The organism is Acinetobacter sp. CFCC 11171, assembly GCF_003268405.1.
GTDB classification, from domain to species: domain Bacteria; phylum Pseudomonadota; class Gammaproteobacteria; order Pseudomonadales; family Moraxellaceae; genus Acinetobacter; species Acinetobacter amyesii.
This window is the reverse complement of sequence record NZ_LQXP01000011.1, coordinates 1-97,546: the sequence shown is the minus strand read 5'-3', so window position 1 is coordinate 97,546 and position 97,546 is coordinate 1. Positions and strand designations below refer to the sequence as shown.

At 40.6% G+C, this 97,546-nt stretch carries 90 protein-coding genes and 3 pseudogenes; 59 read left to right on the top strand and 34 right to left on the bottom strand.

The features are described from left to right. The 3 genes and pseudogenes from AVJ20_RS18665 to AVJ20_RS07500 form a co-directional block, all read left to right on the top strand. Positions 1-2,286 (top strand): RHS repeat-associated core domain-containing protein (locus AVJ20_RS18665; protein ID WP_228157181.1); only part of this gene is annotated, 2,286 nt, incomplete at its 5' end. Between the two features lie 24 nt (positions 2,287-2,310). Then, entirely contained in the window at positions 2,311-3,456 is a 1,146-nt protein-coding gene (locus tag AVJ20_RS07505) for a tetratricopeptide repeat protein (RefSeq protein ID WP_111884761.1), read from the top strand. 37 nt (positions 3,457-3,493) lie between these two features. Next, positions 3,494-4,200: pseudogene (locus AVJ20_RS07500) on the top strand (IS1595 family transposase). 105 nt (positions 4,201-4,305) lie between these two features. Here AVJ20_RS07500 and AVJ20_RS07495 read toward each other — a convergent pair. Then, a complete protein-coding gene (locus AVJ20_RS07495; RefSeq protein WP_111884760.1) occupies positions 4,306-5,253 on the bottom strand; it encodes an IS5 family transposase in 948 nt (315 codons plus the stop codon). Between the two features lie 465 nt (positions 5,254-5,718). On the opposite strand from AVJ20_RS07495, the gene AVJ20_RS07480 reads away from it, so the two are divergent. The 3 genes from AVJ20_RS07480 to AVJ20_RS18655 all read left to right on the top strand — a co-directional run bounded on the left by AVJ20_RS07480 (position 5,719) and on the right by AVJ20_RS18655 (position 7,190). Then, a complete protein-coding gene (locus AVJ20_RS07480) occupies positions 5,719-6,111 on the top strand; it encodes a hypothetical protein (RefSeq protein WP_111884757.1) in 393 nt (130 codons plus the stop codon). Positions 6,112-6,178: 67 nt separating this feature from the next. Continuing rightward, on the top strand, positions 6,179-6,631 hold the full coding sequence (locus AVJ20_RS18660; RefSeq protein ID WP_228157180.1) for a hypothetical protein: 453 nt from the start codon (positions 6,179-6,181) through the stop codon (positions 6,629-6,631). Position 6,632: 1 nt separating this feature from the next. After that, the gene (locus AVJ20_RS18655) at positions 6,633-7,190 is read left to right on the top strand and encodes a DUF6708 domain-containing protein (RefSeq protein ID WP_228157179.1); all 558 of its coding nucleotides are present in this window, start codon (positions 6,633-6,635) and stop codon (positions 7,188-7,190) included. Positions 7,191-7,482: 292 nt separating this feature from the next. On the opposite strand, the gene AVJ20_RS07470 is transcribed toward AVJ20_RS18655, so the two are convergent. The 7 genes from AVJ20_RS07470 to AVJ20_RS07440 all read right to left on the bottom strand — a co-directional run bounded on the left by AVJ20_RS07470 (position 7,483) and on the right by AVJ20_RS07440 (position 17,186). After that, positions 7,483-8,886: an efflux transporter outer membrane subunit gene (locus AVJ20_RS07470; protein ID WP_111884756.1), complete on the bottom strand. Its 1,404-nt coding sequence runs from the start codon at positions 8,884-8,886 to the stop codon at positions 7,483-7,485. A gap of 10 nt (positions 8,887-8,896) precedes the next feature. After that, positions 8,897-10,876: a MacB family efflux pump subunit gene (locus AVJ20_RS07465; RefSeq protein ID WP_111884755.1), complete on the bottom strand. Its 1,980-nt coding sequence runs from the start codon at positions 10,874-10,876 to the stop codon at positions 8,897-8,899. Positions 10,877-10,878: 2 nt separating this feature from the next. Further along, positions 10,879-12,231: a MacA family efflux pump subunit gene (locus AVJ20_RS07460; RefSeq protein ID WP_111884754.1), complete on the bottom strand. Its 1,353-nt coding sequence runs from the start codon at positions 12,229-12,231 to the stop codon at positions 10,879-10,881. A gap of 136 nt (positions 12,232-12,367) precedes the next feature. Beyond that, entirely contained in the window at positions 12,368-13,351 is a 984-nt protein-coding gene (gene holA, locus AVJ20_RS07455; RefSeq protein WP_111884753.1) for a DNA polymerase III subunit delta, read from the bottom strand. A 9-nt stretch (positions 13,352-13,360) separates the two neighbouring features. Then, positions 13,361-13,894 carry an LPS assembly lipoprotein LptE gene (gene lptE / locus AVJ20_RS07450; RefSeq protein WP_078192675.1) on the bottom strand — a complete coding sequence of 178 codons (534 nt, stop codon included), beginning with the start codon at positions 13,892-13,894 and terminating at the stop codon, positions 13,361-13,363. A gap of 201 nt (positions 13,895-14,095) precedes the next feature. Beyond that, positions 14,096-16,717 (bottom strand): leucine--tRNA ligase, encoded by a 2,622-nt coding sequence (gene leuS / locus AVJ20_RS07445; RefSeq protein ID WP_111884752.1) that lies wholly within the window; start codon positions 16,715-16,717, stop codon positions 14,096-14,098. 127 nt (positions 16,718-16,844) lie between these two features. Beyond that, positions 16,845-17,186, bottom strand: a complete 342-nt coding sequence (locus tag AVJ20_RS07440) for a DUF4124 domain-containing protein (protein WP_228157178.1) — start codon at positions 17,184-17,186, stop codon at positions 16,845-16,847. A 699-nt stretch (positions 17,187-17,885) separates the two neighbouring features. On the opposite strand from AVJ20_RS07440, the gene AVJ20_RS07430 reads away from it, so the two are divergent. From AVJ20_RS07430 to der, 21 genes and pseudogenes are all read left to right on the top strand, one after another. Beyond that, on the top strand, positions 17,886-19,613 hold the full coding sequence (locus AVJ20_RS07430) for an acetolactate synthase 3 large subunit (RefSeq protein WP_078192673.1): 1,728 nt from the start codon (positions 17,886-17,888) through the stop codon (positions 19,611-19,613). After that, the gene (gene ilvN / locus AVJ20_RS07425; protein ID WP_078189625.1) at positions 19,610-20,101 is read left to right on the top strand and encodes an acetolactate synthase small subunit; all 492 of its coding nucleotides are present in this window, start codon (positions 19,610-19,612) and stop codon (positions 20,099-20,101) included. Before AVJ20_RS07430 ends, ilvN begins: the two co-directional genes overlap by 4 nt. A gap of 109 nt (positions 20,102-20,210) precedes the next feature. Further along, positions 20,211-21,227, top strand: a complete 1,017-nt coding sequence (gene ilvC, locus AVJ20_RS07420; RefSeq protein ID WP_078192867.1) for a ketol-acid reductoisomerase — start codon at positions 20,211-20,213, stop codon at positions 21,225-21,227. A 281-nt stretch (positions 21,228-21,508) separates the two neighbouring features. Beyond that, on the top strand, positions 21,509-22,288 hold the full coding sequence (locus tag AVJ20_RS07415) for a DUF2971 domain-containing protein (protein ID WP_111884750.1): 780 nt from the start codon (positions 21,509-21,511) through the stop codon (positions 22,286-22,288). 101 nt (positions 22,289-22,389) lie between these two features. Beyond that, positions 22,390-23,214, top strand: coding sequence for an XAC2610-related protein (locus AVJ20_RS07410; RefSeq protein WP_228157177.1), 825 nt, complete (start codon positions 22,390-22,392; stop codon positions 23,212-23,214). Positions 23,215-24,048: 834 nt separating this feature from the next. Continuing rightward, a complete protein-coding gene (locus AVJ20_RS07405) occupies positions 24,049-24,570 on the top strand; it encodes a hypothetical protein (RefSeq protein WP_111884748.1) in 522 nt (173 codons plus the stop codon). Between the two features lie 86 nt (positions 24,571-24,656). Then, a complete protein-coding gene (locus AVJ20_RS07400) occupies positions 24,657-25,355 on the top strand; it encodes a molecular chaperone (RefSeq protein WP_004278365.1) in 699 nt (232 codons plus the stop codon). Positions 25,356-25,359: 4 nt separating this feature from the next. Further along, on the top strand, positions 25,360-27,681 hold the full coding sequence (locus tag AVJ20_RS07395) for a fimbria/pilus outer membrane usher protein (RefSeq protein ID WP_111884747.1): 2,322 nt from the start codon (positions 25,360-25,362) through the stop codon (positions 27,679-27,681). Positions 27,682-27,688: 7 nt separating this feature from the next. Next, entirely contained in the window at positions 27,689-28,102 is a 414-nt protein-coding gene (locus tag AVJ20_RS07390; protein ID WP_004278363.1) for a hypothetical protein, read from the top strand. A 172-nt stretch (positions 28,103-28,274) separates the two neighbouring features. Next, positions 28,275-29,558, top strand: a complete 1,284-nt coding sequence (locus tag AVJ20_RS07385; protein ID WP_111884746.1) for a glycosyltransferase family 4 protein — start codon at positions 28,275-28,277, stop codon at positions 29,556-29,558. 192 nt (positions 29,559-29,750) lie between these two features. Then, the gene (locus tag AVJ20_RS07380) at positions 29,751-30,302 is read left to right on the top strand and encodes a phosphatase PAP2 family protein (RefSeq protein ID WP_111884745.1); all 552 of its coding nucleotides are present in this window, start codon (positions 29,751-29,753) and stop codon (positions 30,300-30,302) included. Positions 30,303-30,423: 121 nt separating this feature from the next. After that, entirely contained in the window at positions 30,424-30,624 is a 201-nt protein-coding gene (iscX, locus tag AVJ20_RS07375) for a Fe-S cluster assembly protein IscX (protein ID WP_078189615.1), read from the top strand. A gap of 109 nt (positions 30,625-30,733) precedes the next feature. Further along, positions 30,734-31,165, top strand: a complete 432-nt coding sequence (ndk, locus tag AVJ20_RS07370; protein WP_078189614.1) for a nucleoside-diphosphate kinase — start codon at positions 30,734-30,736, stop codon at positions 31,163-31,165. 122 nt (positions 31,166-31,287) lie between these two features. After that, positions 31,288-32,522 (top strand): annotated as a pseudogene (gene rlmN / locus AVJ20_RS07365) (23S rRNA (adenine(2503)-C(2))-methyltransferase RlmN). A 15-nt stretch (positions 32,523-32,537) separates the two neighbouring features. Beyond that, positions 32,538-33,341 (top strand): type IV pilus biogenesis/stability protein PilW, encoded by an 804-nt coding sequence (pilW, locus tag AVJ20_RS07360; RefSeq protein WP_078189612.1) that lies wholly within the window; start codon positions 32,538-32,540, stop codon positions 33,339-33,341. Next, positions 33,332-34,126, top strand: a complete 795-nt coding sequence (locus tag AVJ20_RS07355; RefSeq protein ID WP_111884744.1) for a helix-turn-helix domain-containing protein — start codon at positions 33,332-33,334, stop codon at positions 34,124-34,126. Before pilW ends, AVJ20_RS07355 begins: the two co-directional genes overlap by 10 nt. A gap of 23 nt (positions 34,127-34,149) precedes the next feature. After that, positions 34,150-35,271: a flavodoxin-dependent (E)-4-hydroxy-3-methylbut-2-enyl-diphosphate synthase gene (gene ispG / locus AVJ20_RS07350; RefSeq protein ID WP_078192661.1), complete on the top strand. Its 1,122-nt coding sequence runs from the start codon at positions 34,150-34,152 to the stop codon at positions 35,269-35,271. Positions 35,272-35,274: 3 nt separating this feature from the next. Then, a complete protein-coding gene (hisS, locus tag AVJ20_RS07345) occupies positions 35,275-36,570 on the top strand; it encodes a histidine--tRNA ligase (protein ID WP_078189609.1) in 1,296 nt (431 codons plus the stop codon). A gap of 30 nt (positions 36,571-36,600) precedes the next feature. Continuing rightward, positions 36,601-37,299 carry a YfgM family protein gene (locus AVJ20_RS07340; RefSeq protein WP_111884743.1) on the top strand — a complete coding sequence of 233 codons (699 nt, stop codon included), beginning with the start codon at positions 36,601-36,603 and terminating at the stop codon, positions 37,297-37,299. Further along, positions 37,296-38,441: an outer membrane protein assembly factor BamB gene (gene bamB, locus AVJ20_RS07335; protein WP_078189607.1), complete on the top strand. Its 1,146-nt coding sequence runs from the start codon at positions 37,296-37,298 to the stop codon at positions 38,439-38,441. Before AVJ20_RS07340 ends, bamB begins: the two co-directional genes overlap by 4 nt. 173 nt (positions 38,442-38,614) lie before the next feature. After that, positions 38,615-40,024 carry a ribosome biogenesis GTPase Der gene (gene der, locus AVJ20_RS07330; RefSeq protein ID WP_111884742.1) on the top strand — a complete coding sequence of 470 codons (1,410 nt, stop codon included), beginning with the start codon at positions 38,615-38,617 and terminating at the stop codon, positions 40,022-40,024. 76 nt (positions 40,025-40,100) lie between these two features. Here the strand turns inward: der and AVJ20_RS07325 are convergent, their stop codons facing one another. Further along, positions 40,101-40,670: a hypothetical protein gene (locus AVJ20_RS07325; protein WP_111884741.1), complete on the bottom strand. Its 570-nt coding sequence runs from the start codon at positions 40,668-40,670 to the stop codon at positions 40,101-40,103. 277 nt (positions 40,671-40,947) lie between these two features. On the opposite strand from AVJ20_RS07325, the gene AVJ20_RS07320 reads away from it, so the two are divergent. Continuing rightward, positions 40,948-41,589, top strand: coding sequence for a 4'-phosphopantetheinyl transferase family protein (locus AVJ20_RS07320; protein ID WP_111884740.1), 642 nt, complete (start codon positions 40,948-40,950; stop codon positions 41,587-41,589). A gap of 85 nt (positions 41,590-41,674) precedes the next feature. Here AVJ20_RS07320 and AVJ20_RS07315 read toward each other — a convergent pair whose 3' ends face one another. Both AVJ20_RS07315 and AVJ20_RS07310 read right to left on the bottom strand, forming a co-directional pair. Beyond that, complete coding sequence (locus tag AVJ20_RS07315; protein WP_078192655.1) at positions 41,675-42,094, bottom strand: hypothetical protein; 420 nt, start codon at positions 42,092-42,094, stop codon at positions 41,675-41,677. A 165-nt stretch (positions 42,095-42,259) separates the two neighbouring features. Then, complete coding sequence (locus AVJ20_RS07310; protein WP_111884739.1) at positions 42,260-43,036, bottom strand: SDR family oxidoreductase; 777 nt, start codon at positions 43,034-43,036, stop codon at positions 42,260-42,262. Between the two features lie 104 nt (positions 43,037-43,140). Here AVJ20_RS07310 and mazG point away from each other — a divergent pair, with 104 nt between their 5' ends. The 9 genes from mazG (at position 43,141) to yjgA (ending at position 49,814) form a co-directional block, all read left to right on the top strand. Further along, complete coding sequence (gene mazG / locus AVJ20_RS07305) at positions 43,141-43,935, top strand: nucleoside triphosphate pyrophosphohydrolase (protein ID WP_111884738.1); 795 nt, start codon at positions 43,141-43,143, stop codon at positions 43,933-43,935. Then, the gene (locus AVJ20_RS07300) at positions 43,913-44,344 is read left to right on the top strand and encodes a ComEA family DNA-binding protein (protein ID WP_111884737.1); all 432 of its coding nucleotides are present in this window, start codon (positions 43,913-43,915) and stop codon (positions 44,342-44,344) included. The genes mazG and AVJ20_RS07300 overlap by 23 nt, the downstream gene beginning before the upstream one ends. 134 nt (positions 44,345-44,478) lie before the next feature. Further along, on the top strand, positions 44,479-45,948 hold the full coding sequence (pcnB, locus tag AVJ20_RS07295; RefSeq protein ID WP_111884736.1) for a polynucleotide adenylyltransferase PcnB: 1,470 nt from the start codon (positions 44,479-44,481) through the stop codon (positions 45,946-45,948). Beyond that, positions 45,945-46,430 carry a 2-amino-4-hydroxy-6-hydroxymethyldihydropteridine diphosphokinase gene (gene folK / locus AVJ20_RS07290; protein WP_111884735.1) on the top strand — a complete coding sequence of 162 codons (486 nt, stop codon included), beginning with the start codon at positions 45,945-45,947 and terminating at the stop codon, positions 46,428-46,430. The genes pcnB and folK overlap by 4 nt, the downstream gene beginning before the upstream one ends. Positions 46,431-46,476: 46 nt before the next feature. Continuing rightward, positions 46,477-47,286, top strand: coding sequence for a 3-methyl-2-oxobutanoate hydroxymethyltransferase (gene panB / locus AVJ20_RS07285; RefSeq protein WP_111884734.1), 810 nt, complete (start codon positions 46,477-46,479; stop codon positions 47,284-47,286). Between the two features lie 3 nt (positions 47,287-47,289). Further along, a complete protein-coding gene (panC, locus tag AVJ20_RS07280; RefSeq protein WP_078192648.1) occupies positions 47,290-48,138 on the top strand; it encodes a pantoate--beta-alanine ligase in 849 nt (282 codons plus the stop codon). Positions 48,139-48,160: 22 nt separating this feature from the next. Beyond that, positions 48,161-49,012 carry an RNase adapter RapZ gene (gene rapZ, locus AVJ20_RS07275; protein WP_078189595.1) on the top strand — a complete coding sequence of 284 codons (852 nt, stop codon included), beginning with the start codon at positions 48,161-48,163 and terminating at the stop codon, positions 49,010-49,012. Continuing rightward, positions 49,009-49,278, top strand: a complete 270-nt coding sequence (locus AVJ20_RS07270; protein ID WP_067763492.1) for an HPr family phosphocarrier protein — start codon at positions 49,009-49,011, stop codon at positions 49,276-49,278. Before rapZ ends, AVJ20_RS07270 begins: the two co-directional genes overlap by 4 nt. 2 nt (positions 49,279-49,280) lie before the next feature. Continuing rightward, positions 49,281-49,814, top strand: a complete 534-nt coding sequence (gene yjgA / locus AVJ20_RS07265; protein WP_078189593.1) for a ribosome biogenesis factor YjgA — start codon at positions 49,281-49,283, stop codon at positions 49,812-49,814. A 175-nt stretch (positions 49,815-49,989) separates the two neighbouring features. Here yjgA and AVJ20_RS07260 read toward each other — a convergent pair whose 3' ends face one another. Continuing rightward, positions 49,990-51,630, bottom strand: coding sequence for an acyl-CoA synthetase (locus AVJ20_RS07260; RefSeq protein ID WP_111884733.1), 1,641 nt, complete (start codon positions 51,628-51,630; stop codon positions 49,990-49,992). 535 nt (positions 51,631-52,165) lie between these two features. On the opposite strand from AVJ20_RS07260, the gene AVJ20_RS07255 reads away from it, so the two are divergent. Together AVJ20_RS07255 and AVJ20_RS07250 are read left to right on the top strand one after the other, a co-directional pair. Then, positions 52,166-53,446, top strand: a complete 1,281-nt coding sequence (locus AVJ20_RS07255; protein ID WP_111884765.1) for a D-arabinono-1,4-lactone oxidase — start codon at positions 52,166-52,168, stop codon at positions 53,444-53,446. Between the two features lie 57 nt (positions 53,447-53,503). Next, positions 53,504-54,655: an alanine racemase gene (locus AVJ20_RS07250; protein ID WP_111884732.1), complete on the top strand. Its 1,152-nt coding sequence runs from the start codon at positions 53,504-53,506 to the stop codon at positions 54,653-54,655. A 63-nt stretch (positions 54,656-54,718) separates the two neighbouring features. Here the strand turns inward: AVJ20_RS07250 and AVJ20_RS07245 are convergent, their stop codons facing one another. Further along, the gene (locus AVJ20_RS07245; RefSeq protein ID WP_111884731.1) at positions 54,719-56,338 is read right to left on the bottom strand and encodes a glutamate synthase-related protein; all 1,620 of its coding nucleotides are present in this window, start codon (positions 56,336-56,338) and stop codon (positions 54,719-54,721) included. A gap of 318 nt (positions 56,339-56,656) precedes the next feature. Here AVJ20_RS07245 and thrS point away from each other — a divergent pair, with 318 nt between their 5' ends. Next, entirely contained in the window at positions 56,657-58,579 is a 1,923-nt protein-coding gene (thrS, locus tag AVJ20_RS07240) for a threonine--tRNA ligase (RefSeq protein WP_078189589.1), read from the top strand. Between the two features lie 5 nt (positions 58,580-58,584). After that, positions 58,585-59,133: a translation initiation factor IF-3 gene (infC, locus tag AVJ20_RS07235; protein ID WP_078192643.1), complete on the top strand. Its 549-nt coding sequence runs from the start codon at positions 58,585-58,587 to the stop codon at positions 59,131-59,133. 711 nt (positions 59,134-59,844) lie between these two features. On the opposite strand, the gene AVJ20_RS07230 is transcribed toward infC, so the two are convergent. Further along, complete coding sequence (locus AVJ20_RS07230; RefSeq protein WP_078192642.1) at positions 59,845-60,306, bottom strand: Hsp20 family protein; 462 nt, start codon at positions 60,304-60,306, stop codon at positions 59,845-59,847. 314 nt (positions 60,307-60,620) lie between these two features. Between AVJ20_RS07230 and AVJ20_RS07225 the strand changes: the two genes are divergently transcribed. Then, positions 60,621-61,238, top strand: a complete 618-nt coding sequence (locus tag AVJ20_RS07225; RefSeq protein WP_111884730.1) for a glutathione S-transferase N-terminal domain-containing protein — start codon at positions 60,621-60,623, stop codon at positions 61,236-61,238. A 29-nt stretch (positions 61,239-61,267) separates the two neighbouring features. Here AVJ20_RS07225 and AVJ20_RS07220 read toward each other — a convergent pair whose 3' ends face one another. Next, positions 61,268-61,651 (bottom strand): energy transducer TonB, encoded by a 384-nt coding sequence (locus AVJ20_RS07220; protein WP_162689746.1) that lies wholly within the window; start codon positions 61,649-61,651, stop codon positions 61,268-61,270. A 211-nt stretch (positions 61,652-61,862) separates the two neighbouring features. Between AVJ20_RS07220 and AVJ20_RS07215 the strand changes: the two genes are divergently transcribed. Beyond that, the gene (locus tag AVJ20_RS07215) at positions 61,863-62,147 is read left to right on the top strand and encodes a hypothetical protein (RefSeq protein ID WP_078192639.1); all 285 of its coding nucleotides are present in this window, start codon (positions 61,863-61,865) and stop codon (positions 62,145-62,147) included. Between the two features lie 12 nt (positions 62,148-62,159). Further along, positions 62,160-62,588: a YqaA family protein gene (locus AVJ20_RS07210; RefSeq protein ID WP_111884728.1), complete on the top strand. Its 429-nt coding sequence runs from the start codon at positions 62,160-62,162 to the stop codon at positions 62,586-62,588. Here the strand turns inward: AVJ20_RS07210 and AVJ20_RS07205 are convergent. The 4 genes from AVJ20_RS07205 to AVJ20_RS07190 all read right to left on the bottom strand — a co-directional run bounded on the left by AVJ20_RS07205 (position 62,576) and on the right by AVJ20_RS07190 (position 66,088). Further along, on the bottom strand, positions 62,576-63,322 hold the full coding sequence (locus AVJ20_RS07205) for an energy transducer TonB (protein ID WP_162689745.1): 747 nt from the start codon (positions 63,320-63,322) through the stop codon (positions 62,576-62,578). The genes AVJ20_RS07210 and AVJ20_RS07205 overlap by 13 nt on opposite strands. 60 nt (positions 63,323-63,382) lie before the next feature. After that, entirely contained in the window at positions 63,383-64,117 is a 735-nt protein-coding gene (locus AVJ20_RS07200) for an energy transducer TonB (protein WP_111884726.1), read from the bottom strand. A 246-nt stretch (positions 64,118-64,363) separates the two neighbouring features. Then, positions 64,364-64,723 (bottom strand): TonB family protein, encoded by a 360-nt coding sequence (locus AVJ20_RS07195; RefSeq protein ID WP_111884725.1) that lies wholly within the window; start codon positions 64,721-64,723, stop codon positions 64,364-64,366. A 102-nt stretch (positions 64,724-64,825) separates the two neighbouring features. After that, a complete protein-coding gene (locus tag AVJ20_RS07190) occupies positions 64,826-66,088 on the bottom strand; it encodes an MFS transporter (protein ID WP_111884764.1) in 1,263 nt (420 codons plus the stop codon). Positions 66,089-66,311: 223 nt separating this feature from the next. On the opposite strand from AVJ20_RS07190, the gene rpmI reads away from it, so the two are divergent. Beyond that, positions 66,312-66,506: a 50S ribosomal protein L35 gene (gene rpmI, locus AVJ20_RS07185; protein ID WP_065994397.1), complete on the top strand. Its 195-nt coding sequence runs from the start codon at positions 66,312-66,314 to the stop codon at positions 66,504-66,506. 11 nt (positions 66,507-66,517) lie between these two features. Next, on the top strand, positions 66,518-66,877 hold the full coding sequence (gene rplT, locus AVJ20_RS07180; protein WP_004647525.1) for a 50S ribosomal protein L20: 360 nt from the start codon (positions 66,518-66,520) through the stop codon (positions 66,875-66,877). Between the two features lie 67 nt (positions 66,878-66,944). Here rplT and AVJ20_RS07175 read toward each other — a convergent pair whose 3' ends face one another. Continuing rightward, a complete protein-coding gene (locus tag AVJ20_RS07175; RefSeq protein WP_162689744.1) occupies positions 66,945-67,910 on the bottom strand; it encodes a hypothetical protein in 966 nt (321 codons plus the stop codon). Between the two features lie 258 nt (positions 67,911-68,168). On the opposite strand from AVJ20_RS07175, the gene AVJ20_RS07170 reads away from it, so the two are divergent. The 3 genes from AVJ20_RS07170 to AVJ20_RS07160 all read left to right on the top strand — a co-directional run bounded on the left by AVJ20_RS07170 (position 68,169) and on the right by AVJ20_RS07160 (position 69,495). Further along, positions 68,169-68,549 (top strand): hypothetical protein, encoded by a 381-nt coding sequence (locus tag AVJ20_RS07170; protein ID WP_111884723.1) that lies wholly within the window; start codon positions 68,169-68,171, stop codon positions 68,547-68,549. Between the two features lie 71 nt (positions 68,550-68,620). Next, positions 68,621-69,172: an adenylate kinase gene (locus AVJ20_RS07165; RefSeq protein WP_111884722.1), complete on the top strand. Its 552-nt coding sequence runs from the start codon at positions 68,621-68,623 to the stop codon at positions 69,170-69,172. A gap of 110 nt (positions 69,173-69,282) precedes the next feature. Next, positions 69,283-69,495, top strand: a complete 213-nt coding sequence (locus tag AVJ20_RS07160) for a hypothetical protein (RefSeq protein WP_111884721.1) — start codon at positions 69,283-69,285, stop codon at positions 69,493-69,495. A gap of 84 nt (positions 69,496-69,579) precedes the next feature. On the opposite strand, the gene AVJ20_RS07155 is transcribed toward AVJ20_RS07160, so the two are convergent. Then, positions 69,580-70,608: a hypothetical protein gene (locus AVJ20_RS07155; protein ID WP_111884720.1), complete on the bottom strand. Its 1,029-nt coding sequence runs from the start codon at positions 70,606-70,608 to the stop codon at positions 69,580-69,582. Positions 70,609-70,767: 159 nt separating this feature from the next. Here AVJ20_RS07155 and pheS point away from each other — a divergent pair, with 159 nt between their 5' ends. The 3 genes from pheS to AVJ20_RS07140 all read left to right on the top strand — a co-directional run bounded on the left by pheS (position 70,768) and on the right by AVJ20_RS07140 (position 74,553). Continuing rightward, the gene (pheS, locus tag AVJ20_RS07150) at positions 70,768-71,748 is read left to right on the top strand and encodes a phenylalanine--tRNA ligase subunit alpha (protein ID WP_078189575.1); all 981 of its coding nucleotides are present in this window, start codon (positions 70,768-70,770) and stop codon (positions 71,746-71,748) included. Between the two features lie 130 nt (positions 71,749-71,878). Beyond that, positions 71,879-74,260 carry a phenylalanine--tRNA ligase subunit beta gene (pheT, locus tag AVJ20_RS07145; protein WP_111884719.1) on the top strand — a complete coding sequence of 794 codons (2,382 nt, stop codon included), beginning with the start codon at positions 71,879-71,881 and terminating at the stop codon, positions 74,258-74,260. Then, on the top strand, positions 74,257-74,553 hold the full coding sequence (locus tag AVJ20_RS07140; protein WP_004783565.1) for an integration host factor subunit alpha: 297 nt from the start codon (positions 74,257-74,259) through the stop codon (positions 74,551-74,553). The genes pheT and AVJ20_RS07140 overlap by 4 nt, the downstream gene beginning before the upstream one ends. 307 nt (positions 74,554-74,860) lie before the next feature. Here AVJ20_RS07140 and AVJ20_RS07135 read toward each other — a convergent pair whose 3' ends face one another. The 3 genes from AVJ20_RS07135 to trxA all read right to left on the bottom strand — a co-directional run bounded on the left by AVJ20_RS07135 (position 74,861) and on the right by trxA (position 77,443). After that, positions 74,861-75,112: a hypothetical protein gene (locus tag AVJ20_RS07135; RefSeq protein WP_111884718.1), complete on the bottom strand. Its 252-nt coding sequence runs from the start codon at positions 75,110-75,112 to the stop codon at positions 74,861-74,863. 412 nt (positions 75,113-75,524) lie between these two features. Further along, positions 75,525-76,793 (bottom strand): transcription termination factor Rho, encoded by a 1,269-nt coding sequence (gene rho / locus AVJ20_RS07130; protein WP_067731074.1) that lies wholly within the window; start codon positions 76,791-76,793, stop codon positions 75,525-75,527. A gap of 323 nt (positions 76,794-77,116) precedes the next feature. Further along, a complete protein-coding gene (gene trxA, locus AVJ20_RS07125; protein WP_078192629.1) occupies positions 77,117-77,443 on the bottom strand; it encodes a thioredoxin in 327 nt (108 codons plus the stop codon). A gap of 266 nt (positions 77,444-77,709) precedes the next feature. On the opposite strand from trxA, the gene ppx reads away from it, so the two are divergent. Genes ppx through AVJ20_RS07100 form a run of 5 tightly spaced genes read left to right on the top strand, consistent with a single transcriptional unit; the run spans position 77,710 to position 82,819 of the window. After that, complete coding sequence (gene ppx / locus AVJ20_RS07120; protein ID WP_111884717.1) at positions 77,710-79,230, top strand: exopolyphosphatase; 1,521 nt, start codon at positions 77,710-77,712, stop codon at positions 79,228-79,230. Between the two features lie 33 nt (positions 79,231-79,263). After that, positions 79,264-80,088 carry an acetyl-CoA carboxylase carboxyltransferase subunit alpha gene (locus AVJ20_RS07115; protein WP_111884716.1) on the top strand — a complete coding sequence of 275 codons (825 nt, stop codon included), beginning with the start codon at positions 79,264-79,266 and terminating at the stop codon, positions 80,086-80,088. Continuing rightward, positions 80,025-81,401 (top strand): tRNA lysidine(34) synthetase TilS, encoded by a 1,377-nt coding sequence (tilS, locus tag AVJ20_RS07110; RefSeq protein ID WP_111884715.1) that lies wholly within the window; start codon positions 80,025-80,027, stop codon positions 81,399-81,401. Before AVJ20_RS07115 ends, tilS begins: the two co-directional genes overlap by 64 nt. Next, positions 81,398-82,228, top strand: a complete 831-nt coding sequence (proC, locus tag AVJ20_RS07105; protein ID WP_111884714.1) for a pyrroline-5-carboxylate reductase — start codon at positions 81,398-81,400, stop codon at positions 82,226-82,228. Before tilS ends, proC begins: the two co-directional genes overlap by 4 nt. Positions 82,229-82,255: 27 nt before the next feature. Next, a complete protein-coding gene (locus tag AVJ20_RS07100) occupies positions 82,256-82,819 on the top strand; it encodes a YggT family protein (protein WP_078189567.1) in 564 nt (187 codons plus the stop codon). Between the two features lie 161 nt (positions 82,820-82,980). On the opposite strand, the gene polA is transcribed toward AVJ20_RS07100, so the two are convergent. Continuing rightward, positions 82,981-85,746 (bottom strand): DNA polymerase I, encoded by a 2,766-nt coding sequence (polA, locus tag AVJ20_RS07095; protein WP_111884713.1) that lies wholly within the window; start codon positions 85,744-85,746, stop codon positions 82,981-82,983. Between the two features lie 190 nt (positions 85,747-85,936). On the opposite strand from polA, the gene AVJ20_RS07090 reads away from it, so the two are divergent. Then, entirely contained in the window at positions 85,937-88,696 is a 2,760-nt protein-coding gene (locus tag AVJ20_RS07090) for a DUF2339 domain-containing protein (RefSeq protein WP_416240541.1), read from the top strand. A gap of 121 nt (positions 88,697-88,817) precedes the next feature. Here the strand turns inward: AVJ20_RS07090 and AVJ20_RS07085 are convergent. Together AVJ20_RS07085 and AVJ20_RS07080 are read right to left on the bottom strand one after the other, a co-directional pair. Further along, positions 88,818-89,739 (bottom strand): annotated as a pseudogene (locus tag AVJ20_RS07085) (mechanosensitive ion channel family protein). Between the two features lie 9 nt (positions 89,740-89,748). After that, positions 89,749-90,570, bottom strand: coding sequence for a hypothetical protein (locus AVJ20_RS07080; RefSeq protein WP_111884712.1), 822 nt, complete (start codon positions 90,568-90,570; stop codon positions 89,749-89,751). A 100-nt stretch (positions 90,571-90,670) separates the two neighbouring features. Here AVJ20_RS07080 and gspE point away from each other — a divergent pair, with 100 nt between their 5' ends. After that, the gene (gene gspE, locus AVJ20_RS07075; RefSeq protein ID WP_111884711.1) at positions 90,671-92,158 is read left to right on the top strand and encodes a type II secretion system ATPase GspE; all 1,488 of its coding nucleotides are present in this window, start codon (positions 90,671-90,673) and stop codon (positions 92,156-92,158) included. 56 nt (positions 92,159-92,214) lie between these two features. Here the strand turns inward: gspE and AVJ20_RS07070 are convergent, their stop codons facing one another. From AVJ20_RS07070 to AVJ20_RS07040, 7 genes are all read right to left on the bottom strand, one after another. After that, on the bottom strand, positions 92,215-92,565 hold the full coding sequence (locus tag AVJ20_RS07070) for a hypothetical protein (RefSeq protein WP_111884710.1): 351 nt from the start codon (positions 92,563-92,565) through the stop codon (positions 92,215-92,217). A 171-nt stretch (positions 92,566-92,736) separates the two neighbouring features. Continuing rightward, positions 92,737-93,129 (bottom strand): DUF4951 domain-containing protein, encoded by a 393-nt coding sequence (locus AVJ20_RS07065; protein WP_078189561.1) that lies wholly within the window; start codon positions 93,127-93,129, stop codon positions 92,737-92,739. A gap of 201 nt (positions 93,130-93,330) precedes the next feature. Next, the gene (locus AVJ20_RS07060; RefSeq protein WP_111884709.1) at positions 93,331-93,756 is read right to left on the bottom strand and encodes an organic hydroperoxide resistance protein; all 426 of its coding nucleotides are present in this window, start codon (positions 93,754-93,756) and stop codon (positions 93,331-93,333) included. Positions 93,757-93,851: 95 nt separating this feature from the next. Beyond that, positions 93,852-94,676, bottom strand: a complete 825-nt coding sequence (locus tag AVJ20_RS07055) for a carbon-nitrogen hydrolase family protein (protein WP_111884708.1) — start codon at positions 94,674-94,676, stop codon at positions 93,852-93,854. A gap of 30 nt (positions 94,677-94,706) precedes the next feature. Further along, complete coding sequence (gigB, locus tag AVJ20_RS07050) at positions 94,707-95,225, bottom strand: anti-anti-sigma factor GigB (protein WP_078189558.1); 519 nt, start codon at positions 95,223-95,225, stop codon at positions 94,707-94,709. Positions 95,226-95,337: 112 nt separating this feature from the next. Next, positions 95,338-96,306: an RsbU family protein phosphatase GigA gene (gene gigA, locus AVJ20_RS07045; protein ID WP_078192616.1), complete on the bottom strand. Its 969-nt coding sequence runs from the start codon at positions 96,304-96,306 to the stop codon at positions 95,338-95,340. Positions 96,307-96,404: 98 nt separating this feature from the next. Then, positions 96,405-97,361, bottom strand: a complete 957-nt coding sequence (locus AVJ20_RS07040; protein ID WP_111884762.1) for a VacJ family lipoprotein — start codon at positions 97,359-97,361, stop codon at positions 96,405-96,407. Positions 97,362-97,546: the final 185 nt, after the last annotated feature.

Here is a 97,546-nt window from a genome sequence, read left to right as displayed (position 1 = left end):
CACTATAGCTACAATGAAAATGGTCAATTATTTCAAATTCGCCAGCCGAATGTTTTTACTCAATTTGCCTACTTTGCTGATGGCATGATTGCATCAAAAACTTATACCCATGTGCAAACGCGTCATAGCCAAACCGAAGAGTTTGAATATAATCTGAATAACCAACTGAGCAAAGCAAAAAATAAAGAAAGCCAAAATGATTTCTATCGGAATGCGCTTGGGCAATTGGTACGTGAACATCAGCATTACAACGTGCCAAATTTAAAGCCGATGACAGCGGTATTGCGTTATGAATATGATGAGTTAGGGAATTTAAATAAAACGATTCGTCCCGATGGGCAAGTTCAAAGCAATCTAAGCTATGGGTCAGGGCATATTTTTGGAATCGCTTTTAACAAACAAGATATGGTGGCGTTCCAACGTGATGATTTGCACCGTGAAACAGTACGCATGCTGGCAAATGGTTTAATTCAGAGCAAAAATTATAATGATGTCGGTCTGCTGAGTTCACAAATTATTCAACCAGAACAAGAAACGGTAGGTCGTGTACAGCATCAAGCAGAACGGCATTATCAATATGATCAAAATTATTTGCTCACCCAAGTAAATGACAGCCGATTAGGTAAGCTGACTTATCAGTATGATGCCATTGGCCGTTTAACACTGAGTCAAAGCCTACATCAAACAGAAAACTTTGCTTTTGATCCAGCAGGGAATTTGATTGACCCAGTTGCCACGCAAACATCACAAGTGAAAAGTAATTTGATATCGCAATATAAAGGTAAAAATTATAAATACGATGCGCAAGGTAATGTGATTGAAATTAGCCATGCAGGCAAAACATTAAAACTGACGTGGGATAACCTGAACAGATTGATTCGCAGTGATCATCAGGGGCAGGTGACTGAATATGGTTATGATGTATTTGGACGACGCTTGTTTAAGAAAAACCAAAATGCGCAAACCCTGACTTTATTTGGTTGGGATGGTGACTTGATGATTTGGGAGTCACAGCAATCTAATAAAGCAGAAGAAAACTACACCAAGCATTATGTCTATGAACCACAGAGTTTTGTGCCACTACTACAAACGGGCTATACAGGGTTTATCAAGCTTTTAGAAACCCCTGACTATGCCCAATTTCAACATGAGGATTATTCAGTTTATAAAGATCCGATTTGGAAGCATGAAACGAGAAAAAATAAAGCTGAATTAGAAAAAGTTGCCTTTTACCACTGTGACCAAGTAGGAACACCACAAACATTGACTAATGAGTTAGGTGAGTGTGTTTGGGAAATTAAACAGGATACATGGGGCACAGCTTTAGAAATAAATACAGGTGATAACCTGCTTGAGCAAAGTAATCTAAGATTCCAAGGACAGTATTACGATAGTGAAACAGGGTTACATTATAACCGTTATCGTTATTATGAGCCGTTTAGTGCAAGGTATGTGAGTAAGGACCCAATAGGGTTGTTTGGAGGGTTGAATAATTCTGCTTATGTAAGTGATCCAAATCTGTGGATTGATCCAATGGGGTTGCAAGATAAAAATAATAATGGTTTTACTCAAAAAACTCTTGAGCTTATGGCAGCCTCTGATAAGAGAGCTATAGATTTGATAAAACGTGAAAGTTCTTTTATGTCTGTAGAGAAGAGAGAGGCGAATGCAGAAGCTTACAGGCAACAACAATTAGCAGCAAAAGTTAAAGAAGATGAACAAAAAAGGAAAGAGAAACGAAGAGAATATAGTGGACAGATGGGGATTAATCAAATGAATGTTCCTGGAAAGTCTCAAGTACCACAAAAATCATTGACCCAAATAGCTAAGGAAAATGTAAAGACTACAGGCACAATTGGTGAGTTTTCAACAAAAGCAATTGGTGGATTTAGTGGGGCAGTAGGGTTAGCAGATTCTCAAACTGCGGATGGTAAAAATAAAAAATGTGGAATAGCCTATATTTGTCCTTCTTTTGGAGCGGCAGTAGAGGTCACTGGAAGTATACAAAAGTTAGTAAGCACCTCAGAGTTGAGTTCAGGTATTAGCGCATCAACTTGTGTAAATGGAGCAGCAGGTGCTTTAGTTGGTGCTAAAGGTTCAGTTTGTACTACAAATTTTGATTCGAGTGGGATCGATTTGAAAAATAGAACAACAGGAATAAAAAGCCCAAAAGATTATGCAAGTGTAGATAACTATACTGGGACTGCGGGTCCAGCTATAGGCGTTGCTTTAGGGGCTGATGTATCTTTTTGTCCTCAAATAACAATTTGCAGTGCACCCAAATAATATTTTGTTTTATATGGAATTTTTATGAGAATTTTATTGTTGATTTCACTGACTCTAGTATTGGGAAGTTTGGGAGGATGTATAAAGTCTAATACCGAATCAAAAAAATTGGAAGTTATACAAGTACCTTGTGAGATATATAATGAAAATGGAATTATTGGTTGTGGAAAAATACCAATAAGTCTAAAAGAAGAAGTTAATAAAATATTATCTCCACATTGTAATAGCAACTTTGATAATTTCAATGCAGCAACAAAAAAATGTTTGGAAGAAAATAAAAAAAGAGTAAGTGATGCTTATTTTTTAGGAAATTTTACATATTACGGAAAACATTTTATAAAAAATGAAGATGCTGGATTAGAACTGATCAAGTTTTCAGCAGATAACCAAAATCCAGAAGCAAATTTGTGGCTCAGCGAATACTACGCAAAAAATGGTAATATTCAACAATCCATTAAATATCTTAAAATTGCTTCAGATTTAGGAAGCCCCTTGGCTATGCATAACTTGGGTGCAAGATATAGTAGAGGTTTGGGTGTTGAGAAAAATATTGAAAAATCATTGCTATTATTAAATCAATCAAAAAAATATATTGCAGCTTCCTATTCTGAAATAGCTTTGATTGATTTAATGAATGGGGATGTGGATAGTTTTGTTAAAAATAATAATATTGCAGCTGAAAATAAATATTGGTTTGCTCTTGCTGATCTAGCAGCTCTATATCTCGGTGAAATGCCTAGTTTTGAAGAGTACTTGGATTTAGAAAAAGCAGATGAATTGGCTAATAAACTAATAAGTCATGATGTAATAACAGGAGATTTTATTAAGGCTAGAGTGTTGAAGCATAAAAGTGAAAAAAATCCTGAAGTTTGTAAATTATATAAAAAATCATTTGAAAATGGTTACTTGCCAGCTGGAATTAATTTGGGTGCTGAATATTTAAAAGGAAATTATTGTGAAAAGGATTACCATCAAGCATTAAATGTTAATTTAGTTTTATTTAAAGTTGGGAGCAATGATATAAAAATTGTTTCAGCATCAAACTTAGGATTTATATACTTAAATGGTTTAGGTGTGCCAAAAGATATTGTTCGATCTAAGGTGTATTTGGAATATGCTGCAGAGCATGGTTATCAGCCCGCACAAGATATGCTCAATAATTTGAAATAAACTTTGGGGTTGTACTAGATTAGCAATATGTTAATCAATGAAAATAAAGCTAACTAACTGTAAATTAGGTAAGAAAATCCAATTAAAACTACTAGAATTTTTCGTGCTAGAAGTTACTGCAAGAGCTGCTGCTGATTTATTAAAAATTCATAATAATTCAGCAGCACTTTTGTTTACTAAAATTCGTAAAATTATTGCTTATCATTTAGAGATAGAAGCCTTTGAAATATTCGATGGTGAAATTGAGTTAAATGAAAGCTATTTTGGTGGAACTCGTAAGGGTAAACGAGGGCGTGGTGCCGCTGATAAAGTTATTTTTTGTATTTGGATTATTGAAGCGTAATGTAAGGTTTATACCGTTGTTGTTCCTGATACTAAATTTAGTACTTTAATGCCTGTAATTCTAAGAAAATTACTCTAGATAGCATTGTCTATACTGACCAATGGCGTAGCTACAATGCCTTGGATGTTGCAGGTTTTTGCCATGATAGAGTTAATCATTCAACTCATTTTGAAAATGGGAAAAATCATATAAATGGAATTGGGAATTTTTGGAAACAAGCGAAAAGAATATTGAGAAAATATAATGATATTCCTAAAGAATTTTTTCCCTTGTTTCTAAAGGAATGTAAGTTTAAATTTAATTATGGAAGTCCAAGTCAACAGTTGAAAACTTTGCGAGTTTGGACTGGAATTCAAACCTTATCTATTAAAGCCCCAAAATTTTATATATTAATTATCTAAGCAAACTTTTGTTGGCTAAATGTCTTTTATAATTTTAATTTACAAAACTATAGGGCTTTGTTGCACAAAGATTTTAAATGCAAAGCGCCCCTAATTGAGCCAAATTTAAGGCGTAACTTGGGTAAGTTGCCGATCTAATTCCGTAAATCTGTTAAGGACTGCTACACGTGTATGAATCTCATTCACTTGGCTATCAAAACTCCTTGCACAGAGTTTATCTCCTAATAATTTGATGCAATGCATCTTAGTTTCAACCAAACTTCGCCGATGATAGCCTGACCATTTTTTCCATAGTGTCCTGCCTGAGAAGCACTGCTTCGCAAGATTAACCGTTTGAAGTAATTTATTTCGCTCTAGCGAGCTACTCTTTGTATCTTTCCATAGTTTCGCATTTTTTCTAGGTGGAATCACCGCATGCCCTTGCCGATATGCAATGACCTGACGGCATGGCTTGGTGTCATAAGCTCCATCAGTATAAACAGAGTCAATCCGCTCATCTTGTGGAATCTGATTAAGTAAATCACCAAGCACCTGTGAATCACTGACATTATTGGTTGTAAGCTGAACTGCTCGTATTTGTAGGGTTTTAGCATCTATACCAATATGAGGTTTACGCCATTGGCGACGATATTCAGGTCCATGTTTCTTGCGTTTCCATTCGCCCTCACCTAGAAACTTCATGCCTGTAGAGTCTATGAGTAGATGCAGCCCATCGCTACTTTTTTGGTAGCTGATTACAATATCAATATGCTTTTGTCTTCTACAAAGCGTGGTGTAATCTGGAGCTATCCAATTTAATCCGCAAAGTTTAATCAGACTTTGCACAAAGCCAGTAACCATACGTAAAGACAGACGAAATAAGGATTTAATTATTAAGCAGCATTGGATGGCTGCGTCGGAGTAGGTTTGATTTCGCCCTTGTTTGCCTTTTGATGGCGCATACCATTGCGTAGCAGGATCAAACGAAAGGGCAATATTTCCGCGACTCATGAGTGCTCGGTTATATGCGGGCCAATTGGTTGTGCGGTAGATTTTGTGTGTAGGTTTCTTCATTTGAAAATTATATCGCTGAAAAAGCCTTTACAGATAGGATTGTGCAACAAAGCCATTGTACTCCCTCAAAATTTTGATCTAGTAAATTTTTTAATATTCTTTTCTGCGATTTTTACTTTTTATTTTTTATTTATGTATATTATTAAGAGTTCCGCAGCTTCGTTAATATATCTCAGTGAAAACTCAGAACAAATTTTTGACTTGTATGGCTTTAAAAACTCTCAAGAAATATATCTATTAATTGCACGACATGAAGATACATCAGAGAAATTAATTTTAGAATCTATTTATGATTAGCGAAAAGTTATTAAAGATGATCCTTATCCTGAGGATTATTCTGATAAGAAATGAAAAAGTCTATTTTATCTTTAATTACATATTTTGCCCAAGCAAGATAATGATACCCAAAAATGGATTCGTAAATGTTTACTGTCTACAGATCAGAGTATATCAAGATTACGCAGTATGGAGACTTCATCATTAAATAGTAATATTAAATTTAGACTGGCTACAAAAAATCTTAAAGCATTTACATTATCTAAAAACTTTATTAAGCGTTTTGCTATAGGGATTGGTTTTTTAACAGCAGGCTGGGATGTATGGAATGGCGGGAATGATATCTCAAGTGGTAAAAGATTAGATGGTGCAATTACAATGGTAAGTGGAGGAGTGTTAATTGGTTCTCTTTGGATCATGGGAGTACTTCCAGTTTTAGGGTGGGGATTATTGGCTCTAGGTATAGGTCTTTCGATTGTAGGTCTATCTATTAAGGAAAATGATATGCAAATCTGGTTACGTAGATCTTTGCTATGTTCTCAATCTTCTTTTTTTGGGGCTCCAAAGATATACACCTTTTGAAAGCTTTGACGAGCAACAAAAAAACTGGAATCTGAATTTCACCAAATAATATTGAAGGAAGTCATTAATGCTAAATGGTACTTTACAATATCCACATTATAAAAATCGTAGATTGTTAACTCAACAAGAAAAAGAATTACGACTTTCAAAGAGTTTTTGGGGGGATGATTATAAAAACCATGGGTTTAATTTCATTAAAATGAATTCAACTTATTTAGAATGTGTTAACGGTAGTTTTTTTTTAAAAGGTAATGCTTATCTTAATTTTTTATTTGGCGCTATAACTGTAATTCCAATTATATTTATTTTTTCGTTATTTTTATTTTATTCTATAGTTATTAAAGATGGAGAAAATTTTTTTGGATATCTAATAGTTTTTTCTCCGCTTCACATATTAATGGGTAGTATTTTATTTATTTTTTATAAAGTTTTTAATAATTTTAAAAAGTATGAAATTGAAGGTTTTAACTATTATCCAATTCGATTTAATAGAAAAAATAAAAAAAGTCTATGTCTATGATGTGAGTGGAGAAGTATTTGAAGGGCATTGGGATAAAATGGATTTTATTTTAAATCGTAGGTTGGGGGGATATGAGGGGTTTTTCTGGGAGATTAAAGCTTTTATAAAAGATGAAAATGAGATAATCCAATATACGTTTGCTTTCGCATTGAGTAAAACAAAAAAAGACGAAACTCTTGAAATTTGGGAGTTTATAAAAACTTACATGACAAGTGGTCCTATGAATCTTTACTACAATAAAAATGCATCAGATATTATTGGTCGACTTCCAAAAAATAAACTTAGTTACTGTTTAGATATCGAAAATCAACCAGAATCCTTAGAACAAAGTAAACAGATTGTTGCTTTAGATTATCAGAGTGAAATTCGATCATTCTACTCACGAGCAATGATTAAAATATTAGGTTTCTGCCGAAATAAATTTATTACTTTGGATAAACAACCGAAATGGCCTCAGTGTGTGGAGCATGAATGTCAGGTCGAGCAAGATGACCCGTACATTGTCGATGCATCTACGACCTATCAGTTAGACACTTATGGTCGTGTCATTAAATCATAATTTTTATACTTAATTTTGAGCTATTTAAACATCAAATGGAGTTAACTTCTTATGAGACTTTATATAATAAGAATCAGAATTGAGTATGTATTAAGAAGATTAAAGACATTTAGAGTCTTTTCTGACTGCTACAGAAATAGAGGTAAAAGATCAGGTTTGAGGTTTAATTTACTTGTTGGAATTTATAACTATCTGTTGGTTAAATAATGCTTTATGAAAGAGACCTATTATTTAGCTTTTTGGAAATGGTTTTGAACAAAAAGCCCCTCAGGGCTTTTTTTACATATAGGACTTAAGGCAATTGCTTAATCGGACTACCACCTAAAGCTTGCATCAAGGTCACATAAGCATTGTATTGACTCTGCTTAGTTTGAACCAAAGACAGTCGTGCATTACGCGTGGTCTCCTGTGCATCAAGCAAGTTTTTTAAGGCAATCGCACCATGACGATAACGCACTTCAGTCAAACGCTCGGTCTTTTCTGCAAGCTGTAAATTACGTTCTTGTAATGCAACTTGTTGACTTAACTCAGTACGATTGGATAGCGCATTTTCCACATCGGCAAAAGCCTGATACAAGGTCTGACGATATTGAATAATAGATTTTTCATAATCTAAGCCACTAATCGCAAGGTCTTTCTTCATATCGTTATATTGCAAGAAAGGTAAACTCAAACTTGCACCCAAAGCCAAAGCGGGGTTTTGTAATAAATTACTCAAAGAGGTACTGCTCGATCCTAAACTGCCAGTCAAACTAATCGAAGGATAGTAACTCGCTTTCGTTGCATCTTTATTTGCCAAAGCTTTACGTAATCTTAATTCGCTCGCTTGTAAATCTGGACGGCGAGACAACAACTCGGCAGGTAAACCTGCTGCAATCGTCGGTAATGCAATTCGAGGTAAACGCTGCGGCTCTGAAATATTCAGTTGTTGCACAGGTTGATGCAATAACACAGCCAATGCAGTACGTGTTTCCACTTTTTGTTGGTCAATTTGGCTTAAGGTCGCTTTTTGACTTTGGACCGACTGTTCTGCTTGTGTTAGATCTAAACCTGAAACGGCGCCGGTTTTATATTGCACCTTGACCAAGTCATAGGTTTTTTGCGTACTGGCCAAATTTTGCTGCGCAATACTGTAGCGCTCATTTAAATAGCCAAGTTGCCAATATAGGTTTGCTGTTGTTGCAATCAAGCTTTGGGCAGTGGCTTGCAGGTCCTGTTCAGTCGCTAAAGCTTCCCATTTTGCGGCCTCAGTCTGGCTAGCCAAACGACCAAATAAATCTACTTCATAACTGACGCCACCACTGAGTGATACACCTTTTGATGAGTCATCACCTGAGTTAAGGTCAAAGTTATGTCCAGTTGAAACACTTGAACTCACGCGTGGCCCTTGTTTATTTTCAGCCAAACCTGCTTGTAGTCGAGCTTGCTGTAAATTAATACCTGCAACAGCGAGGTCTGTATTGGCAGCTAAAACTTGATTCACCAACTGGTTTAATTGAGCATCATTAAACAATGTCCACCATTGGTCAGCATAAGTATCTGCATGAACTTGCTGACTCATGGCTTTCGCATTTTGAAATTGCGTCGGGATTTGTGTTGCAGGAGCTTCATACGGCGTCTTAACCACAGCGGCACAGCCAACTAAGCTACTTCCGAGAATGAAGGCACTTGCAAGTTTAGTTAAGGTCATTTGCATCATTATTTCCTTATTCGCGAGAAAGCGCATCGACAGGGTTCAGCTGTGCGGCATTACGTGCAGGAATAAAGCCAAACACAATACCAATCATACTTGAGCAGACAAATGCAGCAACGATAGACGTTGTTGAATAGGCCATTTGGAATGTTCCACCGGCAAAATGACTAATCAATTGTCCAATACCTAAAGATAATAAAACCCCAAGCACACCGCCTAAGATACACACCAACACCGCCTCAATCAGGAACTGCTGTAAAATATCACTTTGACGGGCACCCACGGCCATACGTACACCAATTTCTTGAGTACGCTCAGTCACAGAAACCAACATAATGTTCATGACCCCGATACCACCGACGATCAATGAAATCACCGCAATTGCAGAAACTAACAAGGTCATCGTTTGTGTGGTTTTCTGAATAGTTTCACGAATACTGTCAGCGTTTTGGGTAAAAACATCTTGCGCTCCATGACGCTGAACCAATAGATTCAAAATGGCATTTTCAGCCGCGGCACTTGGATATTCATCTTTAATACGGACAATAATGCTTCGCACATTGGACTGGCCGAGCATTCGACTCATCACGGTCGAGTAGGGCAAATACACATTCAGACTGTCTGAATTACCCATCATGCTTTTCTGTTCTTCGATCACGCCAATGATACGACTCGGCACACTGCCTAATAAAATCACTTGACCCACAGGGTTGGTGCCATCAGCAAAGAAGGTGTTTTTGGTGTTGTTATCAATCACCACATCTTGAGCTTGTTCAGTCACACTTTCTTTGTCAAAGGGCTGCCCAGCGGCGAAATTCATGCCTCTGACATAAAAGAAGTCTTCGCTGACACCATTGACCGTTGCAGATGCTTCGGTATCTTTAAATCGTGCTGTGACATTCGAGTTGACTGAAGGACTAACGCCATCGACATAAGGTTGTTCCGCAAGGGCCGTCGCATCGGCTGGAACCAGTGTTTTTACTTGGGATGATCTAGAATTATCACCAAAGCCTCGACCTTGATACACCGTAATGGTATTGGTCCCCAAGCTGCTGATATTTTCTAAAATCTGCTTTTGTGAACCATTACCCAAGGCCACAACGGATACCACCGAGGCAATACCGATAATAATCCCAAGCATGGTAAGAAAAGTCCGCATACGGTGAGCATTCATGGCTAGAATCGCCATACGGAATGCTTCACCAAGGCGGTCAACGGCTGAGCGCCAGCTCGAGGTTTTCTTCTGGGTATTTGGAATGAGTTGTTGCTTTTCTAAAGGTTCATCATCTGTTTCAGGCACATTGGGCTGATCTGAAATGATATTACCGTCAGAAATTTCAATAATACGCGTCGCATTTTTTGCAACATTATGGTCGTGCGTGACCAAAATAATGGTATGACCTTTGGCATTGAGTTCGCGCAAAATCCGCATCACTTCAATACCACTATTCTTATCTAATGCACCGGTCGGTTCATCGGCAAGAATAACATCGCCACCATTCATGAGAGCACGCGCAATCGACACACGTTGTTGCTGACCACCCGAGAGTTGGCTCGGACGGTTTTGGGTTTTTTCACCCAGTCCAAGATCGGTTAGTAGTTGCTTGGCACGTGCATTGCGTTCGGTTGCATCTGCACCGGCATAGATTGCGGGAACTTCGACGTTACCTGCAGCATTCAAATCACCGAGTAAGTGATAACGCTGGAAAATAAAGCCAAAATATTCACGGCGTAACTGTGCCAGTTCATCTGGTTCAAGTTCACGAGTTTCACGCCCTTTGACTTTGTAGCTGCCATTGGTTGGTTTATCTAAACACCCCAAAATGTTCATGAGGGTAGATTTACCAGAACCGGACTGACCTACAATTGCTACCAGTTCACCTGGGTAAATCTCAAGATTAACCCCTTTTAGAATTTGGACTGTGCTTTCACCGGCAGGGAATTCACGCGTCAGATTCTTGACCTCGAGTAGAGGTGTTTGATGTTGACTCATGATTACATTCTCATTGGGCCGCCAGCACCACCACGGTTGCTGCGTTTCGCCGAATCATTAGAGGTATCTGAACCGTCGGCAATCACGACTTTGTCACCTTGTTTTAAGCCACGGATCACTTGTGCGGTCACACGGTTATTTAAACCAAGTAATACCGGTTGTGGTTGCGCAGAACCATCCGCTTGCAATACACGCACCATAGCAACGCTCGCTTTGCCTTGTTTGACCAATGCTTTTTCAGCTTCAGTCAGTTCTAAACGTTTAGGGCGATTTGGATTGTCTTTGTTCGATCTAGCTTCTGCGCTGGCATTTTTATCAGCAGATTGACCATTTGCAGATGCATTATTACGGCTACGTTGTGGACGGTTCGAGGTTTGAACGGCTGCGGAAGGTACAGTCAAGACATTCTTGGCTTCATCTAAAATGATATACACCTGAGCAGTCATATCGATACGCAATTTACCGTCTTCATTTGGGACATCAAATAACGCATTGTAGTAAACCGCAGTACTTGAAGACGAAGAGGTGTTGTTGTTACTTTCGGTGTTAATTGAGTTTGGCGCAGGCTCAACTTGGCGCAGGGTAGCATAGTGTTTTGTTTCACTGTCGCCCAAGGTTGTAAAATAAACGTTTTGACCTTCTTGGACTTTCATCACATCGGCTTCAGAAATTTCAGCTTTAATGGTCATGGTGTCGAGCTTTGCTAATTTCACAATGGTCGGCGCACTTTGGTTGGCATTTACGGTTTGGCCTTCTTCAGTCACAATCGCCACGATGGTTCCATCCATAGGTGCAACAATTTGTGTATAGCCTAAGTCTTCTTTTGCAGTCGCTAAAGTTAAACGTGATTGTTCGATTTGTGCATTAATGGCTGCAATATCAGCTTGTGCAGTTTTATAACTTGCTAGCGCAGATTCAAGTTCTGCACGACTAGTCGCGTCTTGAGCGTACATTGCTTGTTGACGATTATATTCAGCTTGGACTTTTGCAAGATTTGCTTGTTTAACTGCCAATTGCGCTTGTTGGTTTTTGATGCTGGCTTCTGCAGTTTTTAAATCATTTTCCTGACGTACCGAGTCAATACGGGCAATAAGCTGACCTTGTTTAACTTCATCACCGAGTTGCACATACATCTTTTTCACCTGACCAGAAACCTGTGCACCAACACTCACCATTTTGGTTGCTTCAAGTACACCTGTTGCAAGTACAGAGTTTTCAATGTCACCACGACTCACTTCAGCAGTAATATATTGCGGCTGAGTTTCTTTAGGTTTTAGGAAATGCCATGCAGTGACAGCGATTGCCAAAGCAACGATGATGGCTACGATCAATTTTGCTGGTTTTATTTTTGGCATGATTGGCAGTTAAAAGTTTATAAAGATGATTGAATTATAAGATTTAAATACGGATAAATTGTGAACTTTTTGAACAAATAGTAATGATAATTATTCTTTTATACTGCAATGCAAGTTATTACAGGCTTTTATTAGACTAGAAGAGTCTGCGCCCACACAAGCTGGCAATAGCTTGTTGTACCAAGTGCTCAGGATTTTCATGACCTAAACCTTTTATTGACGCGTCTAAACGAAGTAATAGGGCAGGCCAAGTCAAAAACTCGTTGGCATTTAAACGGCGTAACGCTTGTTGATACAGCCCGACTTTGGTTTTCCAAATACCAATTTGCAAGGCATTTTGTGGCTGCTCAAACAGTTGCATCAGCAAACGCATTTCCTTACTGATACTCCATAAAATCAGCGACATCGGCTCGCCTGAAGCGATTAAGTATTGAAAGATTTTTATCGACTGTGCCAAATTTCCTTGCAGCATGGCATCATTTAAATCGTAAGTGGTATAGCGTGACTGATCTTGTAAGCAAGAGTACAGATGATCTATCTGGATCATCTCTGCTTCAGGAAAAGTATCTGCGACACGCATTAAACTATTTTTTGCAGCCAGTAAGTTGTGCTCATGATGCTGTTCTAGCCATTGCCAAGCATCATTGGCGAGTTTAATGCCGAGCTTTTGTGCTTCAACGGCCAAAATTTGCTGACGATCTTTAGGGTAGTTTGCAGTCAGTGCAACATTGACTCCATTGGCATCAATGGTTTGGAAAAAATTGGTCTTTAAACTCGCACTGTCTTGCTTCGGCATGACCACGAGCAGCAAGTTACTTTCATTTTGCTGCAAATAGCTTTTTAACAGTTTTAGTCCATTGGCATCGGGTTTAATGCTGCCATGTGCCTCAATTGCCAATTGACTGGAAAATAATGACAAGCTATTTAAAGCATTAAAGACATTTTTCCAATCAGCAGCAGAGCTAATGTCATACCGTTGACGCTCGACTTCTCGAGTGTTCCAACTCTTACGAAATGCATCGAGGAGATTTTGTTCAAGTAGTGGCTCTTGACCATGTAGCACCCAGGCACCTTGCGCTTCATCTACACGTTTTAATGCCTGAAGATAGTCAAGTTTCATAAATCAAAATTACTCAGCTTTGGTTGGTGCAGTTAGTGGGTTCGCTTTTGGTAAACGGTTTGATGAAATTTGGCGCACGATCTGTTGTGCAATGTCATCAATAATCACTTGTTTTAAATATTTTTCTTCTTGGTCATCAGTGTTTACGGTTGCAACGTCATATTGGTAGCTACGTGTTGCCATCAATGTACGTGGTTCAGTCACAGGGTTACCTTGAGCATCTTCGATTTGGAATGTCACATTCAAACGCAATAAAGTCTCAACCAATTTACCATTGAGTTCTAAACGTCGTGGAGTGTAATCCAACACATGTAAGACATAGGCATTTTGATTATTGCTCAATTGCACGCCCGCAGAACCTAAATAAATCGCTAACTTTTCATGTAAGTCATCCGTATCTTCAGGAAGTGCCAATCGCATATTGGAATAGGCTACAGGTACAGCAGCAGGGTTGGTGCCTTTTAAATGAAAACCACAACCGACCATGCCTGCGCTCAGGCCCATAGTTAATACAATTGCAGCAACACGTTGAACCAAGTGCATAAAGTGTCCTCTGTTTCCCGAAGGGATAATGTTGAAATCCTGTGTGGATTGTAAAGTCAAAGCCCGTTGACTCGCAACGGGCTTTGTTTGGGAATTGTTTTTTAATCCCTCCCGACCTCCCTTTAAAAAAGGGAGGAGATCCGATTTTTTGTTGGGAGCGGGAAGTCCCCCTTTTATAAAGGGGGATTTAGGGGGATTAAATTAAACCACCAAATTCACTAATTTATTCGGCACCACAATTTCTTTCTTGGTTGGACCAGTCAAGAATTGTTGAACTTCAGGTAATGCTTTTGCTTGTGCCAAAATGTCATCTTTAGAGGCATCGACAGACACTTCTAATTTGCCACGAAGTTTACCGTTCACTTGCACTACAATCGTTTGTGTATTGCGAGTCAGCGCAGATTCATCTACCGCAGGGAAGCGTGCTGATGTTAATTCGATACCAAACTCAGCCAATAAGGTTTGGCTTAAATGTGGTGCAAACGGAGCAAGTAAAGTTAGAAGGGTAATGATTGATTCACGTGCAACGGCAACGTCATTGTCATCTTTGGCTTCAAACTTATTGTTTGCATTCAAAAGTTCCATCATCGCAGCAATCGCGGTGTTGAAGGCGTGACGACGTGCAATGTCATCACCCACTTTTTGAATGGTTTCGTGTGTTTTACGACGCAAGTCTTGTGCAGCGGTAGATAGTGTCGCTTTCTCGATGTTTGCAGCAGAGTTCCCTTGTTCAAGGAAACCAGATGCTAGGCGCCATACACGTTTTAAGAAACGGTTTGCACCTTCAACACCTGCGTCAGACCATTCTAGTGATTGATCTGGTGGCGCAGCAAACATCATGAACACACGCGCAGTATCTGCGCCGTATTGATCAATAATCGCTTGCGGGTCGATACCGTTATTTTTCGATTTCGACATTTTCTCTTGACCACCAACGATAACGTCCTGACCATCTTCTTTATATTTAGCAGAAGTGATACGACCTTTTTCGTCTTTTTCAAGTTCGATGTCAGCAGGGTTAAACCAAGTCTTCTTACCTGAATCAGCTTCACGGTAGTAGGTATCCGCAAGCACCATACCTTGAGTAAGCAAGTTGGTGAATGGCTCGTTACCTTGTACCACACCTTCATCACGCATCAATTTGTGGAAGAAGCGTGCATAGAGTAAGTGCAGAATCGCATGTTCAACACCACCGATGTATTGGTTCACAGGAAGCCAAGTTTGACCCGCTTCAGGTTTCACCATGCCATCCGTAAAGTCTGGAGATGCGTAACGCGCATAGTACCAAGACGATTCTACAAAGGTATCTAGCGTATCTGTTTCACGACGAGCATCGCCACCACAGCATGGGCAAGTGGTTTCATAGAACTCAGGCATTTTGTTGAGTGGATTGCCTGAACCGTCTGGAACCACGTCCGTTGGCAATACAACTGGAAGCTGTTCTTCAGGTACTGGAACCTGACCACATTTTTCACAGTTGATCATAGGAATTGGACAACCCCAATAACGCTGACGAGAAACACCCCAGTCACGTAAACGGAATTGAACTTTTACATTTGCAAGCTTTTGAGGCTCAAGTTTTGCAAGGAATGCATCGAATGCGCCTTGGAAATCTAAACCGTCAAATTCGCCTGAATTCACCAGTTTGCCTTCTTTAGAACCGTACCATTCTTGCCAAGTGGTTGCGTCAAAGTCTGCATCGTCTGCACCTTTGGCATCAATCACTTGCTTGATGGTTAAGCCATATTTGTTGGCAAATTCGAAGTCACGTTCATCGTGTGAAGGCACTGCCATCACCGCACCTGAGCCGTAAGACATCAAGACGTAGTTTGCGATCCAAACAGGAACTTCTTCACCTGTAACTGGGTGCTTCACAGAAAGACCAGTTGCCATGCCTTTCTTTTCAGCAGTCGCAAGATCAGCTTCTGCAACAGAACCCATACGGCACTCTTCGATAAATGCAGCAAGCTCAGGATTGCTTTCCGCAGCTTTAAGTGCCATCGGATGTTCTGCTGCAACCGCAACATAAGTCACACCCATGAGTGTGTCAGCACGAGTGGTAAATACAGTTAAACCATCTGCATAAACGTCTGGATTCGCTGAAGGGAAGGTAATTTCCATACCCTGTGAGCGACCAATCCAGTTACGTTGCATGGTTAAAACTTGCTGTGGCCAGCCGTCTTTTAATTTTTCTAAATCGTCAAGTAATTCTTGCGCATAGTCAGTGATGCGGAAGTAGTACATTGGAATATCACGTTTTTCGACCAATGCACCAGAACGCCAGCCACGACCATTTTCAACTTGTTCGTTTGCTAAAACAGTTTGGTCTACTGGGTCCCAGTTCACTGTTGAAAGCTTACGGTAAATTAAACCTTTTTTATAAAGCTGTACGAATAACCATTGTTCCCAGCGATAGTATTCAGGTGTGCAAGTTGCAAATTCACGATCCCAATCTACAGAAAGACCTAACTTTTTAAGCTGATTACGCATGTAATCAATGTTTTCAAAAGTCCATTTTGCAGGAGCGACTTGATGGGCAATCGCCGCATTTTCAGCAGGTAGGCCGAAAGCATCCCAACCCATGGGTTGTAGCACAGTTTCACCTTGTAAGCGGTGGAAACGGCTGATCACGTCACCAATCGTATAGTTACGCACATGACCCATATGCAGTTTGCCACTTGGATAAGGGAACATAGAGAGGATATAACGACGTGGTCCTTCTACTTGGTCGGCAACTTTAAAGGCTTTGCGATTTTCCCAGTCTTGTTGGACTGTAGGTTCAATCGCACTGGCTTGATATTCAGGGTCAATGTGAGTAGTCATAAACGTAAATAGAAATAACGGTTAAAAAGTTTGTGCTACAGCATAGCGCAAAATACGCCTAGAGTGAATTTTGCGATGCTGTGTAGATGTAAATAATTTAAGTCAAAATTGAAGGCTTTGGCGTAAATTATTGTGGTGCGGAGGCTGCGGCTTGACCTTGGCGGAGCGCTGCATTGGCTTTGCGTTGTTGTTCCGCTAGTTGCTCATTTTGTTCATTCGACTGTTCGGCTTCACGTGAAACCTCTTCTTGGTTTTTTGCTGGAGTTGATTGCGTAGTCGTTGTTGCACCATAGGTATTCACTTTACCTTTACGCTGCGCATTTTTTGGCGGTGGCGTGGTGGTGTAATGCGTTGAACCTTTTGCATCCACCCACTTGTAATATTCTTTCGCTGAAAGGTCCAAACTGGTCAGGCAAAATGCCATGCTAGATAAAATACAGGCAGTGCGAGCAATCGTCGTCTTCATCATAAATTCAGTCCCAAAGTTATAGTGATCATGCAAAATTATGCTGAAAATTTTGCGCTTTTTTGACAGTAGAATCTATGCATTTTTTAGCACAAAGGATAAAAGGGGCATCGTTTGGGATGAATAACTTTGTGAATGATGAATTGTGGAATTAATAAGCAATCAAAATATTGTATTTTTATCATTTAATCCATGCCTTAAGTTGAAAGTGAGGCAATTGAATTAAAAACCCACAGCAATTCATTTAATTTATTTATTAGATTTATAAAAGTATTTTATTAAATACATGCTAACTGGTTATAAATAAACAAACTACAAAGAATGCAAAGAACGGGAGTGTGCTTAAAAAACAAACGGTCTGTAAGTAATCAGAAAAAAGCCCATTTTTAAACTTGACTTTAATGGTTGAAACTACAAAAATGCTGTCTTTAGTTTTATATGCCTTAGATCGATCACCCTTCGAATGAGTGCATTTTAGCAATGGACTTCTTCTCTAGCCGAGAGGTTGAACAAAGCCAACAAAATATGTTTATCCCAACATGTTTTAGACCCCATATTGCTCAAACAGCAAGCAGGTCAGATTTTTTTCTTATTGCTATGAAAACTATGAAATTTGTGTGCTATAACAGAGCACACAGTTAATGAATTAACCACGACAAATGCCCTCCATTTGTGCGTGAAAAAAGATTAGGGTGAATCACGTTGGAACTTTTATCTGGTGGTGAAATGCTTGTTCGCGCTTTAGCGGACGAAGGCGTTGAACATGTTTTTGGATACCCAGGCGGCGCAGTACTGCATATTTATGATGCGCTATTTCAACAAGAAAAAATCAATCATTACCTAGTGCGCCACGAGCAAGCTGCTGGTCATATGGCTGATGCTTACTCACGTGTCACAGGTAAAACAGGTGTCGTATTGGTGACATCTGGTCCTGGTGCAACAAATACCGTAACTCCAATTGCAACTGCCTATATGGACTCAATCCCAATGGTGATTTTGTCAGGTCAGGTTGCAAGCCATCTTATCGGTGAGGATGCGTTCCAAGAAACGGATATGGTCGGTATTTCGCGCCCAATCGTAAAACACAGCTTCCAAGTACGTCATGCAAGCGAAATCCCTTCGATTATTAAGAAGGCATTTTATATCGCTTCAAGTGGCCGTCCCGGTCCTGTTGTTGTTGATATTCCAAAGGATGCGACGAATCCTGCAGAGAAATTTGCTTACGAATATCCTGAAAAAGTGAAAATGCGTTCGTATCAACCGCCGCATCGTGGTCACTCTGGTCAAATTCGTAAAGCAATTGATGAATTGATTCATGCTAAACGCCCAATTATTTATTCAGGCGGTGGTGTGGTTCAAGGCAACGCTTCTGCACAGTTGACAGAACTTGCACATTTATTGGGTTATCCAGTAACCAGTACCTTAATGGGTCTTGGTGCGTATCCGGGCAATGATGAACAATTCATTGGTATGTTGGGTATGCATGGTACTTATGAAGCCAATATGACGATGCACAATGCAGATGTGATTCTGTGTGTAGGTGCGCGCTTCGATGACCGTGTAACCAATAACCCAGCGAAATTCTGTCCAAATGCGAAAGTCATTCATATTGATATTGACCCAGCAACGATTTCAAAAACAATTATGGCGCACATCCCAATTGTGGGTGCAGTAGAGCCTGTATTGACTGAAATGTTGGCTCAATTAAAGCAATTGAATGTGTCTAAACCAAATCCTGAAGATATCGGGGCTTGGTGGAAACAAATCAATGAATGGCGCCAAGTTCATGGTTTGAACTATGACAAACCAACTGATGGTTCGATGAAGCCACAGCAAGTTGTTGAAGCATTGGATAAAATTACCAATAGTCAAGCCATCATTACTTCAGACGTTGGTCAACACCAAATGTTTGGTGCGCTTTACTACAAATACACACGTCCACGTCAATGGATCAACTCAGGTGGTCTAGGAACCATGGGTGTAGGTTTGCCATATGCTATGGCAGCTAAACTTGCCTTCCCAGATCAACAAGTAGTGTGTATTACTGGCGAAGCATCCATTCAGATGTGTATCCAAGAACTATCTACATGTAAGCAATATGGCTTGAATGTAAAAATTCTATGCTTGAATAACCGTGCATTAGGTATGGTTAAGCAATGGCAAGACATGAACTACGAAGGTCGTCACTCAAGCTCGTATGTTGAGTCACTTCCAGACTTCCCTAAATTAATGGAGGCGTATGGTCATGTAGGTATTCAAATTGACCATGCAGATGAACTCGAGTCGAAGCTTGCTGAAGCGATGGCGATCAATGACAAGTGCGTGTTTATTAACGTGATGGTTGACCGTTCAGAGCATGTATATCCAATGTTGGTTGCTGGCCAGTCAATGAAAGATATGTGGTTAGGCAAAGGAGAGCGCACACAATGAGACATATTATCTCTGTACTTGTAGAAAACGAAGCAGGTGCGCTTTCACGTTTGGTAGGTTTATTCTCTCAGCGTGGTTATAACATTGAGACATTAAACGTAGCGCCAACAGAAGATCCGACGCTTTCGCGTTTGACTTTAACCACGTATGGCGATGAGCATAAAATTGAACAAATCACCAAACAACTCAACAAGCTTGTCGAAGTTGTTAAAGTTGTTGATTTGTCTGAAGGTGCTCATATTGAACGTGAATTGATGTTAATTAAAGTCAAAGCACTTGGTTCAGCGCGCGCAGAAATTAAACGTACTGCGGATATTTTCCGTGGACAAATCGTAGACGTAACACCAACGACATATACCATTCAAATCGCAGGTACAACTGAAAAGATAGATGGTTTTATTGATGCCTTAGCTGAAAATACAATTCTAGAAGTTGTACGTTCAGGTGTTTCAGGTATCGCACGTGGCGAAAAAGTTTTAACTATCTAATTTTATATATTCACCTCACTCCTATGGGTGAGGTACTTGAAACGTGAATAATCAAACAGAATCACGGTATCAAGTTAAAGGAAACGAAAGCATTTTAGCGGAGACAGCAATGCAAATTTTTTACGATAAAGACACAGACTTATCTATCATCCAAGGCAAAAAAGTAGCAATCATTGGTTATGGTTCACAAGGCCATGCTCATGCGCTTAACCTTAAAGATTCAGGCGTTGACGTAACTGTAGGTCTACGCGCTGGTTCTACTTCTTGGAAAAAAGCTGAAAATGCTGGTCTTAAAGTTTCAGAAGTTCCTGCTGCTGTAGCTCAAGCTGACTTAGTTATGATTTTGACTCCAGATGAGTTCCAATCACAACTATACCGTGACGTAATTGAGCCAAACATCAAGCAAGGTGCAACGCTAGCATTTGCTCATGGTTTCTCTGTTCTTTATAACCAAGTTGTTCCACGTGCTGACCTTGACGTAATCATGGTTGCTCCAAAAGCGCCTGGTCATACTGTACGTTCAGAATTCCAACGTGGTTCAGGTGTACCTGATCTTATCGCTGTTCACCAAGATGCTTCTGGTAATGCACGTAACGTTGCGCTTTCTTACGCTTCAGGTGTTGGTGGTGGCCGTACTGGTATTATCGAAACTTCATTCCGTGAAGAAACTGAAACTGACCTTTTCGGTGAGCAAGCAGTTCTTTGTGGTGGTGCTGTTGAATTGGTTAAAATGGGCTTCGAAACTCTTGTTGAAGCTGGTTATGCACCAGAAATGGCTTACTTCGAATGTCTACACGAACTTAAATTGATCGTTGACTTAATGTTCGAAGGCGGTATCGCGGACATGAACTACTCAGTATCAAACAATGCTGAATATGGCGAATACGTAACTGGTGTTGAAGTAATCAACGAACAGTCTCGTGAAGCTATGCGTAATGCGCTTAAACGTATTCAATCTGGCGAATACGCGAAGATGTTCATCCAAGAAGGTGCGTTGAACTATCCTTCTATGACTGCTCGTCGTCGTCAAAACGCGGCGCATGGTATCGAAGTAACTGGTAACAAGTTACGTGCGATGATGCCTTGGATCCAAGCGAACAAAATCGTTGATAAAGAGAAAAACTAATTTCTTGAATCAATTGATTTGAATACGAAGACCCACTCATTTTGAGTGGGTTTTTTAATATCTAAAGTTACGTGCCTTAAAAATAGAAAAGTAGTGCTCTCATTCCTTACGCGTCACTCAGAACAGTGTGCTGCCTCGTTGTACTTCGTACAAAACAATGTTTTGTACTCGTTCATACTTTGGATCCAATCGAACAAAATCGTAAGCAAAGAAAAGAATTTATTTAATTATCTTTTGAGTTTTATGATACAAGGAACCCAATATTAGCGTGGGTTAGAATAATGATTTTATATAAATATGTGAGTTTTGAAGCTGCTTTAACGATTTTGAAAACAAAATCTCTAGGTTTTTCACATTTAGAAGATTTTAACGACCCATTTGAATGCACTGGTTTTGGTTTTTATGATTTGGATGTACCGACATCCGTAGCAATAGGGGCATTCCGTAATCAGTTTTCTAGAAAGTATGTGATTTTAAGTTTGACTAGAACCGCTTTAAATCCACTCATGTGGTCACATTATGGGGATAGTTACAAAGGTGTTGTGATCGGAATTGACACATGCAAAGCAGGTTTTGAAGATGGTGATCAATTTATTATTCCTTCAACAAAAGGAGAGTTGAGATATTTAAAAACAGCGCCGAAGCAGGCCAATGTGGCAAGTGTTGAAAAATTAATGTCTGTAGGAAATTCAAATATTTTAAATTGGGATAATGAAGAAGTTTTAATAAAGCATGGTTTGCTTTATAAAATGCAGGAATGGGCATACAAAGAGGAAGTACGTATTGTAAAAAATATTAGCGATGCTCAATTCGGGTATCACTTTTCTACAAAAACACATGCATATATCAATGACCAACTTTGGCAAAGAGTCCAATTGCAAACGCGTCCAATTTATACGTTAAAATTGCCTGAAGAAGCCTTTATTGAAGTATATGTTGGGAAAAATGCATATATTGATCTTAGAAGAAAGCAAGAGCTTGTGAAGCCAGTAATTGATCATAAGGTAGATCAGTTTGAATTGCTGAAAGATCTATGTATTCAATTTAATCTGATGATTTGAGTTGTAGGTGGTTTCAAAACTCCTATATTTGTGTCATCTGTGTTGAATTTAGGTTGTGATAGAGTAGGCATTATTCATGCTGTATGGAGTGTGTAATTGCAATGAAAATATCAAAAATCTCTCTTTTACTCGCTCTTTGTCTACCAGTGGTGAGTTTTGCACAAGAGGCAGATATAACACTGCCTGAGTTAAAGCCTTTACCTGATGTTCGGATATCCATGCAGCGGATGCTTCGCTCGACTGAAGGACGCTATTTCTTAGATTTGTATGCTGGTATATGGAATCCGCACGGGACTTTGACTGATCTGCAAGAGCCCAAACAAATTAACTTTAAAGGGACTCAAAAAGCAGATTTTATAGATCTGAATTCAGTCAATGTTGGGACTGAACAAAGTGCTGCAACAGCTTATCGATTAGCAGGAACATTGAATGCAAATACAGGCTCGTTTAAAGCTGAACTGACGGAACAAACGGCACCACCATCTACAAGTTATCTACAGTTTGAGCCTGCGTTTAAAGCTGTAGATAAACCTATCCTGCTGTTTAAGTTTTATGGGGTGCAATCCGCAGACCAACCTTATGGGAAGTCTCTAAAACGCGTAGATGTGATTAATAAATCAAATGGCAAAGTACTACAGTCATTACAAGGCTTTAATGCCTTTGGTAATAGTATGGGATTCTTAGATGTAAACTTTGATGGATACTATGATGTTGTACTATCAGATACCTCTGATGGTCGAAAAATAGAAGATAAGCGATTTATTTATTGGATGTACAATCCTAAAACGAAGAATTTTCAACGCTCACCACAATTGGAAAAAATTGCTGGCTTCCCAAAATTAAAAGGAGAGTTGCAGCAGATTGACTTTGGATCAGGTCAAATCTTTCGAGTCGATCAAGGATTGCTTTATCCAGTCAGTGAGTAAGTTAAATTTTTTAAAAAGCCCCATAACTTGGGGCTTTTTTATTTATAGAACTTTCTAAAGAAGAATGCAGATATTTTAAAATGAGGTAGTCGGTATTTTGAATAAAAAATCAAAGTAAAAAGAGCGTTGAAAGAGCGGGACTGAATTTCATTATACGTGATAATTCATGTAATAAATGAGATTCTAAAAATGTGAAAAACAAAAATCTGAAATTTAAAGAAAGAAAATATGATTTACAAAAGCTTAATATTGGAAACTAAGCCGTGTTTCAAAACCTGTAATTTAATACAAAGGCTCAGTATTTGGTGACGTAATTCTTGTATTGCGTTCAAAAGACATACCTGAAAGTGGTGATTATACATTTGAGATTCTATTTAAAATTTAAATTTAATCGGTCTTTACTATTAATATGGTTGAATATTCACGTAGTATTGGTTTGTTTGAAAATTATTTTGAACTATTTCACAAATATTTGGTGAAATATGTAACAGTCTATATTATTTTTAATGTTACTAAATTTAATAAAAACAATAAGATATAATATACCAAAAAATAGGGATATGAAAAAAATCCCCAAAATTTGGGATAAAGAGGAAAATTAAATAAAAACATAAAAATTGAAAATATTTAATATATAACAAACACATAATTTAAATATTTGTAAAAAATAATATTACATGGATATTCGTGTGAAATTTCCATATTAGGTTCTTTTTTTCTCAACATGATTAAGAATGAGTCAGCACCTAGGGGAAGTGAAATTAATTGGATTTTATTAATAAATACCTTGGATGCGCATACTAATAAATCTCTAAAGAGAATGGAGTAATTGCTATGAATAAATTAATCAAAGTAACGATGTCAGCATTAGTTTTAAGTTTAGGGACAGCAGCATATGCTGGTGGTAAACCAGGCGGTGGGCACCCAGGCGGTGGTGGGCACCCAGGCGGTGGGCACCATTCTGGAAACCATGGTTGTGGTTCTTCAGGTGATTGTAAGGGTAAGATTGATATTGATTTGGTAGTAGAAAAACACTGCGATCTTGATATTGATGAATCACTACTAACTTTGGATAAAACCAACAGTTATACAGACTCAACAAAGTTCCAAGTTCGCACCAATGCAAATTATTTCTTGGCAATTACAGCGCCAACGACTTTAGCTAATGGAAGTCGCACTGTTCCTGTAGCTGTAACGACAACCGGTGCTGGTGGTCTTTATAGCAGTCCTACAGTAATTAATTGGGATGGTACAGAGCATGAATATACTGTTCAGGCTTCATCAGCAGGTTTAGATGCAATGTCGACTTATGCTGGTACCTACAAAGGTACATATAATGTCGAAGTCAAATTCTAACACCTAGATAACTTCATACTCATAGTTGGAGGTGTTTTTAACACATCTCCAACTTCTTTCTTCATAAAAGAATAAGAGGTGGATATATGTTTCGATCATTGATTTTTATTCTTTTGGGGGTGGTTTGGACGTTGACTGCACATGCTGGAATTCAATTTAGTCCCATTCAAATGTATCTTAAAGACCCTACAAGACAAAAAAGTACAACTGTAGTTGTGGAAAGCACGGGTTTATCGACATCAAAACTTTTTGAGGTTTTAGCTTTTAAGTGGTCTCAAGATAATAAAGGTGAAGATATATTGATCGAAGATGAATCGATCTTATTTAACCCTAAAATTTTTGAACTTAAGCCTGAGTCAAAGCAGTTGGTGCGTGTTGGATTTACTCAGCCACCAGTATTGGCAACTGAAGGTACGTGGCGAGTCATCTTTAAAGAAGTAACGCCAGTTGCTGAAAACACAGCGATTAACTTTTTATTTAACTTTTCATTGCCTTTATTTGTGGGACCTCAAGCAGACCCTAAACTTTCAGTTAATTTGAAAAAGGCAGATGTATCACAAATAATCTATGTTGAAAATAAGGGGAGCTCTCATGTTAAGTTGACTGAGTTACAGGTTATAGATGCTAAAGGTATAACGATGACCAAAATGGCACTAAGCCAATATGTGCTTGGTGGTAATACTATTGAAATACCATTAGAAGGTTTTAAAACTAATGGTGAAATTAAAATTAAAATTAAAACAGAAGATGATGAGAAATACTTAGAATTTATGATCAAAGGGTGATGCTATGATAAAAAGAAATTTTTTTTTATTTATGGTTGTTACTGTAAGCCAAGTGAGCTTAAGTGCTGAAGTGCTTACACCAACGTCAGACCAGCAGCTCAACACAGCCATTGTCAATATTTGGGTCAATGGTGTGGACTATGGAGTGGAAAGTGTTGCTTTTGATCGTTTAGGAAAAAAATTTATTGAATGTACAGCATTATCAAATATTGGAATTGTGGTTGAAAAGTTAGAAAAGGACAGTGTTAAAAAAGATTTTTGTAGTTTGGCAAGCCCTTCCATTACCTTCACTGAAGATCCATCACTCCAGAGCTTAAATATTACCATTCCCGCTGAGTACTTCGCCAATTCGAGCAATAATCTTGTGTACAACACTCCGAGTAAAGCAAGCTTTGGTGGATTTTTAAATTATAGCTTGTTGTACTCACGTGATGAGGTTGAAGAAGAGTTTAATACCTTAGCAGAGCTTGGTATTTTTAAAGATTATTGGTTATTTAAAAATTCATTTATTTATAGAAATAATCCTCTTGATACTGAGAGTAAATTTCTCAGGGTTGAAAGTGTATTTGAATTAGAATTCCCTGATAAATTTTGGCGTTTGACATTAGGAGATAACACGACACCTTTAAACAGTTTAAATAATTCATTTCGCTTTGGTGGGCTTAGTTTTGGAACCAATTATATCGCACGCCCAGACTTTGTGTACTGGAATAGTCCAACATTACAGGGGAGTGCTGCAGTACCTTCAACGGTTGATTTATATTTGAATGGAGTCAATCTGTATCGAGAAAATGTTGGACCTGGAAATTATTCACTACCAACCAGTGGTTTATTAAATAAATCAGGAAATGCACAAATTGTTGTAGAAGATATTCTGGGTAATCGGACTGTTCGAAATTTTCCTATATATATTAATAACCGTTTGTTAAAGCCAAAGTTGGATGAATTTAATATTTCTATAGGTAAACTTCGGTACGGATATGATGAAGTGGAAAGTGATTATCGAGATTTTTTTACTAAGCTTTTATATCGTAGAGGAATTAATGATTACTCGACGCTTGGTACGGATATGCTATATAGCGATAAAGTCCAAAATGTGAGTTTATTGTGGACTCAAGCCATTAAGAATTATGTTTTATTAGATACGATATTATCAGGAAGTAACGCAGATGATAATAATGGTTATGCAGCTTCTTTAGGAATAAGTCGTGACTTTGCTTGGTGGTCTGTGGGTATGCAAAGTCAAATATATTCAAAAGAATATAGGTATTTAGATCTTGAGGATACTCTAACGTATAAAAAAATGACCAATCTATTTTATTTGACTCTTACAAATCTTAATTATTTGGATAGTGTAGGATTAAATTATATTGATCAGACTTATTATAACAATGATGAAGTGAGTCTTGATGATCGTAAAGTGCTTAATCTGAGTTTAGGTAAGAGATTGACACCGAAGTTAGATGTCGCTTTTGGATATTTTAAAGATTTTGGTGGGGATAGCGATTCAGGATTTAATATTGTCTTTAACTATGATTGGGGTGATCGACGTCGGCTAACTTTGGATCATTATACACAAAATGAAAGTACCCGTTTGAACTATTCTCGAACCACAATTGGTCAAGAAGGGTTTGATTATACCGTGGGTGTTAACCATATGGATAATGAGGTTAATTTAAATGGATACGGACTGTGGAAAACAAATGTTGGTGATTTGAGGCTCTCGCATGATGAATATAGTGATGGACGATTAAGTCAAGTGAATTTTAATGGCGCATTGGTTTGGTTGGGTAATCAGGTTGCTTTAACTAAATATGTTAATAATTCATTTGCTTTGTTAAATGTAAGTGATCATGCAGATTTAGATATTTACCGTTCTTCATCTTTGATTGGGAAGACCAATCAGAAAGGATATATGTTTGTACATAATATTATTCCATATATTCAATATGACTTATCTTTTGATCAGAACCAATTAAATATGGATGAAACTTTTGATTATGCTTCGAAGAAAATAGTTGGTTTAGATCAGCGAGGGTATAAAGTTAATTTCCCAATTTATCAAACTAAGCGAATAGCAGTTCGTTTAATTGATGCACAAAGGCAACATTTGATTCGTGGTGCTCAAGTCGTCGTCAACGATAAAACTGCAGAACCATATTTTGTAGACAGTAAAGGAATGGTTTATGTTTATGTAACTCAAGCAGCAGCGTATAAATTTTTTGTAAATTTACAAGGAGGTCAAACTTGCCAAGCAGATGTGGTTATTTCGCAAAAGCAATTCCTAGACCCGGAACACGAGATTTTGGATGTTTTATGTAAATAGGTGAATTATGAAAAAATATATAATATTGGTGTTGAGTGCGTGGATGGCAACATCAGCACAAGCAACACAACAATGTGCAATTGATGGTTTTTCAAACTCAAATATGCGATTAAGTAGTTATAGGCATAGTCAAGCTGCAACTTCATTTAATGTGCGTTGTGATCAAGGTTATTCGATTGTTTTTAACAGCGAAAACCTTACCAATGCAAGTGGAACAAGCTATGTTTCCAATGGGCCTTATAAGTTGCGGACCCAATTAAATTTGCAAGGTGCTGGGCAAAATTTATGGGGGGTTCAATTAAGACAAGCACCATCTGAAAGACAGAAATATGTAATTGCCGTTCAACTGCAAGATAATCCCTATAATGGTGTGCCTGCAGGTGTGTATAAAGATAGAGTTTCTGTTGATATAATTTTTTAAAGAGAATGGATATGCAGTATTCATTATTTTAGTCCAAGATTTCATATGTGACTCTTGGACTTTTTATTTATAAGTATGTTAATAAGCGGGTTTTCATTAATTTATTGTGGTCATAAAATATTCACATGTGTGTTCTAAGATTGAATAAAATATAACGATATAAGAGTGTTTAATGAATCTGCTCAATTATCCAACGCAGTTTGAACAACGATCGAATAAATTATTCAAATTTTCTTTCAAAAATCAGAACCTCAATCCTAAATTTCAACATAACTATTCAATTCAAACACTAATCCGGCCCCCTCTAAAAATCGCCATTGTTACAGATACGTGGGCGCCAGAAATTAATGGTGTTGCACATTCTTTATTGCAGTTGTGTAAAGGCTTGCAGCAACAAGGCAACTCAATTTTTTTAATACGTCCTGAACAGTCCGAAAGTTGTCATGATTTCAGACCTGATCAAGAGTGTTTGGTTCGAGCGCAGTCGATTCCTAAATATTCAGGTTTACAATTTGGCTGGCCGCAATTGATCAAACTCAGTAAAGCTTTAAAAAAAGCCCAAGTCGACATTGTGCATATAGTCACTGAAGGACCTTTGGGATTTGCTATGCTTCAACTGGCGCGTTCTTTACAGATTCCTGTGTCCAGTGGTTTTCATTCGGCCTTTCATGATTTTAGTCGCTTCTTTGATTTAGCGTTTTTAATGAAGCCTGTACAACATTATTTACGATGGTTTCATAACAATACTCAACTCACCTGTGTCCCGAGCCAAGATACTGCGGATGCCTTGCATCGATTAGGTTTTAGTTGTCCATTGGTGGTGGTGGGGCGAGGTGTGGACCATAGTCAATTTTCTCCCTCACATTATCGAGCAGAACTGAGACAACAGTGGCAAGCAGATGAACATACCCGCGTGATGCTCTATGTCGGTCGGCTATCTCCTGAAAAAGAGGTGGATGTTTTAATTTCAGCCTATCGTTCGATGTTGGCCATGGATGCACGAACGAAATTGGTCATTGTGGGGGATGGGCCAGATCTTGAACGATTAATGCAACTGGCAAAATCCCTAGATGTTATTTTTATGGGAAGTTTAAGTGGTCAGGCTTTATCGGAAGCCTATGCCAGTGCGGATGTTTTTGTTTTCGCAAGTCAGGTTGAGACCTTTGGTAATGTGGTTTTGGAGGCAATGGCCAGCGGATTGCCTGTGATTGCATATAATGCCGCATGTGCCCAATTGCACGTGAGAAATCAGCAAACGGGATGGTTATGTCACTTATCTCGAACCGATGAATTTATTCGTCTCATGCAGCAATTGCCGCAACGCGCTAAATTAAAAACCATGGGCATCGAGGCGGCAAAAGACGCTGCTAAAATCGGATGGCAATATCCCGTACAGCAATTTGAGCAAGCGCTATATCGCGTGGTGGACCAAGCCATGATGAGCCAATGGAGCTAGCGCTATTGGTTGTATAGAGAAGTTGAGCATCCTCATAATCAATATTCATTGAACTGTCATCAAAGCATCATTGCACTGTCAAAAAGAGAACCTAAGCTGAGTTAAACACAGATCTCAACTTGTAAAAATAACAACACAAATCTAGCTCAACCCCAACACAGTCAGGCTTTGACTGTAGATAGGAGATTAGCGATGAATTTTAAAAATGCAAAAACAAGAATGCTGCATCTCGATTTAAAAGGCTGTATTTATCTCAATCATTTTTCGCATCAACAAGTTGTTGCTGACATATTTAAAATGGTGAGTCGACTTGGTGATGGTGTGTTTTGGTATGTCATGTTGGCGACGGTCTGGATCGTGCAGGGCATGTCTTACAGTGTACAAATCGTCTATGTATTACTGGGTGGTTTCGTCGGCACCTCGATCTATAAACTCCTCAAAAAGAAAACTGTGCGCCCAAGACCGTACCAAGTGCATCAAGTGATTCGCTTAGGTGAACGCCCTCTAGATCATTTTAGTTTTCCATCGGGGCATACTCTACATGCGGTCATGGCAACAACAGTGCTGGGCTATATTCAACCCATGTTGTTGGTCTTAATGTTGCCCTTTAGCTTATTGGTGGCATTATCCCGCATGATCTTAGGATTGCATTACCCGAGTGATGTTGCCGTCGGTGCTGCAATAGGCGCTGCAGTGGGTACCGCAATTATTCTCTGTGCACCTCTTTTTGGTTTGGTTTTATAGTTTGATGTGGAGATCTTAATTGCAAAATCTGGTAATAAAAAAATTAAAAGGGTTTATCACGTCCAATTGCTGAAATTTGTTAAAGTAAGCCATCATTCTATAGACGATGTTAGGAAGACCCATGGGTTTACGCTGGACAGATACCATTGATATCGCAATTGAGCTGTATGAAGCTCACCCTGATGTTGATCCGCAATGGATTCGCTTTACTGACCTACATGCATGGGTATGTGCATTGCCAAATTTCACTGATGACCCTGAAAAGTCGACTGAAGGTCTGCTTGAGGGAATTCAGATGGCCTGGATTGATGAGGCAAGTTAATCCCTACATCGAAAAAAGCAATTTTTTTGTATAGCAAAAGCAGAAAATAGCGCATTATTCGGTATAATGCGGCAAATTTTTCACGTCAAATTGACTTAAGGAGCCTCTCATGGCTATTGAACGTACTTTATCTATCGTTAAACCAGACGCAGTTGCTAAAAACCACATCGGCGACATCTTTGCTCGTTTCGAAAAAGCTGGTCTTCAAATCGTTGCAACTAAAATGAAACACTTGACTCAAGCTGAAGCTGAAGGCTTCTACGCTGAGCACAAAGAACGTGGTTTCTTTGGTGACCTAGTTGCATTCATGACTTCTGGTCCAGTTGTAGTTTCAGTTCTTGAGGGCGAAAACGCAGTTCTTGCTCACCGTGAAATCCTTGGCGCAACTAACCCTAAAGAAGCTGCTCCTGGTACTATCCGTGCAGACTTCGCTGTAAGCATCGACGAAAATGCTGCTCACGGTTCTGACTCTGTAGCATCTGCTGATCGTGAAGTTAACTACTTCTTCGCTCAAACTGAGATCGCTCCACGTACTCGTTAATTCGAAGTATTCAAACCAGATAAGTGGTATACTGCTTGTCTGGTTTTTTATTCTCTGAATAATTCTTTGCTCAAATACTGAGCATCTCCTTTGATCTTTAGACATGGTTTAGGTAAATACACATGAGTACTGAAGTAGTCGCTACATCAGCTGTTTCTGATGCACAGCAACAATCTCCATCCGCTCCGACGCAGCAAAACACTGTGGAGAAAGTGAATTTACTGGGCATGTCACGTCCGCAAATGGAAAAATCTTCGAAGATATGGGGGAGAAAAAGTTCCGTGCTGGGCAGGTGATGAAATGGATTCATCAGTTCTTCGTGACTGATTTTGCTGAAATGACCAATATTTCTGGAAAATTGCGTGAAAAACTAGAAAAGATTTGTGAAATTAAAGCGCCTGAAGTGGTGCATAAAAATTACTCAAAAGACGGTACTCGTAAATGGGTGTTCCGTGTAGGTGAAGGTGCAGGTTCATTGGTTGAAACTGTGCTCATTCCTGCAGAAGATAAAACCGGCGCACGTAAGACCTTGTGTATTTCATCACAAGTGGGCTGTGCTCTGGACTGTTCATTCTGTTCAACTGGTAAACAAGGCTTCCAACGTGACTTGAGTCAAGCTGAAATTATTGGACAGCTTTGGGTGGCGAACTTCTCTTATATGGAAGATGTGACAGTTGCGGATCGTGAACGTTCAGTGACCAACGTAGTGATGATGGGCATGGGTGAGCCGCTGTTGAACTATGACGCCGTATTGAATTCAATGCGTATCATGTTGGATGACTTTGCGTATGGTATGTCGAAGCGTCGTGTGACTTTATCAACCTCAGGTGTAGTGCCTAAAATTGACCAATTGGCACAAGACATTGATGTAGCCTTGGCAATTTCACTCCATGCGCCAAATGATGAACTACGTAACGAACTAGTTCCGATCAATAAAAAATATCCGTTGGAACAGTTGATTGCAGCGTGTCAGCGTTATATCGCAAAAGATGGTAATGAAAGTTCGCGTAAACACGTGACCATCGAATACGTGATGTTAGATGGTGTAAATGACCATCCTGAACATGCACAGCAAATGTTAAAGCTGTTGAAAAACTTACCAAGCAAAATTAATTTAATTCCGTTTAACCCGTTCCCGCATGCGCCATACGGTCGTTCAAGCCGTAACCGTATTATTTCTTTCCAAAAAACTTTGTCTGATGCCGGTTTTGTGTGTACGATTCGTCAGACACGTGGTGATGATATCGACGCTGCGTGTGGACAACTCGTGGGGCAAGTTGCTGACCGTACTCGTCGTGCGGAGCAATGGAAAAAGAAAGTTGCGCAGCAAAATGAGATACTGCGCTCACAAGGATAATAAAGAGGCAGCCAATTGAAAAAGTTAACGTATAAGTTCACTTTCGTTTCAGCTTTATGTGCATCGGTTTTGGCATTAACAGCATGTCAAACGCCTGAGATTGGGAAAAAAGACCCAGAGAAAGCCGTAAAAATCAGAACGCAATTGGCTGTTGAACACCTGAAAGCAGGGGATTTGGACTCTGCTAAACGTGCATTAGATCAGGCTTTAGAGGTGGATTCTCGCGATTCCCAAGCCAATATGATGATGGGTGTCTTACTACAACGAGAAGGCAGTCCAGCCAACTTAGAAAAAGCAGATAGTTATTTTAAGCGTGCAATTTCAGCAGACTCAAAAAATTCTCAAGCACGTAACAACTACGGTACGTATTTATATCAAGTTGAGCGCTATAATGATGCGATTGAACAGTTCAGCATCGCAGGTTCAACTTTAGGTTATGATCAACGTTTCAAAGCATTGGAAAATTTAGGTCGTATTTACCTGAAAGTGGGTGATGTGGCGAATGCTGAAAAATCATTCAAACAAGCTTTGCAGGCTAATCGTGATTCCTATGTTTCAATGTTAGAGTTGTCTGAAATCTTTTATTTGAATCAGCAGTTCCCTGCTGCCACACAAATGTATGAACAATTTGTACGTGCAGTAGGACAAAAAAATCAGGGTGCGCGTGCACTCTGGATTGGCATTCGAACAGCGCGTGCCAATGGCGACAATTTGGGTATGCAAGTACTGGTCAACCAGTTACGTGCTTTGTTCCCAGAAAGTCCTGAATACCAACGCTATTTGCAATTACAGTACAGTACTGAGGCCGTATGGAAGTAAATCCTAATTCACCGCAATCGAATGGTTCGAGCGTAGCTCCAAATGCATTAGGAAATGTACAACGCCCAGGTGAGTATTTACGTCAAGTACGTATTACGCAAAAACTGGAACTTGAAGCTGTCGCATCAGAACTCAATATTCCATTAAAAACACTGACTGCACTTGAGCAAGATGATTATAAGTCATTGCCTGAAGCGACCTTTATTAAAGGTTACTACCGCACTTATGCCAAATATTTAAAAGTTGATGCAACCAATATCATTCAACGTTTTGATGATATTTATGCTAACGATACGGGATTGTTGCCAAATCACGCGTTAAACAATTCACCGATTAAAATTATGGGTAAATTACCCGGTTCTAACCGTGACCGTAATCGTAAATGGATCAAACGTGGTCTGATTGCATTGGCTGTGTTGGTAGTCATTGGTGCGATCGTGGCAGCGATTCAGGGTATGACCTCGGGCAGCGATAATGAAGACGCTGTGACCAGTGATGTCGCTTCAGAAGTTCAAGTCCTCGACATGAATGGCGGAAATGCAGCGGTCAGCGGTGATCAATTGACATTGACCTTCAGTAGCCCAACTTCAGTACATATTGTTGATTCGACGGGTAAGGTGTTGGCGACAGGTCGTCAAGCATCGACGCTCAACTTAAACGGTGAAACACCATTCCAAATTCGTTTGGATGATGCAACAGTAGTGTCATTAAGCTTAAATAATGAAAATATTTCATTGTCACCATATACCGTAAACGGCAAAGCAGATTTCCGTTTATCACGTTAAGGGACAACAGAGCAGACTGAACAATGATTGAAAATCCAATTAAGCGCCGTCCAACGCGTAAAATTAAAGTAGGTTCGGTGTATGTCGGTGGTGATGCGCCGATCAGCATCCAAAGTATGACCAATACTGAAACCTGTGATGTCGAAGCGACCGTGGCACAAATTCAGCGCTGTGTAGACGTCGGTGCGGACATCATGCGTGTTTCTGTACCGAGTATGGAAGCTGCTGAAGCTTTTGGTGAAATTCGTAAACGTGTGCAAGTGCCATTGGTTGCCGATATTCACTTTGATTATAAAATTGCTTTACGTGTTGCAGACCTTGGTGCAGATTGTTTGCGTATTAACCCGGGTAATATTGGCTCAGAAGCTAAAATTCGTGAAGTGGTAGCTGCTGCACAACATAATGACATCTCTATGCGTATTGGTGTCAATGCCGGTTCACTGGAAAAAGATATTCAAAAGAAATATGGTGAGCCTACAGGTCAGGCTTTGCTTGAATCTGCAATGCGCCATATTGATATTTTAGACCGTTTAAATTTCCATGAATTTAAAGTGTCAGTCAAAGCATCGAATGTCTTTCTGACGATGGATGCGTACCGTTTGTTATCTAAACAAATTGATAACCCATTACACTTGGGTGTGACTGAAGCAGGTGTCTACCGCACGGGTTCAGTCAAATCTGCTATCGCTTTAGGTGGTTTGTTAATGGAAGGTATTGGTGACACCATGCGTATTTCATTGGCAGCAGAGCCTGAAGAAGAAATCAAAATTGGCTTTGATATTTTAAAATCATTGGGCTTACGTTCGAACGGCATTAACTTTATTGCATGCCCAAGTTGTTCACGCCAAGAGTTCAATGTCATCAAAGTCATGCAAACATTGGAAGAGCGTTTAGAAGATATTCGTACCCCAATGGATGTATCGGTGATTGGTTGTAAAGTAAATGGTCCGGGTGAAGCCAAAGAAGCCGATATTGGTGTAGTAGGTGCAAGTCCGCGTTCACTGGTGTATCGTAATGGCGAAAAGAGCCATTTAATTGACACAAATCAGTTGGTTGACGAAATCGAAGCGATGGTTCGTCAACGTGTTAGCGATCTTGAAGACGCTAAAGCTAAAGAGATTATTCGCACAAGTTTTTCTGAGTAGATCATGAGTTCAATCGTCGCAATCAAAGGTTTTAATGACATTCTCCCTACGCAAAGTCCTGCATGGAGACGTCTAGAACAGCATCTATCAAGCCTGATGGATGCTTATGGTTATCAGCAAATTCGCTTGCCGATTGTGGAGCAGACTCATCTGTTCAAACGTTCTATTGGTGATGCAACGGATATCGTTGAAAAAGAAATGTACACATTCTTAGACAAAGGTAATCCGCCTGAGTCTTTGACTTTGCGTCCTGAAGGAACAGCAGGGTGTGTGCGTGCAATGCTTGAACATAACTTACTTCGTGGTGCTACACCGCGTGTATGGTATGTCGGCCCAATGTTCCGCTATGAAAAACCACAAAAAGGTCGCTACCGTCAGTTCCATCAATTTGGCGTAGAAACTTTTGGTGTTGCAACACCAGATCAAGATGCAGAATTGATTTTAATGACTGCACGTTTGTGGAAACGCATGGGCGTTGCAGATAAAGTTCAATTAGAACTCAATACTTTAGGTGAGTCTGATGAACGTGCAGCTTATCGTGCAGCATTGGTTGAATTCTTAGAGTCACATAAAAATGATTTAGATGAAGATTCACAGCGTCGTCTAACCACGAATCCACTGCGTATTTTGGATTCTAAAGATGCAAAAACACAAAGCATTTTGGAAAATGCGCCAAAACTTCACGACTTTATGGGTGAAGAAACGTTGGCTCACTTTGCTCAATTACAGCAGTATTTGACTGATGCTGGTATTGGTTTTGTGATCAATCAAAAATTGGTTCGTGGTCTCGACTATTACAACAAAACGGTCTTTGAATGGACAACTACACACTTAGGTTCTCAAGGAACGGTATGTGCTGGTGGTCGTTATGATGGTTTAGTGGGTCAGCTAAAAGGTAAAGCAGACCAGTCGGTGCCTGCTGTTGGTTTTGCAATGGGTATGGAGCGTTTGCTTCTTCTACTTGAACAAGTGGAAGACAATACCCCAGTGCGTGACTGTGAGCTATTCTTGGTTTCAGATCCTGCAACTCAAGGTAAGGCATTGGTACTTGCTGAACAAATTCGTGATCAACTTGAAGCAGCGGGTAGCAACATTCGCTTAAAAGTTGGTTCACAAGGTTCAATGAAATCGCAAATGAAAAAAGCAGACCAATCGGGTGCTTTATTTGCTGTGATTTACGGTGAACGTGAGCAAGCAGCAGGGCAAGTGCTGGTAAAAGAGCTAGCCATTGCAGAACAACACGAAGTGAATGTGGCAGACTTTGTTGCCTTCATTATCGAAAAAATTTCTTCAAAATAATCCCTATAACATAAGGAAAAAGGTAATTTCATGAGCGCATTGAGTGAAGAAGAACAACTTGATAATTTAAAATCGTTTGCTAAAAAATATGGCTCTGCCATTGTTAGCGGCATTTTAATTGCGTTGATTGCCTTTTTCGGATGGGAATACTGGCAGAAGAAAACTTTGGCTGAATCGCAAATGCAAACAGCCAAAGTCCAGCAGTTAATGGATGATGCTCAGTCGGCGACGGGTGACGCTTTTACACAACTTTCTGCGACTGCAGATAAAATTGTAAAAGAAGCGCCAGATTCGCCACAAGCCATCCAAACTCAGTTGCTTATGGCAAAATTGGCGTATGATAAAGCGGATTATGCCAATGCTGAGAAAGCTTTGAAAAAAGTTGAAAATTCAAAAGTTGATGATGCAGGCTTAATTCAATTGGTGAAATTACGTTTGGCGTATGCACAATTGGCACAAAAGAAATTTGATGAAGCATTAAAAACCTTAGATGCAGTTAAAGAACCTGCTTTTCAAGCGACTGCAGATGAAGCCCGTGGCGACGTCTATGTTGCGAAAAATGATATCGAAAATGCAAAGAAAGTTTATCAAAGTGCATGGGATGCTTTGGTTGAGCGACAAGAAGAACGTCAAATTTTACAAATTAAACTCGAAAGTGTAGGCGTTTTAGTTGATGATCCTGAAATTGAACGTCCGATTATAGATACACAAGTGGAAGCAACTGAATGAATAGAAAATACAAAATTACCTGTGCGCTGACAGTTTTAACACTTGCTTTGGCTGGTTGTGCAAATAAAGGAAAAGTAGAAAAAGTAAAACCAAATCCTTTACCAAAACTGGAACAGGCAAAAACTTTAGCACCTGTATTTTCAAACAGTGTGGCTTCAACTGAAGAAGCAGATCCACTGCGTTTACGTATGGATGCAGATAATGGCGTTGTTTTTAGCGTAAATCCTAATGGTGAAGTTCAAGCCTACAAAGGCAAAGAGCGTTTATGGCAGAAGAAAATCTCTAAACAAGGTTTGACTGCAGGTGTAGAAGCAGCTGACGGAATTGTGGTTGTTGGTAATGCAAAAGGTCAATTATTTGCATTAGATCAGGCAACAGGTGAACAAAAGTGGACTGCGCAATTAACCGGCGCGTTACTTTCACCGTCATTGATTCAAGCAGGTCGCGTTATTTCAGTTACCAATGATGGTACGGTATACGCAAACGATGTGGCAACGGGCCAACAAACTTGGACCTATAACTTGCCAAATGTGCAGTTTAGTTTACGTGGTATGGCAGCACCGGTATCACTCGATGCGCGTCATGTTCTCATCGCTTCTTCAAATGCCTATATCTATGTGATTGATGCATTGAGCGGTATTCCGAAAATGCAGCGTCGTGTTGCAGTGTCAGACGGTCGTTCAGATGTACAACGTCTCATTGATATTGACGGTGAACCGACTGTAGCAGGTCAATTTTTAATTACCACCAGTTACCAAGGCCAAGTGACAGCACTTGATCTTGCATCACAACAAGTGATCTGGAGTAATGATGCGAGCAGTATTCAGCGTCCTGAAGTTGCAGGCAATGGTGTCTTTGTGACACAAACTGATGGTAAAATTGTGGCTTACGAAATTACCACTGGTCAAACATTGTGGGAAAATGACCAATTGCTTAATCGTAATTTGAGTAACCCAGTGATGTTAGGTCAAGACCTTGTGGTTGGTGATCTGGATGGTGTACTTCACTTAATCAACCCAGCGACAGGTGAATTGGTTGGTCGTTCTAAAACCAGTGGTGAAGTACGTTCACTACGTGTGATTGACAACCAATTATATGTGTCGACACGTAAGGGTGCATTAAGCATTTGGCAGAACCGTTAATTTTTCTGCGGCTTATGTTAAAATAAGCCAAACCGTATTTTTAACGCGGGGGATTGAATCATCAATGCCCCGTGTTTTTATTTATTTTAGGCATTTATCCTATTTCCATTCTTCCTAAGCTTTCTGATGTTCAGACCAGACCAAACTGGCTGATCTGGAATAAAGGTTAATCTATGAAACCCGTAATTGCGCTCATTGGTCGTCCGAACGTCGGAAAATCAACGTTGTTTAACCAGATAACCAAGAGCCGTGATGCTCTCGTTGCTGACTTTGCCGGTCTGACTCGTGACCGTAAGTATGGTGACGCGACTTATCAAAATAAATCCTTCATCGTCGTTGATACTGGGGGTATTGGCGAAACTGAAGGCGGTATCGACTCGTACATGGCAGAACAGTCAAAAACTGCCATCAATGAAGCAGATATTATTGTCTTCGTTGTTGATGCTCGCGCAGGCTTATTGGCATCTGATGAGCAAATTGCACGTGACTTACGTACGCTGGGTAAAAAAGTTTATCTTGTTGCCAACAAAGTTGATGGTGTACATGCCGAAGCAGCTTTAGTTGAATTCTTTAAATTGGGTATGGGTGAACCACTTCAAGTGGCTGCCAGCCATGGTCGTGGTGTTCAGCAAATGCTTGAAGAAGTGTTGGCTGATGTACCTGAAGATGAAAGTGAAGAACAACACGATAAAGACACAGGCTTACGTTTAGCGATTATTGGTCGTCCAAACGTGGGTAAATCGACTCTAGTGAACCGTTTGTTGGGTGAAGACCGTGTGGTTGCATTTGACCAACCAGGTACTACACGTGACTCGATTTATATCCCATTTGAACGTGATGGCCGTAAATACACATTAATCGATACTGCGGGTGTACGTCGTAAAGGTAAAGTGGACGAAATGATCGAGAAATTCTCGATTGTGAAAACTTTACAAGCGATGAAAGATGCGCATGTTGTGGTTATTGTTGTCGATGCACGTGAAGGGATCGTTGAGCAAGACTTGCATTTAATTGGTTATGCGCTTGAAGCAGGCCGTGCGATGGTGATTGCCATCAACAAATGGGACAACATGTCTGACTACGACCGTAAACAATGTAAATTAGATGTTGAACGTCGTTTTGACTTTATTCCATGGGCAAAAATTCACTTAATTTCTGCACTTCACGGTACAGGTGTTGGTGATCTTTATCCATCGATCCACCGTGCTTATGATTCTTCGCATTTGAAAGTATCACCTGCGAAAATCACTCAGATCTTGAATGATGCAACTGATGCGCACCAACCACCAATGGTTCAAGGTCGTCGTATCAAAATGCGTTATGCGCATATGGGCGGACAAAATCCACCGACGATTGTAATTCATGGTAACAAAGTTGATAAAACGCCAAATGACTATCGTCGTTACCTAGAAAACGTGTTCCGTAAAGTTTATAAACTTGAAGGTACGCCAGTCAAAATTGAATTTAAAACCTCTGATAACCCATTTGAAGGTCGTAAGTCGCAAATCGATGAGCGTACGGCGGCACGTAAACGTCGTTATGTTCAGAAGTTCAAAAAGGCGGAAAAGAAATTCAAACGCTAAGTTTAGATGAACAAAAAAAGCCTGCAGATATGCAGGCTTTTTTATTTCACTTTATTTATCTAAAAAGATGTAGAAATTAGTTTTTACACTTTTTAGCTTGGCGGTAAATATCAATATTATCCAGATTAGCTTGAGCAATTTCCATGGCTTGCTGTGCGCTACTGCTATCCTGTTGTGTATTTTTATTGCCCGAAAAAGCTGTCGCAAATTGTCCCATACGCGCCGCTGTTTCAGATTGACCTGAAAATGCGGATAGCGCGTTGCCAGCAAGACCAGCCCATTTTGAAACTTGATTATTTTGCTGTGCAGACGCTTGGCTTAATGCCAGTTGCGATGCTTCCAATGTACGTTCGAAAGTTTTACGTTCAACGCTCAGATCAGTGCAATCTAAGGTTTTTAAATAACTGGTGCTATAAACACTATTGTTGGTTTGGTTAGCTTGATTGAAATTTGAGGCATAGCCACGGTCTGCTTGAGCTACAGCATTGGCAGCTTCTTGACGGCTTTGATTCATACGCGCTTCAGCTTGGTCCATAATCGCGCCATTTTTGGCACCCATTACTGCAACGGCTGCATCCAATAATCCTGCTTGGGCGAAACATGGTAGGACACAAAGTGAACTGATTAACGTGATTTTTCTTAGCATCTGATTTACCCCGAGTTTTAAATTAAAGTTATAAGAATCTAGAGTATTTTATCAAATTAAAGATGTATTTAAAATATTTATTATAATTAAGTATTTGAATATATTTATAATATTAAGTATTTCTTAAGTGGGTTAAAATATTTTTAAACTGAGTTTTAAAATCTCGACGAGTCAAAGGACCGATGCGCTCATCTGTATTGTGGTGTATTTTGTGTCGGAGAGTCGCATAAAATATAGCGTCATGGACGTAGTGTAAAAGATATTGGATCAATAACTTATGGCGAAAATTCAGCTTGAATATAGTGCAATTACTGACTTCTTCGTGGAGCCGCATGGCTTGAGTCGTCAAGAGGTAATTGCCGTGCGTAAACAAGCCATTTACCAATATCGCAATCAATTACTTGGGCAGCGGCTAAATAGGTCAGTTGAAAATTCAGATTTTTCAAAGTCTGCATTTGGTAAGCCTTTTCTTCCTGATTTTCCACACTTTCATTTTAATCATAGTCATAGCCAGCAGCATTATGTTTTGGCCAGCAGTGAAAAAATCGTCAATATTGGTGTTGATATTGAGGATTTAAATCGAAAAGTTCGTTTTGATGCGATGGCTCAACACAGTTTTCATCCCGAAGAATTGCTTCATTGGGAGAGCTGTGAGCATAATCCTGATTATTGGTTTAAAGTTTGGACCACCAAAGAGGCGGTACTTAAAGCGTCAGGTTTAGGGATTCGAGTGAACCTGAATGAACTGAATACACAGTGTCATCCTGAGCAGAATGGTGGGATGTGTAGTCATCCCGCAATTGGCACTTTTGCTTATCAGAATATTCAACTGCCGCATGTGATGTTGACGGTGGCATGGGAAAGTGAACAATCTTGCCGAGGCTTTCATTTGCCGAAAATTGAGTTGAATGTCTTATAAATCGGTATGAAATAGAAATCACCATGAAAAAAGCCCTGTTCTGGCTGAACAGGGCTTTTTTAAATCAATCTAAACTGGCTTTAGATTAGATTTTGCATTTTTTAGAACCTTGGTAGATACCAATGTTGTCGATGTTTGCTTGAGCAGCAGATTTGTTCGCTTGTTGAAGTTCAAGGTTGCCTGCATCAGAAGTATCTTGCTCACCAGCCAAGCTGTTTGCAATGTTGCCTGCACGAGCAGCTTTTTCAGAGTTACCACCGAAAGCAGCAAGAGCGCCACCCGCTAAACCAGCAAATTTGCTCAATGATTTGCCTGGCGCTTGAGCAGATGCTTGGATGTTTGCAATGTTTTTGTCAGCAGCTTCTAAAGAGCGCTTAGCATTCGCTTTTTCAACAGCAAGAGTTGCACAATCCATCGCTTTTAATTCTGAAGATGCGAATTGAGTTGTAGCAAAAGCAGAAATTGAAATAGAAGTAACAGTTGCAAGAACAAGTAATTTTTTCATGAAATAATTCACTTTTATTGTTAGAAAATAAACGCCCGAAAGTAATGGGCGGGTGAATATTATTCAAAAAAAGGAATTTTGTCCTGTTAAAATGTGACAATTGTGTAACTTTGTGTAATTTGCGTACAAAAATGATTGCAAAATTAAATGATTATTAACACGTTACTATCTAGGTTTTTGTGCAATCCAAATATTACTTAAGCGGTTGACAAATTGCGGGCTAAACTTCGATAAATTAAATAAAAATTTAGCTTTCATCCCCACAGGTGTATGTGTGGCCATTAAGACCGAATCCCGTTTTTGTACCAAGGCATAAATTTGCTGAGCGACATCGCTCGGTTGAAGATTGACCCCCATTTTCTTAATGCTTTGGGCATCCATGTCTTGCACCATCGCGGTTTGAACAAATAAAGGCATCACATCTAAAACGCGAATATTGTATTTTTGCCATTCAATATCCAAGCTTTCAGTGAACCCGCGGACAGCAAATTTAGATGTGGCATAGCTGGCTAAATCAGCTTGTCCATAAATTGCTGAAGCTGAAGAGAGGTTAATCACACGAGCAAAATTGCTTTGTTTTAAATAGGGAAATGCCGCATAGCAACCGTTTATCACCCCTTTGACATTGATATCAATCGTACGGTGGTGTGCAGACAGTTCCGTATGTTCAAAGCTACCTGAATACAGAATTCCGGCATTATTGACTAAGATATTCAGCTGACCTGCCCATGCAACAAATTCAGCTAAAGCGCTTTGCCATTGCTCTGGTTGTGTTACATCTAAATGTCCAGCTTTGGCATGGCTACCGAGTTCGGCAGCTAAGGAGGTAACTTGAGATTGGTTAATGTCGTAGAGCCCAACTTTATAGCCTTGTTGTATGAACAGTCGTGCAATTGCTGCGCCAATCCCTTGTCCTGCACCGCTAATAAAAATACTTTGCATGTTATGCTTCCCTGAATTGAGTTGCTCATTCCCTGAGTGAATTTTGAGCATATCAAATTCTGTAATCGAAACAATGTACTGATGAGTAAATAGCTGGAGTTCACATGGAACAATTATTAGCAGTGATGAAAGAATTACGTGAAAAATGTCCATGGGATCAAAAGCAAACCCCAGAAAGTCTGACTCGTTATGCTATAGAAGAGGCCTATGAAGTTGAAGCGGCGGTTCGTTCAGGTCAGAGTGATGATGTACGAGATGAACTGGGGGATTTATTACTGCAAGTGGTTTTTCAGTCGCAGATGTATAGCGAACAAGGCGCATTTGATTTTCAAGATGTGGTGCAAGCCATTACAGATAAATTAATTCGCCGTCATCCCCATGTGTTTCAGGCAGAGCAGTTCTCAGCACTCAATGCGGATGATGTGGCAACACTATGGAAACAGATTAAACAACAAGAAAAAGCAGGGAAATCAGCATCAAGATTAGATGAAGTTAAACATGCACCTGCATTAAGCCAAGCAGATGAAATTCAAAAAAATGTGGCGAAAATTGGCTTTGATTTTCCAGATATTGAAGGGGCTTATGGCAAGCTTGAGGAAGAGCTGGGGGAATTAAAAGAGGCTTTGGCAGGCAAAAAATCCGACGAAATATTTGATGAATTTGGTGATTGCTTATTTTCTCTGGTGAATGTTGGACGTAAGATTGGCATCTCAAGTGAGATGGCACTTTTAAGTACCATTCATAAATTTAGAAGCCGCTTTGCTTATATTGAAGCACAGGCCACATTACAACAAAAACATGTAGAAGACTTGTCCCTGACTGAAATGGATCAGTTATGGGAACAGGCAAAACAACAATTAAAACAACAGGCTGAATATGTACCACATCCTAAAGAATAAATACTCTACACAATTACTTGTCTTGGTTTTGGGTTTAATGGCAGATTTAACTTTTGCTCAAAGCCCTTCGGGCTACGCGGAATGGAAAGCCATGCAGCAAGCTCAAGATCAGCAATTAAAAAAGCAATCTGAGGCCTCGAAGTCCAAAGCGACAACTGCACCGAGCAATACCAACTATTATTTGTCACGACCCAGCACTCAGCAAAATAGCCGATCAGATCAAGTACGCTTAAATACAGCCTCAGTTGATGAACTGCAAACATTACATGGGATTGGTCAGAAAAAAGCAGAAGCCATTGTGCAATATCGTAAAAGTAATGGCTTATTTAAAAGCATTGATGATATTCAACAGGTTAAGGGAATCGGTCCTGCGCTGTTTGCTAAAAATAAAGCAAAATTGGCACTTTAAGTGAAGTGTAAAAAAAAGAATTAGGTTAAGCTCAGCTTGAGCATCGAGATAATCAAATTGCCCTTTGATTGTGTTAGAGATATCATTAGCGACATCTTAAGAATTTTACGTTCAGACGTAGGAGACAGCGTCTTTTGCAAACTTTGCGCGCGTCCAAATGTGGTTTATCAACCGCACAATTACCTTCTTCCATTTTAGATGTGATTGATGCCTTAACTAAGGCAGGCTATGAAGCTTATATCGTGGGTGGCAGTGTCCGCGACCTAATGTTGGGTCATGCACCTAAAGATTTTGATGCCGTAACTAATGCGACACCAGCTCAGGTGAAAGAAGTCTTCGGGCGACGTTGCCGAATTATTGGTCGTCGTTTTGAGCTGGCGCATGTCTACTCAGGACGTGAACTGATCGAAGTTGCGACCTTCCGTGCGCCGCCTAAAAAAGCCGTGACTTCTGCTGCGGGCATGATTTTACGTGATAATAATTGGGGTACGATTGAGCAAGACTTTGCACGTCGTGACTTCTCGATCAATGCAATGTATTACCAACCACGCAAAGGTGAAGTGCTAGATTTTTGTCATGCAGTAGATGACATTAAGCATAAAACGTTGCGTTTATTGGGTGATCCACAATTACGTTTTGAAGAAGATCCTGTGCGGATGCTTCGGACTTTACGTTTTGCAGCCAAATTAAACTTTAATATTGATCAAAAAATTCTGGATGTCTTTACTCCAGAACTTACTCAATTGCTGCGTGATGTGTCTCCACATCGTTTATACGACGAGTCACAAAAACTCTTTACTATGGGGCATCTCAATCGCGTCTTACCGATGCTGATCGATTTTGGTATTTGGTATCAGTTATTTGCAGATATCAAACCGGTCGTAACCCCATTTATTGAGTTGGCTGCAAAAAATACCGATCAACGTATTTCGATTGGGAAAACCATTAACCCTGCATTTTTCTATGCCGTGTTATTGTGGATTCCGTTCCAAGAGCGTTGTAAGTTCTATCTCAATAAAGGTGTTGTTCCTGCTGAAGCACGTGCTCAAGCAGGCTTGGATGTATTGAAACGTCAGGCTACACGAACCATTATTCCACGCTTTGCCGAAACATTTATTCGTGAAGTTTGGGAAATGCAAACCCGTTTACTAAGTCCAAAACCACAGCAAATTGAAGCACTTTCAGGTCATGCACGTTTCCGTGCAGGCTTTGACTTTCTGCTGCTGCGTGAAAAATCGGGCGATACAAGCACGCAAGGCATGGGGCAGTGGTGGGATGCTTATCAGCAGATGAGCACTGACGAAAAAGAACGAGCAATTAGCCAATACAATCGTCAACGTGCCAAGAGTCGTCGTAAAGCGGCGCATGAAGATGTGGAAGCCAAAACTTCTACTCATCAGCAAGTTGAAATTGAACCGCTGGTGAATGAACCAGAAAGCAGAAGTCGCCGTCAACGTAAGCCTAAATCACATGCCAATAGTCTAGAGACAGTGTCAATCGTTGCAGCGTCAGCCAGTGGTGAAATTGGTGCAGATCATCCGATTTTAAAACGTAAACGTGTGAAACGAGATTTGACTCAGGTTATTTTTGGGCCAACACAATGACGCTGACATATATTGGTTTAGGCAGTAATTTAGGTGATTCTCAGCAGATTCTCAGTGAAGCGGTGCATAAACTTGCAACACTCGGAACAGTGAAAGTCTCAAAACTGTATCAAAGCCCGCCAATGGGGCCACAAGATCAGCCGAATTATTTAAATGCAGCGGTTGCATTAGAAACGGATCTAGCGCCTTTGGCCTTGTTGGATGAATTGCAACGCTTTGAACAAGAGTCGGGGCGTGTACGCCTACGTCATTGGGGGGAGCGTACACTGGATTTAGATTTACTGATTTATGGTGAACAGCACATTCAAAATGAACGTTTGACGGTGCCTCATGTTGGTGTTTTAGAACGTGATTTTGTGTTGAAACCTTTGTTGGATTTAGATGAGAATCTACAGATTAAAGGACAACCATTAAAAGATTTACCTATTTTGAATAATCCAAATTTAACTGTATTGGATGCAGGAAACTGGGCCCATCTTTAATTTTTGTATGACCACTTGAGAAAGCCGTCATCTGAGGAATATTGAAATGATTAGTCTAAGTGACTTGAAAAAATTTAAAGCGGAAGGCCGCAAATTCTCCTGCCTGACTTGCTATGATGCGAGCATGGCAAAAGCAATGGAAGTTGCTGAAGTCGATAGTATTCTGATTGGTGATTCATTGGGGATGACCATTCAAGGGAATGACTCAACTTTGCCTGTCACTGTTGAAGATATGGTATATCACACTGCTGCAGTGCGTCGTGGCAATAAACATGCGTTTATTTTGACTGATTTGCCATTTATGACCTATGCCACTTTGAATGACGCTTTGGTGAATTCAAAGACCGTGATGCAAGCAGGCGCACAGATGGTCAAATTGGAAGGTGGTGCATGGTTGTCAGAAACAGTTGAAGTATTGACCCGTAATGGTATTCCAGTGTGTGTGCATTTAGGGTTAACTCCGCAATCGGTTCATGTGTTTGGCGGTTATAAAGTGCAAGCACGTACACGCGAAACCGCGGATCAACTCATTGCAGATTGTAAAGCTGTGGTTGATGCAGGTGCAGCAATTTTACTTTTGGAATGTGTTCCTGCCCAAGTGGGTAAAGAAATTAGTGAATTATTCCCAAATACACCTGTGATTGGGATCGGTGCCGGTGCAGAAACGGATGCTCAAGTCTTGGTTCAACAAGATATGTTGGGACTAACGTTTAGTCACGTGGCGAAATTTGTTCGCAACTTTATGAAAGAGCAAGCAGGGGAAACAGCAATTGTGGATGCGTTTAAGGCGTATCATGCTGCCGTACTTGATGGTAGTTTCCCTGCCAAAGAACATACATTCCAAATTGAGCTGTAAGACATGAAAACTGAAACAACGATTCAAGGTTTAAGTGCATCGCTAAATCCAGCACGTGCTGCGCGCAAAATCATTGGTTTTGTACCAACGATGGGGAACTTGCATGAAGGTCACCTTAATTTAGTTCGTGAAGCACGTAAACTGTGTGATGTCGTGGTAGTGAGTATTTTCGTTAACCCAATTCAGTTTGGTCCAAATGAAGACTTTGACAACTATCCACGTACTTTGGAACAAGATCAGCACTTATTGGCTGAAGTGGGTTGTGACATCGTGTTTGCACCGACTGTTGAACAAATGTATGGCAACAAACCGCGCTTAACCAATATTAGCGTGGGCGGCATTACCAATGATTTGTGTGGCGAACAGCGTCCGGGTCATTTTGACGGTGTTGCTGTTGTTGTGACAAAACTCTTTAATATTGTTCAACCGAATTTTGCATTCTTTGGGCAAAAAGATTACCAGCAACTTGCAGTGATTCGTCAGTTTGTACGTGACTTAAATATTCCACTAGAAGTGATTGGTGTGCCGATTACTCGTGCTGAAGATGGTTTGGCATTGAGTTCACGCAATGGTTATTTAAGTGCGGAAAATCGTGCGATTGCACCAACGATTTACCAAAGCTTGAAAACGGCTGAGGCAGAATTACATGCTGGAACTCAGCTTGCAGATGTGTTAGCGAATATTAAAGCAACATTGACAGCGGCGGGTTTTGTTGTGGACTATGTTGAAGCACGTACACCTGAATTACAGAAAATTGAAGAATTTGATCAAGACGTGGTGTTGTTTATTGCGGCTAAATTAGGCGCAACACGTCTTATTGATAATATGCAGGTTAAATATACTGCAGTTTAAAACGGCTATGGGGTAGCAAGCGATGAAGCGCATTTTAATTGTTACAGGACAATCTGGATCTGGAAAGTCATCTGCATTACAGATACTTGAGGATTTGGGCTATTACTGTATCGATAATTTGCCATTGGCCTTACTCCCCGAAATTGTTGAAAAACTTGATTCAGAAAATAATCTTGAACAATTGGCACTGGGTGTGGATGTCCGCAGTACACGTGCAGATTTACAAGAGTTCGATTTGGTTTTTCAACAGCTACAACGCCATGGCTCAGTCGATATTATTTATTTGACCACGCGTGATCAGGAATTGATTGCGCGATTCAGTTCATCTCGACGTCCCCATCCGTTGGCAAGTCGTTTCAAAAGTTTAAATGAGTGCATACAGGAAGAAAAATCTTTACTGTTGCCGATTCAATTACGCTCGACAGTACATATTGATACTACAGATAAGAGCGTACATGATTTAAAACATACCTTGCTGTCTAAACTTGGACAGGCAGATAATTTAATATTGATCTTACAGTCTTTTGGCTATAAGCATGGTATTCCACTCGATGCAGATTATGTTTTTGACGTCCGTCATTTGCCCAATCCGCACTGGGATATGGAATTACGTAAGTATTCAGGATTAGATGAGCCAGTTCGTCAATTTTTACAGCAAAGTGAACAAACCAATGAAATGTTCCAAGATATTTATAATTTCTTGGATAAATGGCTGCCGGCATTTGCCGAAGGGCATCGTCATTACATGACGGTGTCGATCGGTTGTACAGGTGGGCAACACCGTTCGGTATATATCGTAGATAGACTAAAAAAAGCACTTGAGGCAAAATGGTCTATTCAGGTTCTACATAGAGAAATGAAGCACTGGTCATGATCGACACAACTGTTGACGTAATTAATAAACTGGGTTTACATGCGCGTGCATCTGGCAAGCTAATCGAAGTCACGACCAAATTTCGCTCGTCGATTCAAATTGGTAAGGGTGGAAAATTAGTAGATGCCAAAAATATTATGTCTTTGCTGATGCTTGGCGCAGGCAAGGGCACAACTTTACGCTTAGTGATTGAAGGTGCAGATGAAGAAAAAGCTTTATCTGAAATTCAAGCACTGTTTGCGGCAAAATTTTACGAGGCAGATTAAACGTGGCACGTCGACCGAACCGCTATACCGAAGAAGACTTTGAATCCTTAGAAGGACGTGCAAGTAAAACTGAGCAAAAGAAAGCTGTACAACGTATGGCTGCTTTGGGCGAGGAACTTGCAAAACTGAATCCTAAACAGATTAAAAATCTTCCTGTTGAAGAGCGTCTGATCGAAGCACTACTAGATGCACAAACCATTACTTCACATGAAGCGCGACGCCGTCAGTTTCAACGTGTAGGTAAATTGCTGCGTAATGAAGATGAAACCATGATTTTATCTTACTTAACCCCGCAGCAAGGTGCGAAAAAAACAGCGCAGCTTCAACGCTGGACTGAACGTATGATTGCCCAAGGTGATCCTGTCATTAAAGAGTTCATGAAAGCACATAATGCTGCTGAACATCATCCTATTCGTCAGCATATTTTGCGTATTCAACGTGATATAGCCAAAAATGTAAGCGAAGAAGAACTGACTGCGTCAAAGTTGAAATTGTTTAACTACATTCAACAAGTGGCTTTATTATCTGATAACTAATACATGATTAGATAGCCAAGTACTTAGATAGCTCAATGATCAGAGAATTCAACATGATCTGATCATTGAAGCAAAACGTGAAGTTATAGACTTCACATCAAAAAAGCGACCTGATTAGGTCGCTTTTTGTTGCTTAAATGATTGAAAAAATCATGCTTGGCTTTGAGTTTGAATATTAACCAAATTCACCAACAGCGCGCTCTTTAGCCCATTCACGTAGAACGAACTTCTGAAGTTTACCTGTCGAGGTTTTTGGAATTTCGGTAATCACTACATCTTTAGGTACTTTGAAACGTGCAAGGTGCTGCTTACAGAATTCGATCAGTTCTTCAGGCGTTGCTTCTTTACCTGCTTTTAATTCAATAAAGGCACAAGGCACTTCTTGCCAACGAGGGTCAGGTTTTGCAACCACTGCAGCTGTCAGTACAGCAGGGTGTTGATATAGAATTTCTTCTACTTCGAGCGATGAAATGTTTTCACCCCCTGAAATGATCACATCTTTAGAGCGGTCAGTAATTTTGGCGTAACCGTCAGGTTGGCAGACGGCTAAGTCGCCGGTATGGAACCAGCCACCGGCAAAGGCTTCAGCCGTTGCTTCTGGGTTTTTCAAATAGCCTTTCATTACGATGTTGCCACGGAACATGATTTCACCCATGGTCTGGCCATCATGCGGAACAGGTAACATGGTTTCAGGATCAATGACTTTCATGCCGTCTTGAAGCGGGTATGGTACACCTTGGCGAGAATGCAACTGTGCTTGTTCTTGAATGGAAAGATCAGACCAACCAGCTTGCGATGCGCAAAGTGCTGATGGACCATAGGTTTCAGTCAAACCGTAAACATGTGTGACATTGATACCAATATTACGCATCCCTTCAATAATCGCTGCAGGTGGCGCTGCACCAGCAACCATCACTTCAACGCGATGGTCAAATTGTGCTTTTTTCTCTTCAGGCGTATTGATCATCATTGAAAGTACGATTGGCGCACCGCAGAAATAATCTACTTTGTGTTCTGCAATCAGTTTGAAAATCAGTTCAGGGTCAATTTTACGTAGACAAATATTGGTTCCGCCATTGGCTGCCATTGTCCAAGCAAAGCACCAGCCATTACAGTGGAATAGAGGAAGCGTCCACAGATACGTTGCACGTGGCGTCATGCCGCAAGCAATGATGTTACTCGCTGCATTGATATATGCGCCGCGGTGATGATACACCACGCCTTTTGGATTCCCTGTGGTACCCGAGGTATAGCTTAAACTAATCGCATCCCATTCATCTTGAGGTAAGTGCCATTCAAAGTTGGCATCGCCTTGCGCCAACCAGTCTTCAAATTCGATTTGTCCAATCGGTTGTGCTGTACCTTCAAATTCAGCATCTGCAACATCAATGACATAAATGTCTTGATCGATCAAAGCCAAAGCTTCGGTGGCAACTTGAGCAAATTCAGGGTCAACCAACAGGACTTTGGTTTCTGCATGTTCCAGCATGAAGGCAATGGTTTTCGCATCAAGGCGTGTATTTAGCGTATTTAGTACAGCACCCGCCATCGGTACGGCAAAGTGTGCTTCAACCATAGCCGGAACGTTCGGTAATAACACAGACACGGTGTCGTTTTTGCCAATGCCTAATTGTTGCAACTGATGTGCAAATTGACGACAGCGGTTATATGTTTGGCGCCATGAAATATGACGATTGCCATGGATAATGGCATCCTGATCAGGATAAATATAAGCTGCACGCTCTAAATAACGTAGAGGCGAAAGTGCCACAAAATTTGCCGGGGTCCGTGGCAATTCATCGTATGCGCTAACCATCGTGGTACTCCAAGTCCATGTCTATTTGTTTTAAATCTGACTTAACAATAATTCAGTCCGTAGCTTCTCTGCATTTATGCTTTAGTCGAGTATTTACACTAAATTTTTAAGTGATTGAAATTTAGTAAAATAAAAACAGTAAAGTGACAAAAATGAACCCTGTGGTTCTCAAAATTGATTTTTTAGCATAAATAATTTAGTTGAAAAATATACAGGGTTTGTTGTTTTTTTATACTAATTTAGCAGATATTTCCGTGTGTGATCTTTTTTATTGATTCGGTTTGAATGATGCTTAATGAAAAATGTAGAGCGCCTTGAATAGTCTGTGTGGGGATATAAACGAATGATATTTTCTTTAATTGATCGTGGCTTATTTACTGTTTTATAACAATAAACTTAAATTTGAGAAGATGCTGAACTTCGTATAATCTAAGTAAAAAATCAAGATGGCTTGTGCATTAACATTGCAAAAGCGGAAATCAAAAATAAAACAATACGGCTAAATACAATAAAAAGTATGGCGACAAGGATGAATATGACAATTCAACACGACATTGCATGGGAAAATTGGTCAGGTGCTCAGAAGTCGATCCCGAAGTCATTTATACAACCGCAAAATCTTGAGCAATTAATGGATGTGGTGCAATCCCATCCTAAGATTCGTATGGTCGGTGCAGGGCACTCATTTAGCCCTTTGGCAAAAACCACAGATACCTTAGTACGTTTAGATCATCTCAAAGGCATTCTAGATATCGATGCTGAACGCTGCCAAAGTACCGTCCAAGCTGGCACACGATTATTTGATTTGGGTGAGAAGCTCGCGTCTTTTGATCAGGCACTGATTAATCAAGGAGATATTGATCGTCAAAGTTTGGCTGGAGCTATTGCAACAGGGACGCATGGTACCGGACTCGAATTACCGTGTTTATCGGCATTGGTTACGAGGTTTGAATTATTAACCGCGCAGGGTGAATTACTACAATGCAGTGCTGAACAGAACAGCGAAATTTTCCAAGCAGGGCGTGTTTCACTCGGGAGTTTAGGCGTGCTGACGCATGTACAGCTGCAAAATCGGCCGATGTATAAACTCAAAGAACAAACGCGATTATGTCCGCTGAAAGATGTCATGCAGAATATGCAGCAATGGCAATATGCACATCGACATATTGAGTTCTGGGTATTTAGTCATGCCGATCAGGTTATTTTAAAAACCTTAGATGAGACGGAAGATGACCTTCAACCGCGAAAAGAACAGTGGTTAGATGATGACGTATTACTCAAATTTTGTGCAGAATTGACGCGAATTTTTCCACCACTGAATCCATGGCTACAAAACTTATTGGGTGTTTTTGTCAAACCTTCGATGAACGTAGATTGGTCAAGTCGAATTTTTCCTTCTGCTCGAAATACCAAATTTAATGAGATGGAATACCAGATTCCGCTGCAACACGGGATGAATTGTTTAGAAGAAATTTTGCATACCCTTCGACGACATAAGGTTCCGATGTTTTTCCCGCTAGAATATCGACTTGTACGTGGGGATGATATTTGGCTCAGTCCGTTTTATCAGCAAGATTCGGCCTCAATTTCGGTGCATCAGTTCTATAAGCAAGATTATCAAGTCATCTTTAAGCTCGTGGAGCCGATTTTTTTAAAATATGGCGGGCGTCCGCATTGGGGGAAATTGCATAGCCTAAATGCGCGGCAGCTTCAAAATGTGTACCCAAAGTGGCAGGATTTTTTAAATATTCGACAAGAATTAGATCCGAAGCAAAAGTGGCTCAGTCCAGAGCTACAGCAAATACTGATTGAATAAGCATCGTGGAACGTTAAACGTTGAAGACCAATTGAACGATATGAACAAGGGGATGGCATGGATGCATATTTTCAAAAGTTGAATACGCTGTTAAAGCAAAACGGGACGGGGATGCCGCAGTTAATCGTGGATATTGACGCATTAAATCACAACTTGGGGGTCACTCAGCAGCAAATACCATACAGTCTGCATCCTCGCTTGGTGGTGAAATCCTTGGCGTGCATGGCATTGCTTCAACACTGTGCTACACAGCTCAAGACACAGCGTTTCATGCTATTTCATTTTGCACATCTAAAAACACTTTTTGAATCGATACCGCAAGCCGATGTGTTGTTTGGAAAACCGATGCCGATTCAGGCCTTGAACCATGCAGACAAGGCGTTTTTGCAGGCAACGCAATCGCAAGTGCAATGGCTTATTGATAGTGAACAGCGTTTAGCTCAATACCTCAAATTTGCTGAGCAGCATCAACTGTGTCTACGTATCAATATTGAAATCGATGTTGGGCTACATCGTGGTGGTCTGAAAACGATCGATGAGCTAAAGGCTGTTTTGGATCTAATAGTTCAACATCCCCAACATTTAAAATTTTCAGGATTAATGGGCTATGACGCACATGTGGCGAAGATTCCACGGCTGATCCAATCTGCTGAACAGACTTATCAACAGTCCCAGCAAAGTTATCAACAATTCAAAGCTTATGTACAACAGCGCTACCCAACCTTATGTGATGAACACACCTGTTGGAATGGTGGTGGTAGTCCTAGTTTTAGTTTTCATTGTCAGCAGAGTGTCTGTAACGAAGTCTCGTTTGGCTCGATGTTATTAAAACCCGCAGATTTTGAACTGAAAAATTTACAAGCTTTCCAAAGTGCCTTGTGGATCGCCACGCCTGTGTTAAAAGTGTTGCCGCGGACTGAATTACCACAGTTAGAATGGCTCAGTCGTTGGGCAAAATATCAGGCTGTATTTATTTATGGAGGTTATTGGCGAGGGGACTATGTTTATCCTCAAGGCAGTCAGCCCCATGCGTTATATTGTCGCAGTAGTAATCAGGAGCTTGTGCAAATTCCACAGACAAGCAGCATAGATGTAGATGATTATATTTTTTTACGCCCTACCCAGAGTGAAATGATCATCCCTCAATTTGCACAGCTTTGGTTGTACCAAGCCGATCAATTCATGGCCTTTGAGACCTTCAGAGAATAAAAAAGAGCCCGTATGGACTCTTTTTAGGTTCAATTGTTTTGAAAAAAGCTCATGATTTGAAGCTTACTCAAATCCACTGTAGTGAATACCCGTGAGGTTCGACATTTCTTTTTTCCATGTGGTCAGGTCATCTTTGCAGAATTGATTCAGATGATGATGTCCGCAGGCACGAGCCATGACTTGCATCAGTTCAACGGATGCATTTAGAAAATTCGCCAGTTGTTGTGCCGATTTGTCTATTTCTAAACGACGACGTAAATGATCTTGTTGTGTGGCAATGCCGACAGAACAATCATTGGTCTGACAGGCACGCATAGCTAAACAGCCAATGGCTTGCATGGCAGAGTTTGAAATCGCGATGGCATCTGCACCTAAAGCGAGGGCCTTAATAAAGTCAGCGGGTACACGAAGTCCACCTGTGATCACTAAACTAATATCTGACCGTCCTAAACGGTCTAAATGACGACGTGCTCGTGCAAGTGCAGGAATGGTCGGTACAGAGATATTGTCACGGAATAAGGTTGGGGCTGCACCTGTTCCACCGCCACGACCATCTAAAATAATATAGTCCACACCGATGCTGAGTGCTGCGTCAATATCACGTTCAATATGCTGTGCGGAGAGTTTATAGCCGATCGGGATGCCGCCGGTTTCTGCTCGGACATATTCTGCAAATTCACGATATTGTGAAAGATGAGTCCAGTCGGGGAAAGTTGCAGGAGAAATGGCTGCGGTGCCTTCTGGTAATTTGCGCACTTCTGCAATCTTGCCAACCACTTTATGGCCTGGCAGATGTCCTCCCGTACCTGTTTTTGCAGCTTGACCGCCTTTAAAATGAAAGGCCTGACACTTTTTAACTTTTTCGATGTCATAGCCAAAACGACCCGATGCAAGTTCATAAAAATAACGTGAATTGGCCGCTTGTTCCTCAGCAAGCATTCCACCTTCACCTGAACAAATGCCTGTACCTGCAAGTTCAGCACCTATTGCAAGGGCAACTTTGGCTTCTTGAGATAATGCACCAAAACTCATATCTGACACAAACAGGGGGATTTTGAGTTTTAAGGGTTTTTTAGCATTTGGGCCAATTACCACTTCGGTCGCTACGGGTGCATCATCTAATAATGGAATTTTCCACAGTTGTGCGGTGATCAGTTGAATGTCCTCCCATTTCGGGAGTTGATTAAAAGGTACGCCCATCGCCGCTGTCGGACCATGATGTCCAAAGTTTTTCAAGCCATTTCGCGCGAGTTCTAAAATAAATTTATTGTGCGGTTCTTCAGGTGCGGGTGCCGAATCCGCATATAAACCTTGGTATTGATCGCGTTTATACTGCTGTGGATTGCGTTTTTCCCAAGCTGTAATTTCTTCTAAATCTACAAAAACCTGATCGCCTTCCACCCACGCTTTAAATTTTTGCAGATTTTTATTCAGATAACGTGGATTGATGCCAGTTTTATAAATATAGTGAGAACCATGCAGCCCACAGACGATTTTATCTCCTTGAATATGGGCATCGGCCATGAGGGCGCCGCGATGCTGACAGCGACCATACATGACTACGACTTGTTCTGCATCATCATCTTCGAGCCTTAAGACCACAAGATCGACATTGGCTGCGAGGGCATAAGCGGGTTGGAGCGGTTTTAAACTAGACCAAGATATAAGTGAGTGTGCTTGCATGATACCTGCTACATAAAGATTTCAGTGGGTATTGGTGTTCGAAATTCGGAATAATTTTATGAATTAGAACGTGATTATTATGTTGACAGCATAAAGCGCATTTCGGCTGAAATCTGCTTGAATTATCAGGAGTCTTGTAAAAGGCGGTAGAAAAATCAACTTCCATGGGATTAGAGGTTTATTAAAGTTGGCAGGGCGTGTAAAATTTAGGTCGAATTTTATTTATCCACCGTTTTTATCTTTTGAGGGTCTCCCTCGATCATAATCTCGCGGTGACATGCTCCATTGTACGGGGCATCACTCCTTAAGGATTTTTATATGCCAATTATCACTTTGCCAAATGGCGATCAAAAAGAATTTGATCATGCCGTGTCTGTGATGGAAGTTGCTCAAAGCATCGGTCCTGGTCTAGCAAAAAATACAGTTGCGGGTCGTGTAAACGATCGTTTAGTTGATGCGTCTGATTTAATTACAGAAGATGCTAGCCTACAAATTATCACGCCTAAAGATGAAGATGGTATTCACATCATTCGTCACTCTTGTGCGCACTTGGTGGGTCATGCAGTTAAGCAATTGTTCCCAGAAGCAAAGATGGTCATTGGTCCTGTCATTGAAGAAGGTTTCTACTATGACATCTGGATGCCACGTCCGTTTACTTTAGATGACATGGCAGCAATCGAAGAGCGCATGAAAAAGCTCATCGACCAAGACTATGATGTCATCAAAAAAATGACTCCACGTGACGAAGTGATCAAAGAGTTCACTGCACGCGGCGAAGAATACAAATTGCGTCTGATCGAAGACATGCCTGAAGAAACTGAAATGGGCTTGTACTACCATCAAGACTACTTGGACATGTGCCGTGGTCCGCACGTTCCAAATACTAAATTCTTAAAATCGTTCAAGTTGACTAAAATCTCTGGTGCTTACTGGCGCGGTGATGCGAAAAACGAACAGCTGCAACGTATTTACGGTACAGCTTGGGCTGACAAAAAACAGTTAGCTGCGTATATCAAACGTATTGAAGAAGCTGAAAAACGCGATCACCGTAAAATTGGTAAAGCGTTAGACTTGTTCCATATGCAAGAAGAAGCGCCGGGTATGGTGTTCTGGCATCCAAACGGCTGGACGATTTACCAAGTGCTTGAACAATACATGCGTAAAGTTCAACAAGCCAACGGTTACCAAGAAATCCGTACACCGCAAGTGGTTGATTTCACGCTTTGGGAAAAATCAGGTCACGCAGCAAACTATGCTGAAAACATGTTTACGACTCACTCAGAGAACCGTAACTATGCTGTAAAACCAATGAACTGCCCATGTCACGTGCAAGTCTTCAACCAAGGTTTGAAATCTTACCGTGATCTTCCAATTCGTTTGGCTGAGTTTGGTTCATGTCACCGTAACGAACCATCGGGTTCATTACACGGCATTATGCGTGTACGTGGCTTTACACAAGATGATGCGCATATCTTCTGTACCAAAGAACAAATCGGTACTGAAGTTGCAGACTTTATTAAACTGACATTAGATGTTTATAAAGACTTCGGCTTTGAAGAAGTACAAATGAAGTTGTCGACACGTCCAGAAAAACGTGTAGGTGATGACAAACTTTGGGACATGGCAGAAAAATCTTTAGCAGATGCTTTAGATGCTGCAGGCCTAGAGTGGGAACTTCAACCGGGTGAAGGTGCATTCTACGGTCCGAAAATTGAATTCTCATTGAAAGACTGCTTAGGTCGTGTATGGCAGTGCGGTACAATTCAATGTGACTTTAACTTACCAGAACGTCTTGACGCATCTTATGTGACTGAAGATAACGACCGTGATCAGCCTGTAATGTTGCACCGCGCAATACTTGGCAGTTTCGAGCGTTTTATTGGTATACTTATTGAACACTATGCTGGTTTCATGCCACCTTGGTTGTCTCCAATTCAAGCATGTGTGATGAACATTACCGATTCACAAGCTGAAGCATGTGAGTCAGTCGTCGCTAAACTTAAAGAAAGCGGTATCCGCGCGATTTCAGACTTGAGAAATGAGAAAATCGGCTTTAAGATTCGTGAACGTACTTTAGAGCGTATTCCTTACTTATTGGTTCTTGGGGACCGTGAAGTTGAGGAAGGTACTGTAAACGTCCGTACTCGCTCTGGAAAAAATTTGGGTACTATGTCAATTGATGCATTCGTTGACCTAGTAAAAGCAGCCGTAGCCGAACGCGGCCGGTACATTGTGGAGTAAAAGCGATTAAACAGCCTGACCGTAATCAACAGGGCGGAAAATCAAACCGTCCTGCCTTGAATGATGAAATTCGTGCAAAAGAAGTCCGTCTAGTAGACGAAAATGGCGAGCAAAAAGGGATTGTATCTCTTGCTGACGCTTTGCGTGCTGCAGAAGCAGTAGATCTTGACCTTGTTGAGATTGTTGCTAATGCTGAGCCACCAGTCTGCAAAATCATGGATTTTAACAAGCATTTGTTTGATCTAAAACAAAAGCAAAAAGAAGCGAAGAAAAAACAACATCAAGTACAGGTGAAAGAAATCAAGCTACGCCCTGGTACTGATGTTGGTGACTACAACGTTAAACTACGTGCCATTATCAAGTTCCTTGAAGAAGGCAATAAGGTAAAAATCACGCTTCGTTTCCGTGGTCGTGAAATGGCACACCAACAGTTAGGTTTGGCTCAATTGCAAAAAATTGAAGCTGACGTGGTTGACTATGGTGTTGTTGAACAAACCCCGAAAATGGAAGGCCGTCAAATGGGTATGCTACTTGGTCCTAAAAAGAAAAAGTAAGTATCCATAAAAAAGCACTGCATTTGCAGTGCTTTTTTTTTGCCTATATTTTGGTTTTTTAATCTCAATGATGTTCAAGGGCACCAATAATTTTTGCTGCGTATTGATTGGAAAATAGAGCAAAATTCATGAATGCGAACTTATGTCTGAGGGTATTAAGTAAGTTTCTTTAAGAAAGACAAATTTGATTATATTTTAATTGATATTCAATCGTTGTTTCGATTCAGACGTTTTGAAATGCTTTAATTTAGTTTTAATGTAGGTATAAAGTGAGCAAAGCTTTTTATTGAGCTAACTATGTGAGATCTATTTACATAACACCGGCCGTGAGATGGGGATTTTCAGTACCCTCTAATAGATCTTTATCTTGGTTATATTAGGTCGTATATTCCATGTCATAAAAGCGATCAGAACAAAGTACATTTCATATAAATAGATAGTAATACAGAGTAGGATTATTTTTTGCAAGATACGCCAAAATTTAAAAAGAGTAGATGAACAGCTTGTAAGCCAGACCCACCAAGGATTCATTAAAAACACCTATGGGTAAGATTAAGTTGAGAATAGATAAAAAACGAAACATATAAATTGGAATTGAAACACTATATTCTTGAGATGGCATGATTTTTTATTCTTGTTTGTCATGTTTTGAATCTAACTAATTTTCTTAATATAAAAAAGACCCCGAAGGGTCTTTTTTTTTATGAGAGTTTACTCAGCGATATTTTCTTGGACAGGACTTTCTATCAATGCCTTTTTGCCAATTGGAATTTGGCGTGGTAGTTTTTCTTCAGGAATAATACGCTGTAAGTCCACTGTCAATAAACCATTTTCATATAGGGCTTGTTGCACTTCTATATGTTCATCTAAGCGTAAAGACAGTTTAAATGTACGACGAGCAATGCCTTTATGCAGGAACTCCACAGTTGTATCTTGCGCTTCAGTTGGTTTACCTGAAATGCTTAGCACTTGATTTTCTAAGTTTAGCGAAAGTTCATCTTCTGTAAAACCTGCGGTTGCCACCACAATGCGATAGCTATTTTCAGCCGTTTTTTCAATATTGTATGGCGGGTAATTTGGTGTGTCGCTTTGCATGGCATAATCAAATAAATCGTTGAAACGATCAAAACCAATGCTACGACGGAAAAGTGGGTTAAGATTTAAACTACTCATAATTAGAACTCTCTTTAATAAGCAAAGTTGTAACAATAAGAAATGTTCAGTGATGCTTGGCATCCACTGTTCACTAACAAGATCGTTTGATCCTTGTACATGTATCAATATCGGTCTGTGCTGATTTTTTTCAAGGGATTTTTATAAAAAAATTATATTTTTTGAATTTTTGTACCTTAAATGATTTTAAAAGCAAAGTGATAATTCACATTTTAACGTTACTTTTCAGAAAACTGACAAGCTTTCACTGGATTAAACATGTTATACATAAAGCAAAATGAGATTGCCTTACTGAAAATTAAAAAGGAATATAGATGATTGATCTCTACTATTGGGGTACACCCAATGGACATAAAATTACCATCGCTTTAGAAGAAATGGGTTTGGAATACCAAATTTTTCCGATTAATATCTTGGAAAATGATCAATTTCAGCCAGACTTTTTGAGAATTTCTCCGAACAATAAAATCCCTGCAATCGTGGATCAGAATGGCCCACGAGGAGAGTCGATTTCAGTTTTTGAGTCTGGTGCGATTCTGCAATATCTCGGACGTAAAACAGGTTTGTTTTATCCAGAAGATGAGTTTGAGCGCGTTGAAGTTGAACAATGGTTGATGTGGCAAATGGGTGGTTTTGGGCCCATGTTAGGACAAAATCATCATTTTAGTCGTTTTGCACCTGAACGTATTCCGTATGCAACTGAACGTTATGTAAATGAATCTAAACGCTTATATAAAGTTTTGAACCATCAGTTGATTGGTCAAAAATTTGTGGCTGGAGAGTATTCGATTGCAGATATGGCTATTCTGCCTTGGGCACTGCGTCATGAATGGCAGCAAATTCAGCTGGAAGATTATCCATACGTGAAAGACTATATCGATCGACTGACGGCCCGTCCAGCGGTACAAAAAGCCTTAGCAATATACGTTTAAAAATAGAGCATGGAAACATGCTCTTTTTTTTATGGAATGAATAGAAGCTTTTTCCACCAAGGTCTTTGGTTTTCTTTCAGGGTCTTGAGTGAGAAGGGTTGTAAGGCAACAAAGGGGGAGGCTACACCATTTTCGATATAAGGTTTGAACTTGGCACGTAAAAGTGACTGCTCAACCCGCTTATCAATGTGTGTAAGTCCAGAGCTTTTGATTAATTCAGCTTTTTGAACTTCGCCGGTGGCTAAAACATACAATTTAAAACTAAGGTCACGATTTTGATTGCCCAGATCGTCATTGTTGAAGTTAAAGATAGGTCGCTTTTGCCAAATCATTTGATCTTGTGTAATCACGTGTTGTTTGGCAACTTCAGAAGGATATTGTGCATATAAAGCGGTCAAAATTTGTAATAACACGATAAAACTTAAGCAAAGAATTTTTTTCATAAAGTGAGTTAAAATTATTCAATATTCGCGTGGCAGATTAGAAGTCTCATGTATAAAAGTAAAGTGCGGAAAGACTCACCTTAAGATTTTAGATAGGACGGAAGAAAATTCTAACGCTGTGTTAGAATGCGGCGCTGCCGAAAAGAACGCGTTGTTGACGGCTTAGTTGGACGATTTTGCGATGAAAGACTTTTTCTTAAATTTTACCCGTATTGTTGAAAATAACCCAAGAATCTATTGGAGTATTATTTTTGGTATTGCAGGCTGCTTAGTGCTATTTGTCGCTGAAATTGTGCATGTTCAAAATATTCTTGCAGATTTACATACCAAAGATCAAAACTTGATGCGAGCTGCGATTGAACCGATTTCTTCACAATATAAATGGTCGAGAATCGTTGTAATTGTTGCAGCAGTGCTTTGGTCAAATTTTGAATATTTGAAGTCGAAGAAAAAATTAGGTCTCTAAGCATTCGTTTCGATGTGGTCGTTTTTAGTTTTATTCTTCGCGGCATTTGGGGCTGCGACCTTACTTCCTTTACAGTCCGAAGCCGTATTGCTCGGCTTGTTGAGCTATGGTCAACATAATCCATGGCTGCTGATTGTGGTGGCCAGTATTGGTAATATTCTCGGTTCTTGTGTGAATTGGTGGCTCGGTTTAAAAGTAGAACATTATAAAAATAAAACATGGTTTCCCGTGTCAGAGCTGAAAATGCAGCAGGCACAGGGTATTTATCACAAATATGGTTATTGGTCTTTGCTACTGAGTTGGCTGCCGATTATTGGAGACCCAATTACTTTAATCGCGGGTTTAATGAAAGAAAACTTCTGGCGATTTTTCACACTGGTCAGTATCGCCAAAATTGGACGTTATCTGTTTATCTACGGGCTATTTTTTCAATTACATTGAATATTTTTCAGCTGAATGCGCTCTTTAAATTGAATTTTAAAGATCTGATAAAACTTACGTGGCGCTTCGATTTTTGCCAGTTCAAATTTCTTTAATAGCAAGCGGGCAATTGGATCACTTGGACTTTGTATTAAACGAATATCGGAAATTTGGTTCTTACGATCTACGCTAAAACTAAAATCTATGCTGAATTGTTTTGCTTCAGATTCCGTCATCGGCAGCTTCATTGCGGGGACGTCTTTGTATTGAAATGTTCTATGTTGGCCAGACTGTTGGAGCTGCAAGCCCTCGGGCTCAAAATCAGCCCAGCAGGTTTTGATGGGCTTTCTTTTTGGTGTTTTACGTGTCGATGAATAGTCATCAGCATTAAATTCAAATGGCTGCGTCGCTCGGAAGGGATAGCTGATGCCCGAATCTATATAAGGCCTGAAGCGTGCCTTTTTTACCGCGTTAATGACCATATCATCCAAATCTGGCAAGCCTGAACTGGTGATGATTTTGACTGCGGTAATGTTGCCCGAGTTGTCTGCATCAATTGCGACATTGACAAATCTAGGGCGTCCTTCCAGATCTCCTGGCTCAAATTTAACTTTGGGTGCGCGCATCCAGCTGACAGGTCTGTCTTGCAATATTTTTACTTCGCTGGCGGGCGCAGTCTCAGCGGCAGCATACTGCGTGCACATCACTGTGCTTGCACAGAGCATTAGACCTATTGCTGTATATTGTTTCAACATAGTCATTCCATCAGTGCGCGGCACGCCAATGCATTATTTTAATGCCGCTAAAAATTGAGATTATGAGCAGCCATTCACTTTAAATTGAATTTCATCTTTAAAGTTCGACTTTTTATAGATCCAAAGGGTGCTCGCAGTACGTTTAACCGAGATCTGACTATTTCTTAGTGCTTCAACGACTTTCTGATCGAGTGCATAAATGCCAGAGCCTTGCTTGATCTTCACCTTTTTCACTTGTCCGTGTTTGTCCACTTTAAAGTTAAATTTGACTTTACGATCGTGCTGTTTCAATTCATGACTAGTGAGATCTAATTTTGGTTGAGATACATATTGGAATGGCGTTTTCTTATCTGCACTTTGTGCATTCCAAACTTTTGAATCAAAGTTGAAATCACATTCAGGCGTATTGCCTTTAACTCTCAAATTAAACGCTTGATAGCCAATAATGGCTTTGGCTTCACCATTTTCTAAATGTGGTTTGACTTTAGCTTTTTTGACAGCAGCAATTAAGATTCGGTCGAGTTGATCGACCCCTGTACTTTCTTCAACACTTGCATCGGTAATGGTGCCTTTTGCATTCGCTGTGACACGAATAATGGCCGCGCGGTCACGTTGCTTGAGGTCTTCATTGGCATATACTGGTTTTGGAAAAACCGACCAATTTAAACGCGTGGTTAAATGCGCAGGAGCAACTTCAATATTCTGTGCCGGAAGTTGATGGGTTTTGGTTGAAGCACTAAACGCTGTAGAAAATGGAGCGCAGGCTAAAAGGGTTAAGCACAGATATTGTTTCATAAGTCTATTCTAAGATCACAAAGTGAGTGATGAATGCGTCGATATTGCTGCGCAGTATTTCCTGTATTGGAAATACTGGCAAGGTTTAAATGGAAAATATGCCATTATTTTTTTGACTGATGGGTAATGTCGATTCCAAATAAGTCACGGGTTTTTGCGCTTTTGCGTTCAGCATCATAAACATTTGAATGAAGTTCTATTTTGCATTTAGGTGGAACACTACTTGCGGAATCAGTATTTTGTTCCCTAATTTAGTTTAATAGGTAGTTGAATAATAAATGAAGTGGCTTGACCATTCTCTATATACGGCTTAAATCTTGCACCTCTTAAGGATGCGCTGATTTTTCGATCCAAAGCATCTAAGCCTGTACTTTTGAGAGTTTCGACTTGAGTCACTTTACCTATCTCATTTACATATAAACGTGCAAGAAATTGATGAGATTTACCTTTTAGATCATTTTCATTAACGTCAATTTTTGGTGTTCTAAGAAAACTAACACCACTAGATTGTAATTTAAGCTCTTTAGGGCTGTTATTTATATCTGTTTCGGCATAAGAATAGCCACATAAAATACTGCTCAGTAAAATCAATGTTTTAATTTTCATAAAATAAATCTTAAATTATTAAAATAAAGGAGGAAAATGAGTATAAATCATCCATAAAAAAAAGGGCAAAATGAATATTTGCCCTTAATATGATCGGTAAATTTATTTTTTTAAATCATCATGACTTTGGGTGATATCTACTTTAAACAAATCACGTGTTTTTGCCCAACTGATTGCAACTACAGCCATGGTCATACAGCCACCAAAGATTGTCGCCATGATCGTGCCCATATATTTTGCAGCCAATCCAGATTCAAATGCACCGAGTTCATTACTACTGGAGACAAACATGCCATTGACCGCGGCTACACGGCCACGCATATTTTCAGGTGGATAGAGCTGTAAAATCGTTTGACGCACGACGACAGAAACACTGTCACATGCACCAGTCATTGCCAGTGCAAAGAGTGATAACCAAAGATGGCTTGAAAATGCGAATAAAATGGTAAATACACCAAAACCCGCTACAGCCAATAACATATTACGCCATGCATGATGGGTTGGAGGGAATTTGGTCAATGCAATCATGGTGATCAGAGCGCCAATAGACGGTGCTGCCCGTAAGTAGCCTAAACCTTCAGGCCCCACTTTTAAAATATCTTCGGCAAAAATCGGTAAGAGGGCAATCACGCCACCAAAAAGCACAGAAACTAAATCGAGTGAAATCGCCCAAAGGACAATTTTGGTTTTCCCGATAAAACGAAAACCTTCACTTAAACTATCTTTTAAATTGTCAGATTCAATTTTAGGGAAACTGCGTTTACTGAGCAGATTAATGAGGACGAAGCAGATCGTTAGTAGTGCTGCAACACTGAGCAAACTGGTTTCACGGCCTAAAAATGCCAACATAAAACCGCCAAGCATTGGCCCAATAATCACCCCACTTTGCCAACCAATCGTTGTCCATGTTGCACCATTGGCATAGAGCTCCCGCGGGATTAAAAAAGGTTTAAGCGACGTTGCCGAGGGATTATAGAAACCACGGATCGTTCCAAGCCCAAAAATGACCGCATAAATACCCCAAGACAGTTGGGTGACATCAATTTGGCCGAGACCGTATTGGTGAAATAACCCCCAAAGAATCAGTGGCATCGGTACAGAAAAAAACAGACAAATTTTCATAATGGTCTGTTTATTGAAACGATCTGCAAAGTATCCTCCCCACAAAGAGAGAGCAATAAAAGGAATTGCTTCGGCTAAACCAATTAAGCCCAGTGTTAGCGGGTCTTTAGTGATTTGATACAGTGAGTAAGCAACAATAATTTCTTGAATCAAAATGGCTAAGGTCAGACAAAATTGATTAAGCGTAACAATCGAGAAATCCCGATAACGTAGGGCTGCAAAAGCATCCTGTGCAGGTTTCATAATGGACATTAATAGTTGGCGTGCCGACATTATATAAGCCTTATTGGGCATCGCTTATAAAATCATCGGAAAATCTATATCAGAAAATTAATTAAGTTCGATATTCGGTAGAAAGATTCGCTTTTGTTTTGAACAAAGATGCTTTAGAATACTCGCTCCCTTACCTGCAGGGCGTCTTTGCAATGGTGCAGACGTGCCGAACAGGTGTTCAAAAGAGGTTCTTATGCCTAAGATGAAAACTCGCCGTGGTGCAGCTAAACGCTTCAAGCCAACTGCAAACGGTTTTAAACGTCACCAAGCGTTCAAACGACACATTTTGACCAAAAAATCTGCTAAGCGTATCCGTCAATTACGCGGCTGTGTAATGGTTCACGTAAGTGACGTTGCTTCAGTTCGCCGTATGTGCCCATACATCTAAGGAGATTATAAATGGCTCGTGTTAAACGTGGTGTACAGGCTCATCGCCGTCATAAAAAAATTCTTGCTCGTGCTAAAGGTTACTACGGCGCTCGTTCACGCGTATATCGCGTAGCGTTCCAAGCAGTAATCAAAGCAGGTCAATATGCTTACCGTGACCGTCGTCAAAAGAAACGTCAATTCCGTGCTCTATGGATTGCGCGTATCAATGCTGGTGCTCGTCAAAATGGTTTGTCGTACAGCCGTATGATCGCTGGCTTGAAAAAAGCTCAAGTGATTATCGACCGTCGCGTACTTGCTGACATCGCTATGCATGACGCAGTTGCGTTTGCTGCTTTAGCTTCTAAAGCTAAAGATGCATTAGCTGCATAAGTCTTTATGACTTAAAAAAAGACCGCTTTTAGCGGTCTTTTTTTATGGACGAAGTTGATTAGACATCTTATTTTTTCGACCATATGGCTAAAAACACAATGATGCCAATTGTGATTGCGGCAAATTTTATAAACTCAAATTGTTTAAAAAGTAAATAAAAGCCATAAAGTAAAGCGAATAGCATGGCAAAAATTAAAACTAAAGAAAAAAATACAACCCATGGTTTTTCAGGCTCTTTATCTGTTGAAGTGTTGGTGGCGGAAAGAGCTTGATCAGATGTCGACTTGAAATAATTAACTTTGGGGTATTTTTTCTGTAGTTGTTTGAGTAAAGCTTTCTCTTCATCATTGACTAAATTTTCGCGGTTGAAATGATTGGCTGTATAGCACGTGACATCTACATGGTGTTCTGACAGTTTGTACTCATAATCCAATAGTTGTGCATATTCTTCGGTTGTAAATAAATGGATCGGTGAGCTTTCGTTTTTTACATGTTTTAAATTTTGGATAGCAGCTTCGATTGAATTGAGCATTTCAAGCAGACTTAATCCAACTTGAGGTGAAGCTTGAGGATTCTCCAAAAGAGGGAGTGAGTCATCCAGAAGGCCATAATAATACAAATTATGGATTAGTTTAAATTGAGGCTGAATGTGGGTAGAAAACGGATGTTCAAATAAATCCAGTTGAATGCTATTTACTAAACTGCTCCAACTCGATTTTTTATCAAAGCAAAAGCATTCGTTCCGCTGTTGTTGATTGAGCTCAATTAATGTAAACAGCCCGAATGCGTCATGAAATTGTGTGGAACTTGCACCCCAAAACTCCCGAGGATCACCAATAGGGCTGATATCTAAAATTTTCGTTTCAGATTGGATTTGAACCAGTGCAAAGGCTTGATTTAAATTGTTGTGGAAAACAGCAAGAGGGTAGTTGGTTTTTACAAAGTCAAAATGAGGATGTTGATTAAGTTTTGCATGCTCAAAAAGAAGATCAAATGGATAAAGTGAGCATGTTCTAATCCGCTTTTCAGCCATATACATGATCAAATGATCAACTGAGTCATGTAGTAATGCATTGGTTTTAAAATCGCGAATCAAGAAAATGTCGCAAGCTTGGCCGCACCATGGGTGCAAAATCTCGTCATAGTAAATTTTCTGGTTAAAAAAGCGTTGAGCGTTATATTGCAAACCAAGAATAAATTGCTCGTAATGATCTATCATAATGAAGCATTTTTTTTATTTTTCAATTGTAAGCTATCTTAGCTTTAATTTGACTTAAAAGGTAACTGCTTGATGCGCAAACAGTATCACTTCCGCCAAGTAGGCGACGATACGTATATTTGGGATGTACATCACTTAGTAAAACTCAGTCAAAATTTCAAGGTTCAGCAAATTCCTGTAAGTGACATTCAAGAGTTGAACGAAGCTTATTGGTTTCCAAAATCTGCTCCGACCACACAGCAAATTATTGAACATCTGGAATTGGTAAATGCTGCGGACTTAAGTTATCCCATTATTTTATGTGCTAGTGGTCGAGTGATGGATGGGATGCATCGAGTCGCAAAAGCATGCATAACCAGTCAGTCGCATATATTAGCCGTTCAATTTGAACAAATCCCAAAGCCTGACTTTATCAATATCGATGCAGATCTTTTAAATTATCGTGAAGAATAAAAGTTAACCTATCTTATCTAATACTGTTATCTTGAAGTAGGTTCACTTGACTCAAGTAGATCATCATGACAATGAAAAAAATAAACGTAGTCGGTACATCTGCTACAGGAAAATCAACATTTTCTAGGGCATTGGCAACAAAGCTTGGTTTGCATTACATTGAATTAGATAACTTGTTTTGGTTAGATGATTGGCAGGAGTGTCCTGACGAAATCTTTTTTGCACGTATTGAAGCTGAAACTGCTAAAGCGAAAAATGGTTATGTTATTGATGGCAATTATACTCGGGCGATTCCTGTTAAATGGTCTGAAATAGATACGGTGATATGGTTAGACCTTCCGTTTCCAGTCAATTTATACCGCTCTGTAAAGCGCGCAATTTCTCGGGCTAAGTCCAAACAAGATCTTTGGCCAGATTCAAATAATCAGGAAAGTTTGTGGCGGATGTTTGGTCGAGATTCCATTGTCTGGTGGATGATTAAGACCCATAAAAAGAATCGTGAAAAATATCTACAGATGATGAATGCACCTGAATATCAACATATTCAATGGATTCGTTTAAAGTCTGCAAATGCAGTTGATGCATTTTTAGAACAATTGGACTCTTATGTTTTTGATATTTAAGTTTTGATGTTTTATCAATAAAAAGTGTAGTTAAGTTACAGAAATAATCTTTATACCGCGCTTTGCGACATGCCTAATGTATGGATAGAAAAGAACAAAAGGAAAATAAAATGTTGGCTGAAATAGTTGGTATGGGTCAAGGTAGCATTACTGTAGAGCTCGAAATGATTCCCCGCAAAGGTGAGGCAGTCAAAATCATGTATGGTGCAGACGCAGAGCTTGAGGGGGAAGTAGTCTCTGTCAGTCATTATATTAATCAACATGCCGATCAGCATCGCGTTCGATTAGAAATTCGTCCATTTAATTATTTAACGACCTCATAATTTTGAAATCTTTCATACAGAAGTATGTTTATAAAAAAGCCCTTCTATGAGAAGGGCTTTTTAGTGTTGATCATATTTATACAGTTAAAGTCCGAAGTAATAAGCCAATAAGCCAATCACTACCGTAATAATAATTAAAGTAATCACTCCACCTGCACCGGGTTTATTGGTTGGATTTGGCGTGTGTGCATGCTGAGGATTTGATTTTCTTTGCTCAGTTTTAAATCCATCCAGAGGAGAGCTTTCGACTACAGGAGTTAAACGTGCAGTTTTATAGTGATTGGCGACTTTAACAATAAATTTTGCCGTTAAATCTTCAGTTTTTTGAGCAAAATGGCGCAAATTTAACTGTTCTTCAGGTGTATAGATGCTGCCATCTGCATGATAGGGATGCTGAATTTTAGACTGAATGTGGCGGTTTAATGCATCTAAGCGATGCAAGCTGTCATGTGCAAAATCCGCTTGTGCATCCGTTGGCAAGAGTGCAAGTTTTGTAGATTCATTCGATTCGCTGCTCGGATCAGGCTGCGTACCATAATAAGGTGTGCCCAACACCTCCGGCTCAATAAAACCTTCCGCAGGTTTTTGTAAAAATAATTCTGCTTCAGTGAAGTTATGAATATCATCCCATCTTGGTAACTGCATATCCGCTTCGATGCGTTTAATGAGTTTATGGTTCAGCTCATAGCGCCAAAAGGTTTCTCGACGTATCTGCAGTTGTTGGGATGCAGGTGCGTCATAGTCATTTTCTGCGTTATACCACTCGGCAAGTTCTTTACCAAAAATCCATGCCTGCTTTTTATTTTTTTCGTGGCTCACAATAAAATGGGCAAAGGGAAGAAGTTCAACGTTAGCATTCGGATTTTGTTCATCATTCAGTAAGCTGGAGCTATGTAAACTTAAGCGTTGTACCCCTTGTTTTTTTAAGCCTTCTAGCCAAATTTGGAAATGTTGAGCCAATAAATGCTGTGATAGCAAATCACGAAAATGGAAACTGTGCTGATCAAAAATGTGGTGATTTAACCAACGTTGAAAACTTAAACCTTGGTTGAGAAATTCATTGCCATAAGTGACGAGTGTGAGCTGTTGTTTCCAGATTGGATCGAGTGCCATAAAGATTGGATCCCATTGATATTGTGTTTATCTTATACTTTTTTTAAAACTTGATGCTAATGCAATTTTAACTTGTGAATGCGCTTCATCATAACGGCTAAAAACTGTTAGAATAAGGGGTTTATATTATTTTTTTAAATTGTTGCTTTGAGAGTTACTATGTCACTGGAAGCCCTGACCACTGAAGCGCTCGCTGCGATTGCAGCAGCAGAGGACCTTGCTACACTCGACCAAGTGCGAGTGCAATTTACAGGGAAGAAAAGCCAGCTCGCGGAACAATCGAAGTCGCTCGGTAAAATGGACCCAGAAGAACGTAAAGTTTTTGGTGCTCAAATTCATGCCGTTCGTGAATCGATTACTGGCGCACTGACTGCTCGTCAAGCTGAATTACAAAAAGCTGCATTAGAACAAAAGCTTGCTAGCGAAACGATTGATATTACTTTACCCGGCCGTGGTCAAACGGTGGGTAGTATTCACCCTGTGACTCAAGTTCAAGAACGTATTTGCCAATTCTTTACCAAAGCTGGCTTTACTGTTGCGACTGGTCCAGAAGTTGAAGATGATTATCACAACTTTGAAGCATTGAACATTCCGGGTCATCACCCTGCACGTGCGATGCACGACACTTTCTATTTTGATGCGAATCATTTACTTCGTACGCATACCTCAGGCGTGCAAATTCGTACCATGGAAACGAGTCAGCCACCAATTCGTATTGTGTGTCCTGGTCGTGTTTATCGCTGTGACTCGGACCAAACGCATTCTCCAATGTTCCATCAAATCGAAGGTCTGTATGTGGCTGAAAACACTAGCTTTGCAGAACTTAAAGGTTTGTTGGTGAACTTGTTAAATGAATTCTTTGAAAAAGATTTGAAAGTACGTTTCCGTCCATCTTATTTCCCATTTACAGAGCCAAGTGCGGAAGTGGATATCATGGATGAACGTGGTAAATGGTTGGAAGTTTTGGGCTGCGGTATGGTGCATCCAAACGTTTTACAAGCCGCTGGCATTGACCCAGAAAAATACAAGGGCTTTGCCTTCGGTTTAGGTGTAGAACGTTTTGCAATGTTGCGTTATGGCATTAATGACCTACGTATGTTCTACCAAAATGATGTGCGTTTCTTACGCCAATTTGCTTAAACAGTTTTATACCTCTCCCTAACCTCTCCTAAAAGGAGAGGGGTTGTCCATCATGACTTAGGGTTCGTCCTCTTTCTTTAAAGGGGCGCTAGAGGGGATTAGAAATTTAGAATTAATAGGTTTTTATACAATGAAAATTAGCGAAAATTGGTTGCGTACATGGGTTAACCCAGCCATTCATAGCGATACACTTTCTGACCAACTGACCATGTTAGGTTTAGAAGTTGATGATTTATCTCCTGCTGCAAAACCATTTACTGGTGTAGTAATCGGTGAAGTTTTAACAGTGGTTCAACATCCCGATGCTGATCGTTTACGTGTCACTACTGTAAACATCGGTTCAGGCGAGCCGTTACAAATCGTTTGTGGCGCTCCAAACGTACGTGTAGGCATGAAAGCTCCTGTAGCAACCATTGGTGCAGTACTTCCGGGTGATTTCAAAATTAAAAAAGGCAAGCTTCGTGGTGTTGAATCACAAGGCATGCTGTGCGGTGCGTCTGAAATTGATCTTGAAGACAAAATCGACGGTCTATTGGAGCTTCCTGCCGATGCACCTGTTGGTGTAAATGTGCGTGAATATTTAGATCTTGATGACAATGTGATTGATATCAGCATCACGCCAAACCGTGGTGACTGCTTCAGTATTCGTGGTATTGCACGTGAAATTGGTGTGATTAACCAACTCCCTGTGACTGCACCATTGATTACAGAAGTTGCTGCAACAATTACTGATGAGAAGAAAGTTGTTGTTGAAACTGATGGTTGCCCACGCTATTTAGGTCGAGTGATCAAAAACGTTAATACCAAAGCACCAACTCCTGAGTGGATGGAGCGTGCATTAGCTCGTGCAGGCATTCGTCAGCACAGTATTTTGGTCGATATTACCAACTACGTTTTAATGGAATTGGGTCAACCTTTACATGCATTCGATGGCGGTAAAGTTGAAGGTTCTGTTCGTGTACGCCAAGCAACAGCAGCAGAAAAATTAACGTTGTTGAATGAACAAGAAGTTGAATTATCTGAAAACGTGATGGTGATTGCGGATGATCAAAAAGCTTTGGCGATTGCAGGAATCATGGGTGGTCTAAGTTCAGCGGTTTCTGATGATACCACTGAAATTTTCCTTGAGTCGGCGTTCTTTGATCAACTCTATATCGCAGGTCGTGCACGTAGTTTTGGTTTGCATACTGATGCATCTCAGCGTTATGAACGCGGTGTAGACTTTGAATTGCCGATGACGGCAATGCACCGTGCTTCTCAACTTATCGCTGATTTAGCTGGTGGTGAGTTTGGTCCAATTACTGTTGCTGAAAAAGTAGAGCTATTACCAAAACGTGAAGCCATTGAACTGAACCAAGCGCAAGTCGATCAACTGCTTGGTTATAAAGTTGAATCTGCATTTATTACCGATGCTTTAACGCGTTTGGGTTGCAATGTCACTGTGAAAGCAGAAGGTGAGTGGACAGTTGTACCGCCATCACACCGCTTTGATATGGCGATTTATCAAGACCTGATCGAAGAAGTGGCACGTATTCACGGTTACGACAATATTCAAATCAGCTTGCCAGTGATTGATGTCAAACTAGCGAAATACCAAGACCAATTTGAATTGGTTCAGTTACGCCAAACTGCAGTGGCTTTGGGTTATCAAGAAGCAATTAGCTTTAGCTTTGCAGATGCGAAACTAGAGAAACAATTGAATCCACAGGTTCAACCACTAGCGCTTGCAAACCCGATTTCTAGCGACCTTGCAGTGATGCGTTCAACCTTATTATCAAGTTTGATCCCATGTGTGCAATACAACGTGAACCGTCAGCAAAACCGTGTGCGTTTCTATGAGCTTGGTCTACGTTTTGATTATCAAGGTGCGAACAGCATTCATGATCTCAAACAGATACCAACCTTTGCACTAGTTGCAACAGGTTCGCGTACGACTGAATCTTGGCATGGTAAAGCACAGCCAATGGATTTCTTTGACTTTAAAGGCGATGTAGAGGAGATTTTAAATTCTGCACGTTTAAATGTTGAATATGTACGTTCAGAGCGTACGTGGTTACATCCAGGTCAATCTGCTGAAATCTTAGTCAATGGTCAATCAATTGGTTACTTTGGTCGTTTACACCCATCTTTAGAAGATGAGTTGGATTTGGCGACTACTTGGGTCGCTGAATTAGATCAATCGGCTGTTTTGCAAACTTATGTATCTAATTTTACAGAATTATCACGTTTTCCGTCGGTTCGACGTGATATTGCGCTTTTAATTAGTGATAAGATTAATGTTAGTGAAATTCAGCAACTTATCGAAAAAACCGGCGGTGAGCTTTTAGACGCAGTTTGGTTATTCGATGTGTACACTGGTCAAGGTGTCGAAGAAGGCAAGCGCTCATTGGCATTTGCAATTCAATGGCAACATCCAACACGTACATTAGAAGATGCTGAAATCAAAACCGGTATGGATAACATACTTCAGGTGTTGGAAAACACTTACCAGGCGACATTGAGGGCTTCATGACAGCATTAACAAAAGCAGAAATGGCTGATCATTTAAGTGAGCTCACGAGTTTAAACCGTCGTGAAGCAAAACAAATGGTCGAGTTATTCTTCGATGAGATTAGCCAAGCGCTAATCTCTGGGGAACAAGTTAAACTCTCAGGTTTCGGTAACTTCGAGTTGCGTGATAAACGTCAACGCCCAGGCCGTAACCCGAAAACGGGTGAAGAAATTCCGATTTCTGCCCGTCGTGTAGTGACCTTCCGTGCGGGACAAAAATTCCGTCAACGTGTTGGAAATGAGCAGATCAATTGATCTGCTTTTTTTTTCCTTTGATTTACGAGGCGCAGTGCTCATCATCTATCGCACAATTCATATTGAAGAATATTCGTTTTAAAGTGAGACGATATACTTGAGTTGAGTTGAGTTGAGTTGAGTTGAGTTGAGTTGTCGTAAAGATTGATTGTGGCTTTCTTTGAGCTAAATCTTCAGTTTTTATTTTTCAATAAGCATGGGTTTAGTATTTTGAATTTTAGCTATTTTTATTAACAAAGGTTTAAAGTTTGAGGCAATAAAAAAGAGAGCCAAAGGGCTCTCTTTTTGTGCTGAATAATCGGTTAGATTATTGAGCAGCAGCTTCAGAAGCAGCAGTAGTAGCTTCAGAAGCAGCAGCAGTAGCTTCAGAAGCAGCAGCAGTAGCTTCAGAAGCAGCAGCAGAAGCTTCAACAGCAGCAGCGTCAGACGCAGCAACTACTTCAGAAGCAGCAGCTTCAGATGCAGCAGCAGGAGCAGCTTCTTCAGTTTTTTTAGCACAACCAACGAAAGCTAAAGTAGTAGCAACTGCAGCAGCAATAGCGATTTTTTTGAATAACATGGCATCACTCTCTAAAATATGAGATTAAAAAATAACCTGCGTTAGTCTGTTGTGTGCTTTTATTATGCCTAATTTGAATAGGTATTAAAAATGCATAGAGCAGTCTAACTGGTCTGCGTGTATGCTATCACTGAGTATTTTGAAATGCTACTAGTGACTTTGAAAAAACCGTTAAAAATAGGTGAAAAACGGCCATTTTTTAACAGAAAATAACAATTAAGAGAAAGTTTTATATTGGCTAAATAGCAAATAAACTACTAAAAAGAATAGGGTTTTTTAAAATATATTTTTTATAATCAGAAGCTTGAAAATAAGTTTACATGGAAATCCATCAAATGTTTCTTTGTGTAACCAAAGTCAACCAAATAAAAAGGCCATCGTTATAGATGGCCTTTTCAGTCAAACATTCAACTTAGTTGGATGCTTTACGTTTCATTTGATCAAAGAAATCATCATTGGTTTTGGTTTCTTTCATGCGATCAAGCAAGAATTCCATCGCTGCAAGTTCGTCTTGTGTATGAAGCAATTTACGTAAAATCCAAACTTTACGTAGGTTATCTTCAGACATCAAACGCTCTTCACGACGTGTACCTGATTTTTTGATGTTCATCGCAGGGAACACGCGTTTTTCAGCAATACGACGGTCTAGGGTAATTTCTTGGTTACCTGTACCTTTGAATTCTTCGTAGATCACTTCATCCATCTTACTGCCAGTTTCAATCAACGCAGTTGAGATAATTGTCAGTGAACCACCTTCTTCGATATTACGTGCTGCACCGAAGAAACGTTTTGGACGTTCTAAAGCATGGGCATCCACACCACCAGTAAGAACTTTACCAGATGAAGGGATTACAGTGTTGTAAGCACGTGCTAAACGAGTAATTGAGTCAAGCAAAATCACTACATCTTTTTTGTGTTCTACAAGACGTTTCGCTTTTTCAATCACCATCTCTGCAACTTGTACGTGACGAGCTGGTGATTCATCGAATGTTGAAGCAACTACTTCACCACGAACAGTACGTTCCATTTCTGTTACTTCTTCAGGACGTTCGTCAATCAGAAGGACAATCAAGAAACATTCAGGATTGTTACGAACAATCGACTGAGCGATGTTTTGTAACAACATGGTTTTACCCGCTTTTGGCGGTGCAACGATAATTGAACGTTGACCTTTACCAATCGGAGCAACCAAGTCAACCACACGCGCAGTTAAGTCTTCTGTTGTACCATTACCTAATTCCATTACCAATTGTTCGGTTGGAAATAAAGGTGTTAAGTTTTCGAAAAGAATCTTATTACGTGAGTTTTCGGGTGTGTCGTAGTTAATTTGATTAACTTTTAATAATGCAAAGTAACGTTCGCCTTCTTTAGGTGGACGAATCGTACCTGTAATAGTGTCACCAGTACGAAGGTTGAAGCGACGGATTTGTGATGGGCTCACATAGATATCGTCAGGGCCGGCTAGGTAAGAACCCGCTGCAGAGCGTAAGAAACCAAAGCCGTCCGACAGAATTTCTAGAACGCCATCACCAAAAATCTCTTCGCCGTTCATTGCGTGGCGCTTTAAGATGGCAAAAATAATATCTTGCTTACGGTTACGAGCCATTCCTTCGAGGCCCATAAACTCGGCAATCTTGATGAGTTCGCCAATCGGTTTTTTCTTGAGTTCGGTTAAGTTCATAGGTGGTCAGATAGAATCTAAAATTCTGAGGTACAGGTTGGAAAAGGGAGCAACAAATGTGCCGCGATCATGCAAGAAACGATAGCAATTGGTTTGCACAAAACAATTCAGAGATCTGATTCGTTATATGAAGAGAGATGTGAAAAACAATTCTGTTGCCGAGCGGCATTTTATGTGTTGTGTTGTAAGAAAATGAGAGGATTTGAGATCCTTAATTTCTTGAGTAAACAATATAAGAGAGAACACAGCATTTGTCAATTTATCAACCAAAAAAATACGCTGTGTAAAACAGCGTATTTTCGAGTGTTTTTATCGAAAAAATATTAGATGTTTTCTTCGATGAAAGCTGTCAATTTAGATTTTGGTGCTGCACCGACTTGGGTTGCTACAACTTCGCCGTTTTTAAACATTAATAATGCAGGAATGTTACGGATGTTGTAGTTTACAGCTGTTTGTTCGCAAGAAGTTACGTCTACTTTAACGATTTTAACTTTGCCTTCAAACTCAGTTGAAAGTACTTCAAGTACAGGTGCAATGGCTTTACAAGGAGCACACCAACCTGCCCAGAAATCTACAAGTACAGGAGTATCAGACTCTAGTACATCGGCTTGGAAGTTTTCATCAGTTGTATTTACGATATTGCCAGACATGGATTTTGCTCCGGAATTAATTTTTAAGTTGACTCTATGTTTATAAGTATTACATAGCCAACTATAACAATGTAGGGGGTTATGTAAATTTTCGACCTGAATGGCGAGTTTGTCTAATGGATGATCACGATGCCGATGATCGTGTATGACTATCATTGCTTCAGATAAAAAATCGATAAGTTCCGCCCGAACTACTCATAAATGGCTTTTAAATTACATGTATGTGAATTAATCTAAGCACAATTCTGAACAGGTTTTTTTGAATAATGTCTGATTTTTTGATTGATGAAGAATTACTTGCTGCTATCGATATGGGATCGAACAGCTTCCACTTGGCTATCGCACGCGTAGACCATGGTGAAGTGAAAAAAGTTGCATCAATGTCAGAAAAAGTACAGCTTGCCGCAGGTCTAGATGAAAATAAAAATTTGACTGAAGCCGCACAGCAACGAGGATTAGCCTGCCTAGCACGTTTTGTGGGACGTTTAAATCCTGTCCAAGCCAACCGTTTACGTATTGTAGCGACCAACGCCTTGCGCCAAGCAAAAAATGGTCATGAATTTATTCAAAAAGCCGCTGAAATTTTACCCAAGCCGATTGAAATTATTGCTGGTCGTGAAGAAGCCCGTCTTATTTATTTAGGGGTTTCACATACCATGGCAAATAGTGGTCGCCGTCTAGTGATTGATATCGGTGGTGGCTCAACAGAGCTGATTATTGGTGAAGAGTTTGAACCGATTCATACAGAATCTGTGCAAATGGGCTGTGTCGCTTTTACCAAAGCGTTTTTTGCTGATGGTGAAATTAACCTGAAAAGTTTTGATAAAGCGGTAAATGCTGCTCGCAAGGAAATCGCAGGCATTGCCAACACTTATAAAGCTGCGGGCTGGGATACTGTTGTCGGTTCAAGTGGCACGATCAAAGCATGTCGTCAGATTTGTGTCAATATGGGCTGGAGCAACGATCAGGAAGAACTGACACGTGACGGTTTATTTAAACTCAAAGATAAATTGCTTAAATATAAGCATGTCTATGAAATGGAATTTGATGGTCTAAAAGAAGACCGTCGAGCAGTTTTGCCAGCCGGCATTGCCATTTTGTATGCCGTCTTTGATGTGCTGAATATCGATAAATTGGTTTATTCTGATGGCGCGTTACGTGAAGGCGTGATGTACGACCTATTGGGACGTTTCCAACATGAAGATGTTCGTGACCGTTCTGTACATGCGTTGATGGGGCGCTACAACGCAGATATGAAACAAGCTGAACGTGTGGTAAATACCGCTCAACAACTGTTTAATGGTGTGGCGACCGCACTGAATTTGACCAGTGATGACAGTGATTTACTGCGTCGTGCAGCGTATTTGCATGAAATTGGCTTAGCGATCAGTCATAGTGGATACCATCGTCATGGTGCTTATTTACTGCAACATTCGGATATTCCGGGTTTCTCACAAATTGATCAAAATCATTTGTCGCATTTAGTGGCGCATCATCGTCGTAAGTTACGCAGTGATGCACGTGTCGATGTGATGAAAGTCGGTGGTAACAAACTTGTTTACTTATGTCTATTGCTTCGTTTAGCAGTTTTATTAAATCATAGTCGCAGCGATGAGATGCTTCCTGCCATTGAATTAAGCGTGGACAATGCGCAACAATGGCAACTTAGTGTTTCTGGTGATGCCAAACAGTGGCCTTTGTTGGTTGCAGACTTGCATGATGAGCAACTGCAATTTAAGCATTGGGATATTGAACTGAATATCCAGTCGGAACAATTTATCAATTAACAGACCAGTTAAGTTAGGGATAATGATCGACCTATGAAAAATAAAGCAGCTCAATCTAAAGCCTGGACTACGGTTCAGATCGCACGTCATCCTGAACGTCCGCAGTTTTTGGATTATGTTGGCGAAATTTTTACAGAGTTCGATGCTTTGCACGGTGACCGCCTATTTGGTGATGACGGTGCGATGATTGGTGGTTTGGCTCGTTTAGATGGTCAGCCTGTGATGATCGTAGGTCAGCACCGTGGTCGTAGTACACGTGAAAAATTACAGCATAATTTTGGTATGAGTAACCCAGAAGGTTATCGTAAAGCGCAACGTTTATTGGATATGGCGGAGCGTTTTAATCTGCCTGTCTTTACCTTTATTGATACCATGGGTGCCTACCCAGGCGTAGGTGCAGAAGAACGTGGTCAGGCTGAAGCGATTGCAACCAGCTTAGCTCAGCTTTCTTCACTCAAAGTGCCTGTAGTGGCAACGGTATTGGGTGAAGGTGGTTCGGGTGGTGCGCTCGGTATTGGCGTAGCTGACCGTGTGATTATGCTATCTCACAGTATTTATTCAGTAATTTCACCGGAAGGCTGTGCATCTATTTTGTGGAAAACTGCAGAAAAAGCAGAACAAGCAAGTGAAGCATTGGCATTGACGGCAGATAAATTGCAGAAGATGGGCATTGTAGAATACGTGGTGGACGAAGCGGAAGGTGCACATTTAAACCCTGAAAAAGTCATGCAGGATTTGAAAGTGGTCTTGAAGCAAGCTCTAGAAGAACTGCAACCAATGGATGCAAACGAACGATGCGAAGCGCGTTACCAGCGTTTAATGAAGTTTGGCAGCGACAATTTAGGGCTGATTGCTTAAGTCAAATTCAGGCGCTGCCTGAACAAAGCCGATTTTTAATAGGATGTAGTGGTGGCATGGACTCCATGTTGCTGCTGCATCTTATGTCGTTTTTGTGCCCTGAAAAAATACGGGTGATTTATATTGATCACCAATTACAAGATTGTAGTCATGCTTGGGGCGAATTTGTACGTGCTCAATGTAAAGCGCTGAATTTGCCATTCATCATACAAAAAGTTCAGGTTGCGCAAGGTAACCTTGAAAATCAAGCACGCTCGGCCCGCTATCAAGCCTTTCGCCAACATTTACAAGCAGATGAAATATTGGTACTCGCACATCATCAGCAAGATCAGGCGGAGACATTGATGTTGCGGCTACTTTCAGGTGCTGGTGTCCATGGCCTTGCTGCGATGAAAAAAATCGATGCGCGTGAAGATTTTATTTTATGGCGTCCCCTATTAGATCTTTCACGTGAGCAAATTTGCCAATGGGCAGCACAGCTGCATGTGCAAAATATTCAAGATCTCACCAATTTTGATACCGACTATGACCGCGCGTGGAGTCGTGAGATTTTGTGGCCGTTACTCAGCGATCGATTTCCTAAAATGCAGCAAGCTCTGAGTCGAACCAGTTACTTGATGCAAGATGCTGATGAAATTTTACTTGAGGTATTGCAACAAGATTTAGCGGCCTGTGGTTCATCGCAAGTTTTATCTTTGGTGGCTCTACAACAGCTCAGTCTGGCACGTCAGCGTCAGTTGTTATCGCACTGGATGAAAGGTGAGGGGCAATATCGTCCAAGCTTTGAAATGGTACAGCGATTATTTTCAGAAGTGATTGGCTCACGCGAAGACTCGCAAGCGGCATTGCACTGGAATGGATTTTATTATCTGCGCTTTCAACAGCAACTTCATCGGATTGCCAAAGCGGATTATCTTCAAACTGAACCCATTCAAGAGGTTGAGGTTGTAACTTGTGTTGCAGGTCAGTGCCTCAAGTTGCCTGCCGGCCATTTTGTGATTCAACCCGCAGAGGTTGGCTTATCACCTGATTTATTGGGGCAGCAACTGCAGATTCGCCCACGTCTTGGCGGCGAAAAAATTCATTTGTATGGTCGTGTCGGAAGTTGGCCGTTGAAAAAAGCTATTCAGCAGGCGCAAATTTTTCCATGGCAGCGTCATACTATTCAAATATTAAGCCGAGATAATGTTATGCTAGGCGTCTTTACGCCTCAGGGCTTTTGGTTGGCGCAGTCTGAATTTTGTACTCAAGCTGGCTGGCAACCAACATTATCTCTTAACGCTAAATCTGCAATATCGGATCTTCAATCATGAGCGCAATTCTAAATTGTAATATCAGTTTCATTGGTGGCGGCAACATGGCACAGGCTTTAATTGGTGGCCTAATTGCACGTGGTGTCCCGACTACACGTATTACAGTTTCAGATCCCGTAGAAAAAGTACGTGAGCTTTTGGCTGAAAAAGATTTGCATGTGACCGATGATAATGTTGCGGCAATTCGAGATGCTGACATTGTTCTTTTTGCAGTTAAACCTCAGGTGTTGGCAAAAGTTTTGGCACCATTACAAGGTTTGCTAGAAGGGAAGTTGGTGATTTCAATTGTTGCAGGTGCAGAAATTGCAACGATTTCAAAACTATCAGGCACAGAGCGTATTGTTCGTGTCATGCCAAATACACCGGCTTTAGTTCAAACCGGTGCGCATGGCTTATATGCAGGTGAAGCGGTTTCAGCTGAAGATCGTGATCTTGCAAGTCAAGTTTTGGCTTCAACGGGTTTAACACTTTGGGTAAACTCAGAAGCGCAAATTGATGCGGTAACAGCTGTTTCTGGCTCAGGTCCTGCATACTTTTTCTATATGATGGAAAGTATGATCCGTGCAGGGAAAAACATGGGTTTGGATGAAAAAGTGGCTACAGCACTAACCTTACAAACTGCATTGGGCGCTGCACAAATGGCGATTACCAGTGCCAACAGTCCTGCGGAGTTGCGTAAAAATGTAACCTCTCCAAACGGTACAACACAAGCTGCGATTGAAGTATTTGATCATGCTCAAATTTCACAAAATATTCAGGCCGCTTTAGCCGCAGCGCAAAAGCGTAGCCAAGAGTTAGCACAAGAGTTAAGCGAAAGCACCAAATAATTCGATTTGATTTAGGAAAGTTCAAGTATGGGCTCTGCTCAAATTTTTGGAATCATTATTAACGTTGCAATTTTGCTCGTATTTTTCCGTTTTTTAATGCAGCTTGCTGCCGTGAGTCCATATAACCCTGTGGTTTTGGCAACAGCAAAAGCAACAAAAATTGTCGATATCTTTAGCCGAATTTTCCCAACTTTGGCCAAAGGTCGAGTGAATACCGCAGCATTGGTGTTGGTGGTGATTCTGTATTTGTTAAAAATGTTTGGTTTGATGTATTTGTCAGGTGTGGCGGTGAATAGTCCATTCCATTTGATCATTATGACCTTTGTGACCATGATTCAGGATTTAATCCGTTTCTGTCGTTACTTAATTTTTGCATCGATTATTTTGAGTTGGGTCGTGATGTTTAGCCAGTCACGTTCGCCTTATATTGAAGTGGTTCAAGAATTGGCAGAACCGCTACTTGCACCATTCCGTCGTATTCTTCCAAATATGGGGATGATTGACTTGTCACCAATTTTTGCGATTTTGGCATTGTTGGTTGCGGAAACCATTATGAAGCAAGTCGCAATTGCATTATTGACTGGTCTTTAATCTGAGCTAAGACGAGTTAAATTAAAAAGGACGCCGAGGCGTCCTTTTTTTGTGGATTTAATATGAGGTGTAAAACAAGATATTTATACTAACTAATAAACATCTCACCTCCATCCAACCTTCCTCCTAGAGGGAGAAAGGCGTGAATGAACGTGAATGAATTAGTGTGCTTCGTCCCAGTTATTACCTTGACCGACTTCCACAATCAGTGGAACGGAAATTTTCAACACAGATTGCATCACTTCAGTCAGTTGGGCAGACAGTTCATCGGCAATTGCAGCATCAACTTCAAACACCAATTCATCGTGTACTTGCAGTAACATTTTGGCTTGATCTTTCGGTAAGATTTTATCGACTGCAATCATGGCCAGTTTAATGATATCCGCCGCAGAACCTTGTAGCGGCGCATTAATCGCTGCACGTTCAGCGCCTTGTTTCACCATTTTGTTGCTCGCCATAATGTCCGGTGTATACAGACGACGACCTAAAATAGTTTCCACAAAACCTTGTTCACGTGCGACTTGGCGAGTACGTTCCATATATTCCAAAACACCAGGGTAGCGTTGGAAGTATTTACCAATATAGTTACGCGACTCTTCTCGAGTGAAACCCAGTTGACGGGTCAAACCGAATTCTGACATGCCATAGAGCAGACCGAAGTTCACCGCTTTGGCTTGACGACGTTGGTTGCTGGTCACTTCATCGAGTGGAATGCCCAAAACTTCTGCCGCAGTACGTTTATGTACGTCTTGCCCATGATTGAAGGCATCGACCAAGGCATGATCTTGCGAGAAATGCGCCATTAAACGTAATTCGATTTGCGAGTAATCGGCTGCCAATAAAATGCGACCTTCAGGTGCAATAAAGGCTTTACGGATTTGACGTCCAATATCTTCACGGACAGGAATGTTTTGCAAGTTTGGATCGGTAGATGACAAACGACCTGTAGCCGTTAACGCTTGGTGGTAACTGGTATGCACACGATGTGTGTCATTATTCACTTGCTTTAACAAACCGTCGGTATAGGTGCTTTTCAGTTTAGAGAGACCACGATATTCCAAAATTAAATCAGTAATCGGATGATCGATTTTTTCTAACACACTTTCACTGGTGCTGTACTGACCAGTAGAGGTCTTTTTGCCACCTTTTAAACCTAATTTATCAAACAGAATTTCCCCCACTTGTTTTGGCGAGCTGACATTGAAGCTTTGACCCGCAAGATCGGTAATTTCGGTTTCTAAATTTTGAATGGTATTGGCAAATTCCACACCAAGTTGGTCGAGGAAGTTCATATCTAGCTCAATGCCGTTTTCTTCCATAGAGGTTAGAACACGGGCAACAGGCATTTCAATATTGTGCAAAATATTGATCAGCTCCGGGTGAGCTTGTAACTTCTTATCGAGTACTTCATATAGACGATAGGTCACATGGGCATCTTCTGCGGCATAATGGGCTGCCGTTTCAAGCTCAATTTGGTTAAAGGTTTTTTGTTTTGCACCTTTGCCCGCCACTTGTTCGAACGTCGTTGTGAGATGACTTAAATACAAACGTGCGACGTCATCCATCCCATGACGTGTAGCCACAGAGTTAAGGACATAAGAGGCCAACATGGTATCGAAATACCAACCTGCCAAATGAATGCCATGATTTTCTAAGACATGTGCATCATATTTGAGATGATGACCAATTTTTTGTACGTCATTATCTTCAAGTAAAGGTTTGAGTTGATTCAGGATCGTGTCGCGATCAAGTTGTTGAGGCGCACCTTCATAATCATGCGCAAGCGGCACGTAATAGGCATCATGTGCATCTAAAGCCACCGAGAAACCTACAATCTGCGCCACGCGGTAGTCAAGGCTAGTGGTTTCAGTATCAAAGGCAAAACGCTTTTCAGTGCTTAGACGCTTGAATAACACATCCCAATCTTCTTGAGTCAATACCGTGTGATAACGTGCTTCACCAAGTAAGTCATCAACACTGGTTTTGTCCGCTTGATCTTCAACTTCAGGTGCATTGGCTACAGTCGCCGTGGTGTTGATGGCTTTGGCTGCTTGTTTGTAGGTTGCGCCATTGGGGTTGTTCGGATGATCTAAAGACTGCAGTTGGTTACGGAATTCTAGTTCCGTATATAAATCACGCAGTGCTGGAATATTTGGATCGGCAAGTTTCAGATCTTCGTATTTAAGGCCCATGTCGAGGTCACAAACGATGCTCGCCAGTTGGTGGTCAAGAGCAATCCCTTCGACATTATCTTTAATGTTTTGACCGACTTTACCTTTAATACCGTCAACATTTTCTAAAATGCCGCCAATCGAGCCGTACTCGGTTAAAAGTTTCGCTGCCGTTTTTGCGCCAACACCAGGTACACCACGGATGCCGTCAGAGGCGTCGCCCATCAATGTTAGGTAGTCAATGATTTGATTCGGCCACACCCCAAATTTTTCAAAAACACCTTGAACGTCCATCGGTTTGTCTTTGAAGCTGTCTTCTAAAGTGACACGCTCAGTAACGAGCTGTGCCATGTCCTTGTCACCGGTGGAGATTAAAACTTGATGACCGGCTGCTTCAGCGCGTTTGGCTAAAGTTCCGATAATGTCATCGGCTTCAGCACCCGGCAACATATGCAGCGGAATCCCTAGAGCACGAATTAATGCATGAAGATATGGAATTTGTTGTGATAATTCTTCAGGCATGCTTGGACGGTCACCCTTATAAATCGGGGACAATTCATGACGGAAGGTTGGTTCAGGTGTATCGAAAATAACGGCCATATGCGTCGGTTGGATGCGACGCATTAATTTTTGGATGGCAGAAATGGCACCTCGGATTGCATTGGTATGCAAACCGGTTGAAGTGGTTAATGGTGGCAGTGCATGGTAAGCACGAAATAAAAAGTATGAGCCATCGACCAAGACAAATGGTGGCATTGATAATTTCCTAATCCTAAAAACGGTTTTATTGTACGTGATTTTTTGCCCGTACGCTGAGTCTAGATTGTATATGTAACTTACCGAATCACTGATGAATAGTTTTAATCCATCGGTCAGGCTCATGTATCATCAAAACATTCAGGAAAATGACGAAGCAGGTATGCTGAAACAGAATAATGAAATCAAGATGATTTGGTTGATGACGCTGATCTTGGTAGGGATCGGGGCATGGTACTTAGATGTCCGTATCCTGAGTTATATCAGTGGCATCGGTTTTATGCTCAGTGTGATGAATTATGTCGATGATTTACAGCACGGCGCTGATGCACTGAGTTCATCAAAACAACCATTTCAAGTGACATCAAAGGTTCCGTTATATATTGCATCGTTATTAACGGTCGTTGGACTGTTAACAGAATTGGGATACTTGGTTGCGATCGGGATTGGCCTGTGGGTCTATTTTTTTCTGCGTTGGCTGAAACGATTAGAACGTCAGCTGCATCTATTGCAAGGACGTGCGCTTCAGTCGCAATCAAAACATGCAGCTACTTCAATATCAGCGTCGACAATAGACCGTCCTGAAAATTTTGATTCTAACGATACACCATCTGTACATCCCGCGACGGCAGTTGGTACAGCTAGACATCAGGCATCATTCAATTCAACGCCTTCTAATACACCATCCAAGTCTGCGCCAAATCTATCTAGTCAAATTCAGCAATGGCTTTTCCAAGGTAATCCCGTGTTAAAAGTGGCGGTACTGGTCTTGGTGATTGGCGTGGTGCTATTACTCAGATTTGCCACAGAGCATTGGCAACTAAGCTTGGCCATGAAACTGCTGATCGTGAGTTTGATCAGTGCTGGTGTTGTCGGACTGGGTTTTTGGCTACAAACCAAAAATCGCAGTTTTGCCTTGGCTCTAGAAGGTCTAGGTCTTGCAGCGCTGTTTTTGACTTTATTTTTTGCCTATTACAATGCCGTCATTCCGGGCTTTGGCATAGCTTGTCTACTATATGCTGCACTTATGGCATTGACGATTTGGCTCAGTTTGAAACAACAGTCGGTAGAACTGGCAATTATGGCAATGCTGATCGCCTATCTTGCGCCATTTACCTTGCCTGTTCGTGATGCAACTGCAACGGAATTTATTGCCTATTATCTTGTGATTAATATTGCTGTTGCGGTCATGAGTACATTAAGACCGTGGAAATATCTGAATCAAATCGCTTTTTTGATGACGGTGATTATGGGTGGAGGATATGCTTTTTACCACGGATACACCACCGAACGTCAGATGATGAGCGTGTTGGTTTTAGCTCACGCTGCGATTTTTATTTGGCTCGGTTTTCGTTTTAGTCAGTTATTGGCGAAACAAGATCTTGCGCATTTTCAGCTTAAACCTGCCTTGGATATTGCACTGATTTTTGCCGCACCAGTGCTTGCTTATCTGGCATTGTATTTGATGTATTTTGAGGAAACGGTATGGCAGGCGGGGTATAGCCTGTTATTCGCAGCGCTTTTTGCCGCACTGTATAGCATCAGTAAACGCAGTGCTGTGATCCCACTGATTGCACAAAGTTATTTGAGTTTGACCTTAATTTTCTTGGCATTGATTCCACCGATAGTATTGAAAGAGCAGTGGAGTGTAGTTGGTTGGGCAGTTGAAGGTGCGTTGATATTTATATATGCCCTATACAAGCAGTCCAATATCAGCCGTTATTTAGGCATGGCGCTCTTGGTGATGGCGGGTTGTTCAAGTCTGTATTATTTGGTTCAACTGCCACATTTCCCTGCACAGATGTATTGGGGCGTGTGTTTGAGCTATTTGGCGGCCATTATCATGACGCATGCTGTTCCTGCATTTCATAAACAGCTTTCAAGTTCGAGTATTGCCTTTCAATGTGTGCAAATGCTCTCAGCAACTACTATGTTCATCATGTTGCTCTTAGATTGGCTGCAGAGTAGTCATCAATTGGCCTTGAGTCTATTGATTGTCAGTGTGGCCTATCTGTTGGTGAATGAAGGCTTGTTAAAACGAAAAGCTTCGTGGTGTTGGTCCATCATTAAGTGGACGGGTCTTGTGCCTGTTTATGTGATGGGGCTGTACCAAGTTATTTCAGTGAGTGAGAACGGTCAGTTACTTTGGCATTCAACGATGGAGCAGATGTATTTTGCATTCGCTGGGCTGTGCTTGACGCTGCTTTGGCTACGACCATTACTCGGTGTGCGTGAAGAAAAAGAATGGGTCAGTCTCGGAATTTTGAGCAGCTTGGCGTGGACCAGTCTGACACTGATACCCAGTATGCCGTATATCAGTGTGGTAATTTTACCGCTGATATTTTGTGCATGGTGTTATTGGCAAGCGCAACAACCGGCCTGGAAAATGTTTTGGCAAGCGCGTAGCAGCTTGTTTTTGGCTTTAAGTTGGATCATCAGTTCGCAATTATTTAGTCAGCAGGCCTTTGTGGGATATATCTTGCCGATACTGAATCCTTTTGATGCAGTGAGTTTGCTGTTGTTAGCGGCTTTTTTATGGATGTTGAATCAACAGTTAAAAGCCGGTTTAGATCGTAGCTTGGCTGCCGTGTTGTGTGTTCTTGGGCTACTTTGGTTAAGTAGCTATGTTGTGCTCCGCGCCTTACATATATATCTGGATACGCCTTATAACAGTTTAGATATTTGGAGCGATGCGACCGTTCAACTAAGTTTTACCGTGCTGTGGGTGTTATTGGCTTTAGTGAGTATGCGCTTTGCCACTCAGCGTCAATTACGTTCAGTTTGGCTGCTCGGCGGCAGTATTTTGGTCTTGGTCACTTTGAAATTGGTTTTGCTGGATTTATCTCATGTCGGCACACTCATGCGAGTGATTTCATTTATGGCGGCAGGTTTTGCCATGCTTTTGATTGCCTATATTGCACCCATGCCGAATGACAAGGTTGAACCATGATGAAATTCTTAAAGGTACGAGATCACTAAGCTATACAGGTCGATGGCTATAAAAGTACATGATAAAAAAACCCTGCACATTTGAAGATATGCAGGGCCTTTCATATCAAGTCGATAGACCATTATTTGAGTTGAGGCTCTCGTTGAATTTCTTGCGCATTGGCATATTGATCGACGTTAGCATCGCTTGCTTGTGTAGAAAGTGGGTGGTCAACAAAACCCATTTTCGGGACAGGGATTTCAATTTTATTTTCGACAAAGGCATTTCGAATCCGTTCTTGCATCTCATCGCGGACTTTTAGGAAATTCTCTCTTTGACACCAAATAGCAAAAAGCAATTCAATGGATGACTCTCGAAAGGCAGTGACGGTCACGGCAGGTTTAGGATCGGCCAAGACCAATGGATATTTACTGACGGCATCTAATAGAACTTCACGGACTTTGATGATGTCTTCATGAAAGTTAATCGCAAGGGTAATTGGAATGCGCCGTATTGGAAACTTAGACAAGTTATGCACAGGTGCCAGAATCAGTTGTTCATTCGGCAAACGGACATAGACATTGTCCTGCGTGAGTAATTTGACCGACAGTAAATCAATCGAGATTACTTCACCTTCAATGGTATGCCCGCGAATCAGTGTCAATTGAATGGTATCACCAACCTCAAAAGACCCTTCACCGATCAAGAACATCCCGCTGATCAGGTTGGATGCGGACGTGCGAGGCAAAACCCAGTGCGACCGTTAAAATACCCGCTGCACCCAAGAACACGCTGAGTTTAAAGCCGGCTTCTTTTAAACTTGCCATCACAAAGATTAAAAAGATGAAATAGAAAATCCCGCGACGCCAAACCAACTGCTGATGAGCATTGAAACGCATACCCACAGTACGAATAAAGGTATTCGAGATAAAACGTGCAATCAGAAAGCCGATGACTGCCAGTAAAACAGCCACCAATAATTCTGTCAGCCGATCGGTATTGAGATTGGCGACCATTCCTTTTAGGCTGCTGGTAATTTCTGTCGAAATATTTAAATCTGCCATGGCTCACCGTTAGAAAAATGAATCAAACATATTGAACAGCACATTGGCTGACTCGCGTGGCGGATGTAGATAAACCACGTCACCTGCTTGTGGCGGTGTACGGTTTTCAATTTTGACCCGCGGCGGTTTGTCATGACCTTCATGCACGACCCGAATTTGTGAAGTCCATAAACGTCCCGTACTTTCACTATAAAATAATGGCAAAGCCGGTACAGGGACATTCATACGGTCAAAACGAATCTGTTGATTACTCACGTTATGAAACTCAATAGGGGTTACTGCACGAAATGCACGAGGTTTGAGTTGTTTAAGTTCTGTACGACCATCAACTGCTGTGGCATAGCATATTTCACCCATTCGATGATTCGGACCAAACCAAGTGTCTTTAGGTAAAATCACTGGTATATCAAACAAGGGTTCTCTAAGACCTTCGACAAAACCAGCAATCCACAGCGGTGTGCTGATATATAGCGTTCCGCGCTGTCCGGCTGGAATATAAATCGGATCGACCGGTTTAATCACCACAGACCGATCTGCCAAACGTGGCATGATTTGAATTTTGTCATGTGTTTGGCGGAACATATAGCGTTCCATTTTAATGGGTTGTGGAAAACCAAATTCAGGGTCTTGAATCGGATGCCATTGCTGCTCATAGTCAAACTGAAAGGTCGGGCGATGATATTCCATACGCCACTCTTGCATGCCGCGCGTTACACGAAACAATAAAGACCCAAACTGCCAACTGCGCGGGTGATTCAGTTCAAATTGATATTCCCCCCACCATTTACGTTTTGGGGATTCCTTTTCAGTCAAATCATTTTCTAATGGCAATGCGTATATCCCTTGTCCTGATAAATCCTAAAAACAGACTTCACGCTGTCAGATGCTTAGAGTACACTCAAAACAACTTTTTTCATCATTATAATGCGTGATGCAAGTACTTAAACAATTACAAATACCATATAGTTTTGCCAAACGTCATGGCGTATTGCTTCGATATGAGGGTGATCAAGCTTTTATTGTACGTCGTGACAGCACGCCACTGTTGGCTTTACAGGAAGCACGTCGCTATTTAGGGCATCCTGCACAATATCAATTATGTAGTGAGCAAGAGTTTAATCAATTACTCAGTGCAAGCTTTGCCGGAGACACCGGTGAGTCTCAACAAGTTGCAGCGGGTCTGGAAGATCATCCTGATTTACTCAGCCTTGCAGACTCTGTGCCAGAAGCTGAAGATCTGATGGATCAGGAAGATGATGCACCGATTGTACGGTTAATCAATGCCTTATTGTCGGAAGCAATTCGTGTTGGAGCCTCCGATATTCATATCGAATCTTTTGAAAAAAAGCTGTCTGTCCGCTTACGTGTCGATGGTCAGTTACGTGAAATTGTCCAGCCACGTCGTGAACTTGCGCCATTGTTGGTGTCACGGATCAAAGTCATGGCCAAACTCGATATTGCAGAAAAGCGAATTCCACAAGATGGTCGTATTTCACTGCGTTTGGCGGGCCGTGAAGTCGATGTTCGTGTATCAACCTTACCATCTTCCTATGGTGAACGTGTGGTGATGCGTTTACTCGATAAACAAGCTGGGCGTTTAAACATGACCCATTTGGGCTTGATGCAGCATGACTATGATCGATTGAAACAACTGGTACATCGTCCGCATGGCATTATTTTAGTTACGGGACCAACGGGTTCGGGTAAAACCACAACCTTATATGCGGCATTGTCTGATTTAAATGATGGCTCAAAAAATATTTTGACCGCAGAAGATCCAATTGAGTATCAACTTGAAGGGATCGGGCAGACGCAGGTCAATACCAAAGTGGATATGACCTTTGCTCGTGCATTAAAAGCTATGCTTCGCCAAGACCCAGATGTGGTGATGGTCGGTGAGATTCGTGATTTAGAAACTGCTGAAATTGCAGTACAGGCATCATTAACAGGCCATTTAGTACTTTCAACGCTGCATACCAATACAGCAATCGGTGCAGTGACCCGTCTTAAAGACATGGGGATTGAACCTTTTCTACTTTCAAGCTCACTGATCGGTGTGGTGGCACAGCGTTTGGTTCGAACCTTGTGCCGTCACTGTGCGACTTGGCATGATGCCGATGATTTTGAAAAAGACTTATTTAAGCATCTCGATGCATCGGCCGAATTAAAATTGCCACAACCTAAAGGCTGCGAACAATGCTCGCATACTGGATTTACAGGGCGTACCGCAATTTATGAAATCGTTCCAATTGATGAGCAAACACGTCGTCTGATTCATGGAAATGCTGCTGAGTTTGAGTTAGAAAATCATGTACGTGCAAATGCGGGTTCAATACGTGATGATGGATTGCGCAAAGTTTTGGCAGGTAAAACCACGATAGAAGAGGTTTTACGTGTAACCAATGAAGCGGCTGAATAGTCGGTGTGAATTATAAAAAAAGCCCCGAAGCCTGTGCAAGGACTCGGGGCTTTGCTTTAGTTAATCTTTTCAAAATGAATAACAGCATCGTATGCTTTATCTGTCAGAGTGAGGTGAGTTGCATCACTGAGTTTCATTTCAATGCTATTGCTCTCTTTATATTTCAAAACATCATGGCTCACTTCGGCCATACCTGATGTAGTACTAGAAGTGCGCTCAGTATTATTTTTATCGAGCCAAAATTCGTCTTTAATTTGATAGTCATCGCCTTGTTTGCTAATGGAAAGTTTGCGTAGGCTCTCCGTGTCAGGTGTTTGTTTCCATTCCCCTGAAAAATCAGGCGCAGGTGTTTGGCTACATGCGGCTAAGGCCAAGCTTAGAAAAAGCATCGAAAAGTATGTTTTCATTGTAAAGTCCTGAAAATGATTTTAATTTTTTATGGATGTATAGTTAATTATAGTTTGAATATTAAACATTTTTTAAATTTTATTCATTATTCTTTCTATCGAATGTCTCATAATTTTTTATTTTAATTTGAACAAAAACAGCCCAAAAATATGGGCTGTACGGTTTTTTACTTACCACAAACTGACAATTTTCTTCATCAATTCAGCACGAATGGGCGCGGTTGGGTTACCTGCATTGCGCTGCGTTTCATTTTCATAAAACTTTTGCCAAGTTTGAACCATCTCTAAAGTGACATCTTGAGTTTTAAGCTTTTCAACGTCGGCTTTGGTGATATTGGCTAGGCGCGCTGCAGCACCTTCTGGGCCTGTACCCCAACCGATGATACCTTGACCATAGGCAGGTAAAGACATGTTGTTCGGTGTTGGCGGTAGCGCAAGACGTTGAATATCTGGATTGACCAAGGATTTAATTTGAGGACGGACTTTTTCAGACAGGGTTAATTCGGCAAAACTTAGTGTGGATGCGCTGATGAGCAATGTACTGATAAGGAGAGGTTTAAGCATCATAGATCAACAAATGAATGTAAATAAGAATCGTTATATATTTTAGCAAGGTTTTGGCAGCTGAATATGAATATTTAAATGTATTGGAAATGGATAAGATTTTATTTTGAGCTCAGCTGTAGATGTGTAGAAGTAAAAAAGCTCAAAGCACTATTTTATAAGAATTAAAACAGTGCTTTGTATAGATAGGTACAAATGGATTTAAGTCAAAACATTTAAAGTAACATTAATATTGTTTCGGGTCGCATTTGAATAGGGGCACACAATATGTGCAGCATCGACCAATTTCTGTGCCTCGCTTGCATCCATACCCTCAAGATGAATATTAAGCGTCACTTCGATACCAAATCCTGTTGGAATAGGGCCGATACCAACATCACCCTCGACGTAGGCAGCAGGGGTAATCGAAATTTTATCTCGGTTAGACACAAATTTCATTGCACCTAAAAAACAGGCTGAATAACCAGCGGCGAAGAGTTGTTCAGGATTCGTACCATTACCTGTACCCCCCATAATTTTCGGCACAGCCAATTGAACATCTAAATGCCCATCGGACGTCGTTGCACGACCATCACGACCACCAGTGGCTTTTGCATGGGCTGTATAAACTGCTTTTTCTAAAGTCATTTTTCTAATCCCTCAGATGATGGTTCAAAATCATATCGTGGGGGATTTTGTTTAAATAATATTCAGTTTTTTTGTAATTTTATACAGAGTGAAAATCAATATTGAACCAAAACACGGTGCTGCATCAGTGGCATTGATGCGCGAATCTGTTGCTGCTCGTCTAAGTCGAAAGGAACTGTGAGTAGTTGAGCGCCTTCTTCTGCGGTGATTGCTAAAATTTGACCGCGGCTGTTGCTTGCTCCAGCATGCCCCCAAGTTTGACGCTTTTCACCATGCCAGCCTTGTTGTGCGGCTCCTAGTACAGCACATTGGCTATCCATAGCACGGGCTTGCAGTAAGAGCTGCCAGTGCATTTCACCCGTGGTATAAGTAAAAGCTGCAGGCGCCGTTAAAATGTTTGCACCTTGGCTACGAAGTTTCAAAGCCAGTTCAGGAAAGCGCAAGTCGTAGCACACCATCAGGCCAATATTGCCAAAAGGTGTTGTTGCAACTACGGTTTCAGTACCAGGTTCAAAGAATTTTGATTCTTGATAGCCACCGACAGCGTCACCAACTTGCACATCAAATAAATGAATTTTGTCATAACGTGCTTCGGTACGTTCAGGGCTGATACACAGGCTGACAGTACGGACACGGCCATCTTGAATGATTGAACCATCTGGACGATAAGGGCATGGGAGTGTGCCCGCAACAATCCAAAGTTGATAACGATGTGCGAGTTGTTCTAGTCGCTGCTGAATACTTTCAAATTGCGCCGCGGTTTCGCGTTGTTTACCTGCGGCAAAGCAGACAAAATTTTCGGGAAATACAATGAGACTCGCACCTTGAGCCTGACTTTGTTGCATCAATGACTCGATCACTTTGAAGTTATCTTCAATGTCATTTTGAGAATTCATTTGAGCAATGGAAAGTAAAATCATGCGAAGAGGCTCTGCTGTGATTAACCTAAATTAGACATTTTGCTGCTTGGGTTGCTCTAGATTGTCCTGCTCTTTTTGCAGTTGTTTGACCAAAGGCTCAAACATATTTTGGTTGCTATCATTTAGTTTCATCAGCGTTTTGTGTGCATCTAAAACCGTATTCAGCATATTGCTATGGGTAATGTGTTCTTCCATAAGTGCGCGAGTGCATACACTTGGATCACCACAATAATTCAAAATAACAAACACCTGACCTAAACCCATGCTATTGGCAAGCGTTGTGATATCAGAGTTTGTAGACAACATTACCGCTTGGATATGGTGAACTTGTTTGAGCTTCAAACCCAGTTTCGCCAAAATGCCAAGAACAGTACTATCGATAAATGTCGTTTGGGTTAAATCAACGATTGCACCGACGACATTTTGTTGCTGTTCAATTTTGTTTAATAACTTGTCTAGACTAATACAAGATTGGGCACGCACTTCGCCAATAAGCTTAAAAATATGCGTTCCGTTCAAGCTTGCATATTCAACATGACCTGTTGACATATAAATGCCATTTGCAGAGAAGGATAGTAAATTATCCCATAGGGGCACAGCTTACTCAAGTAGCCGAGTATGATCAGAAAGTCGTATTCGGTTTAAGTAGTTGATTTCGTGATTAATTGATTCGACGTAAACTTAGGATGGCAATATCGTCGGCAACATGGTCTGGTGCTTGAAATGATTGATTTTGCAAGTGATAAACCAATTGACCTAGCTGTTCATTCAATCCACCGTCAAAAGGTTCTAGTGCGCCATCCGAGCAAATTACAAAGCGCGAATAACGATTTAAGGTAAATTCAAACTCTTCAACTTCGAGGTCTTCAGTTAAGCCAAGTGGAAAGCTACTGGTATTTAAAATTCGTGCGGGAAGACCGGGTTCAAATAAAATGGCCGGCGGATAATGGCCTGCACTAGACCATTTCAAGACATGCGTATCGAGATTAAGTATTCCCGCAATCATGGTAATGTGCTTTTCAATATTTTCTTGAACCAACATGCCATTGAGTTTTTTGATGAGTTCTCTCGGGGTTTTTGAACGACCGTGGAAAGCAGCCATCCATGAGGTTAGTAAACTACTCGTTACCCCATGACCAGATACATCTGCGAGATAAAACATGATTTCTTTATCGCTGATTTTCCAGTAATCGTACCAATCACCGGATAAATAGGCTGAAGGCTGGAAGAATGTTTCAATTTTATAGTTGTGGAGTTCAATCGGGTTGGGCAGTAAACGTTTTTGCAAATCTGCAGCAGAAGGGAGATCACGGCTATCTTGATTGCGTTTGTATTGCGCATCAATTTTAGTGAGTGCCACCTGAAGGTTAGTTGGGATATGATCCCAAACCCATCCTGCTAAAGCGCCTTGTTGCCAAGCTTGAGCCAATGCAGCACCTTCATGCTCAAAAGCAAGCACAATAGTAGGAAGTGTCCATTGGTGATTTAAAAAGTCGGCAACATCAGCAATTGCAATGATCGTTGGATCATACAAGTCTAGATCTTCAATGTTAATCATTTGTACGCTAGGAAGCGCATCAAGTACCTGATCTAAATATGGAATATCACGAGTAGGTTGAATGAAATACATAAAGAATTAGATGAATCCTTCGATAGACAATAAGTGTACTATAGCAAGCTAATGATGGCTGGAGGGAAAAACCACACCAGCCAATTGAAAAATTTTATTTATTCAGTTGTTACCGTGTCGGTATCATCTGAACTGCTGTCATCAATGAAATCGGTAGAATCATCAGATGAAACGTCTACTGAATTATCTTCAGATTCATCAATATCGTCATCTTCTTCATCAATAAATAGGTTTTCTTCAGCGATACCTTTTTTCTCAGCAATAGAATAGTTCAAGCGTTGCAAATAAATATCACGAATTTGAGCGTATTTATCGCCTTGCAATACACCTTCGATATCCAGTAATTGAGCGCGAGTATCGATTCCACGTAAAGTTTGCTCAGACCAATACGCCACATCATGACCATCAAGCATATATTTCTGTGGACGTCCTTGACTATCTACAGCAAGCCCCACAGTTTGACGCAATGTGCTTGGACCAAGCACTGGTAAAACAATATAAGGACCAGAAGGAATACCGTAATAACCTAAAGTCGCGCCAAAGTTTTCATCTTCGGTTTCTAGACCTAGACGGCTTGCAGGGTCAGCAAAGCCTAAAGTTGTCAGTGTATTAACAGTAAAACGCCCCAGACTTTTTGCGGCACGTGTCGGTCGACCTTGGATGAGTTGGTTAAACGCATTCCACGGTTCGCCCAAATTTTTACGGAATAAACGATACGATTCACGTATATCCTTAGGGGTTTTTGCTACATATTGCACAGCAACAGGGCGGGCAATATGGACGTCTAAATAATCATTAAATGCGTAAACTTTCCGGTTGATCGGTTGGAAAGGGTCTTTATCTTCTTCTGATTGTGCTGCATTGGCATTAACAGATAATTTTTTTGCAACTTCAGATGACTTAACCATCGCAGCATGCGCAAATTGTTGTGTTTTTGATTTATTGGCAGCTTCTGAGTCTTGAGCAATAGGTGCTGAAGCCTCGTCATTTGCAATTACAGGAGTTGTTACGACAAGTGACAATAATCCTGCATATAAAAAAGAAGTTTGGCGCATATATAGTCCTGACGCTTTTAGCGCGGCAAAATGTTTGCCGTATAATAAGTAAAAACGTTCAAATAATCCTGATTTATTACTATTAAACCAAATTTGATCAAAATATGAATAAAAAAATGTAATTTGAGTGAAAATTGTGCGCTCAAAATAATTATTTAAAAAAAGGTGTTGCGTTGGATCAAAAA

Coding starts and splice junctions, on each gene's coding strand:
- AVJ20_RS07505 (WP_111884761.1), top strand. CDS start 2,311: ATGAGAATTTTATTGTTGATTTCACTGACTCTAGTATTGGGAAGTTTG.
- AVJ20_RS07495 (WP_111884760.1), bottom strand. CDS start 5,253: ATGAAGAAACCTACACACAAAATCTACCGCACAACCAATTGGCCCGCA.
- AVJ20_RS07480 (WP_111884757.1), top strand. CDS start 5,719: ATGGAGACTTCATCATTAAATAGTAATATTAAATTTAGACTGGCTACA.
- AVJ20_RS18660 (WP_228157180.1), top strand. CDS start 6,179: ATGCTAAATGGTACTTTACAATATCCACATTATAAAAATCGTAGATTG.
- AVJ20_RS07470 (WP_111884756.1), bottom strand. CDS start 8,886: ATGCAAATGACCTTAACTAAACTTGCAAGTGCCTTCATTCTCGGAAGT.
- AVJ20_RS07465 (WP_111884755.1), bottom strand. CDS start 10,876: ATGAGTCAACATCAAACACCTCTACTCGAGGTCAAGAATCTGACGCGT.
- AVJ20_RS07460 (WP_111884754.1), bottom strand. CDS start 12,231: ATGCCAAAAATAAAACCAGCAAAATTGATCGTAGCCATCATCGTTGCT.
- holA (WP_111884753.1), bottom strand. CDS start 13,351: ATGAAACTTGACTATCTTCAGGCATTAAAACGTGTAGATGAAGCGCAA.
- lptE (WP_078192675.1), bottom strand. CDS start 13,894: ATGCACTTGGTTCAACGTGTTGCTGCAATTGTATTAACTATGGGCCTG.
- leuS (WP_111884752.1), bottom strand. CDS start 16,717: ATGACTACTCACATTGACCCTGAATATCAAGCCAGTGCGATTGAACCT.
- AVJ20_RS07440 (WP_228157178.1), bottom strand. CDS start 17,186: ATGATGAAGACGACGATTGCTCGCACTGCCTGTATTTTATCTAGCATG.
- ilvN (WP_078189625.1), top strand. CDS start 19,610: ATGAGACATATTATCTCTGTACTTGTAGAAAACGAAGCAGGTGCGCTT.
- ilvC (WP_078192867.1), top strand. CDS start 20,211: ATGCAAATTTTTTACGATAAAGACACAGACTTATCTATCATCCAAGGC.
- AVJ20_RS07415 (WP_111884750.1), top strand. CDS start 21,509: ATGATTTTATATAAATATGTGAGTTTTGAAGCTGCTTTAACGATTTTG.
- AVJ20_RS07410 (WP_228157177.1), top strand. CDS start 22,390: ATGAAAATATCAAAAATCTCTCTTTTACTCGCTCTTTGTCTACCAGTG.
- AVJ20_RS07405 (WP_111884748.1), top strand. CDS start 24,049: ATGAATAAATTAATCAAAGTAACGATGTCAGCATTAGTTTTAAGTTTA.
- AVJ20_RS07400 (WP_004278365.1), top strand. CDS start 24,657: ATGTTTCGATCATTGATTTTTATTCTTTTGGGGGTGGTTTGGACGTTG.
- AVJ20_RS07395 (WP_111884747.1), top strand. CDS start 25,360: ATGATAAAAAGAAATTTTTTTTTATTTATGGTTGTTACTGTAAGCCAA.
- AVJ20_RS07390 (WP_004278363.1), top strand. CDS start 27,689: ATGAAAAAATATATAATATTGGTGTTGAGTGCGTGGATGGCAACATCA.
- AVJ20_RS07385 (WP_111884746.1), top strand. CDS start 28,275: ATGAATCTGCTCAATTATCCAACGCAGTTTGAACAACGATCGAATAAA.
- AVJ20_RS07380 (WP_111884745.1), top strand. CDS start 29,751: ATGAATTTTAAAAATGCAAAAACAAGAATGCTGCATCTCGATTTAAAA.
- iscX (WP_078189615.1), top strand. CDS start 30,424: ATGGGTTTACGCTGGACAGATACCATTGATATCGCAATTGAGCTGTAT.
- ndk (WP_078189614.1), top strand. CDS start 30,734: ATGGCTATTGAACGTACTTTATCTATCGTTAAACCAGACGCAGTTGCT.
- AVJ20_RS07355 (WP_111884744.1), top strand. CDS start 33,332: ATGGAAGTAAATCCTAATTCACCGCAATCGAATGGTTCGAGCGTAGCT.
- ispG (WP_078192661.1), top strand. CDS start 34,150: ATGATTGAAAATCCAATTAAGCGCCGTCCAACGCGTAAAATTAAAGTA.
- hisS (WP_078189609.1), top strand. CDS start 35,275: ATGAGTTCAATCGTCGCAATCAAAGGTTTTAATGACATTCTCCCTACG.
- AVJ20_RS07340 (WP_111884743.1), top strand. CDS start 36,601: ATGAGCGCATTGAGTGAAGAAGAACAACTTGATAATTTAAAATCGTTT.
- bamB (WP_078189607.1), top strand. CDS start 37,296: ATGAATAGAAAATACAAAATTACCTGTGCGCTGACAGTTTTAACACTT.
- der (WP_111884742.1), top strand. CDS start 38,615: ATGAAACCCGTAATTGCGCTCATTGGTCGTCCGAACGTCGGAAAATCA.
- AVJ20_RS07325 (WP_111884741.1), bottom strand. CDS start 40,670: ATGCTAAGAAAAATCACGTTAATCAGTTCACTTTGTGTCCTACCATGT.
- AVJ20_RS07320 (WP_111884740.1), top strand. CDS start 40,948: ATGGCGAAAATTCAGCTTGAATATAGTGCAATTACTGACTTCTTCGTG.
- AVJ20_RS07315 (WP_078192655.1), bottom strand. CDS start 42,094: ATGAAAAAATTACTTGTTCTTGCAACTGTTACTTCTATTTCAATTTCT.
- AVJ20_RS07310 (WP_111884739.1), bottom strand. CDS start 43,036: ATGCAAAGTATTTTTATTAGCGGTGCAGGACAAGGGATTGGCGCAGCA.
- mazG (WP_111884738.1), top strand. CDS start 43,141: ATGGAACAATTATTAGCAGTGATGAAAGAATTACGTGAAAAATGTCCA.
- AVJ20_RS07300 (WP_111884737.1), top strand. CDS start 43,913: ATGTACCACATCCTAAAGAATAAATACTCTACACAATTACTTGTCTTG.
- folK (WP_111884735.1), top strand. CDS start 45,945: ATGACGCTGACATATATTGGTTTAGGCAGTAATTTAGGTGATTCTCAG.
- panB (WP_111884734.1), top strand. CDS start 46,477: ATGATTAGTCTAAGTGACTTGAAAAAATTTAAAGCGGAAGGCCGCAAA.
- panC (WP_078192648.1), top strand. CDS start 47,290: ATGAAAACTGAAACAACGATTCAAGGTTTAAGTGCATCGCTAAATCCA.
- rapZ (WP_078189595.1), top strand. CDS start 48,161: ATGAAGCGCATTTTAATTGTTACAGGACAATCTGGATCTGGAAAGTCA.
- AVJ20_RS07270 (WP_067763492.1), top strand. CDS start 49,009: ATGATCGACACAACTGTTGACGTAATTAATAAACTGGGTTTACATGCG.
- AVJ20_RS07260 (WP_111884733.1), bottom strand. CDS start 51,630: ATGGTTAGCGCATACGATGAATTGCCACGGACCCCGGCAAATTTTGTG.
- AVJ20_RS07255 (WP_111884765.1), top strand. CDS start 52,166: ATGACAATTCAACACGACATTGCATGGGAAAATTGGTCAGGTGCTCAG.
- AVJ20_RS07250 (WP_111884732.1), top strand. CDS start 53,504: ATGGATGCATATTTTCAAAAGTTGAATACGCTGTTAAAGCAAAACGGG.
- AVJ20_RS07245 (WP_111884731.1), bottom strand. CDS start 56,338: ATGCAAGCACACTCACTTATATCTTGGTCTAGTTTAAAACCGCTCCAA.
- thrS (WP_078189589.1), top strand. CDS start 56,657: ATGCCAATTATCACTTTGCCAAATGGCGATCAAAAAGAATTTGATCAT.
- AVJ20_RS07230 (WP_078192642.1), bottom strand. CDS start 60,306: ATGAGTAGTTTAAATCTTAACCCACTTTTCCGTCGTAGCATTGGTTTT.
- AVJ20_RS07225 (WP_111884730.1), top strand. CDS start 60,621: ATGATTGATCTCTACTATTGGGGTACACCCAATGGACATAAAATTACC.
- AVJ20_RS07215 (WP_078192639.1), top strand. CDS start 61,863: ATGAAAGACTTTTTCTTAAATTTTACCCGTATTGTTGAAAATAACCCA.
- AVJ20_RS07210 (WP_111884728.1), top strand. CDS start 62,160: ATGTGGTCGTTTTTAGTTTTATTCTTCGCGGCATTTGGGGCTGCGACC.
- AVJ20_RS07205 (WP_162689745.1), bottom strand. CDS start 63,322: ATGTTGAAACAATATACAGCAATAGGTCTAATGCTCTGTGCAAGCACA.
- AVJ20_RS07200 (WP_111884726.1), bottom strand. CDS start 64,117: ATGAAACAATATCTGTGCTTAACCCTTTTAGCCTGCGCTCCATTTTCT.
- AVJ20_RS07195 (WP_111884725.1), bottom strand. CDS start 64,723: ATGAAAATTAAAACATTGATTTTACTGAGCAGTATTTTATGTGGCTAT.
- AVJ20_RS07190 (WP_111884764.1), bottom strand. CDS start 66,088: ATGAAACCTGCACAGGATGCTTTTGCAGCCCTACGTTATCGGGATTTC.
- rpmI (WP_065994397.1), top strand. CDS start 66,312: ATGCCTAAGATGAAAACTCGCCGTGGTGCAGCTAAACGCTTCAAGCCA.
- rplT (WP_004647525.1), top strand. CDS start 66,518: ATGGCTCGTGTTAAACGTGGTGTACAGGCTCATCGCCGTCATAAAAAA.
- AVJ20_RS07175 (WP_162689744.1), bottom strand. CDS start 67,910: ATGGCTGAAAAGCGGATTAGAACATGCTCACTTTATCCATTTGATCTT.
- AVJ20_RS07170 (WP_111884723.1), top strand. CDS start 68,169: ATGCGCAAACAGTATCACTTCCGCCAAGTAGGCGACGATACGTATATT.
- AVJ20_RS07165 (WP_111884722.1), top strand. CDS start 68,621: ATGAAAAAAATAAACGTAGTCGGTACATCTGCTACAGGAAAATCAACA.
- AVJ20_RS07160 (WP_111884721.1), top strand. CDS start 69,283: ATGTTGGCTGAAATAGTTGGTATGGGTCAAGGTAGCATTACTGTAGAG.
- AVJ20_RS07155 (WP_111884720.1), bottom strand. CDS start 70,608: ATGGCACTCGATCCAATCTGGAAACAACAGCTCACACTCGTCACTTAT.
- pheS (WP_078189575.1), top strand. CDS start 70,768: ATGTCACTGGAAGCCCTGACCACTGAAGCGCTCGCTGCGATTGCAGCA.
- pheT (WP_111884719.1), top strand. CDS start 71,879: ATGAAAATTAGCGAAAATTGGTTGCGTACATGGGTTAACCCAGCCATT.
- AVJ20_RS07140 (WP_004783565.1), top strand. CDS start 74,257: ATGACAGCATTAACAAAAGCAGAAATGGCTGATCATTTAAGTGAGCTC.
- AVJ20_RS07135 (WP_111884718.1), bottom strand. CDS start 75,112: ATGTTATTCAAAAAAATCGCTATTGCTGCTGCAGTTGCTACTACTTTA.
- rho (WP_067731074.1), bottom strand. CDS start 76,793: ATGAACTTAACCGAACTCAAGAAAAAACCGATTGGCGAACTCATCAAG.
- trxA (WP_078192629.1), bottom strand. CDS start 77,443: ATGTCTGGCAATATCGTAAATACAACTGATGAAAACTTCCAAGCCGAT.
- ppx (WP_111884717.1), top strand. CDS start 77,710: ATGTCTGATTTTTTGATTGATGAAGAATTACTTGCTGCTATCGATATG.
- AVJ20_RS07115 (WP_111884716.1), top strand. CDS start 79,264: ATGAAAAATAAAGCAGCTCAATCTAAAGCCTGGACTACGGTTCAGATC.
- tilS (WP_111884715.1), top strand. CDS start 80,025: ATGCGAAGCGCGTTACCAGCGTTTAATGAAGTTTGGCAGCGACAATTT.
- proC (WP_111884714.1), top strand. CDS start 81,398: ATGAGCGCAATTCTAAATTGTAATATCAGTTTCATTGGTGGCGGCAAC.
- AVJ20_RS07100 (WP_078189567.1), top strand. CDS start 82,256: ATGGGCTCTGCTCAAATTTTTGGAATCATTATTAACGTTGCAATTTTG.
- polA (WP_111884713.1), bottom strand. CDS start 85,746: ATGCCACCATTTGTCTTGGTCGATGGCTCATACTTTTTATTTCGTGCT.
- AVJ20_RS07090 (WP_416240541.1), top strand. CDS start 85,937: ATGATTTGGTTGATGACGCTGATCTTGGTAGGGATCGGGGCATGGTAC.
- gspE (WP_111884711.1), top strand. CDS start 90,671: ATGCAAGTACTTAAACAATTACAAATACCATATAGTTTTGCCAAACGT.
- AVJ20_RS07070 (WP_111884710.1), bottom strand. CDS start 92,565: ATGAAAACATACTTTTCGATGCTTTTTCTAAGCTTGGCCTTAGCCGCA.
- AVJ20_RS07065 (WP_078189561.1), bottom strand. CDS start 93,129: ATGCTTAAACCTCTCCTTATCAGTACATTGCTCATCAGCGCATCCACA.
- AVJ20_RS07060 (WP_111884709.1), bottom strand. CDS start 93,756: ATGACTTTAGAAAAAGCAGTTTATACAGCCCATGCAAAAGCCACTGGT.
- AVJ20_RS07055 (WP_111884708.1), bottom strand. CDS start 94,676: ATGATTTTACTTTCCATTGCTCAAATGAATTCTCAAAATGACATTGAA.
- gigB (WP_078189558.1), bottom strand. CDS start 95,225: ATGTCAACAGGTCATGTTGAATATGCAAGCTTGAACGGAACGCATATT.
- gigA (WP_078192616.1), bottom strand. CDS start 96,306: ATGTATTTCATTCAACCTACTCGTGATATTCCATATTTAGATCAGGTA.
- AVJ20_RS07040 (WP_111884762.1), bottom strand. CDS start 97,361: ATGCGCCAAACTTCTTTTTTATATGCAGGATTATTGTCACTTGTCGTA.